General features: G+C 59.4%; 103 protein-coding genes, 2 tRNA genes, 7 pseudogenes and 1 riboswitch (1 of these 113 only partly in view). Of the genes and pseudogenes, 49 read left to right on the forward strand and 63 right to left on the reverse strand.

The genetic code is table 11. The features are described 5' to 3' along the window. The first annotated feature begins 227 nt into the window (after window positions 1-227). The 3 genes from AC07W5_RS23585 to AC07W5_RS23595 are packed head-to-tail and all read left to right on the forward strand — an operon-like array spanning window position 228 to window position 3,793. Window positions 228-887: a paraquat-inducible protein A gene (locus AC07W5_RS23585; RefSeq protein WP_495024433.1), complete on the forward strand. Its 660-nt coding sequence runs from the start codon at window positions 228-230 to the stop codon at window positions 885-887. Further along, window positions 874-1,497 (forward strand): paraquat-inducible protein A, encoded by a 624-nt coding sequence (locus AC07W5_RS23590; protein ID WP_494991742.1) that lies wholly within the window; start codon window positions 874-876, stop codon window positions 1,495-1,497. Before AC07W5_RS23585 ends, AC07W5_RS23590 begins: the two co-directional genes overlap by 14 nt. Further along, window positions 1,490-3,793, forward strand: coding sequence for a PqiB family protein (locus AC07W5_RS23595; RefSeq protein WP_495024434.1), 2,304 nt, complete (start codon window positions 1,490-1,492; stop codon window positions 3,791-3,793). The genes AC07W5_RS23590 and AC07W5_RS23595 overlap by 8 nt, the downstream gene beginning before the upstream one ends. Before the next feature lie 167 nt (window positions 3,794-3,960). Here the strand turns inward: AC07W5_RS23595 and mksF are convergent, their stop codons facing one another. From mksF to mksB, 3 genes are read right to left on the reverse strand one after another with little or no spacing between them, the layout of a single operon-like run. Then, window positions 3,961-6,801, reverse strand: coding sequence for an Mks condensin complex protein MksF (mksF, locus tag AC07W5_RS23600; protein ID WP_495024435.1), 2,841 nt, complete (start codon window positions 6,799-6,801; stop codon window positions 3,961-3,963). Next, a complete protein-coding gene (gene mksE / locus AC07W5_RS23605; RefSeq protein ID WP_495024436.1) occupies window positions 6,798-7,499 on the reverse strand; it encodes an Mks condensin complex protein MksE in 702 nt (233 codons plus the stop codon). Before mksE ends, mksF begins: the two co-directional genes overlap by 4 nt. Continuing rightward, window positions 7,489-8,766 carry an Mks condensin complex protein MksB gene (mksB, locus tag AC07W5_RS23610; protein WP_494991746.1) on the reverse strand — a complete coding sequence of 426 codons (1,278 nt, stop codon included), beginning with the start codon at window positions 8,764-8,766 and terminating at the stop codon, window positions 7,489-7,491. The genes mksE and mksB overlap by 11 nt, the downstream gene beginning before the upstream one ends. 178 nt (window positions 8,767-8,944) lie before the next feature. On the opposite strand from mksB, the gene AC07W5_RS23615 reads away from it, so the two are divergent. Next, complete coding sequence (locus tag AC07W5_RS23615) at window positions 8,945-9,715, forward strand: energy transducer TonB (RefSeq protein WP_495024437.1); 771 nt, start codon at window positions 8,945-8,947, stop codon at window positions 9,713-9,715. Continuing rightward, window positions 9,708-10,160 carry a ribosomal protein S18-alanine N-acetyltransferase gene (rimI, locus tag AC07W5_RS23620; RefSeq protein ID WP_494991748.1) on the forward strand — a complete coding sequence of 151 codons (453 nt, stop codon included), beginning with the start codon at window positions 9,708-9,710 and terminating at the stop codon, window positions 10,158-10,160. Before AC07W5_RS23615 ends, rimI begins: the two co-directional genes overlap by 8 nt. 141 nt (window positions 10,161-10,301) lie before the next feature. Here rimI and AC07W5_RS23625 read toward each other — a convergent pair whose 3' ends face one another. Then, window positions 10,302-10,706: a serine kinase/phosphatase gene (locus AC07W5_RS23625; protein WP_495011221.1), complete on the reverse strand. Its 405-nt coding sequence runs from the start codon at window positions 10,704-10,706 to the stop codon at window positions 10,302-10,304. A 150-nt stretch (window positions 10,707-10,856) separates the two neighbouring features. Between AC07W5_RS23625 and can the strand changes: the two genes are divergently transcribed. After that, window positions 10,857-11,501 carry a carbonate dehydratase gene (gene can, locus AC07W5_RS23630; RefSeq protein ID WP_494991750.1) on the forward strand — a complete coding sequence of 215 codons (645 nt, stop codon included), beginning with the start codon at window positions 10,857-10,859 and terminating at the stop codon, window positions 11,499-11,501. Between the two features lie 77 nt (window positions 11,502-11,578). On the opposite strand, the gene AC07W5_RS23635 is transcribed toward can, so the two are convergent. The 3 genes from AC07W5_RS23635 to AC07W5_RS23645 all read right to left on the reverse strand — a co-directional run bounded on the left by AC07W5_RS23635 (window position 11,579) and on the right by AC07W5_RS23645 (window position 16,249). Continuing rightward, a complete protein-coding gene (locus AC07W5_RS23635) occupies window positions 11,579-12,751 on the reverse strand; it encodes a hypothetical protein (protein WP_495024438.1) in 1,173 nt (390 codons plus the stop codon). Window positions 12,752-12,907: 156 nt separating this feature from the next. Continuing rightward, on the reverse strand, window positions 12,908-14,608 hold the full coding sequence (locus AC07W5_RS23640) for an acid phosphatase (protein ID WP_495024439.1): 1,701 nt from the start codon (window positions 14,606-14,608) through the stop codon (window positions 12,908-12,910). A gap of 222 nt (window positions 14,609-14,830) precedes the next feature. Continuing rightward, window positions 14,831-16,249 carry a short-chain fatty acid transporter gene (locus AC07W5_RS23645; protein ID WP_495011218.1) on the reverse strand — a complete coding sequence of 473 codons (1,419 nt, stop codon included), beginning with the start codon at window positions 16,247-16,249 and terminating at the stop codon, window positions 14,831-14,833. 369 nt (window positions 16,250-16,618) lie between these two features. Between AC07W5_RS23645 and AC07W5_RS23650 the strand changes: the two genes are divergently transcribed. The 3 genes and pseudogenes from AC07W5_RS23650 to AC07W5_RS23660 all read left to right on the forward strand — a co-directional run. Beyond that, complete coding sequence (locus AC07W5_RS23650; protein WP_495024440.1) at window positions 16,619-17,932, forward strand: MFS transporter; 1,314 nt, start codon at window positions 16,619-16,621, stop codon at window positions 17,930-17,932. A gap of 256 nt (window positions 17,933-18,188) precedes the next feature. Then, window positions 18,189-18,827: pseudogene (locus AC07W5_RS23655) on the forward strand (PAS domain-containing protein); the annotation flags it as partial. 159 nt (window positions 18,828-18,986) lie between these two features. Then, window positions 18,987-19,415 (forward strand): annotated as a pseudogene (locus tag AC07W5_RS23660) (methyl-accepting chemotaxis protein); the annotation flags it as partial. A 135-nt stretch (window positions 19,416-19,550) separates the two neighbouring features. Here the strand turns inward: AC07W5_RS23660 and AC07W5_RS23665 are convergent. Beyond that, window positions 19,551-20,072, reverse strand: a complete 522-nt coding sequence (locus AC07W5_RS23665) for a GNAT family N-acetyltransferase (RefSeq protein ID WP_495024441.1) — start codon at window positions 20,070-20,072, stop codon at window positions 19,551-19,553. A 126-nt stretch (window positions 20,073-20,198) separates the two neighbouring features. Between AC07W5_RS23665 and AC07W5_RS23670 the strand changes: the two genes are divergently transcribed. Continuing rightward, the gene (locus AC07W5_RS23670; RefSeq protein ID WP_494991756.1) at window positions 20,199-20,798 is read left to right on the forward strand and encodes a flavin reductase family protein; all 600 of its coding nucleotides are present in this window, start codon (window positions 20,199-20,201) and stop codon (window positions 20,796-20,798) included. Window positions 20,799-21,047: 249 nt separating this feature from the next. On the opposite strand, the gene AC07W5_RS23675 is transcribed toward AC07W5_RS23670, so the two are convergent. Beyond that, complete coding sequence (locus AC07W5_RS23675; RefSeq protein WP_494991757.1) at window positions 21,048-21,932, reverse strand: LysR family transcriptional regulator; 885 nt, start codon at window positions 21,930-21,932, stop codon at window positions 21,048-21,050. A gap of 133 nt (window positions 21,933-22,065) precedes the next feature. Between AC07W5_RS23675 and AC07W5_RS23680 the strand changes: the two genes are divergently transcribed. Then, window positions 22,066-23,445: an MFS transporter gene (locus tag AC07W5_RS23680; RefSeq protein ID WP_495011231.1), complete on the forward strand. Its 1,380-nt coding sequence runs from the start codon at window positions 22,066-22,068 to the stop codon at window positions 23,443-23,445. Between the two features lie 48 nt (window positions 23,446-23,493). Here AC07W5_RS23680 and AC07W5_RS23685 read toward each other — a convergent pair whose 3' ends face one another. The 4 genes and pseudogenes from AC07W5_RS23685 to AC07W5_RS23700 all read right to left on the reverse strand — a co-directional run. Then, window positions 23,494-23,862 carry a cupin domain-containing protein gene (locus AC07W5_RS23685; RefSeq protein ID WP_495011215.1) on the reverse strand — a complete coding sequence of 123 codons (369 nt, stop codon included), beginning with the start codon at window positions 23,860-23,862 and terminating at the stop codon, window positions 23,494-23,496. A 76-nt stretch (window positions 23,863-23,938) separates the two neighbouring features. Then, the gene (locus tag AC07W5_RS23690; protein ID WP_495024442.1) at window positions 23,939-24,748 is read right to left on the reverse strand and encodes an AraC family transcriptional regulator; all 810 of its coding nucleotides are present in this window, start codon (window positions 24,746-24,748) and stop codon (window positions 23,939-23,941) included. A gap of 111 nt (window positions 24,749-24,859) precedes the next feature. Then, a complete protein-coding gene (locus AC07W5_RS23695; protein WP_494991760.1) occupies window positions 24,860-25,204 on the reverse strand; it encodes a DUF190 domain-containing protein in 345 nt (114 codons plus the stop codon). 12 nt (window positions 25,205-25,216) lie between these two features. After that, window positions 25,217-25,395 (reverse strand): annotated as a pseudogene (locus tag AC07W5_RS23700) (CrcB family protein); the annotation flags it as partial. 359 nt (window positions 25,396-25,754) lie between these two features. Between AC07W5_RS23700 and AC07W5_RS23705 the strand changes: the two are divergent. Further along, window positions 25,755-26,234, forward strand: a complete 480-nt coding sequence (locus AC07W5_RS23705) for a GNAT family N-acetyltransferase (RefSeq protein ID WP_495011212.1) — start codon at window positions 25,755-25,757, stop codon at window positions 26,232-26,234. Between the two features lie 60 nt (window positions 26,235-26,294). After that, window positions 26,295-26,542 (forward strand): annotated as a pseudogene (locus AC07W5_RS23710) (D-alanine--D-alanine ligase A); the annotation flags it as partial. Between the two features lie 233 nt (window positions 26,543-26,775). On the opposite strand, the gene AC07W5_RS23715 reads toward AC07W5_RS23710, so the two are convergent. From AC07W5_RS23715 to AC07W5_RS23725, 3 genes and pseudogenes are all read right to left on the reverse strand, one after another. Next, window positions 26,776-27,228, reverse strand: a complete 453-nt coding sequence (locus tag AC07W5_RS23715; RefSeq protein ID WP_494991762.1) for a GNAT family N-acetyltransferase — start codon at window positions 27,226-27,228, stop codon at window positions 26,776-26,778. 152 nt (window positions 27,229-27,380) lie between these two features. After that, window positions 27,381-29,225, reverse strand: a complete 1,845-nt coding sequence (gene ggt / locus AC07W5_RS23720) for a gamma-glutamyltransferase (protein ID WP_495024443.1) — start codon at window positions 29,223-29,225, stop codon at window positions 27,381-27,383. A gap of 156 nt (window positions 29,226-29,381) precedes the next feature. Then, window positions 29,382-29,549 (reverse strand): annotated as a pseudogene (locus AC07W5_RS23725) (helix-turn-helix domain-containing protein); the annotation flags it as partial. Between the two features lie 333 nt (window positions 29,550-29,882). Here AC07W5_RS23725 and AC07W5_RS23730 point away from each other — a divergent pair. The 3 genes and pseudogenes from AC07W5_RS23730 to AC07W5_RS23740 all read left to right on the forward strand — a co-directional run. Next, on the forward strand, window positions 29,883-30,194 hold the full coding sequence (locus tag AC07W5_RS23730) for an isochorismate lyase (protein ID WP_495024444.1): 312 nt from the start codon (window positions 29,883-29,885) through the stop codon (window positions 30,192-30,194). Further along, window positions 30,194-30,346 carry a hypothetical protein gene (locus AC07W5_RS23735; RefSeq protein WP_494991767.1) on the forward strand — a complete coding sequence of 51 codons (153 nt, stop codon included), beginning with the start codon at window positions 30,194-30,196 and terminating at the stop codon, window positions 30,344-30,346. Before AC07W5_RS23730 ends, AC07W5_RS23735 begins: the two co-directional genes overlap by 1 nt. Beyond that, window positions 30,273-30,716, forward strand: a pseudogene (locus tag AC07W5_RS23740) (FAD-dependent oxidoreductase); the annotation flags it as partial. The gene AC07W5_RS23735 and the pseudogene AC07W5_RS23740, both read left to right, overlap by 74 nt. Before the next feature lie 80 nt (window positions 30,717-30,796). On the opposite strand, the gene AC07W5_RS23745 reads toward AC07W5_RS23740, so the two are convergent. The 7 genes from AC07W5_RS23745 to AC07W5_RS23775 all read right to left on the reverse strand — a co-directional run bounded on the left by AC07W5_RS23745 (window position 30,797) and on the right by AC07W5_RS23775 (window position 39,091). Then, window positions 30,797-33,022: an autotransporter family protein gene (locus AC07W5_RS23745; protein WP_495024445.1), complete on the reverse strand. Its 2,226-nt coding sequence runs from the start codon at window positions 33,020-33,022 to the stop codon at window positions 30,797-30,799. Window positions 33,023-33,484: 462 nt separating this feature from the next. Beyond that, window positions 33,485-33,561: transfer RNA gene (locus AC07W5_RS23750), tRNA-Met, on the reverse strand. A 77-nt stretch (window positions 33,562-33,638) separates the two neighbouring features. Next, window positions 33,639-35,102: an amidase gene (locus AC07W5_RS23755; RefSeq protein ID WP_495024446.1), complete on the reverse strand. Its 1,464-nt coding sequence runs from the start codon at window positions 35,100-35,102 to the stop codon at window positions 33,639-33,641. 60 nt (window positions 35,103-35,162) lie between these two features. Continuing rightward, window positions 35,163-36,203 (reverse strand): ABC transporter substrate-binding protein, encoded by a 1,041-nt coding sequence (locus AC07W5_RS23760; RefSeq protein WP_495024447.1) that lies wholly within the window; start codon window positions 36,201-36,203, stop codon window positions 35,163-35,165. Window positions 36,204-36,232: 29 nt separating this feature from the next. Further along, a complete protein-coding gene (locus AC07W5_RS23765) occupies window positions 36,233-37,042 on the reverse strand; it encodes an ABC transporter permease (RefSeq protein WP_495024448.1) in 810 nt (269 codons plus the stop codon). Then, window positions 37,039-37,959 (reverse strand): ABC transporter permease, encoded by a 921-nt coding sequence (locus tag AC07W5_RS23770; RefSeq protein ID WP_494991772.1) that lies wholly within the window; start codon window positions 37,957-37,959, stop codon window positions 37,039-37,041. Before AC07W5_RS23770 ends, AC07W5_RS23765 begins: the two co-directional genes overlap by 4 nt. A 13-nt stretch (window positions 37,960-37,972) precedes the next feature. Beyond that, window positions 37,973-39,091 (reverse strand): ABC transporter ATP-binding protein, encoded by a 1,119-nt coding sequence (locus AC07W5_RS23775; protein WP_495011204.1) that lies wholly within the window; start codon window positions 39,089-39,091, stop codon window positions 37,973-37,975. 252 nt (window positions 39,092-39,343) lie between these two features. On the opposite strand from AC07W5_RS23775, the gene AC07W5_RS23780 reads away from it, so the two are divergent. Continuing rightward, entirely contained in the window at window positions 39,344-40,249 is a 906-nt protein-coding gene (locus AC07W5_RS23780) for a LysR substrate-binding domain-containing protein (RefSeq protein WP_494991774.1), read from the forward strand. 188 nt (window positions 40,250-40,437) lie between these two features. Here the strand turns inward: AC07W5_RS23780 and AC07W5_RS23785 are convergent, their stop codons facing one another. Further along, window positions 40,438-42,495, reverse strand: a complete 2,058-nt coding sequence (locus tag AC07W5_RS23785; RefSeq protein WP_495024449.1) for a methyl-accepting chemotaxis protein — start codon at window positions 42,493-42,495, stop codon at window positions 40,438-40,440. 334 nt (window positions 42,496-42,829) lie between these two features. Between AC07W5_RS23785 and AC07W5_RS23790 the strand changes: the two genes are divergently transcribed. Beyond that, window positions 42,830-44,047 carry an MFS transporter gene (locus tag AC07W5_RS23790; protein WP_495024450.1) on the forward strand — a complete coding sequence of 406 codons (1,218 nt, stop codon included), beginning with the start codon at window positions 42,830-42,832 and terminating at the stop codon, window positions 44,045-44,047. 173 nt (window positions 44,048-44,220) lie between these two features. Here the strand turns inward: AC07W5_RS23790 and ychF are convergent, their stop codons facing one another. The 8 genes from ychF to AC07W5_RS23830 form a co-directional block, all read right to left on the reverse strand. Beyond that, complete coding sequence (ychF, locus tag AC07W5_RS23795) at window positions 44,221-45,321, reverse strand: redox-regulated ATPase YchF (RefSeq protein ID WP_494991777.1); 1,101 nt, start codon at window positions 45,319-45,321, stop codon at window positions 44,221-44,223. A 22-nt stretch (window positions 45,322-45,343) separates the two neighbouring features. Further along, on the reverse strand, window positions 45,344-45,928 hold the full coding sequence (pth, locus tag AC07W5_RS23800; protein WP_489072296.1) for an aminoacyl-tRNA hydrolase: 585 nt from the start codon (window positions 45,926-45,928) through the stop codon (window positions 45,344-45,346). A 169-nt stretch (window positions 45,929-46,097) separates the two neighbouring features. Then, the gene (locus AC07W5_RS23805; RefSeq protein ID WP_494991778.1) at window positions 46,098-46,697 is read right to left on the reverse strand and encodes a 50S ribosomal protein L25/general stress protein Ctc; all 600 of its coding nucleotides are present in this window, start codon (window positions 46,695-46,697) and stop codon (window positions 46,098-46,100) included. 141 nt (window positions 46,698-46,838) lie between these two features. Beyond that, window positions 46,839-47,780, reverse strand: coding sequence for a ribose-phosphate pyrophosphokinase (locus tag AC07W5_RS23810; RefSeq protein WP_003208392.1), 942 nt, complete (start codon window positions 47,778-47,780; stop codon window positions 46,839-46,841). 47 nt (window positions 47,781-47,827) lie between these two features. After that, a tRNA-Gln gene (locus AC07W5_RS23815) sits at window positions 47,828-47,902 on the reverse strand. Between the two features lie 37 nt (window positions 47,903-47,939). Continuing rightward, entirely contained in the window at window positions 47,940-48,791 is an 852-nt protein-coding gene (gene ispE, locus AC07W5_RS23820) for a 4-(cytidine 5'-diphospho)-2-C-methyl-D-erythritol kinase (protein ID WP_494991779.1), read from the reverse strand. A 1-nt stretch (window position 48,792) separates the two neighbouring features. Next, entirely contained in the window at window positions 48,793-49,410 is a 618-nt protein-coding gene (gene lolB / locus AC07W5_RS23825) for a lipoprotein insertase outer membrane protein LolB (protein ID WP_495011201.1), read from the reverse strand. Window positions 49,411-49,414: 4 nt separating this feature from the next. Further along, window positions 49,415-51,139 (reverse strand): tetratricopeptide repeat protein, encoded by a 1,725-nt coding sequence (locus AC07W5_RS23830; RefSeq protein ID WP_494991781.1) that lies wholly within the window; start codon window positions 51,137-51,139, stop codon window positions 49,415-49,417. Window positions 51,140-51,331: 192 nt separating this feature from the next. Here AC07W5_RS23830 and hemA point away from each other — a divergent pair, with 192 nt between their 5' ends. The 6 genes from hemA to AC07W5_RS23860 all read left to right on the forward strand — a co-directional run bounded on the left by hemA (window position 51,332) and on the right by AC07W5_RS23860 (window position 56,711). Continuing rightward, a complete protein-coding gene (hemA, locus tag AC07W5_RS23835) occupies window positions 51,332-52,621 on the forward strand; it encodes a glutamyl-tRNA reductase (RefSeq protein WP_494991782.1) in 1,290 nt (429 codons plus the stop codon). After that, the gene (gene prfA, locus AC07W5_RS23840) at window positions 52,618-53,700 is read left to right on the forward strand and encodes a peptide chain release factor 1 (protein ID WP_494991783.1); all 1,083 of its coding nucleotides are present in this window, start codon (window positions 52,618-52,620) and stop codon (window positions 53,698-53,700) included. The genes hemA and prfA overlap by 4 nt, the downstream gene beginning before the upstream one ends. After that, a complete protein-coding gene (gene prmC / locus AC07W5_RS23845) occupies window positions 53,701-54,531 on the forward strand; it encodes a peptide chain release factor N(5)-glutamine methyltransferase (RefSeq protein ID WP_494991784.1) in 831 nt (276 codons plus the stop codon). Beyond that, window positions 54,525-55,280 (forward strand): molybdopterin-synthase adenylyltransferase MoeB, encoded by a 756-nt coding sequence (locus AC07W5_RS23850; RefSeq protein ID WP_494991785.1) that lies wholly within the window; start codon window positions 54,525-54,527, stop codon window positions 55,278-55,280. Before prmC ends, AC07W5_RS23850 begins: the two co-directional genes overlap by 7 nt. After that, window positions 55,273-56,064 carry a glutamate racemase gene (gene murI / locus AC07W5_RS23855; RefSeq protein ID WP_495011198.1) on the forward strand — a complete coding sequence of 264 codons (792 nt, stop codon included), beginning with the start codon at window positions 55,273-55,275 and terminating at the stop codon, window positions 56,062-56,064. Before AC07W5_RS23850 ends, murI begins: the two co-directional genes overlap by 8 nt. A 128-nt stretch (window positions 56,065-56,192) precedes the next feature. After that, window positions 56,193-56,711 (forward strand): acyloxyacyl hydrolase, encoded by a 519-nt coding sequence (locus AC07W5_RS23860; RefSeq protein WP_494991787.1) that lies wholly within the window; start codon window positions 56,193-56,195, stop codon window positions 56,709-56,711. A 71-nt stretch (window positions 56,712-56,782) separates the two neighbouring features. Here the strand turns inward: AC07W5_RS23860 and AC07W5_RS23865 are convergent, their stop codons facing one another. The 6 genes and pseudogenes from AC07W5_RS23865 to AC07W5_RS23890 all read right to left on the reverse strand — a co-directional run bounded on the left by AC07W5_RS23865 (window position 56,783) and on the right by AC07W5_RS23890 (window position 61,777). Next, a complete protein-coding gene (locus AC07W5_RS23865; protein ID WP_494991788.1) occupies window positions 56,783-57,088 on the reverse strand; it encodes a YkgJ family cysteine cluster protein in 306 nt (101 codons plus the stop codon). 118 nt (window positions 57,089-57,206) lie between these two features. After that, window positions 57,207-57,983 (reverse strand): SDR family NAD(P)-dependent oxidoreductase, encoded by a 777-nt coding sequence (locus tag AC07W5_RS23870; protein WP_495024451.1) that lies wholly within the window; start codon window positions 57,981-57,983, stop codon window positions 57,207-57,209. Window positions 57,984-58,168: 185 nt separating this feature from the next. After that, window positions 58,169-58,693: pseudogene (locus AC07W5_RS23875) on the reverse strand (deoxyribodipyrimidine photo-lyase); the annotation flags it as partial. 9 nt (window positions 58,694-58,702) lie between these two features. Next, entirely contained in the window at window positions 58,703-59,641 is a 939-nt protein-coding gene (locus tag AC07W5_RS23880; protein ID WP_494991791.1) for a MerR family transcriptional regulator, read from the reverse strand. Window positions 59,642-59,644: 3 nt separating this feature from the next. Continuing rightward, entirely contained in the window at window positions 59,645-60,610 is a 966-nt protein-coding gene (locus tag AC07W5_RS23885; protein ID WP_495024452.1) for a YbgA family protein, read from the reverse strand. Window positions 60,611-60,790: 180 nt separating this feature from the next. After that, window positions 60,791-61,777 (reverse strand): NAD(P)/FAD-dependent oxidoreductase, encoded by a 987-nt coding sequence (locus AC07W5_RS23890; RefSeq protein ID WP_494991793.1) that lies wholly within the window; start codon window positions 61,775-61,777, stop codon window positions 60,791-60,793. A 210-nt stretch (window positions 61,778-61,987) separates the two neighbouring features. Here AC07W5_RS23890 and AC07W5_RS23895 point away from each other — a divergent pair, with 210 nt between their 5' ends. Both AC07W5_RS23895 and hemH read left to right on the forward strand, forming a co-directional pair. Then, entirely contained in the window at window positions 61,988-62,890 is a 903-nt protein-coding gene (locus AC07W5_RS23895) for a TIGR01777 family oxidoreductase (RefSeq protein ID WP_494991794.1), read from the forward strand. Between the two features lie 13 nt (window positions 62,891-62,903). After that, the gene (hemH, locus tag AC07W5_RS23900) at window positions 62,904-63,926 is read left to right on the forward strand and encodes a ferrochelatase (RefSeq protein ID WP_495011195.1); all 1,023 of its coding nucleotides are present in this window, start codon (window positions 62,904-62,906) and stop codon (window positions 63,924-63,926) included. Window positions 63,927-64,049: 123 nt separating this feature from the next. On the opposite strand, the gene AC07W5_RS23905 is transcribed toward hemH, so the two are convergent. Both AC07W5_RS23905 and upp read right to left on the reverse strand, forming a co-directional pair. Next, a complete protein-coding gene (locus AC07W5_RS23905; RefSeq protein ID WP_494991796.1) occupies window positions 64,050-65,324 on the reverse strand; it encodes a uracil-xanthine permease family protein in 1,275 nt (424 codons plus the stop codon). Between the two features lie 2 nt (window positions 65,325-65,326). After that, window positions 65,327-65,965 carry a uracil phosphoribosyltransferase gene (gene upp, locus AC07W5_RS23910; RefSeq protein ID WP_494991797.1) on the reverse strand — a complete coding sequence of 213 codons (639 nt, stop codon included), beginning with the start codon at window positions 65,963-65,965 and terminating at the stop codon, window positions 65,327-65,329. Window positions 65,966-66,130: 165 nt separating this feature from the next. Between upp and AC07W5_RS23915 the strand changes: the two genes are divergently transcribed. Further along, window positions 66,131-66,688 carry a hypoxanthine-guanine phosphoribosyltransferase gene (locus AC07W5_RS23915; protein ID WP_494991798.1) on the forward strand — a complete coding sequence of 186 codons (558 nt, stop codon included), beginning with the start codon at window positions 66,131-66,133 and terminating at the stop codon, window positions 66,686-66,688. A 3-nt stretch (window positions 66,689-66,691) separates the two neighbouring features. After that, window positions 66,692-67,165, forward strand: a complete 474-nt coding sequence (locus AC07W5_RS23920) for a WbuC family cupin fold metalloprotein (RefSeq protein WP_495024453.1) — start codon at window positions 66,692-66,694, stop codon at window positions 67,163-67,165. A 209-nt stretch (window positions 67,166-67,374) separates the two neighbouring features. On the opposite strand, the gene AC07W5_RS23925 is transcribed toward AC07W5_RS23920, so the two are convergent. The 14 genes from AC07W5_RS23925 to dauA form a co-directional block, all read right to left on the reverse strand. Next, window positions 67,375-68,967: an aldehyde dehydrogenase (NADP(+)) gene (locus AC07W5_RS23925; protein ID WP_495024454.1), complete on the reverse strand. Its 1,593-nt coding sequence runs from the start codon at window positions 68,965-68,967 to the stop codon at window positions 67,375-67,377. Window positions 68,968-69,026: 59 nt separating this feature from the next. After that, entirely contained in the window at window positions 69,027-69,944 is a 918-nt protein-coding gene (locus AC07W5_RS23930; protein WP_494991801.1) for a dihydrodipicolinate synthase family protein, read from the reverse strand. A 97-nt stretch (window positions 69,945-70,041) separates the two neighbouring features. After that, on the reverse strand, window positions 70,042-71,079 hold the full coding sequence (locus AC07W5_RS23935; RefSeq protein WP_494991802.1) for a trans-3-hydroxy-L-proline dehydratase: 1,038 nt from the start codon (window positions 71,077-71,079) through the stop codon (window positions 70,042-70,044). 27 nt (window positions 71,080-71,106) lie between these two features. Continuing rightward, window positions 71,107-71,829, reverse strand: coding sequence for an amino acid ABC transporter ATP-binding protein (locus AC07W5_RS23940; RefSeq protein ID WP_494991803.1), 723 nt, complete (start codon window positions 71,827-71,829; stop codon window positions 71,107-71,109). Further along, entirely contained in the window at window positions 71,822-72,472 is a 651-nt protein-coding gene (locus tag AC07W5_RS23945; RefSeq protein WP_494991804.1) for an amino acid ABC transporter permease, read from the reverse strand. The genes AC07W5_RS23940 and AC07W5_RS23945 overlap by 8 nt, the downstream gene beginning before the upstream one ends. Before the next feature lie 10 nt (window positions 72,473-72,482). Further along, window positions 72,483-73,148 carry an amino acid ABC transporter permease gene (locus tag AC07W5_RS23950; RefSeq protein WP_494991805.1) on the reverse strand — a complete coding sequence of 222 codons (666 nt, stop codon included), beginning with the start codon at window positions 73,146-73,148 and terminating at the stop codon, window positions 72,483-72,485. A 196-nt stretch (window positions 73,149-73,344) separates the two neighbouring features. After that, a complete protein-coding gene (locus AC07W5_RS23955) occupies window positions 73,345-74,163 on the reverse strand; it encodes an ABC transporter substrate-binding protein (protein ID WP_495024455.1) in 819 nt (272 codons plus the stop codon). A gap of 282 nt (window positions 74,164-74,445) precedes the next feature. After that, on the reverse strand, window positions 74,446-75,192 hold the full coding sequence (locus AC07W5_RS23960) for a helix-turn-helix domain-containing protein (RefSeq protein ID WP_495024456.1): 747 nt from the start codon (window positions 75,190-75,192) through the stop codon (window positions 74,446-74,448). A 28-nt stretch (window positions 75,193-75,220) separates the two neighbouring features. Continuing rightward, window positions 75,221-76,498 carry an FAD-dependent oxidoreductase gene (locus AC07W5_RS23965; protein ID WP_495011192.1) on the reverse strand — a complete coding sequence of 426 codons (1,278 nt, stop codon included), beginning with the start codon at window positions 76,496-76,498 and terminating at the stop codon, window positions 75,221-75,223. Further along, complete coding sequence (locus AC07W5_RS23970) at window positions 76,495-76,731, reverse strand: (2Fe-2S)-binding protein (protein ID WP_495011229.1); 237 nt, start codon at window positions 76,729-76,731, stop codon at window positions 76,495-76,497. Before AC07W5_RS23970 ends, AC07W5_RS23965 begins: the two co-directional genes overlap by 4 nt. 11 nt (window positions 76,732-76,742) lie before the next feature. After that, window positions 76,743-77,858 (reverse strand): NAD(P)/FAD-dependent oxidoreductase, encoded by a 1,116-nt coding sequence (locus AC07W5_RS23975; RefSeq protein ID WP_495011191.1) that lies wholly within the window; start codon window positions 77,856-77,858, stop codon window positions 76,743-76,745. Further along, window positions 77,855-78,790: a 4-hydroxyproline epimerase gene (locus AC07W5_RS23980; protein WP_495024457.1), complete on the reverse strand. Its 936-nt coding sequence runs from the start codon at window positions 78,788-78,790 to the stop codon at window positions 77,855-77,857. Before AC07W5_RS23980 ends, AC07W5_RS23975 begins: the two co-directional genes overlap by 4 nt. A gap of 106 nt (window positions 78,791-78,896) precedes the next feature. Then, on the reverse strand, window positions 78,897-79,577 hold the full coding sequence (locus AC07W5_RS23985) for a GntR family transcriptional regulator (RefSeq protein WP_494992136.1): 681 nt from the start codon (window positions 79,575-79,577) through the stop codon (window positions 78,897-78,899). Between the two features lie 58 nt (window positions 79,578-79,635). Beyond that, window positions 79,636-81,366 carry a C4-dicarboxylic acid transporter DauA gene (gene dauA, locus AC07W5_RS23990; RefSeq protein WP_495011189.1) on the reverse strand — a complete coding sequence of 577 codons (1,731 nt, stop codon included), beginning with the start codon at window positions 81,364-81,366 and terminating at the stop codon, window positions 79,636-79,638. A gap of 145 nt (window positions 81,367-81,511) precedes the next feature. Between dauA and AC07W5_RS23995 the strand changes: the two genes are divergently transcribed. Further along, window positions 81,512-82,006 (forward strand): hypothetical protein, encoded by a 495-nt coding sequence (locus AC07W5_RS23995; RefSeq protein WP_495011188.1) that lies wholly within the window; start codon window positions 81,512-81,514, stop codon window positions 82,004-82,006. A gap of 63 nt (window positions 82,007-82,069) precedes the next feature. Further along, on the forward strand, window positions 82,070-82,357 hold the full coding sequence (locus tag AC07W5_RS24000; protein WP_494991813.1) for a PA4642 family protein: 288 nt from the start codon (window positions 82,070-82,072) through the stop codon (window positions 82,355-82,357). A gap of 108 nt (window positions 82,358-82,465) precedes the next feature. On the opposite strand, the gene mqo is transcribed toward AC07W5_RS24000, so the two are convergent. Both mqo and AC07W5_RS24010 read right to left on the reverse strand, forming a co-directional pair. Further along, window positions 82,466-83,974, reverse strand: coding sequence for a malate dehydrogenase (quinone) (gene mqo, locus AC07W5_RS24005; protein ID WP_495011187.1), 1,509 nt, complete (start codon window positions 83,972-83,974; stop codon window positions 82,466-82,468). A 743-nt stretch (window positions 83,975-84,717) separates the two neighbouring features. Then, window positions 84,718-84,966, reverse strand: a complete 249-nt coding sequence (locus AC07W5_RS24010) for a hypothetical protein (protein WP_495011228.1) — start codon at window positions 84,964-84,966, stop codon at window positions 84,718-84,720. Window positions 84,967-85,135: 169 nt separating this feature from the next. On the opposite strand from AC07W5_RS24010, the gene AC07W5_RS24015 reads away from it, so the two are divergent. Continuing rightward, complete coding sequence (locus AC07W5_RS24015) at window positions 85,136-85,720, forward strand: YajG family lipoprotein (protein WP_495024458.1); 585 nt, start codon at window positions 85,136-85,138, stop codon at window positions 85,718-85,720. 79 nt (window positions 85,721-85,799) lie between these two features. Here the strand turns inward: AC07W5_RS24015 and AC07W5_RS24020 are convergent, their stop codons facing one another. After that, a complete protein-coding gene (locus tag AC07W5_RS24020) occupies window positions 85,800-86,006 on the reverse strand; it encodes a hypothetical protein (protein WP_494991816.1) in 207 nt (68 codons plus the stop codon). A 194-nt stretch (window positions 86,007-86,200) separates the two neighbouring features. Between AC07W5_RS24020 and AC07W5_RS24025 the strand changes: the two genes are divergently transcribed. After that, window positions 86,201-86,488, forward strand: a complete 288-nt coding sequence (locus AC07W5_RS24025; protein WP_494991817.1) for a hypothetical protein — start codon at window positions 86,201-86,203, stop codon at window positions 86,486-86,488. A 213-nt stretch (window positions 86,489-86,701) separates the two neighbouring features. Here AC07W5_RS24025 and AC07W5_RS24030 read toward each other — a convergent pair whose 3' ends face one another. Beyond that, window positions 86,702-87,868, reverse strand: a complete 1,167-nt coding sequence (locus AC07W5_RS24030) for a 1-acyl-sn-glycerol-3-phosphate acyltransferase (RefSeq protein ID WP_494991818.1) — start codon at window positions 87,866-87,868, stop codon at window positions 86,702-86,704. A gap of 138 nt (window positions 87,869-88,006) precedes the next feature. Here AC07W5_RS24030 and AC07W5_RS24035 point away from each other — a divergent pair, with 138 nt between their 5' ends. The 4 genes from AC07W5_RS24035 to AC07W5_RS24050 all read left to right on the forward strand — a co-directional run bounded on the left by AC07W5_RS24035 (window position 88,007) and on the right by AC07W5_RS24050 (window position 90,193). Further along, window positions 88,007-88,189: a CPXCG motif-containing cysteine-rich protein gene (locus AC07W5_RS24035; protein ID WP_489072338.1), complete on the forward strand. Its 183-nt coding sequence runs from the start codon at window positions 88,007-88,009 to the stop codon at window positions 88,187-88,189. A gap of 13 nt (window positions 88,190-88,202) precedes the next feature. Continuing rightward, entirely contained in the window at window positions 88,203-88,463 is a 261-nt protein-coding gene (locus AC07W5_RS24040; RefSeq protein ID WP_494991819.1) for a putative signal transducing protein, read from the forward strand. Window positions 88,464-88,499: 36 nt separating this feature from the next. Then, complete coding sequence (locus tag AC07W5_RS24045) at window positions 88,500-89,120, forward strand: SOS response-associated peptidase (protein WP_495011186.1); 621 nt, start codon at window positions 88,500-88,502, stop codon at window positions 89,118-89,120. Between the two features lie 254 nt (window positions 89,121-89,374). Beyond that, a complete protein-coding gene (locus AC07W5_RS24050) occupies window positions 89,375-90,193 on the forward strand; it encodes a M48 family metallopeptidase (RefSeq protein ID WP_495011185.1) in 819 nt (272 codons plus the stop codon). Window positions 90,194-90,242: 49 nt separating this feature from the next. Here the strand turns inward: AC07W5_RS24050 and AC07W5_RS24055 are convergent, their stop codons facing one another. The 3 genes from AC07W5_RS24055 to AC07W5_RS24065 form a co-directional block, all read right to left on the reverse strand. Next, window positions 90,243-90,827 carry a TMEM165/GDT1 family protein gene (locus tag AC07W5_RS24055; protein WP_494991822.1) on the reverse strand — a complete coding sequence of 195 codons (585 nt, stop codon included), beginning with the start codon at window positions 90,825-90,827 and terminating at the stop codon, window positions 90,243-90,245. Window positions 90,828-90,915: 88 nt separating this feature from the next. Next, window positions 90,916-91,037, reverse strand: a riboswitch (yybP-ykoY riboswitch). Between the two features lie 52 nt (window positions 91,038-91,089). Further along, window positions 91,090-92,088 carry a methyltransferase gene (locus tag AC07W5_RS24060; protein WP_494991823.1) on the reverse strand — a complete coding sequence of 333 codons (999 nt, stop codon included), beginning with the start codon at window positions 92,086-92,088 and terminating at the stop codon, window positions 91,090-91,092. Window positions 92,089-92,118: 30 nt separating this feature from the next. Then, entirely contained in the window at window positions 92,119-93,084 is a 966-nt protein-coding gene (locus AC07W5_RS24065; protein ID WP_495024459.1) for a 2-hydroxyacid dehydrogenase, read from the reverse strand. Window positions 93,085-93,176: 92 nt separating this feature from the next. Here AC07W5_RS24065 and AC07W5_RS24070 point away from each other — a divergent pair, with 92 nt between their 5' ends. From AC07W5_RS24070 to AC07W5_RS24090, 5 genes are all read left to right on the forward strand, one after another. After that, a complete protein-coding gene (locus AC07W5_RS24070) occupies window positions 93,177-93,806 on the forward strand; it encodes a LysE family translocator (RefSeq protein WP_495024460.1) in 630 nt (209 codons plus the stop codon). 145 nt (window positions 93,807-93,951) lie between these two features. Then, the gene (locus tag AC07W5_RS24075; RefSeq protein WP_494991826.1) at window positions 93,952-95,634 is read left to right on the forward strand and encodes a fatty acid--CoA ligase; all 1,683 of its coding nucleotides are present in this window, start codon (window positions 93,952-93,954) and stop codon (window positions 95,632-95,634) included. 335 nt (window positions 95,635-95,969) lie between these two features. Continuing rightward, on the forward strand, window positions 95,970-97,859 hold the full coding sequence (locus tag AC07W5_RS24080) for a DUF1302 domain-containing protein (RefSeq protein WP_495024461.1): 1,890 nt from the start codon (window positions 95,970-95,972) through the stop codon (window positions 97,857-97,859). Window positions 97,860-97,887: 28 nt separating this feature from the next. Beyond that, complete coding sequence (locus tag AC07W5_RS24085) at window positions 97,888-99,252, forward strand: DUF1329 domain-containing protein (RefSeq protein WP_495011181.1); 1,365 nt, start codon at window positions 97,888-97,890, stop codon at window positions 99,250-99,252. A gap of 343 nt (window positions 99,253-99,595) precedes the next feature. Next, the gene (locus AC07W5_RS24090; protein WP_495024462.1) at window positions 99,596-102,340 is read left to right on the forward strand and encodes a winged helix-turn-helix domain-containing protein; all 2,745 of its coding nucleotides are present in this window, start codon (window positions 99,596-99,598) and stop codon (window positions 102,338-102,340) included. A gap of 233 nt (window positions 102,341-102,573) precedes the next feature. Here the strand turns inward: AC07W5_RS24090 and AC07W5_RS24095 are convergent, their stop codons facing one another. Then, window positions 102,574-102,795 (reverse strand): flavin reductase family protein, encoded by a 222-nt coding sequence (locus tag AC07W5_RS24095; RefSeq protein ID WP_495024463.1) that lies wholly within the window; start codon window positions 102,793-102,795, stop codon window positions 102,574-102,576. A gap of 200 nt (window positions 102,796-102,995) precedes the next feature. Here AC07W5_RS24095 and AC07W5_RS24100 point away from each other — a divergent pair, with 200 nt between their 5' ends. The 4 genes from AC07W5_RS24100 to argE all read left to right on the forward strand — a co-directional run bounded on the left by AC07W5_RS24100 (window position 102,996) and on the right by argE (window position 106,659). Next, complete coding sequence (locus AC07W5_RS24100; RefSeq protein WP_495024464.1) at window positions 102,996-104,324, forward strand: flavin-containing monooxygenase; 1,329 nt, start codon at window positions 102,996-102,998, stop codon at window positions 104,322-104,324. 69 nt (window positions 104,325-104,393) lie between these two features. Next, window positions 104,394-104,825: a RidA family protein gene (locus tag AC07W5_RS24105; RefSeq protein WP_494991832.1), complete on the forward strand. Its 432-nt coding sequence runs from the start codon at window positions 104,394-104,396 to the stop codon at window positions 104,823-104,825. Further along, window positions 104,822-105,499 (forward strand): DUF1028 domain-containing protein, encoded by a 678-nt coding sequence (locus tag AC07W5_RS24110; RefSeq protein WP_494991833.1) that lies wholly within the window; start codon window positions 104,822-104,824, stop codon window positions 105,497-105,499. The genes AC07W5_RS24105 and AC07W5_RS24110 overlap by 4 nt, the downstream gene beginning before the upstream one ends. After that, a complete protein-coding gene (gene argE / locus AC07W5_RS24115) occupies window positions 105,496-106,659 on the forward strand; it encodes an acetylornithine deacetylase (RefSeq protein WP_495024465.1) in 1,164 nt (387 codons plus the stop codon). The genes AC07W5_RS24110 and argE overlap by 4 nt, the downstream gene beginning before the upstream one ends. A 177-nt stretch (window positions 106,660-106,836) precedes the next feature. Here the strand turns inward: argE and AC07W5_RS24120 are convergent, their stop codons facing one another. Beyond that, complete coding sequence (locus AC07W5_RS24120) at window positions 106,837-107,757, reverse strand: LysR substrate-binding domain-containing protein (RefSeq protein WP_494991835.1); 921 nt, start codon at window positions 107,755-107,757, stop codon at window positions 106,837-106,839. Window positions 107,758-108,034: 277 nt separating this feature from the next. Here AC07W5_RS24120 and AC07W5_RS24125 point away from each other — a divergent pair, with 277 nt between their 5' ends. The 4 genes from AC07W5_RS24125 to AC07W5_RS24140 form a co-directional block, all read left to right on the forward strand. Next, window positions 108,035-109,525 carry an aldehyde dehydrogenase gene (locus AC07W5_RS24125; RefSeq protein WP_495024466.1) on the forward strand — a complete coding sequence of 497 codons (1,491 nt, stop codon included), beginning with the start codon at window positions 108,035-108,037 and terminating at the stop codon, window positions 109,523-109,525. Between the two features lie 22 nt (window positions 109,526-109,547). Continuing rightward, a complete protein-coding gene (locus AC07W5_RS24130; protein WP_495024467.1) occupies window positions 109,548-110,918 on the forward strand; it encodes an aspartate aminotransferase family protein in 1,371 nt (456 codons plus the stop codon). Window positions 110,919-111,243: 325 nt separating this feature from the next. Continuing rightward, the gene (locus AC07W5_RS24135) at window positions 111,244-112,230 is read left to right on the forward strand and encodes an ABC transporter substrate-binding protein (protein ID WP_495024468.1); all 987 of its coding nucleotides are present in this window, start codon (window positions 111,244-111,246) and stop codon (window positions 112,228-112,230) included. Window positions 112,231-112,239: 9 nt separating this feature from the next. After that, window positions 112,240-112,374: the 5' portion of an ABC transporter permease gene (locus AC07W5_RS24140; protein WP_495024469.1), read on the forward strand. The gene runs 669 nt beyond the window's last position; the window shows 135 of its 804 coding nt (coding positions 1-135); it begins with the start codon at window positions 112,240-112,242; its stop codon lies off the right edge, out of view.

Consider the following 112,374-nt stretch of genomic DNA (forward strand, 5'->3'; position numbering starts at 1 on the left):
ATCGCCGATGGTAGTGTGGGGTTTCCCCATGTGAGAGTAGGTCATCGTCAAGATTAACTTCCGAAACCCCTATCTGCGTCTGCAGGTAGGGGTTTTGTTTTGCGCGCGATTTGTCGGCGCGGGCTGGCTCGCGATGGCGATTTCGAAGACGCCATGGCGCGCACTCGAGTGTCGACCGGCTGGCTCCTACAGAATAGACTCAATCTTTTTCCGAGCCAGAGCCTTTTATGCCTGATCCGGTTGACGCCTCCAGGGTGTCAGATTTGCCGCTGGACGACTTGGTAGCGTGCCATGAGTGTGATTTGCTGATGCGTAAACCACGGCTCGCTCATGGCGAGAAAGCCCAATGTCCGCGCTGTGGTTATGAGTTGTACGCCCATCGACACAATGTGGTGGATCGTAGTCTGGCATTGGTCATCGCCGCACTGCTGTTATATGTCCCTGCGAACTTTTTACCCATCATGCGGCTCAATCTCTTGGGGCAGTCGTCAGAAGATACTGTTTGGACTGGCGTTGTCGGTTTGTTCAATACCGGCATGCAAGGTGTGGCCGTCGTGGTGTTTCTTTGCAGTATGGGGATTCCGCTGCTCAAGCTGATCTGTCAGTTTGTCGTGCTGCTGAGTATTCGCTGGAATATTGGGCGCAGCTACGGCCTGTTGCTCTATCGCACTTATCACCATTTGCGCGATTGGGGGATGCTTGAGGTCTACCTGATGGGCGTATTGGTGGCCATCGTGAAGTTGGCAGATATGGCCGCGATCGCTGTCAGCCTTGGCTTGGCGTGTTTTATCAGTTTGCTATTGGTTCAGGTCTGGCTGGAGGTGGTGATGTCGCCTCATCAAATCTGGCAAGCATTGTCAGGAGAGGATGCTCATGCGGGCGATTGATGCAGGCATTTTGATTTGTGCCGAATGCCATGAGTTGAACAGGCAGGAAGCGGACCGCGATGAGCAGGTCTGCACTCGCTGTGGTGCGCTGGTTCATGCGCGTCGCCCGAATAGTTTGATGCGCACCTGGGCATTGCTGATTACTGCTGCGATTCTCTATGTACCGGCGAACGTATTGCCGATTATGACGGTCAGTTCTTTAGGCCAAGGTGATCCCAGCACCATTATGTCGGGCGTGATTCAGCTGGTTCAGCATGGGATGTTCCCGATCGCCGCCGTCGTATTTATCGCCAGCATCCTGGTTCCCACCTTCAAGTTGGTGGGAATCAGTTTGCTGTTGTTCTCAGTGCAGCGCCACCAGCCGCTTTCGGCCCGCCAGCGCATCATTATGTATCGGTTTATTGAGTTCATTGGCCGCTGGTCGATGTTGGATATCTTCGTGATCGCCATTCTGGTGGCGGTGGTGAATTTTGGTCGGCTTGCCAGCATCGAGGCTAATCTCGGCGCTATAGCCTTTTCCAGTGTGGTGATTTTGACGATGCTTGCAGCAGTAACTTTTGATCCCCGACTGATTTGGGATAACACGGAATCGGACGGCGACCATGACTGATTTGCCTGACGCTAAAACCCGACCGGCTTCCAATTGGTCAGCCATTTGGGTACTACCGCTGATCGCCTTGGTGATTGGCGGTTGGCTGGGCTGGCGTGCCTACAATGAGACCGGAATAGAAGTTCAGGTCCACTTTGAAAGCGGCGAAGGCATTCAGGCAAAAAAGACTGAAGTGGTCTACAAAGGCATGTCGGTCGGTAAGGTTAAAGCCCTGGCCCTCGATGACGAAGGTGATACCAAAGGGGTGGTTGCCACCGTCGAGATGAACAAGGATGTCGAGCAATACCTGAGGACCAGCACTCGCTTCTGGCTGGTCAAACCGAGCGTGACTCTGGCGGGGATTACCGGGCTCGAAACGCTGGTTTCGGGTAACTACATTGCGGTTAGTCCGGGTGAGGGTGAGCCGACCCGAAAGTTCAAGGCCCTGGCGAAAGAGCCGCCGTTATCGGATTCCAAGCCAGGCCTGCACCTGACCATCAAGGCTGAGCGCCTGGGTTCGCTGAATCGCGGTAGTCCGGTGTTCTACAAGCAGATTCAGGTCGGTCAGGTTAAAAGCTATCAGTTGTCTGGAGATCAGAATACCGTCGAGATTAAAGTTTTTATTGAGCCAACCTATGCCAGCCTGGTGCGCAAATACACGCGTTTCTGGAATGCCAGCGGGATCAGTATCGATGCCAACTTATCCGGGGTAAAAGTACGCAGTGAGTCTCTGGCCAGTATCGTGGCGGGTGGTATCGCGTTCGCCACTCCGGATAACCGCAAAGACAGCCCCCCCACTGATCCGAGCCTGCCATTTCGCCTCTATGAAGACTTCGAGGCCGCTCAGGCCGGTATTCGGGTCAAGGTGAAACTCAGTGACTTCGAAGGTTTGCAGGCTGGTCGCACGCCGGTCATGTACAAAGGCATTCAGGTCGGTAGCTTAAAAGCCTTGAAGGTCGATTCTGATCTATCCAGTGCGAGCGCCGAACTGACCCTGGATCCGCTGGCCGAAGATTATCTGGTGAATGGCACCCAATTCTGGGTGGTCAAACCGTCGATTTCGCTGGCTGGTATCACCGGGCTGGAGGCGTTGGTCAAAGGTAACTACATCGCGATCCGACCGGGTGACAAGGGCGGTGCACCGCAACGCGAGTTCGAGGCGCGTGCCAAGGCTCCGCCGCTGGATTTGCGCTCCCCTGGCCTGCATATGGTGTTGTTGACCGACAATCTGGGCTCGCTGGAGGTCGGTAGCCCGATTCTCTACAAGCAGGTCAAAGTCGGTTCTGTGCAGAGCTATCAGTTCTCGCGTACTCGTAAACAGTTGGTCATCGGAGTGCATATCGAGAAAGAATACGAAGGGCTGGTCAACGGCTCGACTCGATTCTGGAATGCCAGCGGGATCACGCTGTCGGGCGGTTTGACTGGCGGTATTCAGGTCAAGAGCGAATCGCTGCAAAGTCTGATGGCCGGTGGTATCGCTTTCGAAACCCCCGAGGCGAAAGTCCCTCTGAGCAAGCGTATTCCACGCTTTCGCCTGTACGCGAACCATGAAGAGGCGCTGCAGAAGGGCACGCTCGTGACGATCAAGGTCGATCGTGCCGACGGATTGCGAAGTGGCACGCCAATTCGCTTCAAGGGGCTGGATGTCGGCAAGGTTGAGGATGTCGACCTCAGCGATGACCTGCAATCGGTGTTGCTGACGGCGCGCATCACCGAGGTGCCGGAACGTATTGCCCGAATTGGGAGCCAGTTCTGGGTGGTCAAGCCGGAGCTTGGTCTGATCAAGACCTCCAATCTTGAAACGCTGGTCACCGGGCAATACCTGGAAGTTCAGCCGGCCGCGAAAAATCTTGGTCCACAAAAAAGCTTTGTAGCGTTGGCCCAGCCGCCGGAGTCGGCAGTGCCCGAGGCGGGTCTGAGTCTGGTACTGAGTGCCGCTCGCCGTGGTTCGCTGAAGATTGGTGTGCCGGTGACGTACCGAGAAGTGACCGTGGGTAAGGTTACCGGCTATGAGTTGGGCCAGACTGCGGACAGGGTTCTGATTCATATCCTGATCGAGCCGAAGTATGCGCCATTGGTGCGCAGCGGCAGCCGATTCTGGAACAGCAGCGGTTTCGGTGTGGACTTCGGCCTGTTCAAGGGGGTGACAGTGCGCACCGAGTCCCTGGAGACGTTGATCCAGGGCGGCATTGCCTTTGCCACACCGGATGACGAGCGTATGGGCAATCCGGCCCGGTCTGAGCAGACCTTTCCGTTGTTCGACAAGTTTGAGGAAGAGTGGCTGGTGTGGGCGCCGAAGATTTCCCTAGGTAAATAACGTCCCCAGCAGGAGCAGCCGGTCGACGCTCGATTGCTCGCGATTCAGGCACTTCGGCGTGTCTGATTCACCGATCGCGAGCAAGCGGGCTCCTACAAAAAACGGGTAACAAAAAAGGCCGCGATCCAATGGATCGCGGCCTTTTTCGTCTCTGCGCCAGTGAGCGCTTAAACCTCGTCGAGCTCCGGCTCGGTCGATTCAATGTTAACCATTGACTTCACCTCGTCATGCCGACGGATGTACTTCCAGTCCGCCTCATCGATGTAGATCCCGTTCGGCCCGCTGCCGCCTTCCAGGTCGATGGCGACATGGGCGGAAACCTGCGGCTTCACACTGGCCAGAATCGGCACGAAGCCCAGCTGCAAGCTGGTTTCCAGCAACGCCGCCTGGTTTTTCTCGTCGATGTCTGCGGCCTCGTCGAGGTAGTACGGCAGACGCACACGCCCGGCCTGATCGCGGTCCATCAAGTGCAGCAACAAGTACATGTTGGTCAGCGCCTTGATGGTCATGGTTGTGCCGTTGGACGCCGCACCATCGATATCGGTGTGGATGACCGGCTGGCCGTTGACCTTGGTGATCTCGAACGCCAGTTCGAACAGGTCCTTGAGGCCCAGCTGGTTATGGTTCGCCGCTACCAGACGCGCCAGGTATTCCTTGGCCTCTTCGTTCTTGTTGTCCTGATCGGCGCTTTGGCTCAAGTCGAATACCGAGAGGGTTTCGCCTTCTTCATACTGACCGGCGCTGTGGATGATCTGGTCGATATGCTTGAGGGCTTCCTTGTTCGGCGCCAGGACAATGCGGAAGCTTTGCAGGTTGGACACCTGACGCTTGTTGATCTCGCGGTTGAACAAGGCCAACTGGTGTTCGAGGCTGTCGTAGTCGCTGCGGATGTTGCGCAGGGTCCGGGCGATATCGGTGACAGCCGCACGGCGGGCTTTGCCCAGGGTCAGTGCTTCGTCGGTACGGTGCGCGTACGCGTTGATCAGCAGTTGCAGGCGACGCTCCACATCGTCTTCACTGTCGAACTTGGCCACGCCCTTGAGGCGAACCTGAGCATATAGCGCTTCGATCTGTCCATCGCTGCGCAGCAGGCCTTGCCAGCTGTCCTGATAGTCATTGAGCAATGGCAGCAGGTTGTCCATGGAGTCGTCGACCGGTTCCATGAACGGCGTGCCGAACGGCAGGTCGGCAGGTAACAGCTGACGGCGACGCAGGGCATCGTCGAGCGTGCGTTGCTTGGCTTCCATGTCACCGATCTGCCGACCGACGAGTTGAAGTTTGGCCGACAGTTGCTGGACACGTTCGGTGAAGGCATCGCTGGAGCGTTTCAATTCATCCTGAGCGGCTTCCATCTGTGCCAGTTGCTCAAGCTTGTCGTCTTCCTCGGCGCTCAGGGTTTGCGAGCGACGGAAGTCTTCCAGAGCTTTCTGTGCATCCAGCACTTGCTGATACAACGCTTCGGTCTGGGCCTTGCTGGCTGCACGGTCTGCCGCGACGGCCGCTTGAGTTTTCAGTTGCTTGAGTTCTTTTTCCAGACGCTCTTTCTGATCCCGTAGCGCGGCGCGGTCGGCCAGGGCTTGCAGCGCCGGCGGCTCGATGTGCGACAGATCTATGGACAGGCCCGGTACTTCGAAGCGCTCGCCCTTGAAGCCATCGAGAATCAGCTCCATGGATTTGACCCACTCGCCGTTCTCGTCCAGCGCAATGCCGTGCTCGCCCAGCGGCAAGCTGAACAGCGCGCTGTTGAACAGGCGCATCAGGCGCTCGACGTCCTGTTGCGAGAACTCTTCACGCAGACGGGCATAGCTGTTGTTGTCGGCGTGGTCGAGTTGCTGCTTGACCGACTTCAGGCGTTTTTCCAGATCGCGAAGACGTTCTTCCAGATCTTCGGCGCTGAACTGTCGGGACTGCGCGAGGGCGCCGGCCAGCTCATCGTGAGCATCCTTGGCAGCCAGCAATTGCTGTTCGAGGACTTTGACGTCGTCGATCAGGGCGAAACGATGCTTGAGCACCGACAATTCGCCGAGCCAGCGCTGGATGCCGCTGATTTCCCGTTCCAGGCGCATCAGTTCCTGGGTGCCACCGCGTTGGTCGTTTTGCAGGGCGTCCTGTTCATTGCGGTAATGCTCGGATTGAATCAGTAACTCTTCCTTGCGCGCGCTGGCGTAGTCCGACCAGGTTCCGAGCAATGAGTCGAGCAGCGGCGATAGCCGGTGCAACTTGCCGCGCAGGATGTTGCGCTGCGTGACCCCGGCGGCCAGGGCTTCGACCAGGGGACCCGCGGTGACCAGCGAATTGTAGTCCTGCTCCATCCGGCGAACGTCGCGGAAGGCTTCTTCGCAGGCAGCGATGTAGTCGACGCTGCCGGAACGCAGGCTGTGCTCGAAGGCATCGAGGAATAGTTGCTTGAGCTTGGCCGCGGTAATTTCACGCATGTGCAGCAGGTTGATAAACAGTGCGCGGAAGGTTTTCAGGCTCTGTTCGCTGGTGGAGCGCAACGGGATCAGTGTCAGGTCCAGAGGAATCGATGTGTGACCGCCTACCAGCAAACGACGCAGTTCCTCGGGCTTGAGCTCGTAGGCTTTAAGACCCTGGCGCTCAAGATTGGCGAACAACTCTTTCTGCCGCAGGCAGGTCTCGTCTTTCTGGTAGTGCGCCAGGTCCAGTTTTCCGGCGTAGGCAAAGAACTGGTGACCGAAGCCGCCGCCCGGACCACGGCCGACCACGCCGATGACGTGCGGACCGTGGGGCAGGGAGACTTCGACGAGGATGTAGCTGGTGTCCGAAGCAAAGTAGAAGCGCCGCGATTGCTCCAGGCTGTACTTGCCGAAGCTCATGTCGGACATGCGCGCCAGGATCGGGAACTGCAAGGCGTTGATCGAGGCAGATTTACCGAGGTTGTTCGCGCCGTACACCGACAATGGATGTTCCAGCGGGAACAGCCCGAGACTGTAACCGGCGGTGTTCAGCAGGGCAAAGCGGCGAATGCCGTAGCGTTCCTGGCTCATGCGTCGATCTCCTGTTCATCGGCAATGGCGCGAGCCAATGCGTCTTCCTCGCTCTCTATCTTGAATTCACTGAGGTCCAGCGGGTCATCGGTTTCCAGCAGTTTTTCGTCACTGTCGTCATCGATCAGCACCGGTGCCGGCAACGGCAACACGCTATGCAGGCTCGCTGCCAGGTCACGGTCCTGCTGCACAGACAGGCAAACATCGAGGAAGCGGTGCATCGGTGGCAGGAACCGGTAGATGCCGTTTTCTTCGCTGGCAAAGCCGAGCTGGGACATGCGGCGCATGATTTTTTCTTCCAGCTCTTCCTGAGTCTGCACTTCGGCCTGGATAAACAGGTCGCGGTACTTTTCCAGCAGCGATGGCAGTTCATCGCGGCCAAGGCTGCCGCCATCAAGGACCGCGACCGGATCGCGACCCTGATCAGCCAGATGCTCGACGATGATGAAGGTGAACAGCGCCAGACGTTGCGCGGTCTTGTTCACCGCGGCGGCGGCCAGCTCCGGAACGAAGTAGTAGAAACCACGGGTGTCGCAGATCAGCTCAAAGCCCAACGCCTTGAACAGCGTGCGGTATTGATCCTGGAAGTTCGACAGTTGCGCGTACAGCTCCGGGTCCCGGCGGCTGACGTGGTAGCCCTTGAACAGCTCGCGAAAGATCGGCGCCAGCTGGGACAGTTCGGAAAGATCAAGATGCATGGGGAGTGCTCGCAGAATTCTCAGGCGCGTCATCGCGGGCCGAGAGCAGGGCGAAGGAGCGCAGGCTGACCTGGTGCTCGTGTGTGTGGTAGTTGCGACGCTCGAGACGCTCGCGTTTGAAGCGTTTGTCCCGCGAGAGCCGCGAGAACCAGTACAGCAACTCGTCGGTGGCGCCGTCCGGTTCTTGCGCCAGCAACCAGGTCATGAGATCTGGCATTGGCAGGGCGTCTTCGCAGCGTTCAAGCATTTCGCGAACGGTGCGCGGCGCACGTGGGGCCTCGCCTTTTTGGGTGTTGTGGGCTTTGGGGAAACGCGCCGGTTTCGGCTCGAAACGAGCCAGGGCGTAAACATAGGCCTCGACCTGGCTGGCACTGCCCAGAAACGTACTTTGCGGCCGGGTGAACATGGGCATCGCCGCTTGCGGCACCGCATCGATACCTTTGCGACGAATGGCCGACAATGCGAGTGCCGCGCCACGGGTCACGGCATTGTGCCGGCGGGCTTCTTCGCGCAGCGGCAGCAGCAGTTCCCGGGCGTGACGCAGCGTCAATTGGGCGCTGGTCTGCATCTCGAGGATGCGCGCGTGGGTACGCAGCAGCATGTCGTCATCGACCAGGTGGCCGAGGCGCTGCTGTTCGCTGAGCATGCGTAGCAGCACGTTCTCGACTTTGCGCACGCCTTGCTCGAAAGCGCCGTCAGCGTTGACCAACTGGATCATCGGCTCAACGTATTCGTCCCAGGTCGCCAGCACTTCGGCGTAGCGCTGACGCAGCGGGATCTGCCGGTCGCTGGTCTTGGCTCGCTCGGCGACAGCCACCAGGGCCTGTTCGTCGTTGGCGAGTTTCTTCAGGACATCCCGTACCCGCATGTCGAGCAAGCGCAACTGGCGCGCCAGGTCACTGCCGTCGCGAATGTCGAAGGCATCCTGGATATAACCGGCCAACCGCTCCAGATGTCGCAGATAGGCTTCGATTTCCAGGCACAGGCCAAGACGGTGTTCACGTCGCAGGTAGGCGAGGAAGTCGTGGATCTGCGCATTCAGCTCGAAACGGTTCGGGCTTTTCGCCACAGGAACCAGAATATCCAGGCGGATCCACACGTCCAGCAGGCTGGTGATGTCCTGTGGCGTGCTGTCCAGTTGCTGAGCGGCCAGTTGTGAACGCAGTTCGTTGAGGCTCAAAGTGCCTTGGTCGAAGTGCTCGCACAGTGGCTCCAGGAGTGCCCAGTGTTCGGCGAGGGCGCGCAAGACGCGCTTGGGTTCGATCATGGGAAAGGCCGGCTGGTTGGCGATTAAAAGCGGCGATTGTACTGCATCAGACGGGTTGCGATTCACCCCAGGGCGTTTGATGAGACGGGCTGCCGGTTTTCTATTGATCAACTGCGGGCGATCTTGGGCGAAGGGCGGTAGAATCCCCACTCTTTAGTTATCCACAAGTGGCCGACCTTTGCTTATCGAGTCCCGTCGCCGCGCTTATCTGACCGCCATGCAGGTGGTCAATTGGCTGCCGCGCACCGAATTGCCGTTTGCTGCACCATCGCGCCCAGAGTTGCTGGTGATGCCTGAGCCGCTGGTCGAGCCGGTTTCGCATGCACCAGTCGCCAAAACGGCTGCCGAGCCTGTGGCCAGGCCTGCCGAGCGGGCGAAGATCGAAGTGCCGCGTCCGACGAGCGTGAGCAAGCCGGCGGTCCAGGCCCAAGAGGCTCCAGCCCCGGTGGCCAAGGCGCCGCAAGTGCCCCCGCCACGTTTCGCCTTGCAACTGCTGCGGGCCGGTGCTTGCCTGTTGCTGGTAGAGTTACCCACAGGCGAAGCCTTCCAGACCCGCGATCCTGCCTATTTATTGCTTAAAGACCTGCTGCGCGCCGCCGGTCTGCCGGACAGCCCGCAAATCGTTGGCGAGCCAGTGCGCTGGCCATTGCTGGTGCGCGGCACGATGGATCAAGGCCCTGAAGCGGCCCGCGACTTCGTGCAGGGTTTTGTTTCGGCACGTCTTGAGGACGCGCCCTGCGTCTGTCTATGGCTGATCGGCCTGCCAGCAGTACGTTTTGCTGGTGAAGCGAATGCGCAATCCTACAATCTGGAACTGCAGGTCGAAGGTCTGGGCTCGGTCTGGGCGCTACCTGGCCTGGAACTATTAATGGAAGAGCCACAGCGTAAGGCTGATGTCTGGCAAGCCATGCGTCGGCTGATGGCGCGCTGGAAACGTAACGATGAGTGATGCTGTAACTTTCCGCCCGATGACCGAGGCGGATCTCGATGCTGTACTGAAAATTGAATACGCGGCGTTCAGCCATCCCTGGACACGCGGCATTTTTCTGGATGGCCTGGGCAAGTATCAAATCTGGCTGATGTTCGAAGGCGAGCAACAGGTGGGGCACGGTGTCGTTCAGATAATCCTTGATGAAGCGCATCTGCTGAACATCACGGTCAAGCCGGAGAACCAGGGCCGCGGCCTCGGTTTGCGCCTGCTGGAACACTTGATGTCTCGCGCCTATGAAGTAAAGGCACGGGAATGTTTCCTGGAAGTGCGTGACAGCAACCGAGCGGCCTTTCGGTTGTATGAGCGCTATGGTTTCAACGAAATCGGCCGCCGCCGCGATTACTACCCGGCAGTGGGCGGGCGCGAAGACGCGGTGGTTATGGCTTGCACGTTGGTCGACTAGATAAGAAGCTCCCATAGGAGCTGCCGCAGACTGCGATCTTTAGCGGGCTGCGCCGCGCTGCAGATTCAGGACCGACGTCATAACGTCAAAGACCTGCGGCAGCTCCTGTGGGTTTGGCGCTTTTCCAGTGATACGGATGCGCTACCGATTACCATCCACGGGGTCAGTTTCCGCCATTTCGGCTTCATCCAGGCCATTGCCGCCACCGATTTCGTCTTCATCGACGATGCTCAGGTCCCAGTCGGCCGGTTCATCGTCACCGGCTTCATGGGCGTCGCGCGCTCCGTCTTCAAGTATCATGGTTTCCTGGCTGAGGTCGTCGTCGGTTGACTCATGGTCAGGTGTCGTGGCGCCAGTCATGCCAGCTTCGTGGCCACGCTTGGGCGGTTGTTCTTGATAGCGTTCGCTCTCGGGCGTCAGCTCAGAGATGCGGCCACTGGTTTCTTCATCATCGAAGTGCAGCTCCTCCATCGTGCCCATGCGATCGTCGTTGTCATCAATGGGCTCGGGTTGCGGAGCGCCGTAGGGACGTCGTGATTCGGTCATGGCAATTCCTCATAATGTGGGGCCTATAGGATGGACAGGCCCTACCCTTTAAGATTCCACGGTATTCCCCGCTTGGCTAGTTGCATTCTGAGCGTGACCTCGACCGGCGGTCGTCTGTCAAAACAGCGCATCATTCTTGAGGCTTCAAAGATGAACGAACTACAAGATCTGATTGATAACAACGAGCGCTGGGCCGATGCGATCAAGCAGGAAGATCCTGACTTTTTCGCCAAACTGGCTCGCCAGCAAACCCCTGAATATCTATGGATCGGCTGTTCAGATGCTCGCGTACCGGCCAACGAGATCGTTGGCATGCTGCCTGGTGACCTGTTCGTCCACCGCAACGTGGCCAACGTGGTGCTGCACACTGATCTCAACTGCCTGTCGGTCATCCAGTACGCGGTGGATGTGCTCAAGGTCAAACATATCCTCGTCACCGGTCACTATGGCTGCGGCGGTGTGCGCGCCTCGATGCAGGATCGTCAGTTGGGTCTGATCGACGGCTGGCTGCGTTCGATTCGCGACCTTTATTACGAACACCGTGAGCCGCTGGCCCTGTTGGCTACGGAAGAAGAGCGGGTTGATCGTCTCTGCGAGCTGAACGTGATTCAGCAAGTGGCCAACGTCGGTCATACCAGCATTGTGCAAAACGCCTGGCATCGCGGACAGAGCCTGTCGGTCCACGGTTGCATCTATGGCATCAAGGACGGCCGCTGGAAAAGCCTGAACGCGACTATCAGTGGCTTTGAACAACTACCGCCGCAATATCGATTGCGCCCGGTCGGGGCGATTTAACGTTCGCTGCTCAAAAGAGTCTGTGCCAGTGCTCTATCCTGCGTCAGCAACGTCTGACGCAGGATAGGCGGCTGGATTTACAGGTGCGAGGTGGCCACCGAAGGCGCCGGTGCGGGGGCTTTCAGCTGGTCCAGCTGAGATTTGATTGGGGTTGTAGAGCATTTGGCCTGAGCTTGTTCGGGTGTCAGATTGCGGATTGAGGTGTAGAACAACTCACAGGTTTTTTCTTTCTGGGTGACTTGCCAGGTTTGCGTACAGCTTTTCAACTGCGCATCCGGATTACTTCCTGGTTTGCTGCCCATCCCGGCCTGCCAGCACGCGGCACTCAAATCCTGCCCCATGACTTTCAAGCCGGCGGCATCTGCCTTGGCTTCATCGCCGTTATAAGTCGCAGGGTCTGCCGCATACCAGATATAGCTTGGGTGATTGGAGCCTAGAACCGGCACCTTCACGCCTTCGGTCGGGCTGATCTCTGCCAGGCCCAGCACACTTACGGTCGCACCATACTGCTGCTTGATCCAGTTACGCACCGGTGCGCCGAAGGCAACCATTGGCAAGGCTGCGCCACTGGCGTTCAGGCTGACTTCCTTGACCATGGTGGTCTGGTAGTCCTTGAAGTAGTCGTAGACGCCTTCCAGGTCCTTGCCAGCGGTGGAGGGCGCTGCAATCGGCGCGATGTCGATGATGGTCTGGTAGCCCGGCGTCTGTTCGGCGGGAATGTCGTTGGCCGTCAACAACGTGGCCCAGCGATCGGTGGTCTTGGATTCCAGATAGTCCTGCGCCTGGGTCAGCGAGTAATCCGGCGGGAAGTGCAGCAACTCGACACTCTTGCGGTTCTCCAGCGCCATTCCCAGCGGCAGGAACAGATACCAACTATAAGCCCACTTGCCGTCGGCATTCAGTTTGCTCGCGCCGTTGTAGGCCAAATCTCCGGCATTGAGCAGCGCCGCAAGAGGTTTCTCATAACCGGCAGGCACACCGCTGATCGCCGCATAAAGCTGATCGTTGTCGGTTTTGACGCTGACTTTCGCCGCGCTGTAGCCATCGCGTTGCACGCTTTGGGTCAGGTAGTGCTCGACGGTCTGCTCAAGCGTCCAGTTACGGAAACAAATCACATCGCAGTTGTTGGGGTAGGCGAACAGTCGGGTGACACGCTCGGTGCTGCCCAGCTTCAGGTCGGCGTTGGCGTGTACGGTTGCACTCAAGGTGAGCGCGGTGAGGGTCAGGGCGAGTCCAGCGACTTTCAACATGCTTGGCTCCTTGTCAGCAAAGACCCCGTTTGTACGGGGCGGACGTCCATACTGGAGCAGTAACGGGTGACAAAGAAGTAGGTGGGAGAATCTTTTTTCAAGATGCTGGCGACCGCTCACAAAACGGGTCTGGAGCGGTCAAATGCCAGGTTTCAATCAAACCGCAAAGTGCAACGCATTGCTCAAATCGCCCATTGGCTTCTGCCCGCGGGCTACCATCGCCTCATCTCGCTGCTTGAGCCCGTCGAGTTTCTCCAGCTGAAATACCCGAGTAATCAACCGCAGAATCGAAGCGGTGTCATAGACCGTATGATCCACCGTGCCTTTGCGGGCGAACGGCGAGACCACCAGCGCTGGCACCCGCGTTCCAGGGCCCCAACGATCACCTTGTGGAGGCGCAACGTGATCCCACCAACCGCCGTTTTCGTCGACTGTGACCACGACCACCATGTTTTTCCATTGCGGACTTTCGCGCAGCACCTTCAGGGCGCGGACAATGTGCCGGTCGCCGGATGCGACATCGGCGTAACCGGCGTGCATGTTCAGATTGCCCTGAGGTTTATAGAAACTCACGGCCGGCAGTTTTCCTGCCTCGGCATCGGCGAAGAATTTGTTGGTGCCTGATTCATCGCCCAGGCCAGCGTCCCGCAAGCGCTTGCTGCGCTCTCCGGGATTCTCCGGACCCTGTCGTTTGAAATAGTTGAACGGCTGATGGTGGTACTGAAAGTTCGGAATCTTCGGAATACCGCCCGAGTCTTTGTACGCATCCAGAGTCGCTTGCCAGGCACCGGCGTACCAGGCCCAGTCGATGTTGTTCTTTGAGAGTTTGTCGCCGATGTGCTCGTGAGTCTGCGGGACCAGGACATTGGGCAAGTCGGGTTTGGAGTATTCAGGGCGTTCGGGATCGCGGATCCATGTCGGCCAATACGGCGGAGCCAGGGTATTGACCGCGTAGCCGTCGGGCGTCAGAGCGCTGGGGCCGAACTGCGGCGGGCCGGTCATGGCGCTGGCCGGTGATTTCTCCAATGGCTTGAGGCGAGTGTCCAGCGGGTCATCGCTCTGCAAGGAGGCGATCTGCGCTTTGGCCACCGAGTTTGCGGCGTCCGGATAAAACGGCACGGTGGCGCTGATCAGATACTGATGGTTGAGAAATGAACCGCCGAAAGCGCCCTGGAAAAAGTTGTCGCAGAGCACAAACTCTTTGGCCACATCCCACAAACGCAATGAATACCGGCTTTGGGCGTAATGCCCCATGGTCAAGCCACCGGAGTCAGCCCAGGCGACGAAACGGTCGTTCTTGCCACCGTTGATCTGCATCTGATTTTGATAGAACACATGCCACAGGTCGCGGGTGACCAGTCCGAATGGCAAATCCTCACCGTTCGGGCCTTTGAGGGCGAACGGGGCATTGGGCAGGTGTTCCTGAAATTGGGTTTCGTTTGGGTAAGTCACACCATCGAGGGTTTGCGGGCCGATTTGCAGCACTCCGCCCCAGGCCGGTGGCAAGGTTTCCAGCAGACTGCCGTCACGGTCGTGTTGCTGATAATCGGCAGGTTTGAGTGATGACAGTGGCTTTTCCACACCGGGAAAGTCGCCGAACAAATTGTTGAAACTGCGGTTCTCGGCAAAGATCACTACCACGGTTTTCACCTGATCGTGCAGTGCCTTGTCCAACTCGGCAGGCGACAGCGGACGCTCGGCAGGTTTACCTCCCTCATCGCCATTGCTGCCGCAGGCGCTCAGCGTCGCGCCGACACCTAAAACCGCAACGCCGCCAAGGAAGCGACGGCGGCTGGTGTCGGTGGGGTTGTCCACTTCAAGAGATTGCGCGCCGTTGCCTTCTTTTTCGTCAGTCATTCGGTTTTGCTCGCTGGTTCGTTAAATAGTTACAAAGTTTTTCGGTCGAAAGGTAGCAATGAAACATGACCGAAAGGCTACACGGGGGCTCTAGGTCAGGGGGCAGTCTGGATGAAACAGCGGAACTTTTGGTTTCGCAGATGTTTCATTAGCTTTCAGGTTGATTGCAGATACGCCTTCGCGGGCAAGCCCGCGAAAGGTCGCGAAGCGGTCTCGATTGACCTACGGCATCATCGGCGGCACATGCGTCAGCGTCGTCCCAAGTGCCCACAGCAGAAACAGCACCAGAGGTGCGTGTACCAGCAACTGCACAAACGAAAAGCCGATCAAGTCTCGTGCCTTCATCCCGAGCACGCCCAGCAGTGGCAGCATGTAGAACGGGTTGATCAGGTTTGGCAACGCTTCGGCAGCGTTATAGATCTGCACGGCCCAGCCCAGGTGGTACTTCAGGTCGTTGGCGACTTGCATGACATAAGGCGCTTCGATGATCCATTTACCGCCGCCTGAGGGGATGAAGAAGCCCAGCACCGCCGAATACACGCCCATCAGCAGGGCGTAGGTATCGTGGGAGGCGATCTGTACGAAGAAGGTCGAGATATGGTGCGCCAGGGCTTGGCCGTCGGAGCCTTTGACCACGGTCATCAGCGCGGCGATGGAGCCGTAAAGCGGAAACTGGATCAGCACGCCGGTGGTGGTGGGTACTGCCCGGGCCACCGCATCGAGGAAGCTGCGCGGACGCCAGTGCAGGAGTGCGCCGAGCATCAGAAACAGGAAGTTGTAGGTGTTCAGACCGGAGATCGCACTGATTGCAGGTTTGGTCGAAAACTCATGGAACAGCCAGCCTAGCGCCAACAGCACCAGCAAAATCGTCAGCACCGGACTGTATTCCAGCCATTCGCCAGGGCGTGTGCGTGGTTGCGGTTCAGGGATGCTGAAACCCGGGTCGACACCGCAAGCCTTGGCATCCCGGGCGGTAGCCGGGCCGGGCGCGGTGGCGTAGGCGATGGTCAGCGAGACCACGATCAACGCCAGCAGCAACACGCCGGACTGCCAGAGAAAAATGGTTTGGGTGAACGGAATCACACCTGTGATCGACAGAATCGACGGCGGCAGGCTGGCGGGGTTGGCTTGCAACTGCGCGGCGGATGAAGAAAGCCCCAGTGCCCAGACTGCGCCCAGCCCCAGATAGGCTGCGGCACCCGCGGCGCGGTAGTCCATGTGTAAATCGGTGCGACGGGCCAGTGCGCGAACCAGCAATCCGCCAAACACCAGCGACAGGCCCCAATTCAACAGCGATGCGACCATGGAAATCAGCGCCACCCAGGCCACGGCGGAACGGCCGTTCTTCGGGATGTTCGCCAGACGATCGATCAGCTTCACCGCTGGCGGCGAACTGGCAACCACGTAGCCGCCGATGACCACAAAGGCCATTTGCATAGTGAACGGAATCAGGCTCCAGAATCCGTCGCCGAAGGCCATGGCGGCCTCGGTCGGTTTGGCGCCGATGGTCATGGTCGCCACAGAGACAATGATGACTGCCAGCGCAGCAAACACCCATGAGTCAGGAAACCAGCGCTCGGCAAAGCTTGAGCAATGCAGGGCAAAGCGGGCATAGCGGCTATCTTCGATATCAGCGGCCATGAAAATACCTCAAGGATTTTTATGTTTATTGTGGTGTCCGCAGAGCAGCAGTGGCTCTTTTGGTCGTGAGCGAACAGTAGATCAATCCAACTTTTGTTGCCGAAGCTATTTGGGTTTTTTGCAACGACCTTTGTCTGATTGACGTGCTTTATGTGGGGGGATCCCGGCTTTGACATTCATGCGAGCCTGCCTATGGCGACTTTCCTGATTGTGCTGCGGGTTGGAAAGCGCCCGATTATTGGTTTCGCCCGGTTGAATTCAATGTACAGAAAATCGCTAAAAACCAACCCAGTGACCTGGTCGGGTTGTTCCTGAGGGCTTTTGCGTAGACCATTGGCGCCGTGGTTTTGCCTATTCAGGGTTTGTTTTATGACTGCCATTACCGATTTACGACCGGCGCCGTTCTCCCGGTCTGACTACAAAACCCTAGGGCTGGCGGCCCTCGGTGGCGCGCTGGAAATTTACGATTTCATCATTTTCGTATTTTTCGCGCTGACCCTCAGCCAGCTGTTTTTCCCACCGCAAATGCCAGAATGGCTGCGCTTGCTGCAAAGCTTCGGGATCTTCGTCACCGGATATCTGGCGAGGCCACTGGGTGGGATTCTGATGGCGCATTTCGCCGATCAGTTGGGGCGCAAGCGGGTTTTCAGCCTGAGCATTTTACTGATGGCACTGCCGTGTCTGCTGATCGGGATCATGCCGACCTACGCCCAGATAGGCTATTTCGCACCGTTGCTGTTGCTGGCGCTGAGGGTGCTGCAAGGCGCGGCGGTGGGCGGTGAGGTGCCGAGCGCCTGGGTTTTCGTCGCCGAGCATGCACCGGTCGGCCATCGCGGCTATGCCTTGGGTTTTCTGCAGGCCGGGCTGACTTTCGGTTATCTCATCGGAGCGCTGACCGCGACGTTTCTGACGCAGGTCTACTCCCCGACAGAAATCCTCGATTACGCCTGGCGCTATCCATTTCTACTGGGCGGGGTGTTTGGCGTGGTGGGCGTTTGGTTGCGTCGCTGGTTGAGCGAGACACCCGTGTTCATGGCTATGCAGGCCCGCCGCGAAGCCGACGCCGAACTGCCGCTGCGTACCGTGCTGCGTAACCATCGTCAGGCCATGCTGCCGGCGATGATCCTGACCTGCGTCTTGACCTCGGCGGTGGTGGTGTTTGTGGTGATTACCCCGACCATGATGCAAAAAACCTTCGGCATGACTGCCAGCCATACCTTTGCCCTGAGCAGCCTGGGTATCGTTTTCCTGAACATCGGCTGTGTACTGGCCGGGCTGATCGTCGACCGCATCGGTGCCTGGCGCACGGTGATGCTCTACAGCCTGCTGCTGCCGCTGGGCATTGGCGTGCTTTATACCTGTCTGATCGCCGGTGGCAGCTGGATCGGCGTCGCCTACGCTATCGCCGGCCTGAGTTGCGGGGTGGTCGGCGCGGTGCCGTCGGTGATGGTCAGCCTGTTTCCGGCGCGGATCCGCGTCTCCGGGATCTCCTTCACCTACAACATCGCCTATGCGCTGTGGGCAAGTATCACTCCGCTGTTGTTGATCGGTTTGATGCCCTGGAGCCCATGGGTGTGCGTGATTTATTGCGCAGTGATGGGCGCGCTCGGAATGGCTAGCACGGCGTATTTCGGTTCGCGTGTGCAGCGGGTTAATTGTGGTGCGGTGGTTTCTGGCATTTAGAAACGTCATTCACGGGCAAGCCCGCTTCCACACGGACTTCGCAGCCGACGCGGCAAAATGCCACTATTTTTGCAGGGCAACCTCGAGCCGCTCTTCAGAAAAGTTTTGCGTGGCCGATGGCTTGGCTGAATGCCGCTCTTAACCCTGCCCATCGGTACATTTTCCCATGTTTAACAAACGCTTGAAGCAGGAGCTGTCGGCTCTTCGCGAAGAACTCTCCAGCCTTGTACAAGTGAAAGAAAGCCTGGAGAGCGAGATGCTCGTCATCAACCTTGACCCCGATGGACGGGTTCAATCAGCCAATCAGAACTTCATTGCCGAGATGCTCTATAAGAGCAGTGATTTGCTCGGGCGGCACATCGAAGACATCGTCCCGGCCCATGTGAAAACGGATGAATTTCACCATCGTTTCAAGGCCGCGCTGACCCGCGGTGAGCACTTTGCCGGGGCGGTTCGCTTGCTCAGAGGCAACGGCGAGGAAGCCTGGCTGCGCTCGATCGTGCAGCCTGTCAGAGGCTCGGACGGGCGGATAAAGAATTTTTCGATTTACGCCAGCGACCTGACCCGCACCATTGAAGCTTCCCGTGAGCACGAAAACCTGATCGGTGCGTTGGTGCGTTCAACGGCGGTGATTGAGTTCGATATGAGCGGTAACGTGCTGACGGCCAACGACCGCTTTCTCAACGGCATGGGTTACAGCCTGGCGCAGATCCAAGGTAAACATCACCGTACGTTCTGCGCGCCGGAGGAATACAACAGCGAGGCATATCAGGGGTTCTGGAAACGCTTGAATGCTGGCGAGTTTGTTGCCGACCGCTTCAAACGCATAGACAGCCATGGTCGAGTGGTCTGGCTGGAGGCCTCCTATAACCCGGTGACCGATGCTAATGACAAACTCTACAAAGTCGTCAAATTTGCCACGGTGATCACTGATCAGGTGAATCGGGAACAAGCCGTCGCCGAAGCCGCGAATATCGCCTACAGCACTTCGTTGCAGACCGACAGCTGCGCCCAGCGCGGCACCACGGTGGTCACTCAGGCAGTGAATGTGATGCGCGATCTGGCCAGGCATATGCAACAGGCCGGCGAAGGTATCGAAGCGCTGAATGAGCAATCACTGGTGATTGGCACCATCGTCAAAACCATCAGCGGCATCGCCGAGCAGACCAACTTGCTGGCGCTCAACGCCGCGATCGAGGCGGCCCGTGCCGGCGAGCAAGGTCGAGGTTTCGCGGTGGTCGCGGACGAGGTTCGACAGCTGGCCTCGCGTACCAGCAAAGCCACCGACGAAATCGTCGGGGTGGTGCGCCAGAACCAGGACATGGCTCGTGACGCCGTGGCCTTGATGAGCGATGGCAAACTCCAGGCCGAACAAGGCCTGGCGCTGGCCGCCGAAGCGGGCACGGTGATTGTCGAGATTCAGGACGGTGCGCAGAAAGTGGTCAGTGCGGTGGGGCAGTTTGCGAATCAACTGTCGGCGTAAATGCTTTACGCGGAACTGTGAAGAGTGGGCTATCCCTGTAGCAGCAGGCTCCGCCAGCTGCTACGGACCGCGTAACGGCCGGGTATCTCATGCAACGTGTCAGACGAGACCCGGCTTTTTGCTTTCCGGGAAGCGTTAGTCTTTCCGGTGAATTTCATAGTGCAGCAGGTCAAACCATTCGCCGTGCAGCAGAAAACTCTTGCGCGAGTGGCCAAACTGCTTGAAGCCACTGACCTCAAGGACTCGGATCGATCCAGCGTTTTGCGGTCGGGCCGTTGCCTCGACCCGCATCAGCGACAGCTCATCAAAGGCGATTTCCAATCCCAGACGAACCGCTTCTTTAGCGAGACCGCGTCCGGTGTATCTGGAGCCAATCCGGTATCCCAGCGCCGCTGACTGAAAATGCGGCCGCTTGATTTGGGTCAGATTGAGTCGTCCCACGAGAATGTCATTCTCGCGAACAAGAAATTGGTACGCGAGGTCTTGAGCGGCGTCCTGAGCTGCTGTTTCGATTGCTCTCGCCACGCCTTCCCGAGAGTAATAGTCCGCAGGTCGGGCATTGATCCAGCTCTCGAAAAACGCCCGGTTGCCGAGTTCGAACCCGAGCAATTCATCTGCGTCGTTTTCGTGGGGGGCTGCGATATTCAGTATTGGCATGACGTCAGCGCCTCAATCCATTGTGCGAGGGGGCTTTCATCTCACGATCGGCAATCGGATTCAAGCCCGTAATCCACGCCTGCCGTATACCGTTACAATCGGCTCTTTTCTCAGGAGCAGACAGCCATGAGCGTTTCCCACCGTCGTCCGGTTCCCTTGTCCAAAGCCTACCGTCTGCTCAACCACGGACCGACCGTACTGGTCAGCGCTGCCCACGCCGGGCAGCGCAATATCATGGCCGCCGCTTGGGCCATGCCGCTGGATTTCGAACCGCCGAAAGTTGCCGTGGTCCTCGATAAATCCACCTGGACCCGACAACTGCTCGAAGCCTCGGGCACCTTCGTACTCAACGTTCCTTGCGCCGCTCAGGCCGATATCGTGCAGACCGTAGGTTCGACCTCCGGGCTCGAACTGTCTCAGGGCGAAGGTCGCGATAAATTCCAGACCTATGGCCTGCAAACTTTTGCCAGCGATATCGTCGAAGCGCCGATGCTGGAAGGTTGCGTCGCCTGGCTGGAATGCCGGCTGTTGCCGGAGCCCCACAACCATCAACAGTACGATCTGTTCCTGGCCGAGGTGATATCCGCCCAGGCAGACGAGCGAGTCTTCAGCGACGGCCGCTGGCACTTCGAAGGGCAGGATGCGCTACGCACCTTGCACCATGTCGCAGGCGGGCATTTTCTGAAGATTGGCGACCCTGTGGATGGGAAGACGTTGCAGGATTGAACACAGTGGTTCTGATCCAGGCGGGGTCGACTCCGAACTACTTCATGGCTTCAGCATCACCGTGCATATCAAGCAGCATCGGCGCGTCGCTCATGACGATTTCACGCATAAACAGGCGATCAGTTTCGAGCCTGGGGAAGTCGTTCAATGAATGTCCTTATTCGTTGGTCGGGAGGTCCTGGGGCATTTGAAAAGACCACGGCATTTCATCTTGACACAAGCTCAAGGCGAGATCATTTCAGGCTTGGCTCACCAACGGGCTTGCCCCAATGCATCGGCAAATGCCATCAGCTTCGGCGAGTATTGCCGTGACGGCGGGTAGACCAGAGAAAGTGCACGGCTGCGGCCGGCATAGTCCTCCAGCAGCGGTACCAGGCGGCCATCACCTATCGCGTCCTTGACGGCGAACGTCATCAGTTGGGCAATACCGTAGCCGCCGAGCACAGCATCCACCAAGGCGTCGCCGATATCGAAGATCAGCCGGCTACTGACGCTTATGTCGCGCACTTTGCGGTCCAGCATGAACTGCCAGTCCACCAAACGGCCACTGCGCAGATTGCGCACGCTCAGGCAGTTGTGCTGTTGTAGATCGTCGACCGTTTGTGGCGTGCCATGGCGTGCGAGGTAATCCGGTGATGCCACTGTGACCCAGCGTAACGGTTGCATTGGGCGGGCGATCAAGCGCTGGTCCTGGATTTCTCCGGTGCGCAGTACCGCATCGAAGCCCTCATCGACGATGTCCACCAAGCGGTCGGACATCACCGCCTCGATGCACAGGTCGGGGTAACGCTGAGTCAATTCGCCGATGACCGGCATCACCACTTTGCGCCCGAACAACGAGGGAGTGCTGATCTTCAGCAACCCGGACGGCGAGCAACGACGGTCCAGCAGCAGCTTCTCGGCTTCAGCAAGTTCGGCGAGCAGTGGTGCGCTGCGTTCATAGAGCACCTGGCCGTCTGGCGTGAGGCTGACGCTGCGGGTATTGCGTTGCAGCAAGCGCACACCCAGCTCGCTTTCCAGCCGCGAGATGGCTCGGGACAGACCTGATTGCGTGAGCCCCAGATCACCGGCGGCGCGGGTAAAACTGCGAGTCTCTGCGACCCGGACCAGCAAGCGGACGGCGTTTAGATCCATGATTAAAGTCATCACTGAAAGAGCTGGATTGGTATTTATCATTTAATCGGCATCAAAGACACTGGCGCCTCTTCATTTCTGGAAAGGACGCGCAAAGATGCCCTCCAACCGTTTACCCAAGCCCTCAGGCTGGATGCTTTTGCTGCTGGCCGCTGCGCAGCTGATCATCGCCCTGGACGCGACCATAGTGTTTGTTGCGTTGCCTGAGATCGGCAGCCATCTGGGTTTTTCCGCGCAGCAATTGCAGTGGGTGGTCAGCGCTTACAGCGTGGCCTTCGGTGGTTTCCTGCTGTTGGGCGGGCGCGCGGCTGATCTGTTGGGCAAGCGCCGCTTCTACGTGGTGGGACAAGTGCTGTATGCGTTGGCGTCGCTGGCCGGCGGGTTGGGTGGCAGCGCATTGCTGTTGGTATTGGCACGAGCGGTACAGGGCGTGGGCGGGGCGATGTTGTTCCCGGCGACGTTGGCGTTGATCAACACCCACTATGCAGAAGGGCCGGCGCGTAACCGTGCCTTCGCGATATGGAGCGGCGCTTCGGCGGCAGGTCTGGCCCTGGGCGCGTTGTTGGGTGGTGTGTTGACTCAGTGGTGGGGCTGGGAAGCGGTGTTTCTGGTCAATGTCCCGTTGGCTGGAGCCTGTGCCTTGGCGGCACGGCGCTGGATACCGGCCGATGGAGAACGGCAACGCGGGCGCCACTTCGACCTAAGTGGTGCATTGACCGTTACTGTCGGCGGTACGCTGTTGGTGTTCGCCATCGTTCAGGGCCCGGAGTGGGGCTGGACGGCCCCCGCTACCCTCGGTTGTATGGCGTTGGCGGTCGCGTTGCTGGGGCTGTTCGTCTGGATCGAGCACAAAGGCCACGACCCATTGATGCCGCTGCGCCTGTTCAGCTATAGCGAGTTGCGCATGGCGATGCTGCTCACGGCCATATTCATGAGCAGCTTCGGCGTGCAGTACTACTTTTTGACGCTGTACTACCAACAGGTTTACGGCTACAGCGTGTTGCAGTCCGGGTTGGCGTTCCTGCTGCCGACCCTGCTCTGCACCCTGGGCATATGGTTGGCCGAACGTTCGCTGTTGAAACTGGGGCTGCGCACTACTCTGGTCAGCGGCTTGCTGGCTGGCGCTGTCGGAATTGCGCAGGTGTATTTCGCGCTGCCTGACGGCGCGGGCTATTGGCGGTTACTGCCCGGGATCATCATCCTCAGCATTGGCCAGGGCATGACCTGGACCGCCATGTGGGTGTCTGCGGGGCAAGGTATCGCGCCGGGTGAACAAGGTGTTGCGGCAGGTATGGCCTCTACCAGTCAGCAGATCGGTGGCGCTCTGGGATTGGCGCTGTTGGTTTCTTTGGCCAACACCGGATTGAGCGGCGAGGGCAATGCAACGCTGGCGAGAGGGATCGAGCTGGCGATAGGTGCCAGTGCGGTGATTGCCTTGGTGGGCGCGGCGTTAGCGTCGCGACTGCGCAGCCGATTGCAGGCTGGATTGGTGACGATAGGGGAACACTGCTGATGGTTGGAGAGGGGCTGATTAAAACAGCCCCGGTCACATCCAGTGGTTTCAGATCCACACATCACTCACTGCTGTCCGTTCGCCACCTTCGTGCCCGGTGTTCAGCACTCCCTTGGGCTCGATCAGCAGCAGCTTGACCTCATACTCGGCAAAGGGTTTGTGCTCGACGCCTTTGGGCACGACAAACATCTCACCCTGGGAGACAGACACCTGGCCGTCGCGAAAGTCGATGCGCAGTTGACCTTCGAGCACGATGAAGGTCTCGTCAGTATCGGCGTGGTCATGCCAGATGAAGTCCCCTTGCAGCTTCACCACCTTGAATTGGTAGTCGTTCATTTCGGCGATGACCTTGGGCGTCCATTGCTCGCTGAACAGGTTGAGTTTTTGCGCAAAGTTCAGACTTCGATAATGGTTCATGAGGTTTGTCCGCTGACTGATCGTGAACCCACGATAGCCAAGGCGGCAGCGTGTTTCTTGTACGATTGTGCAGCCATCAGCGTCCGTGCATTTTCAACCAGCGCGCTGGCGACAGGCCGTAGGTTTTGCTGAACTGTCGGGTCATGTGGCTTTGATCGGTGAAACCGGCGATCAGTGCCGCGCTGACCATTGGCTGGCCCTGCATCAGCAATGAGCGGACCAGATCCAGGCGGCGCATGGTCAGGTAGCGGTAAGGGCTGGTGCCGAACAGCAGGCGAAAATCCCGCGACAGGCCCCAGCGATCCCGGCCGCTGTGCTCGGCCAGTTCCTCCAGTGTCACGGTGCGATCCAGTGCGCTGTGCATGAATTCCCGAGCCCGTTCTGCCGCCAGGTAGTCGAAGCTCTGACGGGGCGCTGTCACGCCTGACACGGCACTCAAGGCATTCGCCAGGTCGAACAGCGCGTCCTGTTCTTCCAGTGGATCAAGGGGGCAGTCCAGGCTCTGCAGCAACACATTGGTTGCCGCGTACAGCCGTGGGTCGTCAGACAGGCCAGTCTTGATAAAGGGCAAAGGCTTGCCACCGAGCACCTGCTGGATCAGCGCCGGCTCGATGTACATCATCCGGTACTTGAAACCATCCTCGGTGCCCGCCTCGCCGTCGTGGACTTCATCCGGGTGCAGCACCATGGTCCCGCCCGGCAGACTATGACGCCACGCGCCGCGATACTGAAAGCTTTGCACGCCAGCAAGCGTGCGGCCTATCGCATAGGTGTCATGACGGTGCAGGTCATACCCGTAACCCGAGAAGTACGCTTCGATGCGCTCCAGGCCACTGGTGCGGGGCGCGCGGTGGAGCCAATCGGTGTGGCTGTTGTGTTTGCCCATGGGTGGCGGTCCTTGCTCTGTGTGCGCAACGAAAATACGGTAACGCACTGCGAACCGGCTGTCTTCATCGGGCGCGAAGGCGTTTTTCGAGGCGCCTTTCGCTCATTGCGGTCATTCGGAAGGGTGAGGGGACTTTTCGGCTTTTTTACCGACCGTTCCAAACTCAATCGGGGTCTTGGTGTAGAACAAGGAAAAGTCCTCGGTCTCCAGACGCTCAAACAAGCGCACGCACTCATCTTCGGTAATCGCCAGCCGAATCTCGGTGGGCTGGTCGGCCAGCTCAAAAAAGTGCGCGGAATGCAGGCGGCCCGTATGCCCAAAACCCTCGATGGCGGTTGCCAGTGTGGCTCCGCGCAGCCCCATTTCTTTCGCTAAATCGACGATCCAGTCACCCAGCATTTTGCCGTGGTAGCGACGACTCTGCTGAGTAAAGAAAATCACCAGGAAACCGCTCATGATCAATCTCCCTTAGCGTGCGCTTAACAGTTGGAACGAAAGAAGGCCCCCAGCGATCATCGCCAGCGAGCCCGCGACGTGGAGCAACATGGCGCCCGTTGCCTGCTGAGTCTCCCTTCCTGGATCAAGCCTGGGGTTTGTGCCGAGAACGTAGTCAGGCCCCCGCAGAAGCCGGAGATGACCCGTAATTTCAGCATAGCTGCCAACTTCCTCGTTAGAGGCCGGAGCCGACAATCGCGGGGAAGAGGTTGTTTTAAGGTGCAGAGCCTTCTAAAACGGCTGTTGGTCCATACGTCTGAATTCGAGTAGAAATACCCAAACGAGCGCGGTTACCCATGGCGCCATGACTTCACCACAACAACACAAGGATGGTTTGTTCGATGAAGCTACTACATCTGAGGCACGCCGGTCCGTTGTCGTTGCGGGTATTGAAGCGTGGCCAGGCTCTTTGTCAGCAGTCGGGTTGAGTGCGTTTGCAGCTCAATCGCTGAAGAGCAGGATCGCAGCGAATAACCGCGACGACACACGCAAAATGTCAGGAGACTAAAAAATGAAATTTGGCTACCGACCGGTAGAGGAACAGGACGTCCCACGGATTTGCAGCTTTGCCCGGAACGAGGAGGAGTTGTTTTTCTTCTTTCCCGCGGCCACCTGGCCGTTGACCCATGAGCAACTGCGCAACTCGATTGCCCAGCGATCAGATTCGACGGTGATTGAGCAGGACGGGCAAGTGGTCGGTTTCGCCAACTTCTACCGTTGGGAAACCGGGGGAGCCTGCACCATCGGCAATGTCATCGTCGATCCCGAAATGCGTGCGGGCGGGATTGGCGGGCACCTCATCAAGCACATGATCGAGATTGCGCTGACCAAGCACCGCGCCAAGGAGGTGACGCTGTCTTGCTTCCACCAGAACCTTGCAGGACTGCTGTTCTATCCCAAACTCGGGTTTACGCCTTACGCCATCGAAGAGCGCAAAGACAAAAAAGGCGCGCGGGTGGCGCTGATTCATATGCGCTTGGCACAGGCCTGAGTCTTTTGCTGGATGCGATTGCCGGGTCAAGAAACCGTATTTTCAAAATGAGGCTGGATGATGAGCAAGTTGCGGGTCGGGTTATTTTTGGTGGCCGCTCGGCAGAACATGAGGTTTCGCTGCAGTCGGCGAAGAACATCGTCGACGCGCTGGACCGCTCGCGCTTCGAGCCGATGCTGATCGGCATCGACAAGCAAGGAAGCTGGCACCTGAATGACACCTCGAACTACCTGATCAACCAGGAAAACCCGGCGCTGATCGCCCTCAACCAGTCGAACCGCGAGCTCGCCGTGGTGCCAGGCAAGTCTAGTGGCCTGTGTGGTTAGTTCTGTTAGTCAACTTCGGCGCCACAAGCCCCTATCCTGCGTTGCTGTTCCTCGCCATAGCGGGCTATGACTCGTCACAGCGCCTTGGCCAGGGACTTCTGGCATCCGAATTTGAACTAACGAACTAACCGTACAGGCCACTGCCAGTAGCTGCTGGGGCATGTCGACGTGATCTTCCCCATCGTTCACGGCACCCTCGGTGAGGATGGATGCTTTCATGGTTTGGGCCACCGAACAGCTTCGCGAATGTAATTGATATCCCACTCGCTTTCGTCGACTCGCACAAATCCATGACGTTGATAAAAGCGATTCGAGTCACTGCCGCGCAATGCGCCCAGACGGATCGGGAGTCCTTCCTGGGCGGCATTGTCGAGAACGGAACACAAGGCTGCCGAGCCAAGGCCTTTGCCTTGATGTTCTGGCATGACGTACAGATGCTCCAGGAACAAGTGATCAGCTTTTCGCCTGATCTGAAGAAAGCCTGCCCGTTGACCATCACTGACGATGAAGCTGCACAATGCTGGTTCAAACGTGGCGAGAAATCTGACGCGCGCCCTTTGCGGATCAAAGCGACCAATGCGCTCAAGACTTTCTTGCATCGACGCAATCCGCATCAGGACAAGGACTTCGGCGTCGTCCTGCGTGGTGGCTTCGAATGCGATGTCCATGCTTACCTCCGTTCAATCCATGAGTACTGAAACGACTTTGCCTCATCGCGATGAGTGCTTCGTCGATAATCGGCAAATTCAGGCATTGAGCTGTAAGTACGCAGTTCGCTGATCTCTTCTGCTCTTTTTGGATGTCAGCAGCCTAACCTCGATCAATCCCCCAGCGCTTCACCCTCACGCCGCGGATCGGCGCCGCCAGCCCATGAAGCTTTGCCTTGAGCATCGCGGACACGGACGATGGCTTGGGTGCCGCTGGTCATGTCGATCTCGTTCACGGTATGCCCTTTGTCTTTGAGAGCTTGCACCAGTGCGGGTGTGAATTGCCCTTGCTCCAATTCGGTCGGGCCGTTGCGGCTGCCAAAGTTGGGCAGGCTGATGGCGGCTTGCGGGTCCATGTTCCAGTCGAGCATGGCCACCACTGACTTGGCCACGTATTCGATGATTTGCGAGCCGCCGGGAGAGCCGACTGTGGCTACCAGTTCACCGCTCTGGCGGTCGAAGATCAGTGTCGGAGCCATGGAGGAGCGCGGACGTTTACCGGGTTCGACGCGATTGGCGACGGGTTGGCTGTTTTCCTCAGGGACGAAGGAGAAGTCGGTCATCTGGTTATTGAGCATGAAGCCCTGAACCATGAGGTGAGAGCCAAAGGCCGCTTCCACCGTGGTGGTCATCGACACGGCACCGCCCTGGTCGTCTACCGCCACTACCTGCGAGGTGGATATCCGCATCGGCGAACGGTCTGGAGCGTACGCCACCTGGATGCCGGCCGGGTGGCCGGGCTTGGCCGTACCCATGCTGTGCTCACTGATCAAGGCTGCTCGACCTGCCAGATAGCTGGGGGCGACCAGGCCTGCGATCGGGACGGGGACGAAGTCTGAATCAGCCACATAGAGCCCGCGGTCGGCATAGGCCAGACGCTCGGCTTCGGCAATCAGGTGCACGGCTTCAAGTGCAGGTTCTGTTCCGGCCGGGGCGTTTGTTTTGACCGGCTTGAGCGGCGGCAGGGCAAAGCGGCTATCCCGTACTTCCAGCGCCTGCAAGGTGCCGAGGATTTGCGCGACGGCTATCCCGCCCGAGGACGGCGGCGGCATGCCGCAGACTTGCCAGCGTTTGTAGTCGGTGCACAGCGGCGTGCGCTCTTTGGCGGTATAGCCTTGCAGATCGGTCATCGACAGGCTGCCGGGGTTGGCGTTGCCCTGAACCTTGGTGACGATCTCGTGGGCGATCGAGCCTCGATAAAGGGCATCCGGACCTTCTTTGGCAATCCGTTTCAGAACGCCGGCCAGGTTTGGGTTTTTCAGCAAGGTACCGATGGCTTTCGGGCTGCCGTCGGCATTCAGGAAATACTCGGCCATGTCCGGCGAGCGCGGCAGGAATGGGTCCGACGCAATCATCGCGTGAAGCCGCTGCGAGATCGGGAAACCTTGCTCTGCCAGGCGAATGGCCGGTTCGAACAATTGCGCCCACGGCAGACGACCTTGTGTCTTATGGGCCAGTTCAAGCGCACGCAATGCACCTGGTGTGCCCACCGAACGACCGCCAATCTGTGCCTGACTGAACGGCATCGGCTTGCCGTCAGGTTGCAGGAAGAGCTTTTCGGTAGCACCTGCCGGCGCGGTTTCGCGTCCGTCATAGGCGCGCATTGTTTTGCCGTCCCAGAGCATGATCAGCGCGCCGCCGCCAATGCCTGAGGATTGTGGTTCCACCAACGTCAGTACCGCTTGCATCGCGATCGCGGCATCGATCGCCGAGCCCCCCTGACGCAACATCTCACGCCCGGCCTCGGCTGCCAGCGGGTTGGCTGCCGCCGCCATGTGGCGTGCGGCGTATTGGGTGCGCATGTCGGTGCGGTAACCCGAGGCGATTTCCGGGGCGACCGGTAGAGCGCTGACGGAGGGTGCAGACGGCGGGGTATTGCAGGCCGCGAGGGTTAAAGCGGCGGCTATCAGCGAAAGGGCAGATAGGCGGTAGTGGCTCAAGTTGAAGGCTGAGAACACGCGGGGCACTCCGTCCGTGGGTAGATGAGGTGTCGAGCGCAGCCGATAGATGCGCTCGCGTGCGGGGGAATGTATCGGCCGACAGCGGTAGACGCAACGCGTTGGACGATTTTGCTGGCTGCTCAGGCGAGCGTCTTCGATGCTGCTCCTATCGTTTCAGAGCAGGGTTTTGGAAAAGTATCGACTGGGTGTCTCACCCAGCACCCTGCGAAATACGTTAGTGAACGCGCTGGGACTGCTGTAGCCCAGATCCATCGCCACTCGAGTAACAGGTTCTCCGTTACCCAAGCGAACCACGGCCGCCAGTAAGCAGGCCTGTTCCCGTCGATCCCGCTGTTGCTGCTCACCTGGTTAGCTCACGGGGCAGCGCCGTTCATGACCCTGGTAACGCACCTTGATCGAGTGGCAGTGTTCTCGCTCCTGTTTCTCGGACACAGGGTTGACGGCCGTGAAGGCTTTTCCATCGCGCTTATCCTGTCAGCACTCGCTGTTGGCTTGATAAAAGGCCGGCCCCTGTTCGTGCGCGATGCCCGGTCGGGCGAATAGTGAGAGCCTACGCGGTGTTGTTCATCGGCAATGACGGAGCCTGATTTTGCGTGTTTAATCGGGCAAGCAGCATCAGCCCACGCTTTTTCTCGATAAGTCGGAGTTAGCTACATGGAAGTGATTAATCAAATGCGCCCTGACGAGTGTCAAGGCATGGAAGACATCCGGCGCGAGATCGATCTCCTCGATCGGGCAGTCATCAAGATGCTGGGAGCGCGCTTCAAATACGTTCAGGCCGCGTCGAAATTCAAAACCTCTGAAACCTCTGTGCGGGCCCCGGAGCGTTTCCGCGCGATGCTGGCCAAGCGTCGTGAATGGGCGGAAACCGAAGGTCTGAGCCCCGAAGCGATCGAAAAGCTCTACACCGACCTGGTCAATCATTTCATCGAAGAAGAGATGAAACACTGGAAGGCCCAACGCTGATGGAAAACCAATACGACGTCGTCATCGGCTTGGGCGCCATGGGAGCGGCGACGCTCTATCAACTGGCAAAACTGGGCATCCCCGTGCTTCATCCTGACCCACGGCCCGAACGAGAGCGACGCCTGCTACGGTTTCCCACCCATACCGGGTGAGGGCAGCATGAAAGTCGCCACCGAGCAGTTCGACGTCAGCACCTCTGCGCAATCGATCGACCGAACCACTAGCCTGACGCAGGCAGAGACTTTTTATCGTGCGCACATGAAGGGCCGGTTCGCTGGCGTATCAGCGGATTTACTCAAATCCAGCGTTTGCGCTTACACGGTGACCCCGGATTTCGGCTTTATCATCGACGAGCATCCTGAGCTTCGGAATGTAACGGTAGTCAGCGCCTGCTCCGGACATGGCTTCAAGCACTCGGCAGGAGTTGATGAGGCATTGGCGCAGCGATTCGCTTATGGGCAAAGCGACGTAGATCTTCTGGCGTTTTCAGTCGGGCGGTTTGCGCGACTGTTGGAAAACTGATTCCGAGATCATTTGAAGGTTAAACGCCCATTTTTCATGACTGAAAAATGGGCGTTATCAGGTCAGCTGAATCTAACGGATCAGAACTGCCAGCGCACCTGCACGTCACCGGTATTGGCGGTGTAACCGTTCGCCGCTTCCAGGGTGTACTTCGCCCCCAGGCTGAGGTTTTCGCTGTGCAGCAGCGTGACGCCCAGTGCCAGGACCCCGGTGTCATTGACCGGTTTCGCCCCCGGGCTGGTGAAGCTGGTGGCGCCCGAGGTATCGGCGGCATAGTTGGCGACCGATTGCAGGCTGGTGTCGTGGTACTCATGACGCCAGGTCAGTTGCGCCGACGGTACTACGCTGCCGTAGGACGTGGCGAAGGAGCGTTCCAGCTTGGCGCCCAGATCGCTTTTGAGCGAACTGGTGCTGGTGGAATCGACATGTAGTGCCGCGCCGTTGCCGCCGGTTTCGGTGAAGCTGTCCTGGCGCAAGGTGCTGTAGGTCAAGCCGGCAATTGGCGTGAGGACGGTGTGGGCCAGCGCCGCGCCGAGGTCGATCGGGTAACCGGCCTGTGCGGAGGCAATGTACTGCATTCCGTCGTGCTGGCCTTTGGCCGAACCGCTAAAGCCGGTGAAGTCGATTTCACGCGTGGTGTCGTATTGGTGCTGAACGGCACCGGCCGACAGGTCCAGGTACCACGGCTGGCCTTGGTAGCTGGCATAGCCGAACAGGCCGTAGGACTTCACGTCGGCAGAGCTGCCGGTGTTGTCGCCGTCGTTGTTCACCGTGGTTTTGGTGTAGCTGAACAGACCGCCGGCGCGCCAGCTGTCGTTGAGCGCGGCATCGGCCCCCAGCAGCAGGCCGCTGTAGTGGGCGTGGTAGCCGGCCACATCGTCGCGCTCACCCAGTCGGGAACTGCCGCCAAAGGCCTGGCCCCAGAGCCCGGTGTTGCTGGCGCTTTCACCGGTGGCGACGCCGCTGCCGAGGTTGTCGTTCTGCGCGGTGCGCAGGCCTTCGAGGTGCGCCGTGGTGACATTGAGCACTTGCACCGTAGACGCGGTAGACGCCTGAGTGGCAGCCGTCAGGTTCGCGGTCGGACTCAATTGGGCCCCGGCGTGGTTGCCGGCGGTCGGGGAGTCGAGGGCCGCGGCGGTGTTGAACAGGTTCATCAGGCCGGCATCGTAACCGCCGTAATTGAACAGCCCGGCCAGCGGGGCGACACTGCTGGCACTGGTGGCCCGATTGATCGGCGCATAAGAAGGTGTGACCGGACCAACCGGAGGCGTCGCAGGTATGGCCGCACCCAGGGTCACCAGCAAGTCGGCATGGGAGCCATCGGTCACACTGGTGCCCACTGCGTTATAACCCGGGACCGTGTAGTGAAGGCTGCTGGCATTGTAGGTCGTGCCAGCGGTGTTGGCCTGAATCACGATGTATCGCTGGCCTTGGGCAAAACCATAGCTGCCAAGCTTCTGCAAACCGACCGTGGAGCCTGCAGCGATGTTCGCCTTACCGGACACCACCAGGCGCCCATAGCCGCTGTCGGTGCTGATATCACCGGTGGTCACGGCATTGTCGGCCACACCGAGAATCAGGCTGGCGTCGCTGCCTTGGTAGTAATTGCCGGTGATCTTGATCGTATTGTTGACCTGCAGCGTGCCGGTAGTGTCATTGGCGGCAGTTTGAGTGTCGACGTTGATGTGGTCATTGAGCAACTGGTTGCCCGGCCCGAACACCACATTCGAGCCGATACTGCTGATCAGGCCGATGTTGGTGGCGCTCACACCGCCCGTGCCTGCGCCGGTCAGGATGCCAAACACCGATCCTGGACCGCCATTGATCGTCATGTTCGACGCGGAGTCATTGCGGATCGTGCCGGCGATGGTTCCGGAGTTGGTTATGGTGCCCAGCGTCGAGTGTGGACCGGTATAAATGGCGAACCCATTACTTGTGACAGTGCCACTGTTGTTCAGTGTGTTGAGGGTGTCGATGTTGTGAATGCCAAAGGTGCCGCCACTGATGGTGCCACTATTGCTCAACGTATCGATGTCGTAGCTGCGAATACCGGCATTGCCGCCAGAGATGGTGCCGCTGTTGCTCAGCGTACCGATTCTGCCCGAGTTCCTGATACCTGCACTGTTTCCACTGATAATGTTGCCCGCCGGGTTGTTCAGCAACGTGAGCGTGCCGCTGTTGTCAATGCCATACTCATTGGCCCGAGCGACGCTGACCTGGCCAGCTGCCAGTGCCGAAGCGGTGGCGATGGCCAGGACTGTCAATCGGCTTGGTGTCTGTGAGGGCTGGCGTGTAAAAGAGTGCATGAGGTACTCCCTGTAATATTCCTGTTATTTTCGTAAAAGTCTCGTTGAGACCTTCGGAATCAGCCATGCAGAACAGCGCAGGCCCGTGATTCACTCCCTGGTTGGCAGTCTAGTAAGGTTCTTGCGCGATTGTGCGGAGCTTTACGGAGAGGGGGGCATTGAGCGTGCGTCTGGCCGTCAGGTTTTACTCTGAATGCAGGCCGCCGGCATCCAGCTCGCGGTACTCCCAGGCGTTCGGCTTCAGTCCCAAAAGGGCGGGCTGATAAGGGCAACGTTTGATGTTGGAGCGTTTCATTTCCTTGTATCCCCTTGGTTCAGTTTTCTTGCAAGGAGTCACAGGGGGACATATGGAAGGAAGGTATGGGGGGATGCAAGGACAGATAGCCAGAAACAAGAAAGCCCGCACTAGGCGGGCTTCTTGATTTGTTTATAGGCCTCGGTAGAGGTCTATAAACAGGTACTTGGTGGCTACACAGGGACTTGAACCCCGGACCCCAGCATTATGAATGCTATGCTCTAACCAACTGAGCTATGTAGCCAAGTGGCGCGCATTATTCGCCGAGAAGGGAAAAGCGTCAAGCGTTTTTATTGAAAATTTATCTACGCTATCAATTGTTTATCGAAATACCTCTGTCAGCAGGGGCGCCGGGCAACGTTGGAACCACTGACTGGCCTGTTCATAGGCGTGGGCCAGCTGCAGTACGGCGAAGTCGGCCTGGTGCCGGCCGATGATTTGCAGACCCATCGGCAGGCCGTTCTGGCTGAAGCCGACCTGCACGTTCGCCACCGGGCATCCGCAGAGGGTGCCGGGGATGACCACTTCCATCCAGCGATGATAGGTGTCCATGGTCACACCTTCGATGGAGGTCGGCCAGGGAGTGGTTTTATCGAACGGGAAGACCTGGGCGCTGGGCAGCAGCAGGTAATCGTAACGTTCGAGCAGTTTGCTGATGGCGCGATACCAGTTGCTGCGGGTCACTGACGCAGCGAAGACGTCGCTGGCAGAGAGCTTCAGGCCATTTTCGATTTCCCAGCAGGCCTCCGGTTTCAACTGTGTGCGCTTTTGCGGGTCGGCATAGGCAGCGCCCAGGGAGCCGGCGACCATCCAGTGACGCAGGCTGCGCCAACTGTTCCAGAGCTGTTGCGCAGCGAAGTCCGGTTGCGTGGCTTCAATGCTGCAGCCAATGGCTTCAAAGTCGGAGAAGGCGCTCTGGCAAAGCTCGAGAATGCCTTTCTCCATCGGCAGATAGCCATTGAAGTCGCCGAGCCAGCCGAGGCGGGTGCCTTTGAAGTCGCGCTCCAGTGGTGCGGCGAAGGCGTTACCGGATTCGGCGATGGACAGCGGTGCTCGCGCATCCGCGCCGGCCTGTACCGAGAGCAGCAGCGCGGCGTCGCGTACGCTACGGCCCATAGGGCCTTCGTAGCCGAGTTGGTCGATGAACAGGTCGGCGCTGTCATCGAACGGCACCCGGCCCTGGGATGGGCGAAAGCCGAACACGTTGTTGAACGCTGCCGGGTTGCGCAGTGAACCCATCATGTCGCTGCCGTCGGCCACCGGCACCAGGTGCATGGCCAGCGCTGCGGCGGCACCACCGCTGCTACCGCCTGCGGTTTTGCTCGGGTCGTAAGCGCAGCCGGTGGCGCCGAACAATGGGTTGTAGGTCTGTGAGCCGAGGCCGAATTCCGGGGTGTTGGTCTTGCCGATAATGATCGCGCCAGCGGCCTTGATCCGCTCGGTCATGATGCCGTCGCGCTCTGGCACGAAATCTTTGTACAGCGGTGAGCCGAGCGTGGTGCGGATGCCACGGGTCAGCGACAGATCCTTGATGGCATGGGGCAAACCGTGCATCCAGCCACGGTAGAGACCGCGAGCCAGTTCTGCGTCGCGCAGGTCTGCCTGGGCCAGCAATTGGTCAGCCGGTTGCAGGCTGATCAATGCGTTGACCAATGGGTTGAAGCGCTCGATGTGGGCCAGGTAAGTCTGCATCACTTCCCGACACGACACCTGGCGCAGGCGAATGCGTTCGGCGAGTTCGTGGGCCTGCAGCAGGACCAGTTCGCTGATGTTATTGGAGGTCATTAAAACGCTGCCTTGTAGAAGACTGGGAAAACGCCCCGACGCCCTGTCGGGGCGGTCGGGTCAGCGCATCAGGCTGGTCCACAGACGGTCGGCAAGGCGGATAGCGCCTTCGCCGCAGGTCTTGCTGAACACCACTTGGGTGCCCTCCGGGATGTGCAGCTCGGGCGCGTCCTTGAGGCCAGCGTCGAGGAAGGGCTCCACGCCCTTGATCGGGCTCTGATGCTTGAGGAAGTTCTGGGTCATCGCGGCATTTTCAGGCTGGCTGAGGAAGGCGATGAAAGCCTTGGCGTTAGCCGGGTTTTTGCTGCCCTTGGGGATGACCATGTTGTCGACCCAGGCCAGTACGCCTTCTTTCGGGTAGAGGTAGCGCAGGCTGGGTTTCATCTCACGGGCGCGCATCGACGATCCGCCCCAGAAGGTCGACATGTCGACTTCACCCGAGGCCAGGTTCTCGCGGATCGAGCCGGCCTTGGAGCTGTAGGTTTTGACGAAGGGCTTTTGCGCTTTGAGCAGGGTCAGCACTTGCTGCATCTGTTTCGGGTCTTCGCTGCACAGCGGAATGTTCAGATACAGGCTGGCCATGTCGACCACATCGCTTACCGAGTCGAACATGTTGATCCGCCCTTGCAGTTCGGCCGGTGGCTCGTAAAGGACTTTGTAGCTGTCCGTCGGGCCTTTGTAGCGCTCGGTGTTCAGCACCACGCTGGTGGTGCCCCAGATGAACGGCATGGAGTAAGCGCCTTCCGGGTCCCAGGTGGGCTTTTTCAGATTATCGGCGACGCTGGCGTAGTAGGGCTGGTTGACTGGGTCAAAGCGCTCGAGCAGTTGCTCCTTGATCAGGATCGGAATGAACTGGTGCGACGGAATCGCCACGTCGTAGCCCGCGCCGCCCTGTTTGAGCTTGGCCAACAGTGTCTCGTTGGAGTCGTAGGAGTCCACGGTGACTTCGATGCCCGTCTGTTTCTGGAACTTGGCGAGAATCTGCGGCGAGAAATAGCCGCTCCAGCTCACCACGTTCAATTTTTCGGCCGCCTGAGCACTGCCGAGCAGAGGCAATGTCAGTAACAAAGAGGTGCCGAGGCTTGCGATCAACTTGCTCATGGTATTTCCTCAAGGTGGAATAGGCAGGTTCAGACTTTCTTTTTACTCAACAGGTAGGAGAGGCTGACGAACAGCACCGAGACCCCGAGGATCAAGGTCGAGACGGCATTGACGTCGGGTGTTACGCCCATTCGCAGCAAGCCGAAGATGAAGATCGGCAGGGTGGTGGTGCCGGCCTGGGAGACCATCATCGAGATCACGAAGTTATCCAGCGAGACAATGAAGGCCAGCATCAGCCCGGAGACGATTCCCGGCATCAGCAGCGGCAGGGTGATCTTGCGAAAGGTTCGCCAGGGACCTGCATAGAGGTCGGCCGAAGCGTGTTCCAGGGACAGGTCCATGTCGTTGAGCCGCGCGCGGATCGGCAGATAGGCGAAGGGGATGCAGAACACCGTGTGGGCGATGATCAGGTTGCCGTAACCGAGCGACAGGCCGATGGTGGAGAACAGCGCCAGCGTGGCCACGCCAACGACGATTTCCGGCAGCACCAGTGGCAACATGATTGCGCCCATGGACAGTTGCATCCCCTTGAATTTGGCGCCCCGCGAGGTACCGAGTGCCGCGAGTGTGGCAATCGCGGTGGCGATCATGCTGGCGCTAACGGCGATCAGCAGGCTGTTACCGGCGGCCTGTCGCAACGCCTGATTGGCAAACGCCGCGCGGTACCAGTCGAGACTGAAACCGGTCCAGACCGTGGCCGACTGATTGGCGTTGAAGGAGAACACCACCAGCACCACGATCGGCGCGTAGAGGTACAGGTAGAACAGCAAGCTGAAGCCGCCGAAGCCCGGGAAGTCCTGCACGCTGAGCCCGTTTCGTTTGAGCAGACGCAACATCATTCACCTCCTTTGGCGATGCGCTGGTGTTCGGCGCGCAGGGCGTAAACGGTCAATACCAGCATCACTGCGGCCATCAGCACCAGCGACAGGGCAGCGCCGAACGGCCAGTTACGGGCATCGCTGAACTGCCGGAAAATCAGGTTGCCGAGCATCATTTTGGTTCCGCCACCAAGCAGTTCCGGGGCAATCATCGCGCCCAGGCAAGGGACGAAGGTCAGGATCGCGCCGGCGAAAATCCCCGGTTTGGCGATCGGTAGCACGACTTTGATCAGCGTCCGCCAACGCCCGGCATACAAGTCCTGCGCAGCTTCCAGCAGGCGGATGTCCATCTTTTCCAGGGTCGCGTAAATCGGCAGCACCACGAACGGTGCGTAGGTATAAACCAGCCCCAGCAGCACCGCGCCATCGGTATAGAGCAGTTGCAATGGTTGATCGATCACGCCGAGCCCCATCAAGCTGTTGTTGATCACCCCGGTGTTACGTAGCAGCAGAATCCAGGCGTAGGTGCGGATCAGCAGATTGGCCCAGAACGGCACGGTGATCAGGAATATCAACAGCCCGCGACGATGGGCCGGCTGCATGGCCAGCCAGACCGCCACTGGAAAACCGATCAACAGCGTGATGACCGTGGTCAGCCCCGCAATGCCGATGGAGCGCAGGGCGATGATCAGGTACGAGTCGGCGAAGGCCAGGCTGTCGTCCAGTTGCCGTTCGAACAGCAACGAGGTGTAGGCGTCGCTGCTGAAGACCTTGTTCACCCCGCCATAGGGGTTGGCTTCCATCAGTGAATAGCCGATCACGATCAGAATCGGCACGATCAGAAACAGGCCGATGGCGAGTAGCGCGGGAGTCACCCCGAGGAAGCTGCCGAAGGCCTTGCGCCGTGCCAGAGTGGTGGATATCGGTGAAGCGTGCATGGGAGTCCCTCGCTCAATCCAGCAAAACGCTGGCGCTGCCTCGATCGAACAGCAGGCCGGCCCGACTGTTGACCGGGAAGCGCTGGCTTTGGTCGACGCTGTTGGGCGTGCGCACGGTGAGGCGCGAACCGTCGGCCAGGCTGACCTGGTATTGCAGGTCGGTGCCCAGGTAGATCTGCGCGTCGATCCTGCAGGGCAGGGCACCGGTAGCGCCATCTGGCACCAGGTGCAGGCGTTCCGGACGCACCGAGAGCGCAACGCTGTCGCCGATGGCTACGTCGCTGCAGGGCTGAGCCGGCAAGGGGTGACCGGCCGGGCCATCGAACCAGGCCAGCCCGGCCTCGACTCGTGAGACCCGGCCTTCGATGAAGTTGGTCTCGCCAATAAAGTCGGCGACGAAGCGATTGCGCGGGCGCTCATAGATGTCTTCCGGACGACCGACCTGCTGCACTTCGCCTTCGGATAACACGGCGATGCGGTCGGACATGGTCAGCGCTTCTTCCTGGTCGTGGGTGACGAAAATGAAGGTGATACCGGTCTTGGCCTGGATGGTTTTCAGCTCTTCGCGCATGGCTTGGCGAAGCTTGAGGTCAAGGGCCGAAAGCGGCTCGTCGAGCAGCAGCACCTTGGGATGCGGCGCCAGTGCCCGGGCCAGGGCAACCCGTTGCTGCTGGCCGCCAGACAATTGTGTCGGGCGGCGCGTGGCGAAGCGTTCCATCTGCACCAGTGCGAGCATTTCCCGCACGCGCTCGGCGATCTGCACCTTGCTCAGGACTTTGCCCATGGGCTGCGATTCGAGGCCGAAGGCCAGGTTCTCGGCGATGGTCATATGTGGGAACAGCGCGTAGTGCTGGAACACCGTATTGACCGGGCGCTTGAAGGGCGGGCGATCGGCGATGTTTTCGCCGTAGAGCAGGATCTCGCCCTGGGTCGGAAACTCGAACCCGGCGATCATCCGCAGAAGGGTGGTTTTGCCACAGCCGGAAGGGCCGAGGAGGGTGAAGAACTCGTTGTCGCGGATATCCAGGTCGATGCTTTTCAGCGCCACCGGACCGGTTTGCGGATCTCCGTAAACCTTGCGTACCGAGCGAATGGACACAGCCAGCGTTTGCAGCGAATGCAGGGCATTCATGCGTTACCTCCGATTCCCCCATCGCCTGTTCGAATTGCTCGGCAAAGAGCTGCGTCGTCAGGCCATGGATATTATTTTTTTGGGCAGGATCGAGATGTTTTCGGGTGTGCAGCGAGCCGCGTCGGCGGGCTCTTTGTTCTGTTCTTGTTGTTCTGGTGTGGCTCGATTATCAGTGAGGGGTTGCAGGTGCGAAACTTCAATTTTAACATAGGAGCTGTTAAATAATTTAATAGCTAGAGGCGGTTCTACCCAATGCCTACCCACCGTTTGCCGCCACTCAATGCCGTACGCGCTTTTGATGCGGCGGCGCGTCTGGGCAGCTATGTCGAAGCCTCAAAAGCGCTGCACGTGACCCAGCCAGCGATTGGCCGGCATGTGAAGTTGCTTGAGGAGTGGCTTGGCGTGCAGCTATTTGAGCGGACCTCACGCGGGGTTGTGCTGACAGTCGCCGGGCAGAAATACCACCACAAAATCTCCGCGGCTTTGCAGTTGATCGTTGAGGCCGGGAAGGAGTTGCTGCCCAGAGATTCCGAGCGCTGGCTGCGGATCATGGTGGTGCCGGGCTTCGCCAAGCGCTGGCTGACACCCAGGCTTGAGGCGATGCGGCATCTGCGACCGGGGTTGAAGTTCGCCATCGAACCCAACTCGACCTTTACCGAAGTAGATGGCAAGAGCGCTGACTTGGGCATCGTTTATGGCCTGGATGGGCAGTACGCCAATTCCCGCGCGACCTTGATCTGCCCGCGGGTATTTCCGATTTGTACGCCGGGGTACCTGGCGAGCATCGAGCCGATTCACAGCCCGGTCGATCTGGTGAAACACAATTTGATCCACTTTGACGACGGCGAATGGTGGAACATGTGGTTCGCCGCCAATGATCTGGATATTCACCTGACTTCCGACGTGTTGTACGTCAACAATGACCACGCCTTATCGGTGGCCGAAAGCGGCCAGGGTATTGCACTGGCCAACGAAGTATTGGTACGCGATGAACTCGAGGCCGGCACCCTGGTGCGAGCAGTTGAGGCCCAGGTGAAACTGGAAAGCTATCGCGTACTGACGCCGTCAGCCGCGTTGTCGGCGGATGTGCAATGGTTTATCCAGTGGTTGTCGACGTCGCTGGAGCAGGAGTTTCCAGAGGCGGTGGTCGGGGTTTGATGGCCCCGACTTGACGTCAAAAGTGAAGGCCTGCACCTACCCCGTAGCAGCTGCCGAAGGCTGCGTTCGGCCGCACAGCGGTCGTAATCCGGGCAACTCAAGTGTCCTGTTGAATCGCGTCAGGACTCTTTGCGACTGCTGCGCGCTCGAACGCAGCCTTCGGTAGCTGCTACAGAAGATTGCGACACCTAGTTCAACCGAAACCTCCCCGTATTCTCACTCAGCGCCTTACTACCCTGGCTCAAGGTGTCCGCCGCGCGGTTCACCGCTCGTGCGCCTTCAAGCAGGCGCATGGCCGCTTGATCGACCTGTTGAATATTGCCGCTGACTTCATCGGCGGTGCTGGCCTGTTCTTCGACGGCAGTCGCAATCTGCGCCAGGGTATCGGTGACGCTTTGCACCGCACTGGCAATTTCTACCAGGCGTTCGCCAAGCCCGGTCACTGCCTGGGCATCGGTTTGTGCCTGACCGCAGGCGGCTTCCATCAAGGCCACGGCCTCGCTCACCGTGGCCCGCAGGCTATCGACGGTACCGGCGATTTGCGCGGTGGAGGATTGGGTGCGCTGCGACAGGCTGCGCACTTCATCGGCCACCACGGCAAACCCACGACCTTGCTCCCCGGCCCGGGCCGCCTCGATGGCGGCGTTCAACGCCAGCAGATTGGTCTGCTCGGCAACGCCGCGAATGGTATCCACCACCAGCTGGATCTGCTGCCCTTGCTCGCTGACCCGGCCAAGTGCTGCGGCAGTCTCGTTCAGGCGCTGGTTGAGTTGCTGGATGCTGGCGGTGGTCCGCTGACTGTCGCGGCTGCTGTCGGCGGCAATACGCTGGGTGTGCCGGGCACTGCCGGAAGCCTGTTCGCAGCTGTGTGCGACACCTTGTGAGGTGGCGGCCAGTTGGGTCGCCGCCGCGGCGATCTGGCTGATCTGCAATTGCTGTGCTTCGACTTCGCCCAAGGCGCCGCTGGAGTGGTCGTTGAGGGTGCGTACTGCGTCACTCAGTTGCAGGGTTTCGTGATCAACCCCGAGCAGACTGGTACGCAACTGCACCACCGCGACGTTGAGCGCGCTGCTGATGGCGGCCAGTTCATCGCGCCCGTGTACCGGTACTTGCAAAGACAGGTTGCCGTCACGCAAGGACTCGGCCAGCAAGGTGATGCCGCTGGCACTGCGACGGATCGATGTCTGCAAGCAGATGAACAGGTACAGCGCTGCCAGTAGCAGGCCGCCGAAGATCGTCGCCACCAGGATGAATTGGCGGATGGCCGAGCTCTGGTAGTAATCCAGGCGGCTGTCCAGCGACACCAGGGACTGTTGGCGCAACGATGACAGGTCCATGAGGAGGGCGTCGAGGCTGCGCTCGAAGTCTTGCGGCTTGAGATTGATGCTGCCGCCGAACACGCCGTCGTCGAGCACTTTGAGGCCGTCATCCAGATGCTTCAGGCTGTCGTGGTATTGCCCGGCCCAGGATCGCAACGCGCTGGGCAGCCGGGCTTCGAGCAGGCTGCCGGTCTTCACCAGTTGCTCGCGGGCGTCGCCGATGCGGCTGCGCAGGTCCCGCAGTTGCAGGCGGCTTTGCAGGGTGAATTGCCCGGACACCACTGAGGCCTGGCCGACACTGGCCAGGCGACCAACCCGTTCGATCAGGTCTGGAGCGTGCTGAGTGGAAATCTGCGTCAGCAGGCAGGTTTCCAGCCATGGGGCGAGGATCAGTCGGTTGTCCATGGCTATCTGCTCGCGCAAGGCTTGCAACGCGCTCAATGCGGCGGTGAAGCGCTCGTAGCCGTCCGGCCACCAGCCGACGCTGCTCAGGCTTTTGGAGTCCAATCCGCTTAGAGCCGCTTGCAGCCCTTGATAGCGACTCAAGGTGTCGCCGACGGCACCTTCGGTTTGCAGAGCGGTGCCGAGGTCGGTGACGGCTTGAGTGACGGCGGGCTGGACCGAGTCGAACGCAGCCATGGCGGCAAGGGTCGCCGGTGTAGGCTGACGATTGGTTTCTGTTGCTCGCCAGCGGGCGGCGCGGTCACGCTGAGTGGCCAGCAAGTTGTCCAGACTGTCGAGGGCCAGCAATTGGCGAACTCCGGCACGCTCGCCGGAGATCAGGCTTAACTTGTCGCGGTAGTCCTGGCCGATTATCCACAGGCTGCCCATCAGCGGCAGGATGAACAGCAGAAACAACAGCTGAAACTTGCGGGCAAAGCCGAAGCGCCCAAGCAGTCTGATTCCTGGTGATAGAAAAACCTGCATGCCCGACTACTCCTCTGAGCACCACGCACCAATGGCGTGCAGTCCTGGCGGTGTGGCCTGGACCTGTGCTTGCTGTTAAAGGCCTCGGAAAATCGCAATCGCGAGCCCTGTGCGGTGAGCCCTGTAGCGAAACTTCCCATTCTCGGTCCCCTTTGTAAGGGGCCGCGTTGAAGTGGATAAGCAAGGCAAGATTCAGACCATGGCTTTGAGCTATCACGTTATGCGTTGTAAGGTTTGAAGTTGTTGGCAGGCTAGGGGGATGGCTTTGCTGCGCTGAAAAATGGCACATTGACCCACCTGCAAATGCGCACCCATCTGTTGTACGGAAACTCTTATGGCTATCAGTAACCTTCAGACCTCCGCGAGCCCGGCTTCTACCGCCCCGCAAACCAGCCCTTTGGTCATGCGCATCATCGGTGCCGTGGCTTTGGCGCATTTGATCAATGACCTGATTCAGGCGGTGTTGCCATCGATCTATCCAATGCTCAAGGCCAACTATGGACTGACCTTCACTCAGGTCGGCTTGATCACATTGACCTTTCAGCTCACCGCTTCGCTGTTGCAGCCATGGGTCGGGTATTACACCGATCGCCATCCCCAGCCCTATCTGCTGCCGATGGGTATGGTCAGCACGTTGATTGGCATTTTGATGCTGTCTCAAGTCGGTAGCTTCCCGCTGATTCTGTTGGCCTCGGCGTTGATTGGTATCGGCTCTTCGACCTTTCACCCGGAAGCTTCGCGGGTCGCGCGACTGGCCTCGGGCGGCCGTTATGGCTTGGCGCAGTCGACCTTCCAGGTCGGTGGTAACGCCGGCTCGGCGTTCGGGCCGTTGCTGGCGGCAGCGATCATCATTCCGTTCGGCCAGGGCAACGTCGCCTGGTTCGGGGTGTTTGCGGTGTTCGCCTTGGGCGTGCTGTATGCGATCAGCCGTTGGTACAGCAATCACCTGAATCTGTTCAAACTCAAGCGGGGCCAGGCCGCAACCCATGGCTTGTCGAAAGGGCGGGTACTGAGTGCATTAGTCGTGCTTGGGCTGCTGGTGTTCTCCAAGTACTTCTACATGGCCAGCTTCACCAGCTATTTCACTTTTTACCTGATCGAGAAATTCGACCTGTCGGTGGCCAGCTCACAGTTGCATCTGTTCCTGTTTCTCGGTGCGGTCGCGGCGGGGACGTTCTTTGGCGGCCCGATCGGCGACAGGATCGGTCGCAAGGCGGTCATCTGGTTCTCGATTCTCGGCGTGGCGCCGTTCACGTTGTTGCTGCCTCACGTGGACCTGTTCTGGACCAGCGTGCTGAGCGTGGTGATCGGCTTCATTCTGGCTTCTGCATTCTCGGCCATTGTGGTTTACGCACAGGAATTGGTACCAGGTAATGTCGGGATGATTGCCGGGGTGTTCTTTGGTCTGATGTTTGGTTTCGGCGGGATTGGTGCGGCGCTGCTTGGGCATCTGGCCGACATACACGGCATCGAGTACGTGTACCTGCTGTGCTCGTTCCTGCCGTTGTTCGGTGTTTTGGCGATCTTTTTGCCGAGAACCAAAAAGGCATAAGTCAGAGATCCTGGAGCGAAGCTTGCCCGCGAAGAACGATGACGCGGTCTAATAGAAAGACCGTAGCGTCTATATCGCGGGTAAGCCTCGCTCCTACGGAATATGTGGTGGTTTGATAATCACCAGGCACAAAAAAGCCGCGTCGAGACGCGGCTTTTTCTTGGGCGTTTCTTTTACACGTTGAAGCGGAAGTGCATCACGTCGCCGTCTTTGACGATGTAATCCTTGCCTTCCAGACGCCATTTACCGGCTTCTTTGGTGCCGGCTTCGCCCTTGTACTGGATGAAGTCGTTGTAGGCGATGACTTCGGCGCGGATGAAGCCTTTTTCGAAGTCGGTGTGGATCACCCCGGCCGCTTGTGGCGCAGTAGCACCGACTTTTACGGTCCAGGCGCGGACTTCTTCAACACCGGCGGTGAAGTAGGTCTGCAGGTGCAGCATTTCGTAGCCGGCGCGGATCACGCGGTTCAGGCCAGGCTCTTCCAGGCCCAGGGCCTCGAGGAACATGTCTTTCTCTTCGCCGTCGTCAAGCTCGGCGATTTCCGCTTCGATCTTGTTGCAGACCGGTACAACCACTGCCCCTTCTTCTTCGGCGATGGCCATGACCACGTCGAGCAGCGGGTTGTTTTCGAAGCCGTCTTCGGCAACGTTGGCGATGTACATGACCGGTTTGGTGGTCAGCAGGTGGAAGCCACGGATCACCGCTTTCTCGTCGGTGCTCATGTTCTTCATCAGGCTGCGCGCAGGCTTGCCTTCGGTGAAGTGAGCGATCAACTGCTCCAGCAGGCCTTTCTGAACCACGGCGTCCTTGTCACCACCCTTGGCGTTACGGGTGACTTTCTGCAGTTGCTTCTCGCAGCTGTCGAGGTCGGCGAAGATCAGTTCGAGGTCGATGATCTCGATGTCGCGTTTCGGGTCGACGCTGTTGGAGACGTGAATCACGTTCTCGTCTTCGAAGCAGCGGACCACGTGGGCGATGGCATCGGTTTCACGGATGTTGGCCAGGAACTTGTTGCCCAGACCTTCACCTTTCGAGGCGCCGGCAACGAGGCCTGCGATGTCGACGAATTCCATGGTGGTCGGCAGGATGCGCTTGGGTTTGACGATTTCCGCCAGTGCGTCCAGACGCGGATCGGGCATTGGCACTATGCCGCTGTTCGGCTCGATGGTGCAGAAGGGAAAGTTCTCGGCCGCGATACCGGATTTGGTCAGGGCGTTGAACAGGGTGGACTTGCCGACGTTAGGCAGGCCGACGATGCCGCAGTTGAATCCCATGGTGTTTCCCCTCGGATAAGAGTCAGGCCTTCTGGCTGTGCAGGTTTTTCATCGCGCGGTTCCATTCACCAGCGAGAATATCCGGCAGCACGCCGAGGGCAAAGTCGATGCTTGCATCGAGTTTTTCCTGTTCGGCGCGTGGCGCACGACCCAGGACAAAATTTGAAACCATACTGGCGACGCCTGGGTGGCCGATGCCAAGCCGCAAGCGGTGGAAAGTATTCTGATTGCCGAGCTGCGCGATGATGTCGCGCAGGCCGTTATGACCGCCATGCCCGCCGCCCTGTTTGAGCTTGGCTACGCCGGGTGGCAAGTCGAGTTCGTCGTGCGCCACCAGTATCGCTTCCGGTGGGATGCGGTAAAAACCGGCAAGTGCCGCTACGGCCTGGCCACTTCGGTTCATGAACGTGGTGGGAATCAGCAGACGAACATCCTGACCCTGATGCGTGAAGCGCCCGGTCAGGCCAAAAAATTTGCGCTCGGGCACCAGATTGATGCGCTGGGCCGATGCGATGCGCTCAACAAAAAGGGCCCCTGCGTTATGCCGGGTCTGTTCGTATTCGGTGCCTGGATTTCCCAGGCCAACGATCAGTTGTATGGCAGTCACATCAGGGGCCCTTCTTTGGAGTTGTGGATAGCATCGCCGCGTTGAGGTTGTGCGGCGAAAGTGGACGAAAAATGCTCATTTACCATTATGTAAACTCCGCGTTCTCGCCCGCTTTCTCGCTACGCTCTAGTCCGCGATGTTTCCAACAAACTCCGGCGTACAGAGTGAATTACTCTGCAGCGCCTTCTGCAGCTTCTGGAGCAACACGTGGAGCGTGAACGTTGGCAACAGCCAGGTCGTTACCGTGAGCCAGAGCTACGAACTCAACGCCTTTAGGTGCTTTGAGGTCGGACAAGTGAATGATCGAACCGATTACGGCGCTAGCCAGGTCGACTTCGATGAATTCAGGCAGATCTTTTGGCAGGCAAGAAACTTCGACTTCAGCAACAACGTGCGAAATTTCGCCGCCTTTCTTCAGGGCAGCTTCTTCGTTGATGAAGTGCACTGGAACGTGAGCGGTCAGTTTCTGGCCAGCTACAACGCGTACGAAGTCAGCGTGCATCACGTGGCCTTTGGCCGGGTGACGCTGCAGAGCTTTGATAACGACGTTTTGCTTGGTGCCGCCAACGTTCAGTTCGATAACGTGGCTGAAAGCAGCTTCGTTTTCGAGCAGTTTGGCAACTTCTTTAGCCAGCATGCTGATGGATTCAGGGGCTTTTTCGCCACCGTAAACTACAGCTGGAACCAGGCTTGCGAGACGACGCAGGCGGCGGCTCGCACCTTTCCCCAGGTCGGAACGCACTTCAGCATTCAGAGTAAAATCGTTCATGTTGTATCTCCAAAATAACCACATTCGCCCCAGCGTTTGCGACCAGCGCTAAAGGCGATATGGGCAAAAAAGCCCCGCCCCAACAAGAATGCCGGGGCGGGGCGCTTTTCGTCATCGTGATGAGTGCGAAGGGCAGGGCCCTTAGCGGAACATCGCGCTGATCGATTCTTCGTTGCTGATACGGCGAACCGCTTCGGCAACTACCGGTGCGATATCCAGTTGACGGATACGCGAACAGGCTTGTGCTGCAGCGGACAGCGGGATGGTGTTAGTCACCACCAGCTCGTCCAGCATGGAATTTTCAATGTTTTCGATCGCTCGACCCGACAGCACAGGGTGTGTGCAGTAGGCAAAGACCTTGGCAGCGCCATGCTCTTTCAAGGCTTTAGCCGCGTGGCACAAGGTGCCGGCGGTATCGACCATGTCATCGACCAGAATACAGGTACGCCCTTCGACATCACCGATGATATGCATCACTTCAGAGTGATTGGCTTTCTCACGGCGCTTGTCGATGATCCCGAGATCCACGCCCAGGGATTTGGCAACAGCACGTGCACGCACGACGCCGCCAATGTCCGGGGACACGATCATCAGGTTTTCGAAGCGTTGGTCTTCGATGTCATCCACCAATACCGGGGAGCCGTAGATGTTATCTACCGGAATATCGAAGAAGCCCTGGATCTGGTCAGCATGCAAATCAACCGTGAGAACACGATCGATGCCGACTACGGTGAGCATGTCAGCGACGACTTTCGCGCTGATAGCCACACGTGCGGAACGCGGACGGCGGTCCTGACGGGCATAACCAAAGTAGGGGATCACCGCAGTGATTCGAGTTGCTGAGGAGCGACGGAAGGCATCAGCCATCACGACGAGTTCCATCAGGTTATCGTTGGTCGGAGCACACGTCGGCTGAATGATGAAGACGTCTTTACCGCGGACGTTTTCATTAATCTCAGCGGTGATTTCGCCGTCGGAAAACTTACCGACAGAAATGTCACCGAGTGGGATATGCAGCTGACGTACAACACGCCGAGCCAGATCGGGGTTAGCGTTCCCCGTAAAGACCATCATCTTGGACACGCGCAGTACCTGAAGGCTGAGGGTATACCTGGATGAGTATAGGAAAATGGCAGGGGCGGCTGGATTCGAACCAACGCATGGCAGGATCAAAACCTGCTGCCTTACCGCTTGGCGACGCCCCTGTATCTGTTGCAACGAGTGCCCAGCACCCGGTTCCTTTTAGAGCAGACTTTGCAGCTTGCGATGCAACATCGAAACGTTGCTTCCCTTTGCTACAAACCCTGTTAGGGTCTCTGTAAGAAGGGCCGAGACTTTATCAGCTTCAGCTTTGCTTGGGAAGCCCCCAAACACACAACTTCCAGTTCCGGTGAGTTTTGCTTCGGTAAATTTACCTAACAAATTCAATGCGTTACGTACATCTGGATAACGCCTTGCTACCACCGGTAAGCAGTCATTTCGACTGTTTCCCTTGGGAACGGGGCGCACTTTAATGGGCGGAGAGTTACGTGTCAACAGTGGATCTGAAAAAATTTCTGCTGTACTTACAGATACTTGCGGCACAAGCACGAGATACCACGGCTCTTCGGGGTCTACGGGGGTGAGTTTTTCTCCCACACCCTCAGCGAAAGCTGCGTGCCCACGCACGAAAACCGGGACGTCCGCGCCCAATGTCAGGCCCAAAGCCGCTAATCGATCTTCATCCCAACCCGTTTGCCAGAGGTGATTGAGGCCGAGCAGAGTGGTCGCCGCATTTGAACTGCCGCCACCGATTCCGCCGCCCATGGGCAGAATTTTTTCGATCCAGATATCGATTCCCAGCGTGGAGCCGGATTGTTCCTGAAGCTTTTTCGCCGCGCGCACGATCAAATTGCTGTCGTGGGGGACGCCGTCGAATTCGGTATGCAGCTTGATGATGCCGTCATCGCGAACGGCAAAGGTCAGTTCGTCGGCATAATCGAGAAACTGAAACAACGTCTGCAGCTCGTGGTAGCCGTCTTCACGGCGACCGAGGATATGCAGCATCAGATTGAGTTTTGCCGGAGCAGGCAGGGTCAGGCGTGGAGTTGTCATGTCATTGCCCCAGTTTGCGCGGTTGCCAGTCCTTGATCACCAGCGTGACGTCGAGGTCGGGACCATGCAGCTTGATTCGTTCCGGTAGCCAGAAACCGTTCTCTTGGGCGTAGCTCAAATACTCGACCTGCCAGCCATCCTGCTCGAGGTTGGCCAGGCGGCTGTCGGCATCGAGGTTCAGGCGGCTTTTGCTATCGGGCGCGGGAAGACCGCGAACCCACCAGACCAGATGCGAGACCGGCAGCCTCCAGCCGAGTTGTTCTTCCAGCAGGGCCTCTGGCGTAGGCGCTTCATAGCGTCCCTGGTTGGCGACTTCCAGTGCCACCCGGCCCGGGCGACCGGTCAGGCGTGCCGCGCCGCGACCCAATGGGCCGGACAGGCGTATGTCGTAGTAGTCCTGACGTTGTAGCCAGAACAAGGTGCCGCTACCCGAATCCTTCGGCGCGCGAATGCCGACCTTGCCGCTGATCTGCCAGCCATCGAGGCTGCTCAACTGTTGTTTGTGCACGCGCCATTGCGCGGGGTTGCCGTGACCTTCGACGGACTCACGGGCGCCAAAGCCCGCGCAACCGGCAAGCAGGGCGATGAAGCTGAAAACGATAAAGTGGCGCAAAAACATAATCTTAAAAAGTCTCGGATCCGGTCAGGCGCTTAATGGTGCTGCGCAGGGTAGGGCTGTCGGGCTGATCCTTGAGGAATTTGCCCCAGATTTGCTTGGCCTCGCGTTGTTTGCCGTTGGCCCACAGGACTTCGCCCAGGTGCGCAGCGACCTCCTGATCGGGGAAGCGCTCAAGGGCCTGGCGCAGCAAGCGTTCGGCTTCATCGAGGTTGCCCAGGCGGAAGTTCACCCAGCCGAGGCTGTCGAGTACCGCCGGATCTTCCGGATTCAGCTGATGAGCCTGTTCGATCAGCGCCTTGGCTTCGGCGTAACGCGTTGTACGGTCCGACAAGGTGTAGCCCAGAGCATTCAGCGCCATCGCATTGTTCGGATCGTGCTTGATGATCAGCCGCAGGTCTTTTTCCATCTGCGCCAGGTCATTGCGCTTTTCCGCCTGCATGGCGCGGGTATACAGCAGATTCAGATCGTCCGGGTACTGCTGCAAGGCTTGCTGCAATACTTTCCAGGCGCGATCGCCCTGATTGTTGGCAGACAAGGTCTCAACCTCGATCAGATACAGCTGTATTGCGTAATCGGGTTGAGTGTCGCGGGCAGTGGCCAAACGGCTTTCGGCTTCGCTGGTGCGACCGTTGTTCATCAGAATATCGGCCTGACGCAATTGCGCCGGCAGGTAGTCATTGCCCGGTGCAACCTGGGCGTATTCGATCAGTGCACCTTGTGGGTCGTTGCGTTCTTCGGCGATGCGGCCCAGGTTCAGGTGTGCCGAATCGACGTGGCTTTCCCGGGCGATCAGGTCTTCCAGATAGCCCTTGGCCTCTTCCCAGGCCTTGGCTTCCAGGCAGACAAGCGCCAGTGAGTAACGCAGCTCGTCATCTTCCGGGTATTGCTGAACCAGCCTGGAAAACTCGACTTTGGCGTCGTGCATGCGGTCCTGTTCGACCAGCATGCGTGCATAAGTCAGGCGCAGGCGTTTGTCGTCCGGGTATTTACGGATGCTTTTTTCCAGCAGTGGCAAGGCTTCCTTGCCACGACCCATGCTTTGCAGCAGGCGGGCGTGGAGCAACAGCGGTGCTACTTCGCCATCTTCCGGTGGATTTTTTTCAAGGAGGGTCAGTGCGGCCCCAGATTCACCATTCTGTTGCAGCAACAACGCTTTGCCGAAGATCAACTGACCGTTTTTCGGGTGTTTCTGCAGTAACCGGTCAAAACTTTTGATCAAGCCGTTGCGGGTGTCCTGGTCGGTATCGGCGGCAGACAAGGCAAGAAAGTCGAAATGGGTGTCGCCTTTGCCTTGCAGGACTTTCTCCATGTAGACCATGGAATCGTCATAACGCCCGCCGCGGGCCAATTGAACGGCTGCGGCACGTTGCGCCTCCAGATCGTCCGGGGCGTTTTTCGCCCAGATCAGAGCGGTGTCCAGCGCTGCCTGATCGGCACCCAGGTACTCGGCGATGCGGAACGCCCGTTCGGAGATTCCCGGATCCTGAGTATTGATGGCCTGGGTCACATAGTTGTCCAGTGCAATGTCGAAACGATTGCGCTGGCCAGCCAGTTCCGCACTCAGCAGACTGAAGATCGTATCTTCGCTGAACGAACTGTAAACCTTGGGCTTTTCAGGGGCCGGAGTGCTGTCTTCGACCGGTGGCGTACCGTCCGATGATACGGGTGCCAAGGCCTGGCAGCCGCTTAGGAAGACAAAAGCAAGGAGCAACGCGGAGGATCTATTCATATAGGAAGAGGACGACTAACCTGCGGTCGGATCATCATGACACAAGCCTTCGGCCAAACATAACCGCCCCGTTAATTCATATTAAAGGGCGCTCGAATGCTTCGTGCAGGGGGGATTCGTTGCGGCAATGGTTGTTCTGAATCTGGCGAAGTAGGACAATTGACGGCTTCTCGACATCATCAGCGACCTTGAATGGCCTTTCTTGCACTCGGTATCAACCACAAGACTGCTTCAGTAGACGTCCGCGAGCGCGTGGCCTTTACCCCTGAGCAGTTGGTTGAGGCCTTGCAGCAGCTCTGCCGCCTCACCGATAGCCGCGAAGCTGCGATCCTCTCCACCTGCAATCGCAGTGAACTGTATATAGAACAGGATCACCTTTCGGCTGACATCGTGCTGCGCTGGCTGGCCGATTATCACCAATTGAGCCTCGAGGAGCTGCGTGCGAGTGCTTATGTGCATGAAGATGATGCGGCCGTTCGTCACATGATGCGTGTGGCTTCAGGGCTGGATTCGCTGGTGCTGGGTGAACCGCAGATTCTCGGCCAGATGAAGTCGGCCTACGCCGTGGCTCGCGAGGCCGGCACCATTGGTCCGCTGCTCGGGCGCTTGTTTCAGGCGACGTTCAATGCGGCCAAACAGGTGCGTACCGACACCGCCATCGGTGAAAACCCGGTGTCGGTGGCCTTTGCCGCCGTCAGCCTGGCGAAACAGATTTTCAGTGACTTGCAACGCAGCCAGGCTCTGTTGATTGGCGCCGGCGAAACCATCACGCTGGTCGCCCGACATCTGCATGAGCTTGGCGTCAAGCGTATCGTGGTCGCCAACCGCACGCTGGAGCGCGCGAGCATTTTGGCCGAACAGTTCGGTGCCCACGCGGTGCTGCTCTCGGATATCCCGGCAGAATTGGTTCGCAGCGACATCGTCATCAGCTCCACTGCCAGCCAGTTGCCGATTCTGGGCAAGGGCGCGGTCGAGAGTGCATTGAAGCTGCGCAAGCACAAACCGATCTTCATGGTTGACATCGCCGTGCCGCGCGATATCGAGCCGGAAGTCGGCGAGTTGGACGACGTTTACCTCTATAGCGTCGACGATCTCCACGAAGTGGTCGCCGAAAACCTCAAGAGTCGTCAGGGTGCTGCGCAAGCGGCGGAAGAGATGGTGTCCATCGGCGCCGACGACTTCATGGTGCGATTGCGTGAACTGGCGGCGGTGGATGTACTCAAGGCCTACCGCCAGCAAAGCGAACGCCTGCGTGATGAAGAGCTGCTCAAGGCCCAGCGCATGCTCGCCAATGGCAGCAACGCCGAAGACGTGCTGGTGCATCTGGCCCGCGGCCTGACCAACAAATTGCTGCATGCCCCGAGCGTGCAGTTGAAAAAGCTTTCCGCCGAAGGCCGCCTCGATGCGCTGGCCATGGCTCAGGAACTCTTTGCCCTCGGTGAGGGCCCATCGGATAGCTTTTCGGATAAAAAACCGCAATGAAAGCGTCACTGCTCAATAAGCTGGACATCCTCCAGGACCGTTTCGAGGAATTGACCGCCTTGCTTGGCGATGGCGAAGTCATTTCCGACCAGAACAAGTTCCGTACCTATTCCAAGGAATACGCGGAAGTTGAACCGATTGTCACCACCTATGCACAACTGCTCAAGGTTCAAGCTGACCTCGAAGGCGCCCAGGCGCTGCTCAAGGACAGCGACCCGGACATGCGCGAAATGGCGGTCGAGGAAGTGCGCGAAGCCAAAGAGCGGCTGATCGAGCTCGAAGGCGACCTGCAACGCATGCTGCTGCCCAAGGATCCCAACGACGGGCGCAACGTCTTCCTCGAGATACGTGCCGGCACCGGCGGTGACGAAGCGGCGATTTTCTCCGGCGACCTGTTCCGTATGTATTCACGCTACGCCGAGCGTCGCGGCTGGCGGGTGGAAATTCTCTCGGAGAACATAGGCGAGCACGGCGGCTATAAAGAAGTCATTGCCCGGGTCGAAGGCGACAACGTCTATGGCAAACTGAAATTCGAATCGGGTGCCCATCGCGTGCAACGGGTTCCAGCGACAGAATCTCAGGGCCGTATTCACACCTCGGCCTGTACCGTGGCGGTATTGCCTGAGCCGGATGAACAGGAAGCCATCGAGATCAACCCGGCGGACCTGCGGGTCGATACCTATCGCTCCTCCGGCGCCGGTGGTCAGCACGTCAACAAGACCGACTCGGCGATCCGCATCACTCACCTTCCTTCGGGAATTGTGGTTGAGTGCCAGGAAGAACGTTCTCAGCACAAGAACCGTGCGCGGGCGATGTCCTGGCTGTCGGCCAAGTTGAACGACCAGCAGACCAGCGCCGCGGCCAATGCCATCGCCAGCGAGCGTAAGTTGCTGGTAGGTTCGGGTGATCGTTCCGAGCGGATCCGTACCTATAACTTTGCTCAAGGCCGGGTTACCGATCATCGGGTCAACCTGACCCTGTATTCCCTTGATGAAATCCTCGCGGGCGGCGTCGAAGCGGTGATCGAGCCATTGCTGGCCGAATATCAGGCCGATCAACTGGCATCGATAGGTGAGTAAATGACGATTATTGCCAGCTTGTTACGCTCGGCCGAACTGCCTGATTCGCCCACGGCCCGTCTGGATGCCGAGTTATTGCTGGCAGCAGCTCTGGGCAAGTCCCGCAGTTTTCTGCACACCTGGCCAGAGCGGATCGTCAGCAGCGAAGCTGCGCTGACCTTTGCCGATTATTTACAGCGCCGCCGCGCTGGCGAGCCGGTGGCCTATATTCTCGGCCAGCAGGGTTTCTGGAAGCTGGACCTGGAAGTCGCGCCGCATACACTGATTCCGCGTCCGGACACTGAGCTGCTGGTGGAGGCCGCGCTGGAACTGTTGCCGGCTACACCTGCCAAGGTGCTCGATCTGGGCACCGGCAGCGGCGCGATTGCCTTGGCCCTGGCCAGTGAACGTCCGGCCTGGCACGTCACGGCGGTGGATCGGGTGCTCGAAGCCGTGGCCCTGGCCGAGCGCAACCGGCAGCGGCTGAACCTGAACAATGTCACGGTGCTCAACAGTCACTGGTTCAGCGCACTGCAAGATCATCGTTTCCAGCTAATTATCAGTAACCCGCCGTACATTGCCGATGCCGATCCGCATCTGGTGGCCGGTGATGTGCGTTTCGAGCCGGCCAGTGCGCTGGTGGCGGGTGTGGACGGACTCGACGATCTGCGTCTGATCATCGCCCAGGCACCGCAACACCTCGAGGCGGGCGGCTGGTTGATGCTTGAACATGGCTACGACCAGGCGCTGGCAGTGCGTGATTTGCTGCTGACTCGCGGCTTTGAAGAAGTACACAGTCGTAAAGATCTGGGCGACCACGAACGTATCAGTCTGGGGCGTCTACCGTGCTGAATGATCAGGAGCTGTTGCGCTATAGCCGGCAGATTTTGTTGCAGCATGTCGACATCGACGGTCAGTTGCGCCTCAAGAACAGCCGCATATTGATCGTCGGCCTCGGCGGTCTCGGTGCGCCGGTGGCCTTGTACCTGGCGGCGGCCGGGGTTGGCGAGCTGCATCTGGCGGACTTCGATACGGTCGATCTGACCAACCTGCAACGGCAGATCATTCATGACACGGACAGCGTTGGCCTGAGTAAGGTCGATTCGGCGATTCGTCGCCTTACAGCGATCAATCCAGAGATTCAGTTGATCGCCCATCGCTCGGCGCTGGACGAAGACTCGCTGGCAGCCGCTGTCGCTGCTGTCGATCTGGTTCTTGATTGCTCCGATAATTTCTCTACCCGCGAAGCCGTCAATGCGGCCTGTGTTGCGGCGCGCAAACCCTTGGTCAGCGGCGCGGCGATTCGCCTGGAGGGGCAGCTTTCGGTGTTCGATCCGCGTCGGCCCGAGAGCCCTTGTTACCACTGCTTGTATGGGCACGGCAGCGAAGCCGAATTGACCTGCAGTGAAGCCGGCGTGCTCGGTCCGCTGGTGGGGCTGGTCGGTAGCCTGCAAGCCCTTGAGGCGCTGAAATTGCTGGTCGGCTTTGGCGAACCGCTGGTGGGGCGCTTGCTGTTGATCGATGCCTTGGGTACGCGCTTTCGCGAACTGCGGGTCAAGCGTGATCCAGGCTGCGGTGTCTGCGGGCCAAAACATGCGTGAAGCGCCGATTGGTGTGTTCGACTCCGGTGTCGGCGGTCTGTCGGTGCTGGGTGAAATCCAGCGCCTGCTGCCCAACGAGTCGCTGCTGTACTTCGGCGACTGCGGCAACATTCCCTATGGCGAGAAGACTCCGGAGTTCATTCGGCAGCGCTGCAGCGTGATGGCTGAATTCTTCGCCCGGCAGGGTGCCAAGGCGTTGGTGCTGGCCTGTAACACGGCGACGGTGGCCGGTGTTGCGGACTTGCGTCGCGATTACCCGGACTGGCCGATCGTCGGTATGGAGCCAGCGGTGAAGCCGGCGGCGGCAGCGACCCGCAGCGGTGTGGTCGGCGTGCTGGCAACTACCGGGACCTTGCAGAGCGCCAAGTTTGCCGCGTTGCTCGACCGTTTCGCCACCGATGTGCGGGTCATTACCCAACCTTGCCCCGGGCTGGTGGAGCTGATTGAAGCGGGTGATCTGCACAGTGCCGTGCTTCGCCAGCTACTGCTCGGTTACCTTGAGCCCCTGTTGGCGGCAGGTTGCGACACCATCATTCTCGGCTGCACCCACTATCCCTTTCTCAAGCCATTGCTCAAGCAGATGCTCGCTGACGAGATCAGCCTGATCGATACCGGCGCCGCCGTGGCCCGGCAACTTCAACGCTTGCTCGCCGAGCGTGAAATGCTCGCCGAAGGCCCCGCACACGAAGCGAAATTCTGGACCAGTGCCAGCCCTGAGCATCTGAGAAATATCTTGCCGTTGCTATGGAATAAGTCTGGCGCTGTGCAAAGCTTCCCTTTGTAAAAAAATTAAAAAAAACGATTCAAAAGAGCTGAGCTTCTACGTCAGCACCGAGTTCTATAGCTAGTCTGTTGAGTAGTACGAAAACCATACGAAAACCATACGAAATCGTTCGGAAAAGGATGTTTCTAATGAAGCGACTATTCTGTTTGGCTGCGCTTGCGGCCGCACTGTTGGGGCAAAGTTTTTCGGCACAGGCTGCTGGAGTGGAGTTCGCGATTGGCGAGACCAGCGACTCGACCCAGACCTACCGCCTGGGTATGCAACTGGATTGGGACAAGAGCTGGCTACAGAGTAATGTCGGTCGTCTAACCGGCTATTGGAGCGGCGCCTACACCTTCTGGAACGGCGACAAAAAGCCGAGCAACCACAGCCTGTCATTCTCTCCGGTACTGGTTTATGAGTTCGCCGGCGAAACCGTCAAACCTTATGTCGAGGCAGGGATTGGTGTGTCATTGTTCGCCCACACCGAGGTGGAAGACAACAAGTTGGGGTCGTCGTTTCAGTTCGAAGATCGCATCGGTTTAGGCCTGCGCTTTAGCGGTGGACATGAAATCGGTATTCGCGCGACTCACTATTCCAACGCCAGCATCAACAGCCATAACGACGGTATAGAGAGCTACGCGCTGCATTACACGATGCCGCTTTGATCTGAACACTGGCCAGGGAACTATTGTGGCGAGGGGCTTGCCTGCTCGCCACAAATGCTTACGTTTGAGATTCAACGGTACGCGGTAGCAATCCCTTGGCGTTCGTTGATGCAATCCGCTTCACCCATCTCGAACTCCCGGCAGATCAGCGGGCGTTTCTCGTAGATGGTGCACATCATGCTGTTGCGGTCCAGCGCGGCGCACCAGCCATCATCCAGACGCAGCATGACTTCCCCGCCCCAATCGTCAGTGTCGATAAAGCGTTCAGGCACGCCGGTGTCGGTGATCAGCATGACTTCCAGTTGGCAGCAGCAGGCTGCGCAGGTGGAGCAGGTAATCGCCGGTTCGGCAATTTCGGTGAGGGGGATGTTGGTCATAGACGCGCAGTGTAAGGCAGTGGGCCCGTGCTGTGTGAAAGGCCTGACGGACGCCCGGTGAGCTAACGCTTGCCGGGCAGCGGTCGAGTGTCCACTGCCGATGATGTCGACACTACGGCTAGTCCTCGGTCGTCGGTCCGTTTCGGACCATGAGCTGGTCGATCGCCGGTTTCGTCTGGTTGGGAAGCGTTGACAGCGGCCAGAACTGCGCCATGAACAAGGCCGGAAAAGCGACCTCCAGGGGGCGATCCTGGATTTTCTCCAGGATATGCCGCGCGGCTTTGTCCACCGGCCAGCTCGTCGGCATGGGGACGTCGTTTTTATCGGCCAGTGGGGCGTCGACGAAGCCAGGACTGACCACGGTGACGGCGATGCTTTGCGGTGCCAAATCGACGCGCAGGGACTCGAACAGATAGCGCAAGCCGGTTTTGGACGCGCCAAAGGCTTCGGATTGCGGCAACGGCAGGTAGGTCACCGAGCTGGCGATGCCCACCAGGTGCGGTAAGTTCCCGGCGCGCAGCAGGGGGAGCGCAGCTTCGATGCAATAACTGCTGGCAAGCAGATTGGTGCGTATTACATGCTCGATGATCGATGCGTCTAACTGCCTGGCGTCGACGTATTCACAGGTCCCGGCGTTGAGGATCACCGTGTCGAGAGCCCCCCAAATCTCTGCGATGTGCTCGCCGACTTCCCGGACTTGCTGGCCGTTGGTGAGATCGGCGGGCACCAGCAGCACTTGCCCCGGGAAGCGCGTGGACAGTGCTTCCAGCGGCGCGACAGTTCGCGAACTGACAGCAAGATGCACACCGGACCTGAGCAGTTCTTCGGCCAACGCGGCACCGATTCCGCTGCTGGCCCCGGTCAGCCAGATACGACGTGCAGGTGTGCGACTCATCCCATTCTCCTTTTTAGCCATGCGATGGCTTGGCTAACCGCAGACAAAGTTTCATAACGCAGGGCCCTGGCATCGAAATAATATCCCATGACCATCCGCAGGCGGTTGTGCATCCATCCGGTTTCCAGCAATTAGCGCATGGCTGCGTCGATGATGGGTAACGCCGTCCGCGCCTGCTGCCAGGCGGCCAGTTCTTCGGGGGCTGCGATCAGTCGTGGCAGTGCGCCGTGCAGGCGGGAGTAGCAGACTTTGCGAAACTGGCTGAAGACCTGGAAGTAAGTGCCCGTTTTGGTCAGCACGCTGCCGGGCTTGAACAGCAATTGATCGAGGTAGCTGTGAAAGGTGACGCCATGAGTTTGCAGCGCTTTGGCGACCGCCGCATCACGCTGGCTTTCATGAGTGCCGTATTCCTCGTTGGCGTGAACCGCGTCGATACCGAGTTGTTGGCATAACTCAAGTAGCACATGGGGTATTTGTGCCCAAGTAAGGGCATGGCGGATCAGCAAGGGGATATTCAGTTCGCCCAGGGCTTTGCTTAGCTCGCGTAGATAGCGCAGCCAGAAGTCGACTTTGCACGGAGCGTCATCGTGGGCCTGCCATTGCTCCGGGCTCAGAAAGTACACGGCTACGGTCGGGCCGCACACTGCGGCGGCTGTAAGGGCAGTGTTGTCATGTAGGCGCAGGTCGCTGCGCAGCCAGATCAATTGCATGGTCGTTCCTTAAATTAGACCGCACTGAACCAGTCCCAGGTGAGTCGACAAAGGATCTTCGGCCAGGAATAAATCAGCAATTTCAGCGGTGCTTACGGACAACTCGGCGTGGTGGATGCACACCGTTGCTCCTGCAATGATTTTTGGGCAACTGATACCGTTCAAAATTTTCGGCAGTTGGCTCACATTCATGGCTTTGCTCGAATACAGCAGTACACCACGGGCTTGCAGATGATCGACTGCCATTGCCAGTTCGCCAGCGGGCAGTGGCCAATCGAAGACTTCCACGGGGCAATCGGCGCTGCTCACCAACCAGGCGGTGAGCCACAGATGGGGCTCCAGCGGCAGGTCCGAGTGGTTGATCAGCAGCAGCGGTGCCCCGCGCAACTGGCGGTTGTTGTGGTAGATCCTCGCGCCGAACTTGCTGCGCAGCCAGGAATAGAAAAACACCCGCTCCATCCGTGTACCGAACTGGCCCTGCCAACGCTGATCAAGTTCTGCCAGTAGCGGTATGAGCAGTTGTTCACACAACGTTCGCGGGGGATACAGCGACATGGCCTGGTTGAAGGTATCGTCGACCTGGCGTTCGGCCAACTGGCTGATGGCGTGCATCATGCTCTGACGCAGGGCGTGCCAATCGTTGTCGGCTGGCTGGGCGAAAGCCTGTGGGGTGTCGAGCAACTGCTTGACCTGACTGACGGCAACACCGCGATTGAGCCAGGTCAGAATCGTCAGAATGCGCTGCACATGCTCGGCCGAGAACAGCCGGTGACCTTTGGGCGTGCGCTGGGGCACGATCAAGCCGTAACGCCGCTCCCATGCCCGTAGCGTGACCGCGTTGACGCCGGTCTGGCGGGCGACTTCGCGAATCGGTAGCCAGCCTTCGTCCAGCGCCCTTTGGTAGTCGGGGGCAGGATCATCATTGGTTGTGGTGTCGGGCTTGGCCATGGTCTAAATCGCACTTTGCAGGCTGAGGTTTTCCGGGTGCGGTTGCAGATACACCTGCTGCGCCACATACGGATCGGGATGCTGGCGCAAGTGATGCTTGAGCAGCGTTAGCGGCACCACCAGCGGCACGATGCCGTGGCGGTACTGGCCGATGACATGCTGCAGTTCCTGCTTGTCTGCAGCGCTGATGGTTTGCTTGAGGTAACCACTGAGGTGTTGCAGTACATTGGTGTGGGTGCGGCGGGTGGCGCATTTTTTCAGCGCCACCATCAGCCCGCTGAAGTAGCGCGGGCCGAGCTGGCTGGGATCGCACTTGCCCATGCTGCCGAGCAGATTGCCCAGGGTTTTGTATTGCACCGGGTTATGGGCCATCAGCAGGTATTTGTAGCGCGAGTGGAACCCGGTCAATCCGTGGCGGCTCAGGCCGTCCTTGAGTAACTGCTGCCAGGCGGTATAGGCGAAAACCCGGGTCAGAAAGTTTTCTCGCAGTACCGCATCATTGAGGCGGCCGTCTTCCTCTACCGGCAAATCAGGGTGCAGCGCGCAAAACGCCTGGGCGTAAACACCGCGACCACCACCATTGATCGGCATGCCGTTGTCTTGATAGACCTTGACCCGTTCCAGCCCACAGGACGGCGACTTCTGCATGAAGATGTAGCCGCTGATGTCATTGAGCACGAGCGCCATTTTCTGGCCGTAATCAGTCAATGGTTGGGTGACATTGATGTCGTGATGAACCGTGCCGACAGCGTGTGGTTGCCCAGGGTCACCTACCAATCGGACAGGTTCGCGGGGAATGCCCAGGCCAATGGCGACTTCCGGGCAAACCGGGATGAAGTCGAAATACTCAGTGAGGGTGCGACTGCACAGGTGCGACTGCTTATGCCCGCCGTTGTAACGCACCTCGGCACCCATCAGGCAAGCGCTGACAGCAATTTTCGGTCTGGTCGCAGCAAGGTCGCTGGGCATTGGAGAACCTCGGATCTATAGCTATACAAATCATTGTGTCTGTACAGCTTTTGTTCATCATAGATTCAAAGGTCTACAAGTCAAATTGTCTGTATAGGTATTTTGTGGAGGTTTGCCGGGAGAGGTCGCGGTGGGCTGCTGTCCATTTCGACAGCAGCAATTTGCGCGCTTTGATGCGGTTTACTGCAGGTGTTCGTGCAAGCGTCGGGCGGCTTCCTGACCGCTGAGCCAGGCCCCTTCGACCCGCCCGGAAAGGCACCAGTCGCCACACACATACAGACCCAGATCGGCGTCGGCCAGCGCCCCCCATTCATGACTGCTGGCCGGCCGGGCATAGAGCCAGCGGTGGGCGAGACTGAAGGTCGGAGCGGGCATGGCGCTGTGCAGCAGTTCGGCGAAAGCGCCATGCAGTTGCTCGATCACTGCCTCTTTTGGCAGATCGATATGCTGCCGGCTCCAGCTACTCGTGGCGTGCAGTACCCAGGTATCGAGCGTGTTGTCGCGCCCCGGTTTACTGCGGTTGCGAGCCAGCCAGTCGACCGGGCTGTCCTGTATGAAGCAGCCTTCCATCGGGGTGTCCAGCGGTGTTTCGAATGCCAGGGCAATGGCCCAGGTCGGATCCATCTTCACCCCGGCAGCGACACCGGCCAGTTTCGGCGCGGAAGCCAGCAGGGCGGTGGCCTGAGGCGCTGGAGTGGCAATCACCACATGACTGAAAGGGCCATGGGTGAAGCCTTCGGCATCTTGCAGATGCCAATGTTGTTCGCCACGGTAGACCTCAGTGATGCGGCAGGAAAAATGCACTTCCATATCGCCGATCAGGGCACGGGTGATGGCGCTCATGCGTGGCGTACCGACCCAGCGAATCTGTTCGTCCGGCGAGGGGCTGAGCTGGCCGCCGTGGAAGTTATAGAGTTGCGGCAACCATACGGCGACCCAGCCATTGGCTTGCCAGCGCTGGACTTCGATGACGAAGCGGCGGTCGCGGGCGGTGAAATACTGCGCACCCATGTCCAGCGCGCCAGCGTCACTGCGCTTGCTCGACATGCGTCCGCCGCTGCCACGGCTTTTATCGAAAAGCTGCACTTCATACCCGGTATCGCGAAGTGCCTGGGCAGCTGAGAGTCCGGCGATACCGGTACCGATGATTGCGATGGGTACAGTCATAGGGGCCTCGCTTACCTTTCAGTACAGACTACGCCGTCGTTTAAACCTATACAATATTGTTTTTTGGTATAACTTTTGGCGTTCTCGGTCTTACAAGCTGTTCTAGATAGGTTGTCCTATTGTTAACCATAGGGCTTATCCGATTGAAAAGATCCCTGCTTATAAAAATAGACTAGTGATCCGGGTAAAACGCCATGCGAGGAAGATGTCATGCACATATTGCTGACCGGCGGTACTGGTTTGATAGGACGTCAACTCTGTCGACACTGGTTGACCCGGGGCCATCGTTTGACTGTGTGGAGTCGTCGACCCGACAAGGTGACCAAACTCTGCGGAGTCCAGGTACGTGGAATAGGTCGGCTCGAGGAAATCGGTCCGGATCCGGTCGATGCGGTGATCAACCTCGCCGGTGCGCCCATTGTTGATCGGCCCTGGACCCACAGGCGCAAGGCAAAGCTGTGGAGCAGCCGGATCAGCCTGACCGAAACCTTGCTCGCCTGGCTGGAAAGTCGCGAGCAGAAACCCCGTGTGCTGATTTCCGGTTCGGCGGTGGGTTGGTACGGCGATGGCGGTGAGCGTGTGTTGAACGAGGACTCGCCTCCGGTCAGTGAAGACTTCGCCAGCCAGTTGTGTATTGCCTGGGAAGAGACGGCACAACGTGCCGAGGCCATGGGCATTCGCGTGGTACTGATCCGCACCGGGCTGGTGCTGGCCGCCGAGGGCGGCTTTTTGTCGCGCCTGTTGTTGCCGTTCAAACTGGCGCTGGGCGGGCCGATCGGCAGTGGTCGGCAGTGGATGCCATGGATCCATATCAACGATCAAATCGCCCTGATTGATTTTCTTCTGAATCAGAATGATGCACGCGGTCCTTATAATGCCTGTGCGCCTGAGCCTGTGCGCAATCGCGAGTTTGCCAAGACCCTTGGCAGCGTGTTGCACCGACCGGCGATACTGCCGATGCCGGCCTTCGCTTTGCGAGTTGGCCTGGGCGAGTTGTCACTGTTGCTGCTGGGTGGCCAGCGGGCCATGCCGACGCGTTTGGTGGCGGCGGGTTTCACTTTCCAGTTCACTGATTTGCGCGCGGCCCTGGACGATTTATCCAGCCGCCTTTGAAATAGGACGTTGCATGACCGATCACGCGTTGCTCCTGGTCAACCTGGGTTCGCCAGCTTCCACTTCGGTGGCAGATGTGCGCAGCTACCTCAATCAATTTCTGATGGACCCTTACGTCATCGACTTACCCTGGCCGGTGCGGCGTTTGTTGGTCTCGCTGATTCTGATCAAGCGCCCTGAGCAGTCTGCCCAAGCCTATGCGTCGATCTGGTGGGATGAAGGCTCCCCGCTGGTGGTGCTCAGCCGCCGCCTGCAACAGGCGATGACCGAGCAATGGAAGCAGGGACCGGTGGAATTGGCGATGCGTTATGGCGAGCCGTCGATTGAAACGGTGCTGACTCGCATGGCTGCCCAAGGCGTGAAGCGCGTGACGCTTGCACCGCTCTATCCGCAATTCGCCGACAGCACCGTGACCACGGTGATCGAGGAAGCCAAACGCGTGGTGCTGGCTAAGAAACTGGCGGTGCAGTTCTCGATCTTGCAGCCGTTTTATGATCAGCCGGAATACCTCGACGCCTTGGTGGCCAGTGCCAAGCCGCATTTAGAGCAGGATTTCGATCACCTGCTGCTGAGTTTTCATGGCTTGCCAGAGCGGCATTTGAAGAAGCTTAACCCTGGCCATAGCTTCGAAGGGGGCGGGGATTGCTGCCGTGATGCACCGCCGGAAGTCGTGGCGACCTGTTATCGCGGCCAGTGTCTGCGCACCGCACAGGCCTTTGCGCAGCGCATGGGATTGCCGGAGGGCAAATGGTCGGTGTCGTTCCAGTCCAGGCTGGGCCGCGCCAAATGGATCGAACCCTACACCGAAGCACGTCTTGAGGCGTTGGCGCAGCAGGGCGTGAAAAAAATTCTGGTGATGTGCCCGGCATTCGTCGCCGATTGCATAGAGACGCTGGAAGAGATCGGTGATCGTGGGCGAGAACAATTCCGCGAAGCGGGTGGTGAGGAGCTGGTGCTGGTGCCGTGTCTGAATGACAACCCGCAGTGGGCGCATGCGTTGAATGCGCTTTGCGAGCGGGCGCCGATTGTGTTGTAGGAGCAATGATCGTTCCCACGCTCCCGCGTGGGAATGCCTCACTGGACGCTCTGCGTCCGCTCTTACTGTGACGCGGAGCGTCACGGGCTGCATTCCCACGCAGAGCGTGGGAACGATCAAGGTTTAGAGCAACGACTCATCCGCCTTCTTGTGCTTCCAGCTATCGTTACCCGGCAGGATCAGGTTCAGTGCAATCGCCACCACGGCGCACAAGGCGATGCCTTTGAGGCCGAAGTCGTTCGGGCCTGTCCCGGTACCGATCAGCACGCCGCCAATCCCGAACACCAGGGTCACCGACACAATCACCAGATTGCGCGCTTCGCTCAAATCGATTTTGTGGCGAATCATCGTGTTCATCCCCACTGCGGCGATCGAGCCGAACAACAGGCAGAGAATCCCGCCCATCACTGGCACCGGAATGCTCTGCAACAACGCGCCGAATTTACCGATAAACGCCAGGCTGATGGCGAAGATCGCCGCCCAGGTCATGATTTTCGGGTTGTAGTTCCTGGTCAGCATTATCGCGCCGGTCACTTCGGCGTAGGTGGTGTTGGGTGGGCCACCCAGCAGTCCAGCGGCGGTGGTGGCGATGCCATCACCAAACAGCGTGCGATGCAGACCGGGTTTCTTCAAGTAATCACGGCCTGTAACACTACCGACCGCAATAACCCCGCCGATATGCTCGATGGCTGGCGCCAGCGCGACTGGAACGATAAACAGAATCGCCTGCCAGTTGAACTCGGGTGCGGTGAAGTGCGGCAGCGCGAACCACGGTGCTGCGGCAATCTTTGCGGTATCGACCACGCCGAAAAAGAACGCCATGGCGAACCCCACCAATACGCCGGAAATGATCGGCACCAGGCGGAAAATCCCCCTGCCGAACACCGCCACGATCAACGTAGTCAGCAGTGCCGGCATCGAGATCATCATTGCCGTCTGGTAGTGGATCAGCTCAGTCCCGTCGCCGGCCTTGCCCATCGCCATGTTGGCGGCAATCGGTGCCATGGCCAGACCGATGGAAATAATCACCGGGCCGATGACCACGGGTGGCAACAGTCGGTCGATAAAACCGGTGCCCTTGATCTTCACCGCAATGCCCAGAAAGGTATAAACGAAACCGGCCGCCATCACCCCGCCCATGGTCGCGGCGAGGCCAAACTGGCCCTTGGCGAGAATGATCGGCGTGATAAAGGCAAAGCTCGAAGCCAGGAACACCGGCACCTGGCGCCCGGTGGCTAGCTGAAACAGCAAAGTCCCCAGGCCCGCCGTGAACAGCGCGACGTTGGGGTCGAGGCCGGTAATCAGCGGCATCAACACCAGCGCGCCAAACGCCACGAACAACATCTGTGCACCCGACAGAATCTGGCGCCAGAGCGGGTCGTTGAACTCGTCCTGCATGCTCAAGCGTCCTTCTGCTTGGTACCGAAAATCTTGTCGCCGGCATCACCCAGGCCCGGAATGATGTAGCCGTGTTCGTTCAGGCGCTCATCGATGGACGCGGTGTAGATGGTCACGTCGGGGTGAGCCTTCTCCACGGCGGCGATGCCTTCGGGAGCGGCGACCAGGACCATGGCGCGAATGTCCTTGCAGCCGGCCTTTTTCAGCAAGTCGATGGTCGCGACCATCGAACCGCCGGTGGCCAGCATCGGGTCGATGATCATGGCCAGGCGTTCGTCGATTTCCGGAACCAGTTTTTCCAGATAGGTATGCGCTTCGAGGGTTTCCTCGTTGCGGGCCACACCCACGGCGCTGACCTTGGCGCCCGGGATCAGGCTGAGGACGCCTTCGAGCATGCCGATACCGGCGCGCAGGATCGGCACCACGGTAATTTTCTTGCCGGCGATTTTTTCGACTTCAACGGCGCCGCACCAGCCTTCGATTTCGTAACTCTCCAGGGGCAGGTCTTTGGTGGCCTCGTAGGTGAGCAGGGCACCGACTTCCTGAGCAAGCTCACGGAAGTTCTTCGTGCTAATGTCAGCGCGGCGCATAAGGCCGAGCTTGTGGCGGATCAGCGGATGGCGGATCTCACGGATGGGCATGGGGAAAGGCTCCGGCGGCGGGCAAAAAAACCGGCCTAGGTTAATCTATCCGAGGGTGTTGTCCTATAGACATGCTGTACGTTAGTCCAGAAACGCTTGATCTGACTTCGCAGGATGCGTACCTTTGCCCGCTTTTCCGAAACAGCCACCCCCTTGGAGAACGCCATGTCCGCTGATCTCGAGCATATCCGTCAAATCATGCGAGAGGCTGACTGCCTGTACACCGAAGCTGAAGTCGAGGCGGCCATCGCCCGAGTCGGTGCGCAAATCAACTTCGAGCTGGCTGAGCGTAATCCAGTGGTTTTCTGTGTGATGAACGGTGGTCTGATTTTCTCCGGCAAACTGCTGCCCCATCTGAATTTCCCACTGGAAGCGTCCTACCTGCACGCGACCCGCTACCGCAACGAAACCAGCGGCGGCGACCTGTTCTGGAAAGCCAAGCCAGAAGTTTCGTTCATCGACCGTGACGTTCTGATCATCGACGATATCCTCGACGAAGGTCATACCCTGGGCGCGATCATCGACTTCTGTAAACACGCCGGTGCCCGTGCGGTGCACACCGCCGTGCTGATCGACAAGGATCACGACCGCAAGGCTCGCCCTGATCTGAAAGCAGATTACGTCGGCTTGCCGTGCATCGACCGCTACATCTTCGGTTACGGCATGGACTACAAAGGCTACTGGCGCAACGCTGCGGGTATCTACGCCGTCAAAGGTATGTAAGACATGGCGACAACGGGTTTTTTCGATCAGTCATTGTTCGCCGAGCTGGCCGAAAAAGCCGCGGCCAGCCCGCGCGGTCGCCATCACCACAACTTCCACCAGATGCAAGAACCCTGTCACCGCATGGCCATTGGGATGCAGCCGGGTACCTACGTCCCGCCGCACCGGCACCTGGGTATCGACAAAGCCGAAACCATCCTGGTGCTCAAAGGTTGCCTTGGTTTGCTGGTGTTCAGCGACTCGGGCGAACTGCTGAGCAAGCGTGTCATGCAGGCCGGCGGCGATTGCCTGGGTGTCGACCTGCCGCCGGGCGTGTTCCACAGCTTTGTGGTGCTGGAGGCCGATACGCTGATGTTCGAATGCAAGGCTGGGCCTTATCAACCCGTGGGTGAAGGCGAATACGCTGATTGGGCGCCCCGCGAAGGTGAGGCGGGCGTGGCCGGGTATCTGGCCTGGATGCGTGCGCAGTTTGATTGAAGGCGGGCTGTGCAAACCCTGATTCCGCTCAGGTAAGGAATTTCTGGCTTCGCGTATTCCCCGTAGCAGCTGCCGAAGGCTGCGTTCGACCGCGAAGCGGTCGTAAAATCAGGCGTTGTGGTGTTACAGGTTAACCGCGGTTGCATGATTTGCGACTGCTGCGCAGCCGAACGCAGGCTTCGCCAGCTGCTACGGACCGCGTCGTCGCCTTAGCTGTCACGTCCCCACCCCTCCCGCGTATTCACCCCATCCACCAACCGTAAAATCCTCAACGGATTGGCGTTCTTCAGTGCATCCGGTAATAGCTCGTCCGGGCAGTTCTGATAGCACACGGGCCGCAAGAATCGATCGATCGCCAGGCTACCGACCGACGTCCCTCGTGCATCCGAGGTAGCCGGGTATGGACCGCCGTGAACCATGGCATCGCAGACTTCAACACCGGTCGGGTAGCCATTGAGCAGCAGGCGTCCGGCTTTTTGTTCGAGGATCGGCAGCAGGCTTGAGCACAACTCAAGGTCCGCCGGTTCGGCGATCAGGCTGGCGGTCAATTGTCCTTGCAGCGCGTGCAGTGCCTGTCTCAGCTCGGTCTCATCGGCCACTTCGATCAGGATGCTGGCAGGTCCGAAGACTTCCTCTTGTAGCAATTCATCGCCCTCGAGCAAGAGGCCGACATCGGCTTTGAACAGCTGTGGGCGGGCGTGGTTTCCTTGCGGGTCTTCACCGCTCAGCCGGCTGACCCGTGGATGCTGCAGCAAGCGTTGAACGCCTTGCTGGAAGCTGCGCAGCGTGCCGCTGTTGAGCATGGCCTGTGGCGGTTTTTCACGCATGTTCGCCGCGAGCTGTTCGCCGAAAGCGCTGAACGCCGACGAACGCAGACCGATAATCAGTCCCGGATTGGTACAGAACTGACCGCAGCCCAGCACGATCGACGCACTTAGCTCGCTGGCGATCGTTTCACCCCGTGCATGGAGAGCCGCCGGTAGCACCAGTACCGGGTTGACGCTCGACATCTCGGCGAATACCGGGATGGGTTGCGCTCTGGCTGCCGCCATGTCGCACAGTGCGCGCCCACCTTTCAGAGAGCCGGTGAAGCCAACTGCCTGGATCGCCGGGTGCTTGACCAGCGCCTCGCCAACGCCAGCTCCATAAATCATGTTGAACACGCCTTCGGGCATACCACAGCGTTGGGCGGCGCGGATGATTGCCGATGCAACATAGTCGGCGGTTGCCATGTGCCCGCTGTGGGCCTTGAACACCACCGGGCAACCGGCGGCCAACGCGGCGGCGGTATCGCCGCCGGCCGTGGAAAACGCCAGCGGAAAGTTGCTGGCGCCAAACACCGCAACCGGTCCGAGACCGATGCGCCATTGGCGCAGGTCGACACGAGGCAGTGGCTGACGTTCAGGCAGCGCGCGGTCGATGCGCGCACCGAGAAAATCGCCTCGGCGCAAAACCTGTGCAAACAAGCGCAATTGACCGCTGGTGCGCGCTCGTTCACCCAGGATGCGGGTGGCGGGCAGGGCGGTCTCACGACAGACGATGGCGATAAAGTCATCGCCCAGGGCATCGATTTCCTCGGCGATGGTTTCAAGAAATCCGGCGCGAGCGGTGGCCCGCAGGTTGCGATAGCTCGGGTAGGCCCTGGCGGCGAATTGCGCAGCGTTGTCGACCTCTTCGGCGTTGGCCTGGCTGAAGCGATAGGGCAGGGCTTCGCCGGTGCTGGCGTCAAGGCTTTGCAGTTGCTGATCGCCCAACGCGCTGCGGCCGAAGCCGATGAAGTTGTGGCCGGTAATGATAAACATAAGCAGAAAATCTCGGAGGGGCCGCGCCCGGTGAGGCGCGCGGCGGTCAGGACGGATGCTTACAAGCCGACATCCGGCAGCGTTGGGCGGTTGGCGAGGGCGGTCTTGATCAGCGCCTGGACTTCGCTGCGTTCGTGGTCGAGCAAGCCCAGGCGTGGAGGGCGGGTCAGTGCCGAGCCACGGCCCATTAACTCTTCGCAGAGTTTGATGCACTGCACCAGATCCGGACGGGCATCGAGGTGCAGCAGCGGCATGAACCATTCGTAGATCGGCATCGCTTCCTTGAAGCGGCCATCGCGGGCCAGTCGGAACAACGTCTCGCCTTCTTTCGGGAACGCGTTGGACATCCCGGAAACCCAACCCACCGCGCCGACGGCGATGCTTTCGAGCACCACGTCATCGAGCCCGGCGAACAGCACGAAGCGGTCGCCGACCTCGTTGCGCACGTCAATGAAGCGCCGGGTATCGCCCGAGGAGTCCTTGAAGCAGACGACGTTGTCGCAGTCGGCCAGAGAAATCAGGATGTCCGGCGTGACGTCATTCTTATAGATCGGTGGGTTGTTGTAGACCATCACCGGCAGGTCGATGCTGGCGGCTACGCTGCGAAAGTGCGTGGCGGTCTCGAAGGGTTTCGAAGAGTAGACCAGCGCAGGCATGAGCATGATGCCGTCGGCACCAACCCGCTGGATTTCCTTGGCGACCTTGCTGGCGTTGGCGCTGGTGAACTCGGCGACGCCGGAGATCACCGGCACCCGACCGGCCGCGGCGTCCTTGGCGAGTTCTACCAGGCTGATTTTTTCTTCGGTGCTCAGCGAGGTGTTTTCGCCGACGGTGCCGCAGATCACCAGACCTGAAACACCGTCGCGAACCAGGCCGCTGATGACCTTGTGCGTGCCCTCGTAGTCGATGGAAAAGTCACTGTTGAATTGGGTCGTGACCGCTGGGAAAACGCCGCTCCAGTTAACGTGCTTGCTCATGTTGCCTCCGCTGATGGAATTTTAGTATTTCGTATACGTTAGTGTTGAGCACTGAAAGTGCCCTGTGGTTCAAAAGTCTTTGTCAGATTAGCGTGCTTCAAATGTTCAGTTCGACCGGCCAGGTATCGGACAGTCGATAACCGCCGGGCCAAGGGTCACTTGGGTCAAGCAGGTGCTGGTGAATGCCGGTGATCCAGGCGCGCCCGGACAGGCAAGGGACAATCGCCGGACGCCCGGCAATTTCGGTGATGGCGTCGATTCGGCAATGAAACTCTGAGCCGATGATCGAGCGCCCGATAAAGGCTTCGCCAACCTCAAGTTGACCTTTGGCATGCAACACCGCCATGCGCGCCGAACAGCCCGTCCCACAAGGCGAACGATCAATCTTTCCGGGGCGAATCACTACCGCGTTGGCAGCGTTGGCTACGCCATTGGCACGATTGACCGGTGCGGCGATCTGGCAGAAGGAAATGTGCTTCCAGTCCGGGTTCAGCGGATGGACGAAGCCCAGTTGTTCGTTGGCGGCCTGGGTGATTTTCAGCCCTGTGGCCACCAGATCCGCAGCTTCATCGGCGGTCAGCGAGAAGCCCAGGCGCTGAGCATCGACGATCGCGAAACTGTCGCCGCCATAAGCGGTATCGACCTGTACGGAGCCTAGCCCGGGGACTTCGATCCACGCGTCCAGTTTGTCGGCAAACGACACCACATTGCGCACTTCGACCCGCTCGGCTTTGCCGTCACGGCATTGAGCGGTGACTTCGATCAGCCCGCCGGGCGCTTCCAGCACCAATCGGGTCACCGGCCCGGTCATCGGCAAAATCCCGCTGTCGAGCAGCACCGTGGCCACGCACAGGGAGTTGGAGCCGGACATCGGTGGTGTATCAGCCGGTTCCATGATGATCCAGGCCATGTCGGCTCGCGGGTCTTTGGCCGGAACCAGCAGATTGACGTGGCGGAATACACCGCCGCGCGGTTCGTTGAGGACGAAATTGCGCAGGGTCTGGTCTTGCGCAATCCAGCGCGATTGATCCCACAGGGTGGCACCGGGCGGCGGTGCGACACCGCCGACGATCACATCGCCGACTTCCCCTTCGGCGTGGCAACTCACCACATGAATGATCTTGCTTGAGCGCATGCTGGTCTCCTTTGAAGTCTCTGTGGGTTACACGACCGATTTGAGAAAGTCGGCGGTTTCCGGCCGTTGCGGCTGGCCGATCACCTGGTCTGGCGGGCCGATCTCATGGATCTTGCCGTTGCGGAAAAATGCCACGCGGTCCGAGACGTCCCGGGCGAAGCGAATCTCGTGGGTCACCAGCACCATGGTCATGCCTTCCTCGGCCAGCAGGCGCATGGTGTCCAGCACCTCGCCCACCAGTTGCGGGTCGAGGGCCGAGGTGGCTTCGTCGAAGAGCATGTAGTCCGGCGACATGGCCAGCGCCCGGGCAATCGCCATGCGTTGTTGCTGGCCGCCGGAGAGCTTGCTCGGGAAGACCTTGAGCTTGTCGCCGAGCCCGACGTGGGTGAGCTGGCGCACGGCGATCTCTTCGGCTTCCTGACGGCTTTTACCGAGGACTTTGCGCGGTGCGAGCATGACGTTTTCCATTACCGTCAGGTGCGGGAAGGCGTTCCATTGCTGGAAGACGATGCCGATCTTCTGGCGCAATTTGTTCAGGTCGGTCCCGGTGGCATGCACCGGTGTGCCGTCGACGCGGATCTGTCCACCCTGAATCGCTTCCAGGCCGTTGATGCACATCAGCAGGGTCGATTTACCCGATCCCGAGCCGCCGATGATCGACACTACTTCGCCTTTGTTCACCGTCAGGTCAACACCCTTGACCACTGCCAGATTGCCAAAGGACTTATGGACGTTCTCGATCTCAATCATTTTCCTGCCACCTCTGTTCGAGCCGCGCACCCAGACGGGCGATCACCAGGCTCATGACGTAGTAGATAAGGCCGGCCAGGGCAAGCACGAACAGCGGCTCCTGTAGCCGGGTGACAATGGTTTGCGAGGCACGCAACAGTTCGACGATGCCGATCCAGAGCACCAGCGAGGTGTCTTTCATGACCGCCAGGGTGAGGTTGATCCAGCCGGGAAACGCCACTCGGGTCGCCATCGGCAGGACGATGTGCAGCAAGTCCTGGGTGTGGCTCATGCCCAGCGAGCGCGCGGCACGGCGGGTGGTCGACGGCACCGAAAGCACGCCGCCACGGACGATCTCCGCGCAGTAGGCGGTGGCGTAGGTGCCGAGGATTACGCAGGCTACGCTGAAGGCGCTCCAGTTCAGGCCGATGATGGACTTGAACGAGTTGAGCAGAACGAACTGGATCAGCAACGGCACGCTGCGAAACACATCCAGCACCCACGCCAGCGGCAGGCTCAGACGTGGTAACAGAGCACGAAACAAGCCGCAAACAACCCCCAGCAGTGTGCCGATAAACATTGCCCAGAAGGTCAGCAGCAGGGTGGTGCCAGCACCTTGCAGCAGGTACTGAACATCGCCCCAGGTCAAACTCGATGTGTACATGGTGGGCTCCTCAGTACCGGAACAAACGCCAGGCCAGCAGGCGGGCGATCAGCACCACCAGTTTGGCCAGGACGAAGTAGAGAACGGCGGCGATGGCGAAGAACTCGAACGTGCGGAACGTCTTCACGTTCAACGCCTGGGTGACCCCGGTGAGGTCGCTGGTCAGACCGACCACCACCCCGAGCGAGGTCATCAGCAGCGCCCAGACCATTTGATTGGTCAGCGGGTAAAACACCACGCGCAACAGCTGCGGCAGTACCACCAGGCGATAGGCTTGCGGTGCACTCATGCCCAGCGAGCGAGCAGAGCGCAGTTGGGTGTCGGGCACCGCGTTGAGGCCACCGCGAAAGGTTTCCGCCAGGTAGCCGGCGTTGTTGAAGGTGATACCGATCAGCAGCGCCAGCCACGAGCCCATATGAATGCCAAAGGCACCGAGGCCGAAATACAGGACGTAGACCTGGAACAGCGCCGGGGTATTGCGCGCTACGGATACCCAGCTGGCGGCAATCGCCCGAAACAGACGTCGGTGGGACTGCTGGCCGAGGGCGAGAAACATCGCGATCAGGGTGCCGCCGAGCATCGACAGCACGGCGATTTCCAGGGTGATCCGGGCGCCGTCGAGCATGTCCGGCAGCGCCTGAAAGGCCGCACGCCAATGGAAGGTGTAGTCGAACATCAAAGGAGTTCCTTGGGTTTCAACTGGTTTGGGCGTTGTCAGTTAAAGAAATGAGGTCCCTATGTAGGAGCGAGCTTGCTCGCGATGGGCGTTAACGATGACGCGTATTCTCTGAATCGACGCGCCGCCCATGAGTCCATCGCGAGCAAGCTCGCTCCTACACGAGGACAAACCCAATCCCACAGGTATTCGGTGCTTAGCGATACACCCCATTCGCCGTCAGCTCCGGCGCGGTCCCGCCGACCCACTGGGCGAACAACGCCTGATAGCGACCGGAGCGCACTTGATGGTTCACAAACAGGTTGAGGTAGTTGAGCAGACCGTACTCGCTGCGCTTGGCGCCCAGGGACACGTAGTCGATGTCATAGGGTGCGGTGCCCGCGACGCTGAGGCTTTTGTACTTGCCGGACTTGATCAGTGATGAGGCGACGGTGGAGGTCACGGTGGTGGCATCAATCTGCCCCTGGCTCAAGGCAAGTACGGCATCAGCCAACGATTGATAGGCATGGAAGGCGCCTTTGCCGTTGGCCCATTTCTTCACGTCGTTTTCCAGTGAGATCGCTTCGAACGTACCGGCCGGGCCGCCGACCGAGCGGCCCTTGAGGTCGTCGTAGGTTTTGATCCCGGCATCGGTGCGGGTCAGCACCACCATCTGGAAGGCGAAGTAGGGAATGGTCATGCCTACGGTTTTGGCGCGCTCCAGGGTGTCGGAGGTCGATGCCACGATCACATCGGCGCGGCCCGAAACCAGCGCTGGAATGCGGTCAGGGAAAGGCGTTTCGACGATCTCGGCTTTAACCCCGAGGGTTTTTGCCAAGTCATTGCAGTAGTCGACGTCGAACCCGGCCGGAGTGTTCTTCTCATCGCGAAAGCCCATGGGTGGGAAGTCGAGCGTGACGGCGCAGCGCAGGCTGCCGGACTCAATGATGTCATCGAGTTTGTCGGCCTGGGCCAGGCCAATGAACGCAGTGCTCAGAACGGCGGTGAAGAGGACGGCGGATGCAGGGTTTTTCATAAGGGGCCTCGTTGTCGGATGGTGTCGAGCAGTGGGCAGTTCTTATCAAATTGGTATTTAGAATTTCGTATACGATATTTGATATGCACTGCGTGTGCCAAAAACACAGCGAAAACCCGGGACTGAATCCCGGTTTGGCTACAAAGCCCGAAACAGACGGCAAGAGAGAAAGAAAGGGATTACCGGGCCCGGTCAGGCAATCGGTGAGTGGACTGGGTGATGCGGCTACTCATGTCACAAAAGGGAGCAGGTTTGATCGGGGTGCTTCGTAACGGGTAACAGTCAACGATGGCTGTCGCGGTATTGGGTCGGGGAAAGGCCGGTGAGTGCCTTGAACTGACGGCTGAAAGCGCTGTGGTCGGTGTAACCGCATCGCAGAGCAATCTCGGTGATCGGCAGGTCGCCCGACAGTAACTGTGAGGCGGCGCCCAGCCGGGCCTTGTGGATCATCTGCCGGGGCGTCAACTGGAAGATGCGTTTGCAGTGCCGCTCCAGTTGCGCCACGGAAAACCCGGTGAGGGCGGTCAGATCGCTCAGCGCGATATTTTGCGCGTAGTGCTCGCGGATATGCCCGTCGACGGCGGCGAGTTTTTGATAGGCCGGATGATTGGACTGTGGCGCCAGCAGGTCATAGGAAATCCCCGCCATACCGATGATGGTGCCTTGGGCATTGTGCAGCGCCAGCTTGTGGGTCAGGCACCAACCGGGCTCGCGGCCGGGGTATAGATGCAGTTCAAGCTGATCACTGAGTGGGCTACCGTCGTTCAGCACCCGGCGATCCTGTTCGGTGTAATGCGGGCCAAAGCGTGAGGGGAATACCTGCTCGGCCGTCTTGCCGAGCAACTCGCGGCCATCCCTGACACCGCAGCGCTGGGCCAGGGTTTGATTGATCAGCATGTAGCGCGCGGCGGTATCCTTGATGAAGAACACCACGCCGGGCATGGCGTCGAGCAGGGGCGCGATCAATTGCAGACTGCCCAGTAACTCGGGCAGATCTCGCGGGGAGGGCAACGACAGGGGGAACGTCATCAAGCAGCGGCCCTGGTGATGGAGGGCCTTACTCTACGGCGAGCGGATCCGGCTTGGGAAGCTCGGTGCTGTCGGCGAGTTGCAGCAAAGTGTCGATCCGCGTCGGAGAAAATGGCGGACGTGGCGCAGGTGTCGGCCAGTCGAACAGAAAACTCGTTGCCGCACCGCAGATCCGTCCCTGGCAGGCGCCCATGCCGCAACGGCTTTGGAGTTTGGCCTGGTTCCAGCCCGTGCAATCCTTGAGGGTGGAAAACGCTACGTCTTCACAACGACAAATCAGGGTGTCGGGTTCGGTCAGGTGCTTGAGCTCATCGCTCAAGGCGAAGGCACTGTTCAATTGATCGGCAAAAGACTGCCAGCGTTGACGCTGAGGCCAAAGGGCGCTGGCTTTTCGGGTTTCGCCGATTGCGTTCAAACCGGCGATGGTACCTTCCACCAACGCCAGTTCACTGCCGCCGAACCCGGTGCATTCACCGGCGGCAAAGTGATCGATCAGGCTGGTGGTCTGGGTGGCGTCAACGGCAATGGCCTGGTTCTTCAAGTCACATCCCAGCGCTTGAGCGAGCTGGGTGTTGGGGATCAGGCCGAAGCCGCAGGCCAATCGTTCGCAAGGGATTTCCAGCACCCGACCATTACGTTTCAGCCTGACGGCTTCAACGTGTTCGTCGCCAAGGGCGGCCAGCACATGGCTTGCGCAATGGTAATGGCGATCAAACAGCCGAGCGGCTTGCAGCAGTTTGCCTGGCCACTTCGGCAGATGCCGGGCGAACCCGGCGACGGCGCGCAATGGCGCTTGCTCGGTGATCTGCAGCACCCGGGCGCCGGCTTTTTTTGCGGTGGCGGCGCTGGCCAGTAACAGCGGACCGCTGCCGCCAATCACCAGACGTTCGCCTGCCACCGGCATCCCGCCCTTGATCAAGGCTTGCAGGCCACCGGCCCCGGTGACACCGGGCAAGGTCCAGCCGGGAAACGGCAGCAACAATTCGCGGGCGCCGGTGCAGAGAATCAGTTTCCGGTAATGAATTCGCCAGCCGTGTTCGGGGCCTTCCAGCAACAGTTGCTTAGGGCCGGCAAGCGCTACCACTCGTGTCGAGTTGAACACCTGCACATTGCTCGCTGCGGCCAGTGCCTGGCGATGGCGCCGTGCATTGACCGGTAATTGCGCTTTCAGCCCATCGCGCCAAATCTGCCCGCCGGGTGCCGGGTTGTCGTCGATGATGACAATGTGTGCGCCACTGGGGGCGGCCGCTAACGCAGCAGCCATGCCGGCCGGTCCGGCGCCGATGATCAGCAGATCAACCTTCATGCCCGGGTCTCCACGCACATACCGTTGCGGCACACTGTCTGGCAGGCGAGGCGGCGCTGGCCGTCGATCATCACCCGACACTCCTGGCATACACCCATCCCGCAAAACGGCGCGCGGCGTTGGCCGCTGACCGACGTCCGACTGTTGCCATCGCCACCGAGATAAAGCGCGGCAGCGACAGTGCTGCCTACGTCGACCGTAACCGCCCGGCCGTCGAGCCTTAGTTCAATCATGAGGGGTTCAATCATGCGCGTAGCCCTTGTGCTGTGGATAAGAACCGCCCCGGCAGATACGGTGCCGGGTCGATAGCCGCGACGCTTTTGCACAACTGCGCCGCCAGCACGTGCGCGCTGCCGGGGGCGGTGGTGACGCCCAGACCTTCATGGCCGACCGCCAGCCACAAGCCCGGCTGTTGCGGGTGTTCGCCGAGCAAGGGCAGGCCATCGGGCGTCGCTGCGCGCAGGCCGGTCCAGCTGCGGATGGCGTTCATCCCGCCCAGCTCCGGCAGATAGTCGAGGGCACGGCGCAACATACGCGCCAGCACAGCGCCTTCGACCTGCAGATCGGTGGTATCGAACTGACGGGAGGAGCCGAGGAAAATCTGTCCGGTGGGCCGCGGTTGAGCGTTGAACGCAACCGAAGTGCCCTCGCTGGCGTGGGCACTGGTGACATATCCCAGTTCCACCAGTTGATGGTGGATCTTGCCGGGATAACGGTCAGTGATCAGTAGGTGGCCCTTCTTGGGGCGGATCGGCAGTTCCGGGCAGAGGTCGGTGGCCTGAATCCCGTTGGCCAGTACCACGGCTTCGGCGCGCAGGCGTTCGCCGGTGGTCAAGCGCAGCTGATTGCCACAGACCTCGGCGACTTCTGCCGTGCGACGTGTGAGGCGTTTTGCTCCTTGTGTCAGCAACCATTGCGCCGCATTGGGTGCGTAAAGAATGCTGTCACCGCTGACTTTCAGCGCGCCACTCAAGCCCGGGCGCAACATCGGCTCGGCGTTGTACAGCGCTCGGCTATCGAGCATCCGGCAGGCGATACCTTGAGCGCTGAGGGTCTGATGCTTGATCTCGGCGGCGGCCAACTCCTGCTCATTGGCCGCCAGCCACAGGGTGCCGCAATTGCTGTAGGCGCAACCGTCGTCCAGCCGCGGCGCCCATTGGCGCCACAGGTCAATGGAGTAGCGGCTCAGGGCCAGCTCCGCCGGATTGTCATCCATCGCCACCAGATGGCCCATGCCGACCGCCGTGGCGCCGCCGCGCTGGCTGTCGAGCACCAGCACGTCGAGGCCGCGTTGTGCCAGTTCATGGGCACAGGCGCTGCCGACAATACCGGCGCCGATGACGATGACGTCGGCATTCATGGACGAATGCCCCAGGCGAACGGATCGTCCTCTTCCAGCAACAAGTGGTTCTCACCGCTCATGTGGGCGCGGCCGCGAATGGTCGGGATGATGCGCTGCTCATCGAGTCGCTCATAGCTGGCTTCGAACTGGCTGCCGATGACGCTGGCCTGGCGCCAGACTTCGCCCGGCTGTAACTTGCCGTCCGCCGCCAGGCAGGCCAGTTTGGCGCTGGTACCGGTGCCGCAGGGTGAGCGGTCGTAGGCTTTGCCGGGGCAAAGGACAAAGTTGCGGCTATCGGCCTGCGGGTCGTCGGCGAACAGCTCGATATGATCGATCTCGCCCCCGTCCTCACCCCGAATACCCTGGTTTTCCAGGGCCTCGCGGACCGCCCGACTGTAGGCGGTGAGGGCGTCGAGATTGTCACTGGCGATGCGTTGGCCATGCTCGGCGATCAGGAAGAACCAGTTGCCGCCCCAGGCGATGTCACCACTGACCGCGCCATAGCCCGGCAGGCTCAGCTTCACGGCTTTGCGATAACGGTAGGCCGGAACATTGCGCACGCTGACCGAGCGGTCCTCGTGCAAGGTCGCCTCGACCGTGCCGACCGGGGTTTCGATCCGGTGCATTCCGGGCTCAATGCGTTTGAGATACGCCAGTGACGCCACCAGGCCGATGGTGCCGTGGCCACACATGCCGAGGTAACCGCTGTTGTTGAAAAAGATCACCCCGGCGCAGGCGCTCGGGTCCTGGGGCTCGCAGAGCAGGGCGCCGACCAGCACGTCACTGCCACGCGGCTCCAGTACCGTAGCAGCGCGCCAGTCATCGTATCGCTCAGCCAGGCGTTGTTTGCGTTCGGCCATGGAGCCGTTGCCGAGTTCCGGGAAACCGGCGATCACCAGGCGGGTCGGTTCACCGCCGGTGTGGGAGTCGAGGACATGGATGCGTTTCACGAGAGGCGCCACCTTGCACAGGAAATGTCTGTGCAAGACTGGCCTTTGAGGCGGCTTGCGGCTTGAGGGATTTACTCGGTGAGGATGACGAAATCAGCACAGTGAGTCAGGTCCGCGCAGGTGCATTCGGCAGATGTTCATAGAGCGTGCGGCAGACGCCGATGATGTGTTGTTCGATCAGTTCGGCAGCCTTGTCGGCGTCGCCGGCACGGCAGGCCGCGAGAATGTCGCGGTGCTCATGGTCGGCGCGCTCCTTGCCTTCGGAGAGACTCATCTGCATACGCAGGTAGCGCTCGACCTTGTCGTGAATCGAACGAATCAGGTTGATCAGAAAGGGTCGTTGCGCGGGTTCGTACAAACAGGCATGCAAGGCCCAGTTCAATTCGGCCCAGCGACCGATGTTATTTTCATCGATGAACTCGGCACAGATGCTTTCGGCGCGGGCGAAAGTGGCTTCGGTCATGTTCGGTACGGCCAGGCGAATAGCCTGGACCTCCAGCAGCACCCGGACTTCAAAGATCTGCGCCAGCTCAGGCTCGGAAATCTTCGTCACCACCGCACCCTTGTTGCGCTGGAACTGCACCAGGCCTTCAGCCTCAAGGCGTTTGAGCGCTTCGCGCACGGGAATTTTGCTGACGTTGAACAGGCGCGCGATATCGTCCTGCCGGATCGGCTCGTCTTCGGCGAAGTGCCCGCCGATGATCGCTTCACGTAAGTGTTTGGCGATGACTTCCGAGGCGGAAGGCGCAATGCCAAGGTTGGGCGCATTGAAGCTCGGTAAAGGCAATTGAGTGAGTCCCGGCAGGCGTGGACGAATATTGTATACGAACACCGCAGGGCTCGACTCAGCGAATCAGTGCATCCTGCGCCAGCCATTGCTCGCTTTTACGCCTGGCTTGTTCAAGGGTTTGCACATAGACCAACTGACGTTGCTCTCGGTGAATCCCGGCACGGCGCAGCTTCAGACGGACACGTGGGTGGGTTGCCACCAGAATCAGGCCGATGCCATCGGCGCGGTAATCCTTGAGAATAGTGTCGAAGACTGACAGTGCGGTCATGTCCAGCATGGGGACAGCGCTCATTTCGACGATCACGACTTTGACTTCCGGGCTGAATTTGCGCAGTACGCTGAAGGCCTTTTCGGCGGCGCCAAAGAACAGCGGGCCACGTATTGCATAGCAGCGAACGTGCTCGGGCAAGTTGAGCAGTGCCTGATGGAAGTCTCGGGGAAGTTCGGCGGTATCGGTCAGCTCGCTCATGCGCTTGATGAACAGCCCTGCCGCCAGCAGCAGGCCAACAGCCACGGCCAGCACCATATCGAACATTACCGTCAGGCTCAGGCAAGTCAGCAGTACCAGCACGTCGCTGCGCGGTGCGATGCGCAGCGTATGAATGACGTGCCTGGCTTCGCTCATGTTCCACGCTACCATCATCAACAGTGCCGCCAATGCTGCCATCGGCAGATAACTGAACAAGGGCGCGAACACCAGAATCGCGGCCAATACAACGCCGCTGTGAATGATGGCGGCAAGGGGTGAAAAGGCTCCGGCGCGCACATTGGTCGCCGTACGGGCAATAGCGGCGGTGGCGGTAATACCGCCGAACAGCGGTGCAATCAAATTGCCCAGGCCCTGGCCAAGCAGTTCGGCATTGGGGTCGTGTTTACTGCCGGTCATACCATCTGCCACAACGGCGCAGAGCAACGACTCAATTGCACCGAGCATGGCGATGGCAAACGCCGGGGCCATCAGTTGGCGGATCAAATCATAGGACAGCGGCAGCGACTGGCCATCGGCCCCAGGCAAGTTCCAGGGCCAGTCAAAATCTGGCAGGAACGGCGGAATGCCAGCATGGTTGACGCCGTCGATCAGATAACTGAAGCGTTCGCCAAGGGTGGCCACTGGCAGGCCATTTTTTTCCAGCAACACGCCCAGCAATGCGCCGACGGCCAGGGCAACCAGATGCCCGGGGATCTTTGGGACTACCCGTGGCCAGGCAATCAGAATGGCCAGGCAAGTGACGCCAGTCAGCCCGTCTCCAAGGTGCGCGCTGGGTAATGCCGCAAGCAGCGCACCAAGCTGTTCTACGTAGTGTTGCGGGTGGCTGGAGAGGCTAAGCCCCAGAAAGTCTTTCAATTGCAATGTGGCAATGACAATACCGATCCCTGCGGTGAACCCCAGTGTGACCGGATAGGGGATGTACTGAATCAGGTGTCCGGCGCGAATAAGGCCGAGGGTGATCAGAATTACGCCGGCTAGCATTGTGCAAAGCAACAAGCCGCCAAGCCCGTATTGTTGGGTGATGGGCAGCAGTATCACCACGAAAGCCGCTGTCGGGCCGCAAACGTTGAAGCGGGAACCACCGGTCAGCGCAATCAGCGGCGCCGCAACAAGCACCGTATACAAACCTTGCTGAGGTGCCACGCCGACGGCAATCGCTAACGCCATGGCCAGCGGAATGGCGATGATACCTACCGTCACCCCTGCGCTGAGGTCTCCGCGCAGGGCTTTGAAGGAGTAATTTGCGCGCCAGGTTTGGCGCCAGGCTGCAAATAACGGTGGAAAGGAGAACGCCATAGGTGCTCCGCGAGAAATGGGCTTCACCGCCAGTCGGTTGCTTGCAGTGTATGCGCGGATCGTCAAGTCAGCGTATTGATCCAGGTCGGTGGCGGGTGTGATCAGGCCTCGTGTAGAGTGTCTGGCCCCGTGTTCGGAACCTTATATGAGCCTTTTGATTCGCAAGGTGGTCACTTGTGTGCTGCTACTTGGCCTGCCACTGGCAGCTGCTCAGGTGTTGAGTGCGCCGATGCACGCGCAGTTCCTGCCGCCAGACGATCTGACCCTGCGTGACGCTCAGCCTGAGCAACAGCAACTGCTGCAAGTTACCGATTACTCGGTGGTGGTCGGCAGTCAGCGCCAGTCCAGTCAGCAGCCGATTCCGGTGACGTCACCGTTATTGATCCGCTTGAAGGGCAAACCGCTGAACAAGGGCGCGGCTATCAATCAGGTTCTGGTCAATTTCGATGGCGAAAGCAAAAGCCTGAAAAAGCCGGTATTCGACGACAAGACCAAGACCCTTACCCTGTATTACCCGCTGGTCCAATACCGCGCAGTGCTCGATCTGCTGCGCAACGACACGGTCTATTGCCAGTTCCTGAGCTATGCCAACGGGCATGTCTGGGCTGACTTGCACACCGGGGCCGTACGCGCGCGTTGAGCGCGAGGGCTGGCGAGGGGTAAACTGCCCGCCCCGTGAAAAGTCCGCGAGCTGGAGTCGGCAATGCGTAAAGATAAGAAACAGGTGATTGGTGACGAGATCGGCGATGCGCAGATCAAATTGTTCCTCGATTTTGAACCGGTCGACGCGACTTCACCGTCCTTGCACAAACTGATCAAGGCCTACCGTGGCCTGCGTATCGACGATTTCGAGCGCTTCCTGGTGTTCTTCATCGAAGCCGGTTTTGATCTGGATGGCAAAGACGAGCACGGCAAGGATTTCGTCGCGCTGATCCAGGATCAGCGTAACGCCGCCGACTACATCGAACTGATCCAGAAAGCTCGCGTGTAGGAGCCAGGCTTGCTCGCGAAGCAGGCGGCTCGACACTTCGGTATTGCCGGTGACAAAAAAACGCCCCGTTCTTGAAGAAGAGCGGGGCGTTTTTTGTGGGCGAAGACTTTAAGCGTAGCTTTCGGTCTCGCTGCTTTGTTCAACCAGTTCCAGGCTGAGGTTGTTCTGCGCGTTGATCTTGCGATACAGCGCAGCGTCGGTTTCCAGTACCTTTTCACGGGCCGGGAAGATTTCCTTGAGCTTGGCTGCCCATTCGCCTTTGGTCTTGCTCGGGAAGCAACGTTCGATCAGCTCAAGCATGATCGAAACGGTGACCGACGCACCAGGTGAGGCACCGAGCAGAGCGGCCAGTGAGCCGTCCTTGGCTGCGACCAGTTCGGTACCGAACTGCAGAACGCCGCCTTTCTTCGGGTCTTTCTTGATGATCTGCACGCGCTGACCGGCCACTTCCAGGCGCCAGTCTTCAGCCTTGGCTTCGGGGTAGAAGCGACGCAGCGAATCCAGACGTTGTTCCATCGACTGCATCACTTCGCTGACCAGATACCTGGTCAGGTCCATGTTGCTTTTGGCCACAGCCAGCATCGGGCCGATGTTGCCGACGCGAACCGACATCGGCAGGTCCATGAACGAACCGTGCTTGAGGAACTTGGTGGTGAACCCGGCGTAAGGTCCGAACAGCAGGGACTTATTGCCATCCACTACGCGGGTATCCAGGTGCGGCACGGACATCGGTGGCGAACCTACCGCTGCCTGGCTGTAGACCTTGGCCTGGTGATGTTTGACCACTTCCGGGTTGTCGCAACGCAGCCATTGGCCACTGATCGGGAAACCGCCGAAACCTTTGCTTTCTTCGATGCCCGAAGCCTGCAACAACGGCAATGCCGCGCCGCCAGCACCGAGGAAGACGAATTTGGCGTCGACATCACGGGAGTTGCCAGTATTCACGTCCTTGATGCTGACGGTCCAGCCGCCGTTGTTACGCTTGAGGCCGGTGACACGCTTGCAGTACTTGACCTGGGCATCGGCTGCGCTGGTCAGGTGCTTGAGCAATTGGTTGGTCAGGGCGCCGAAGTTGACGTCGGTGCCGTTCATCACGCGGGTTGCGGCAACGACTTCGTCAGCCGGACGACCAGGCATCATCAATGGCATCCACTCAGCCATTTTCGCCTTGTCTTCGGTGTATTCCATGTCCGCGAAAGCGTGATGCTTGTGCATCTTTTCGAAGCGTTTTTTCAGGAACGAAACGCCACTGTCACCCTGCACGAAGCTCAGGTGCGGCACCGGGCTGATGAAGGTTTTTGACGAGCCGAACGTGCTTTTACTGGTCAGATAAGACCAAAATTGCTTCGACACCTCGAACTGGGTGTTGATATGCACGGCTTTTTTGACATCGACGGTGCCGTCGGCGGCCTGAGGCGTGTAGTTCAGCTCACACAGCCCGGCGTGGCCGGTACCGGCGTTGTTCCACGGGTTGGAACTCTCCGCTGCACCCGAATCCATCAACTCGACGACTTCCAGCTTGATCGCGGGGTCGAGTTCTTTGAGCAGTACGGCGAGGGTGGCACTCATGATGCCCGCCCCAACCAATACTACGTCGACTGCTTCGTTATGCGCCATTAACGCGTCTCCAAAATCTGCAGCACCAAATTGACGGCATAGCTGCCAGGAGTTACGGGGCATGCTTCAAATTGAGCCCCAGGTCACCCATGGCCAGGATCGCCATGTCCGAATCTTCGCAATTTTTCGCAACTTCGACGGACGCTACCAACCGGGCCTGAGGTTCATATGAACTCACTTCAGTGCGCCGGAGGCAATTCGACTTATGGTCAAGGCGTCCGTTTGTGCAACCAAATCCGTAGCGGACAGGCTTCAGTCTCCAGTTCTAGAGGAGTGCTCGGTCCTGTGTGGTTGGGCTGTTGTAGACGCTAATAGTGCATTTTCAGACGCAAAGCTTTTCATTTGCTCGCCACACTCTTGTGAAGTTGTGAAAACCCGTTTTTTCACGCTCTTTTGAAGACGTGAACCTCAAAAAAGGGCTGCCTCAGCCTGGCACCGAGCCCGAGGAGTAAATGCCGACATGCAATACATGACAGGCAAAACGGGCAAACAACTCAGTGACCGAGCGCAATGGCAGCTCTGGCAGATTCGCGAAAAGTGGTGGATTGCAGGGTAAACAGCAAGCGCCGCCAGCTTCACTCGATCTGTGTGGGCGGCTCTCTGTGGGCGGTGCGGGGAGCTAATGCAAGTGCATTAGCGATGCTGCGAGGCCCGATCAGGAGACGTCCTTATAATCGGGGGGAGATTGTAGCGAAGAAACGTGGAGAAATGGTCCTGTTAAATGACTTTTATTAGCCGTTCGGTCAGGTGGTCAACACCTGTTGTAGCCGTGAGCGAGGAGTGCGCGGGCTGATACAGGCGCTGGCGGGTAGTGGTTGATGCAGCCAGTTGAGGCGAATTTCTTCGATTTCAACCCAATCATCACCCATTGGCGGCAGGCTGCAGTGCTTGAAAGTCTGGCAGCACCCATCGCAGTCGAGCAGAGCGAAATAGCGGTATTGGCGTCTTGGGGTGAACAGTGACCAAAGGAATTGCTTGGCAACGTACCTGATGTCTTACTGCTTTGAAGCTTGCCAGTCTTGCATGACGTTGATGTTACGGGGGGGGCCGCCAGGCATAACTTTGCAGATCTCTTCAGCAAGTGTTCAGGGTCGCTGGTTTGCTACGCGTGCCCACCGCTATACTGCGGGTCTGTGTGTGCCTGATTCTGGAGAGATGAGCATGTTGCAACGCCTGTTGTTCGGTTTGATCACTGTGACCAGTTTGACGCTGGTTGGCTGCGCCAACAGCCCGCAACAACTCAGCCCGCAACCGAAACTCACGACCCAGCTCGCACCTGTGGGTCAGGGGCAGCCGGTGGTGGTGAAAGTGGTTGACGGTCGTGCGTCGCAAACCCTGGGGACACGCGGCGGTCTGTACCCTGAAACCAGCGCCATCACCGTTGCCAGCGCCGACATCGTGCCTAAACTGCAAGCCCAGGCCGAAGCCGCCGTGCGTCTGCTGGGGTTCACCCCGAACCCGAACGCCCTGAATGCTCCGCAGTTGACCGTGACCCTGACCGAACTCAAGTATCAGTCGCCTAAAGAAGGCATGTATGTAACCGAAGCGACTATCGGTGCGATCTTCCGCTCTGATGTGTCGAACGCCAACCGTCGCTACAGCGGCCGTTATGGTTCATCTCTGGACCAGCGTTTCGGTATGGCTCCGAACCAGGAAACCAACACCAAGCTGGTCAGTGACGTCCTGAGCGATGCCCTGACTCGAGTGTTCAAGGACCCGACCGTCGGCCAGATGCTGAGCCAGTAAAGCTCATCCAGGCGATATGCCCGCTACGAAAAAGCCCGGTTTCATCACTGAAACCGGGCTTTTTCATGGCTGTATGAATTCAGGCTGCTTCGACATAAAAGTCGAGAATGCTCACGCCGGTCAGCAGGTCGGTTTCCGGCAGGTCGGCATGCTGATGGCCGCCCAGGGCGCAATACACCAGCCAATGGCGGTCCTGGACGTTGAAGGCCAGGCTGCCGACCAGCGCTTGTTGCTCATCGCTGGGGGAGATCAAATAAAGGCGATCCTGGTTTTCTGCGTGCAGCATGACAAGCTCCGTGTCGGTATCGAGGGGCAACAGACTGGCTTGTTTAGATGACGAACCTGTGACGACATAAGTTAATCAGGCAATGGTTTGTTATTTGTCGGAAAAGGGCGGGCATGTGTCAGGGCTTCCGGTAGAATCCGCGCCGCGGGTGCTTGTTCGACGGCCCCTAAGGCATGTTTTACTCGAGGTTCATGATGTCGCTGCAACTGATTTGGTCCATGTTCAATGCCCACCCCGCCAAACTGATCAATGTCCTTGCCCTGCTGTTTGCCTGCCCAGGCGCCTGGCTGCTGCATGCGACCCGTCGCCGTGAACAGCGCACGCTGGCCAGTCTGGAAGCGCAAAGCCAGAACCGCAGGCTCGACCAACCGGTGTTGCTGCCAGACGTTGCAACCTTGCGCATGAACCGTTTTTTCTACCGCTTCGGCTTCGCCTGCCTGGCGTTGGCGCTGCTGGTATCGTGGGTCAGCACCCGGATCTAAGGGCCGGCTGAACCCTGTAGCAGTTGCCGAAGGCTACGTTCGGCTGCGCAGCAGTCGTGAAACCAGCAAACTCATTCTTCCTGATCAGGCGCGCTTTGCCATATTGCGACTGCTGCGCAGTCGAACGTAGCCTGGCGGCAACTGCTACGTGGCCGCCCGCTCCAGAAAAAACAACGGCGCCCGAGGGCGCCGTTGTCGTATTCAGCAAAAGCCTTACAGCAGCAAACCCGCCTTGACCCGATACTGATTGCGTACCGGCGTTGCGTATTGCAGCACCAGAAACGGACGGTGCTCCGCCGGGCAGGCGTCCAGGCGGCGTTGCCATTCCTCCTGGGCCACGGCCAACTCCTCGGCCGGGAACACATCGGCTGCGGCCGGCACCTGCAATTGCGGGTCGGCGTCGCTCCATTGCGCATAAGCGAGGTAGTGAACCGGGAACAAGCGATAGCCGCCGAGAATCTGCCGGTCCATTTCGATCGCCAGTTGCTTGGTGTCTTCGAAGAGCTCGGTGATCGGTGCGGCAAAATTCACATGCACGCGACCTTTGTAGCCGGTGATACCTTTGGCGATGCTGGCATCGTCCTCGCCCGGCACCTTGCTGTAAGAACCAGTGGTGGTGCGGATGTACAGTTCGCGGGCCTTGGCCTGGTCGCACGGGTCGTATTCGTAGCTGATCGACACAGGGGTCAGGTTCAGCGAACGGATGACCTCGGCGAACGGCTCGTCCTTGCGGCTCATGTGAAACATTTTGAGGATCGCCGACTCGGTGCGGTCATCCCCGTCCTTGGCGCGGCCTTCGGCCTGGGCGATCCAGATCGATTGGCAATCGTTGAGGATCGAATGGTTGATGTAGGCCGAAAGTAGCTGGTAGGCGGCCATCTTCTCGCGTCGGCCGTTGATCGAACGGTGCACGATAAAACTCTTGTTCAGGCGCATCAGGTCGCTGACAAAGGGCTTTTGCAGCAGGTTATCGCCAATGGCGATGCGCGGTGTCGGCAGGCCGGCGTGGTAGATCGCGTAGTTGACGAAAGCCGGGTCCATGACGATGTCCCGGTGGTTGGCCAGGAACAGGTAAGCACTGCCGGACTTGAACTGCTCGACGCCAGTGTAGGTCACACCGTCGGTCGCACGCTCGATCGTGTGGTCGACATAAAACTCGACCTTGTCCTGCAAGGTGGCCACCGAAGTGATCCCGGCGAACTCACGGCGCAGCTGATGAGCTATAAGTGGTTTGAGCAACCAGCCGAGCAAGCCGGCAAAGCGCGGGAAGCGAAAGTGGGTGAGGATATCTAGAAGCGCCTTGTCACCGAGCAGTCGTGCCAGCACCGCTGGGACTTCGCTGTCGTCGTAAGGTCGGATGGTATCGAATTCGCCCATCATGCTCTCTTGTTGGAAACGGCTAGGGTAAGTAAAGGAATTGATCGAAACTGGCGGGGCACGGTTTGAAAATCAAGCTCTAACAAAAATGGCCCTGCAAATAGACCGGCGATTATACGCACAAGTCACTTGGAGACCGCGATGCTGGAAACTGCGCACTACGACTGCCCTTATTGCGGTGAAACGGTTGAGGCGGTTCTCGATCTTTCCGGGGGCGATCAGCAGTACATTGAGGATTGTCCGGTGTGCTGCCGGCCGATTGTTTTCACGCTGCAAACCGACGGTCAGGAATGGATGCTCGACGTTCACACTGAGAACGAGTGAAGGGTGAGCCTGTATGCAGCGAGTCTACGAACCGGAAAACCTGATGGAGGGCGAGTTGCTTCAGGGCATGCTGGCCAGCGAAGGCGTGGAATCCCATCTGGTGGGGCGGGATCTGCTGGGCGGTGCCGGTGAGCTGCCGGTGTTCGGTCTGCTGGGGTTGTCGGTGGATAACGATCAGGCGCAATACGCACGAGAACTGATCGCCGCGTACAATGCCGCACAGCCGCTGTCGGGCGATGAGCCGGAAAGCTTCCCTGGCGTTCTGGTCTGTTAGGCTGACGTTTGTTTTGTCCTGGAGTCGTGTTGCCCCATGTGTGGACGTTATGCCCTGTTTCGCTGGAACCCCGCTTTCGCGGCCTTGCCAGGATTCCCTGCGGATCAGCAGGCGCAATGGAATATTTCGCCCAACGATTCGGTGCTGATCCTGCGTGCGACCGACGGTCAGCGTGATCTGGCCCGCGCCCGTTGGGGCCTGACACCGCCGTGGTTAACCGATATGTCGCGTACTCCGGCCCATGCTCGAGCCGAAACCCTGGCCGAGCAGCCGATGTTTCGCGAAGCGTTTCGTTTACGCCGCTGCCTGTTGCCGGCCAATGGTTTCTACGAGTGGCGCGGGACCAGCCGCAAGCGCCCGTACTGGCTGACACCGGGGGAGGGCTCGGCACTGTACTTCGCGGCTATCTGGGAGGCTTATCCGGTGCAGGAGCAGGTCTGGTTGAGCACTGCGGTGGTCACTCAGGCCGCTTCGAGTCAGCGCCGCCCGCTGATTCTCGATGCCGCGGGCCAGGAAGCCTGGCTGAACCCCGAAACGCCACTGCACACCTTGCAGGCTTTATTAGCCAGCGAGCCGGCGCCTTTGCGCGAGCGGGTGCTGGCCAACCTGGTGAATGATCCGAAGCTCAATGCACCGGAGTGTTTGACGCCGGGTTGATTCAGCTTCAGACCGTGGTGCATTGATCGTTCCCACGCTCCGCGTGGGAATGCCGCCATGGACGCTCTGCGTCCGCTTCTGACGCTGTGACGCAGAGCGTCACGGGATGCATTCCCACGCAGAGCGTGGGAACGATCAGAAGCACGAGTGGGAGCAGAGATGTATCTGAAATGTACGTGTTACACGTCCGTTGTATCTGGCGCCGATACATTTCACCGCCTAGGATACGCGCCATGTTTTCAGGGAGCGTATTGATGAATAAGTCATTGGTTTTGTGTGCGCTGAGCGCGGCTCTGCTGCTCAGCGGTTGCGAGTCTGTCAACACCACCAACGGCGGCGCGGTGGGCGTTGAGCGCAAGCAGTACATGTTCAGCATGCTGTCGACCGACGAGGTCAACCAGATGTATGCGCAGTCCTACCAGAAGACGGTGGGGGAGGCGACCACGAAGGGAGTGCTGGACAAGACCAGTACCGAGGCCAAACGAGTCCGGGCTATTGCCGATCGACTGATCGCCCAGGCGCCGGTTTTTCGTCCGGATTCGGCCCAGTGGCAGTGGGAAGTCAACCTGATCAGGAGTGACGAACTCAACGCCAACTGTGGTCCTGGCGGCAAGATCATTTTCTACAGCGGGCTGATCGACAGCCTGAAACTCACCGACGATGAAATCGCTGCGGTCATGGGCCATGAAATTGCCCACGCTCTGCGCGAGCATGGCCGTGAGGCGATGTCCAAGGCCTATGGCATTGAAATGGCGAAGCAGGGTGCCGGGGCGCTACTCGGTCTGGGACAGGACAGCCTGGCCCTGGCGGACACCGTGGCCAATTACGGCATGACCTTGCCCAACAGCCGCAACAATGAAAACGAAGCGGATCTGATTGGCCTGGAACTGGCCGCCCGCGCCGGTTTTGACCCGAATGCAGCGATCACTCTGTGGAATAAAATGAGCAAGGCGTCGGAAGGTTCGCCGCCTGAATTCATGAGTACCCACCCGTCTTCCAGCAGCCGGATGGCTTCGTTGCAAGCGGCGATTCCGAAGGTCATGCCGCTTTACCTGAAGGCCAGGAAGCCCTGAGTCAATGATCGTTCCCACGCTCCCGCGTGGGAACGATCGGTGTATGTAATCAGACCCACCCGCTCATCTGCATCGCCTTGTACACCGCGACAACGGCAAGGATGAAGAACGCGGTGGCCGCCAGGCGACGGATCAGGGTCAGGGGCAGTTTGTCTGCCGCGAAGTTACCCGCCAGCACCACCGGTACGTTGGCAATCAACATGCCGAGGGTGGTGCCGATGATCACCAGCCACAGTTCAGGGTATTGAGCGGCGAGCATCACCGTGGCGATTTGGGTTTTGTCGCCGATTTCTGCGAGGAAGAACGCAATCAGCGTCGTCAGGAATGGCCCGAATTTGCGGGCAGTGCTGGCTTCGTCGTCATCCATTTTGTCTGGCACCAGGGTCCACAGCGCCGTTGCGGTAAAGCTCGCGGCGAGGATCCAGTGCAGGGTGGCGTCCGAGAAGAAGCTCCCGAACCAGGCGCCGACCGCACCGGCTGCGGCATGGTTGGCCAGGGTCGCCGCAACGATACCGGCGATGATTGGCCAGGGTTTGCGGAAGCGCGCGGCGAGAATCAGGGCAAGCAGCTGCGTCTTGTCGCCGATTTCGGCCAAGGCAACGATTGCGGTAGGAACGAGTAGAGAATCCAGCATCGGGTATTTCCTAAGGGGCGGGTCGACACGGCTATGACACGTACAGCCTTCCCGCCCCGGGTAAGGTGTTCGTGTCATAGGTCTTGTCAAACCCTGCGGTCCGTCTGTGCGGACTCTGGGTCGCATACGCCATGGTCTGAGGACCAAGTATGTTGACGTATGCCGGACGAGCATGGCGCTCGTGGGAGACTACTCCCCTAGGACGGAGCGAATTCTGCCTAGGCAAAATCCATTCGGCAAGCCTTCTTTTCTAAAAGAGGTTTCAGCCGCGCTTGGCCCGATAGATGCGAAAGCCTTGTCCTTCGGCCTTGATCGAACACTGCCCCAGATGCTCTTCTATCAGTGGTTGATAGCGCAGGAAGCTGTTGGCAACAAGGCGCAGTTCGCCACCTGTTTTCAGATGTTTTACCGCTTTTCGCAGCAGGTTTTCCGTTGCGTGATAATCGGTATGAACCCCGACATGGAACGGCGGATTGCTCAAGATCGCACTTAGACCCATGGGTGCTGCGTCGATTCCATCGCCGGTCAGAACCTCGGCTTCCAGGCCATTGGCGGCCAGAGTCAGACGACTGCTGGCGGCTGCAAATGCATCGACGTCCAAAAGCGTGACGGTGTTGTGCGGATACCGACGTTTGACTGCGGCACCCAACACGCCCGCGCCGCAGCCGAAGTCCAGCAAATGGCCGCTGGGCAGTTTGTCCAGATGCTCAAGCAGCAAGGCGCTGCCGCGATCCAGGCGACCGTGGCTGAATACACCGGGCAGGCTGATGACTTTTAGCGGTCCTTCGGCCAGCGGCAGTTCGTACTCTTGCGCAAGGCTTTCCAGCGTCACGGCTTGCGGCGCATTGGCCACGGTGACCTGCCAGAGCTGGCAATGCCGTGCGCTGTCGAGTTTGCGAGGTTTGCCGAAGGGGTTCAGTTGCTTGGCTGCGCCTTCGATACCGCTGCGCTTTTCACCGACCAGGTACAACTCGCGGCCGGCCAGGCGCGAGGCCAGGGCATTGAGCACGTAGTCGGTCAGGTCTTTGGATTTGGGCAGGAACACCACCGCTGTCTCGAACGGTTGTTGCGGCGCGTTCACACCAAAATGGCTGCGCTCGGCAAAGCGTGCGCCCAGCGCCGCCTGATCACCGGCATGCCAGCACCAGCCATGGGCGTTGGGCAATTTGCCCAGCAAATCATCGGCGGGTAAACCGGCCAGCAGCAGCGAGCCCTGGAATAACTCAGCCTGACGAAGCAGTACTTCACTGCGCGGATCCATGGTCTGCTCCTGAAAAAGTGGCGCAGTTTATCAATTGACGACCCGCAGCGCTGTACCGTTGAAAAACGCCTGGGCGTTTTCCGTCAACTGACCGACGATCCGCTGCCGTGCCTCGCGACTGCCCCAGGCGTTGTGCGGGGTAACTATCAGGCGTGGAATGTCGTTGCTCAGCAAGGGATTGCCGGCAGTCGGCGGCTCGACGCTCAGCACGTCGGTGGCCGCGCCGCCGAGGTGACCGCTGCGCAAGGCGTCGGCCAGAGCCTGTTCGTCGATCAAGCCGCCGCGAGCGGTGTTGACGATGAAGGCGCCGGGTTTAAGCAACGCCAGCTCGCGGGAGCTGATGAAGTTGCGCGTGTGTTCATTGAGCGGGCAGTGCAGGGTCAGCGCGTCGACTTGCGGCAACAGCTCCTCCAGCGGTAAACGATCGGCGCGGGCAGGGCGTCCGGGTAGTTGGCCGAGCAGTACGCGCATGCCGAAGGCTTCGGCCAGCCGCGCGACGGCGCCGCCCAGTTCGCCATGGCCCAACAGGCCGAGGGTCTTGCCTTCCAGCTCGACAATGGGAAAGTCCAGCAGGCAAAACTGCCTGGCCTGTTGCCAGCGGCCTTCGCCGACCGCTTTCTGATAGTCGCTCAGGCGCGTGGCCAGGGCCAGTAGCAGCATGATCGTGTGCTGGGCAACTGACGGTGTGCCGTAACCCTGGCAATTGCTGACGGTGATGCCGTGGGCGCGAGCGGCGGCGAGGTCGACGTTATTGGTGCCGGTGGCGGCAATCAGGATCAGCTTCAGTTCGGGGCAGGCGGCTAACGTTTCGGCGTTGAGCATGATCTTGTTGCTGATGGCGACATTGGCACCTTGCAGGCGTTCGATCACTTGATCCGGCGTGGTTTGTGAGCACAGCTGCAGATCGCTGAAACTGTTTCGCAGCGCACTGAGGTCAAGGTCGCCCAGGTCCAGGGAAGTGTGGTCAAGGAACACGGCGCGGCGATTGTTACTCATCAACTGTACCTTTTGTGCGGTTAACTGAAGGCGTAATGTGGCGAGCCTAACAGATGAAACAATTTGATACTCCCTACCAAAAAGGAGCCCCCATGTACTGGACAGAGTTCTTGACCGTCGCTCTTATTCACCTGCTCGCTGTTGCAAGCCCCGGCCCGGACTTTGCTGTGGTGGTGCGCGAAAGCGTGACTCACGGTCGCCGTGCGGGTACCTGGACGGCCTTGGGCGTCGGTATGGCGATCTTCCTGCATGTGGGCTATTCATTACTGGGTATCGGCCTGATCGTGTCGCAGTCGATCGTCCTGTTCAATGCCCTGAAATGGCTGGCGGCCGCCTATCTGCTGTACATCGGTTTCAAGGCCCTGCGCGCCCAGCCGGCCAGGCCGGCGACTGAAGACCTGCACAAGGAAGCCGGCGAACGCACGGCTCGCGGCGCTTTCACCGCAGGTTTCGTGACCAATGGCTTGAACCCCAAGGCGACATTGTTCTTCCTGTCGTTGTTCACCGTAGTCATCAACCCGCAAACACCGCTGGCGATTCAGGCGGGTTATGGGGGTTACCTGGCCGTGGCAACCGGTTCCTGGTTCTGCCTGGTGGCCATGCTGTTCAGCCAGCAGCGGGTACGCGCCGGTTTCGCCCGCATGGGCCACTGGTTCGACCGGACCATGGGCGCGGTGCTGATCGCCATTGGCGTGAAGCTGGCATTCACCGAGATGCATTGATTGTACGACCGGAAATGAATGCTGGCGCAAGGCCATCATTTGTACGGCTCTGCAAATCATTCCTTTGGCTGATTTGGCTGTCATAAAGGGGTTCTAAAGTGCAGATCTTTACAGCCAAGACCGTGCAGTCACAAAAGGGATTCTTATGTTGCAGACTCGCGTTATCCCGCCAGCCGAAGGCGCTTATCAATACCCGCTGTTGATCAAGCGGCTGCTGATGTCCGGCAGCCGTTACGAGAAAACCCGCGAGATCGTCTACCGTGATCAACTGCGCTATAGCTACCCGACCCTCATTGAGCGTGTCGCGCGGCTGGCCAACGTACTGACGGCAGCCGGGGTCAAGGCCGGTGATACCGTGGCGGTGATGGACTGGGACAGCCATCGCTATCTGGAGTGCATGTTCGCCATTCCGATGATTGGCGCGGTGATCCACACCATCAACGTGCGTCTGTCGCCTGAGCAGATTCTCTACACCATGAACCACGCCCAGGACCGCTTCGTGCTGGTCTACAGTGAGTTCACGGGGCTCTACCAGGCAATTGCCGGGCAGCTGACCACGGTCGAGAAAACCCTGCTACTGACCGACGGAGCGGAAAAAACCGCGGACTTGCCGAATCTGGTTGGCGAGTATGAGCAACTGCTGGCCGCGGCCAGCCCGCAGTACAACTTCGAAGACTTCGACGAGAACTCGGTCGCGACCACTTTCTACACCACCGGCACCACGGGTAATCCGAAAGGGGTGTATTTCACCCATCGGCAATTGGTACTGCACACCATGGGCGTGTCGACGATCATGGGCAGCATCGACAGTGTGCGACTGTTGGGCACAAACGATGTGTACATGCCCATCACGCCGATGTTCCACGTACATGCCTGGGGCCTGCCGTATGTGGCGACCATGCTCGGGCTCAAGCAGGTTTATCCCGGTCGTTACGATCCGGAGTATCTGGTGCAGTTGTGGCGCAAGGAAAAGGTCACCTTCTCCCATTGCGTCCCGACCATCCTGCAGATGCTGCTCAATGCCAAGGCGGCCAGGGACACAGACTTCGGCGGCTGGAAAATCGTTATCGGTGGCAGCGCCCTCAACCGTGCGCTGTACGAAGCGTCCAAGGCCAAGGGTATTCAACTGACCGCCGCTTACGGCATGTCGGAGACCGGCCCGCTGGTGTCTTGCGCTCATCTCAATGACGAGCTGATGGCCGGTACTGAAGACGAACGCACCACCTATCGAATCAAGGCCGGTGTGCCAGGGCCATTGGTGGAAGCGGCGATTGTCGATGACGATGGCAACTTCCTGCCGGCTGATGGCGAGTCCCAGGGCGAGTTGGTATTACGTGCGCCATGGCTGACCGAGGGCTATTTCCGCGAACCGCAGAAGGGGGCTGAACTGTGGGCCGGCGGTTGGTTGCACACCGGCGACGTGGCCACCCTGGACAGCATGGGCGTGATCGATATTCGTGACCGGATCAAGGATGTGATCAAGACGGGTGGCGAATGGGTGTCGTCCCTGGCGTTGGAAGACCTGATCAGCCGCCATCCGGCGGTACGCGAAGTAGCAGTGGTCGGCATCCCGGATCCGCAATGGGGCGAGCGGCCGTTTGCACTGCTGGTAGTGCGCGAAGGGCACGCGATTGAAGCCAGGGAACTCAAGGAACATCTCAAGCCGTTCGTTGAATTGGGCCATCTCAGCAAATGGGCAATTCCTAGCCAGATCGCCCTTGTTACTGAAATTCCCAAGACCAGTGTCGGCAAACTCGACAAGAAGCGCATCCGCCTCGACATCACTGAGTGGCAGACCAACAACAGCACCTTCCTCTCGACGCTTTAAGCGTCCTTTGCCGTGCCCGAAAGGGCACGGCAAGCCCACCAAGCAAGCGCTTGGCTTGTCAAAACGTTATTTTCAGTCATCCTTGTCGTGCCGGCATCTGCCGGTTTGGCGAAAGGAGTGTTGCAGAGTGGGTGGGGCTGCAAATCACACTTTAGAGGGATCAAGCAGTACTACCTGCTGGCTATAGTCCGCTCAAGGATTTTTAAGAACGGGGCAAACGCACAAAACGGGGCGATGCAACTCTGACTGACTTTGGGACAACCTGGTTTCCTGTCACTCAGAGCGTTTTTAGAAGTGCTCACAGCCATAAAAATAAAGCACATGGAGTAGCGTCGATGACATCAGTAAACCAGTTCTGGCGCCGGGCGAAACTGCCCCTGGCGGTCAGTCTCGCCTCTACGCTTGCCGGGCCCGCGTTCGGCGTCAGTTTCAACATCGGTGAAATCGAAGGTCAGTTCGACTCGTCTCTCTCCCTGGGTATGAGTGTGTCAACCCAGCAGCCGAACAAGAACCTGATCGGCGTCAACAACGGTGGGAAAGGCCTGTCCCAGACCTCCGATGACGGTCACTTGAACTTCAAGAGCGGGCAAGCCTTTTCGAAGATCTTCAAGGGCATCCATGACCTTGAACTGAAATACGGCGATACCGGCGTCTTCGTACGCGGTAAATACTGGTACGACTTCGCGCTGCAAAACCAGGATCTGGAATTCAAGAACGTCAGCAACGACGGACGTAAGGAAGGCGCCAAGTCGTCGGGTGGGGAAATCCTCGACGCCTTCGTCTACCACAACTACTCCATTGGTGACGAGCCGGGTTCCGTGCGTCTGGGCAAACAGGTCGTGAGCTGGGGCGAAAGTACCTTCATTGGCGGCGGTATCAACTCGATCAACCCGATCGATGTTTCCGCGTTCCGTCGTCCTGGTGCCGAGATCAAGGAAGGCCTGATCCCGGTCAACATGTTCTACATCTCGCAAAGCCTGACCGAGAGCCTGTCGGCCGAGGCGTTCTACCAGATCGGATGGGACCAGACCGTTGTCGATAACTGCGGCACCTTTTTCTCCCAGCCAGACATCATTGCCAACGGTTGCACCGACAACCTGCGTGTACTGAACAAGCGCTCCACTATCCCGGCAGTCGCATTGGGGCCATTGGCCGCCGCTGGCGTTGATGTCAACGAAGAAGGGGTGCTGGTTCGTCGTGGTGATGATCGCGAAGCCCGTAACAGCGGCCAGTGGGGCGCGTCCTTCAAGTACATGTTCGACCCGCTGGACACCGAGTTCGGTGCGTACTTCATGAACTACCACAGCCGGGCGCCGATCTTCAGTGCCACCGGGGCTCCGCAGTCGGTTTTCAACGGCGTCAAGGCCTTGCCGGGTCCATTCCAGGCCTTGGGGCCGCTGGTGGTCGCGGGTAACTCGCAGTATTTCGTCGAGTACCCTGAAGACATCCGCCTCTATGGTCTGAGCTTCTCAACCACCTTGCCTACCGGTACCGCGTGGAGCGGTGAGATCAGCTACCGTCCGAATGCCCCGGTGCAGTTGAACTCCACTGACATTCTGTTCGCTGGGGTTCGCCCACTGGGCGGTACGCTGACCAACGCCTCCTTGCTCACTGGCGTTCCGGGTGAAGACCTGCACGGCTTTCGCCGCAAGGAAATCACCCAGATCCAGACCACCCTGACGCACTTCTTCGATCAGGTCATGGGCGCCCAGCGTCTGACCCTGGTGGGTGAAGTCGGCCTGACTCACGTCGGTGGCCTGGAAAGCACGTCCGACGTCCGTTACGGCCGCGATCCGGTCTTCGGCCCAGGCGAACTGCCAGCCACGGGTGGTCTGGACACCTGCTCGCAGATCCTCAACACCTCCACCATCAACGGTGCCGGTCCGGGCGCTTCGGCCAATAACCGTAGCAGCAACTGCAACAACAATGGTTTCACCACGGCCAACTCGTGGGGTTATCGCGGCCGCGCCATCTGGGAATACCCCGACGTGTTCGCCGGTGTGAACCTCAAGCCGAATGTGGCCTGGTCCCATGACGTCAGCGGCTATTCCCCTGGCCCTGGCGGTAACTTCGAAGAAGGTCGCAAGGCCGTGAGCCTTGGGGTCGATGCTGAATACCAGAACACCTACACCGCAAGCCTGGCATACACCAACTTCTTTGGCGGTAAGTACAGCACCGTGGATGACCGCGACTTCGTTGCGCTCAGCGTCGGCGTGAACTTCTAAGCACTGCATCTTGAGGACGAACAAAACTATGAAAATAACCAAGAGTCTGTTGCATGTCGGTGTCCTTGGGCTGTCGCTGCTGGCGACCAGCGTCATGGCAGCGGTTCCCGCGGCTGAAGCGGACAAGCTGGGCAAAAGCCTGACACCGATGGGCGCCGAGATGGCCGGTAATGCCGATGGCTCGATCCCGGCCTGGAAACCGATGGCCAGGAACGCCGGTAGCATCGACAGCAAAGGCTTCCTGTCCGACCCTTATGGCAGTGAAAAGCCGCTGTTCACCATCACCGCGCAGAACGTCGATAAGTACAAAGAGAAGCTGGCTCCAGGGCAGTACGCGATGTTCAAGCGCTACCCGGAAACCTTCAAGATGCCGGTTTACCCGTCCCATCGCGGCGCCACTGTGCCGGATGACGTACTCGCCGCCATCAAAAGGAATGCCACCAACACCAATCTGGTCTCTGGTGGCAACGGTCTGGAGAACTTCGAGACCGCAGTGCCTTTCCCGATTCCAAAAAGTGGCGTTGAGGTTATCTGGAACCACATCACCCGCTATCGTGGCGGCAGCGTGACCCGTCTGGTGACCCAGGCCACGCCACAGCCAAACGGCTCGTACAGCATGGTGTACTTCCAGGACCAGTTCGTGTTCCGCGACAAGATGAAGGATTACGACCCGAAAAGCCCGGGCAACATCCTGTTCTACTTCAAGCAGAAAGTGACCGCTCCGGCACGTCTGGCCGGTGGTGTGCTGCTGGTGCACGAAACCCTCGACCAGGTGAAGGAGCCGCGTTCGGCGTGGGTCTACAACGCCGGTCAGCGTCGCGTTCGCCGGGCTCCACAAGTGTCCTATGACGGTCCGGGTACCGCGGCTGACGGCCTGCGCACCTCTGACAACCTGGACATGTACAACGGCGCGCCAGATCGTTACGACTGGAAACTCGAAGGCAAGAAGGAGATGTACATCGCCTCCGACAGCTACAAGCTCGATTCACCGCAGCTCAAGTACACCGACATCATCAAGGCCGGTCACATCAACCAGGACCTGGCGCGTTACGAGCTGCGCCGCGTCTGGCATGTGGTTGCTACCCTCAAGGAAGGCCAGCGTCACATCTACGCCAAGCGTGACTTCTACATCGACGAAGACACCTGGCAAGCGGCGGTGATCGATCACTACGATGGTCGCAATCAACTCTGGCGTGTGGCCGAAGCCCATGCTGAAAACTATTACGACAAGCAAGTGCCGTGGTACGCCCTGGAAACCCTCTACGACCTGCAATCGGGTCGCTACCTGGCACTGGGCATGAAGAACGAAGAGAAACAGGCGTATGACTTCGGCTTCACCGCGACCACCAGCGATTTCACCCCTGCTGCACTGCGTCAGGATGGTGTTCGCTAATACGTTGTAAAACAGAGGCCGCATCCTCTGAACGCCCCGACTGGATCGGGGCGTTTTCTATTGGGCTCATCAAGGTAGGAGCGAGGCTTGCCCGCGAGGCATCGGCACAGGCGCCGAGGGGTTTCAGGTAAACCGCGTCGTCCCATTCGCGGGCAAGCCCGGCTCCTACGAAGAGCTATGCGGTTTTCTCTGGCTGGCCGGTGGTAACGGCAAACCGGCGCTGACAATTTTGGTTGTATTCTTTTTCTATCAATTTGTAGCGGAAATCTACAAAACGAGGCCTTTTACCGCTAGTCTGCGGACATCTGCAATGCCGACAACAGCACTTCAACAAGAGTTGGCTATGACTGACCTGTCCCGCTTACAAGGGCCTTCCAGTGTGGCGATTCCAGCACTGGAAGGGCGTTTTTACCGACCACCCTTGCCCGACGGCTATGTACTGCGGCCTCGCTTGTGCGAGCGCCTGAGTGCAGGCTTGAGCGGGCGCTTGCTGTTGGTCAGCGCGCCGGCCGGTTTTGGTAAAAGCTCCCTGGCGGTGGAGTTCTGTCAGAGCCTGCCTGCTCACTGGCAAAGCCTCTGGTTGGGACTGAGTCCTCGTGACAACGACCCCGGCCGCTTCCTCGAGCGCCTGCTCGACGGTCTTCAACAATATTTCCCGCAACTGGGCAGTCAGGCTCTTGGTCTGTTGAAAATGCGCCAGCGGCACCAGCCGTTTGCCTTCGAAGAATGGCTGGATGGTCTGCTGGATGAACTGGCCGAGCACCTCAGTGCGAGCAATCCGTTATTGCTGGTGCTGGATGACTACCATCTGGCCCAGGGACCGGTGCTCGATCGCTGCCTGCAATTTTTCCTCAATCATTTGCCCGATGGCTTGCTGGTGCTGGTCACCAGCCGTCAGCGTCCGGACTGGCACCTGGCGCGTTTGCGGCTGTCCCGGCAATTGCTTGAGTTGCATGAGCAGGACCTGCGCCTGACTCACGACGAATCTCTGACATTGCTCGACAGGCACAGCAGTTCGCTGCGCGGTGAAGCCCTGGAAAGCCTGATCCAGCGCAGTGAGGGCTGGGTTGCCGGGCTGCGCTTCTGGCTGCTGGCGGCCTCCGAAGCCGGCAATGGCGGTGCTCTGCCTCAGGCGTTGCACGGCGGGGAAGGGTTGATTCGCGATTACCTGCTCGAAGAAGTCATCGATTGCCTGCCCGCCGAGGTGCAGTCATTCCTGTATGACACCGCGCCGCAGGAGCGTTTTTGCAGCGAGTTGTGCGACGCTGTTCGCGAAGCCCACGACAGCGCTGAAATTCTTCGGTATTTGCAGGCCCATCAGGTTTTTCTCGTGCCACTGGATGATCAAGGCCATTGGTATCGTTATCACCATTTGTTTTCCGACCTGCTGCGTACCCGCCCCACGACCAATGCGGTATTGCCGGCCGCCAGTCTGCACCTGCGGGCTTGCCGCTGGTTCAATGCCCAGGGCTTGCTCGATGAAGCGGTGGAACAGGCGTTGCGTGCCGGACACCTGGATGTGGCGGCGAATCTGGTGCAGAACCTTTCCGAAGAACAGCTGCTGGCCGAGCAAAACGTTGGCATGCTGCTGCGCTGGAAAATGGACCTTCCCGACAGCCTGCTGATCAGCACGCCGCGGTTGATCGTGCTTTATAGCTGGGCGCTTGGACTCGCCTGTCAGCTGGACGCCGCCGAGGAGCTGGCGAGTCATTTGAGTCGATTCCTGCCGGCACCTTCGGCGACCGCGCAGAAATCCATGCTGGCTCAATGGCTGGCGCTGAGCGGGATCATCGCCCGTGGTCGCGGTAACCGCGAGCTGACCCTGCTTTATTGCACGCAAGCGCTGGAGAGCCTGCCGCACAAGCGTTACGGGCAGCGCTTGATGTGTCTTTCGACGCTCTCCAATCTGGCAATTGCCGACGCCGACCTGTGGCGCGCCCGTGGTTTGAACCGTGATTCGCTGGAGTTGGCGCAACGCGTTGGCAACCCGCTTTTCGAAGCCCTGGCCCATTACGATCGGGCCCGGGTGCTGCAAGCCCGGGGGGAAATCCTCCGCGCGCTCGATGAGGTGCGCCAGGGTTTGCAACGCCTGCAGAAGTTGTCCCCGCAGCGGCTGTACGCAGTTCGCGCTCGCCTGACTCTGTATGAAGGATTTCTGCTGACCCTGCGCATGCAGCCCGAAGCCGGGCTCGCTCGATTGCAGGCCGGATTGGGCGAAGCGCGAGCCTGTCGGGATATCAGTGTGCTGATCGGTCATTGTGTGATCGCCAAGCTCGAAGGGCATAACGGCCAGTTCGCCAAAGCCTTTGCCGAACTGGCCGAAGCCGAGCGGTTGATGCACATCTGGGACGTACCGCCGATCTACTACCTGGCGATGATCACCCTGGTCAAATGCGAGCTGTGGCTGGCTCAGGGCCGTACCGATCTGGCCGAAGCGTGGCTGGCGCGGCTAGGGCAGACCTATAACGGTGAAAAGGCGGCAGCGCCTCCGGAATTCCATCCACAACTGCCGATGCACATCGAACTGCAACAGGCCTCGCTGGACGTGATCCAGGGGCGGCCCGCAGTGGCCGAGCAGCGGTTGAATACACTGGTCGAGCATGGGCAGCGAACCGGTCGGCAGATGCTCAGCGCGATGGCGTTGAATCAGAAGGTCACGTTGCTGCTCGGTAGCGGGCGCGAACCTGAAGCACGGCAAGCCTTGGCCCAGGCGTTTGAAGCGGCGGCGGGGGGCGTATTGCAACCTTTCGAGTGGTTGCTGGGTGGCCATCCCGACTGGCTGAGGGAGCAACTTCAGTTCAGTTCGCAATCTGCGCTGCGCCAAAGCTTGCTTGAGCGCTTGCCAGCGGCCGTAACCGTGGCCCGGGAGCCGGTCGAGCCGCAGCATCACACCGAAAGTCTGAGTGCCCGCGAAATGGCGGTCCTGCAATTGATCGCCCAAGGCTGCTCGAACCAGGAAATCAGCGATCGGCTGTTCATCTCCCTGCACACCGTAAAAACCCACGCCAGCCACATCAACAGCAAACTCGGCGTCGAGCGCCGGACCCAGGCCGTGGCCCGGGCAAAGGAATTGGGGGTGTTGGGGTGATCCAGAATGTCGGGCATGAACCCTGTGGCGAGGGAGCTTGCCCAACTTCCCGTAGCAGCTGGCGAAGCCTGCGTTCGGCCGCGCAGCGGTCGTAAATCCTGCCGCCACGGTTAACCTGAAAAAACGCGGTGCCTGATTTTACGACCGCTGCGCGGCCGAACGCAGCCTGGCGGCAGCTGCTACGGGCATGCGGGCAAGCTCCCTCACCACAAGTGCTCGCCAGACCGGCATTGCTAAACCGCCTCCAACGCCTGTAACCCGCAAAATTTCCTCTGCGAATACGCCAGCGGCGTGCTTTCACGGCTTTTCACTGCCAGCACTTTGCCGATAAACACCGTGTGGGTGCCCAGGTCCATTTGGTGCTCGATGTGGCAATCAAAACTCGCCAGGGCATTGTCCAGTAGTGGCGCGCCCGTGGTGTGCGGGGGCCGGTGGCCCAGGTGTTCGCCGGGCAAAAAATAACTGGGTAAAACGCATCTTTACACCTCATCCAGACCCGCGATTTAAACGGGTCAAAAGGCTCTGCATCAGTTATTTATCTTCAATTACCAGCTTAATAATATTTTACCAATACAGGGGTGATCCCTAGTCTTGCGCCAAGAGATGACAAGCCATGTCCGACCTGAATCCAACTGCTTGTTAGAAGGGTGTAGAGATGACCATTGATAAAATAAAAATAGATACGCTTGTTGTTGGCGCCGGTCAGGCTGGGGTGGCCATGAGTGAACACCTGAGCAAACTCGGCGTGTCCCACCTCGTGCTGGAGCGCAATCGTATCGCCGAACGCTGGCGCACCGGACGCTGGGATTCGCTGGTTGCCAACGGTCCGGCCTGGCACGATCGTTTTCCGGGTCTTGAGTTCGACGATCTCAGTCCCGACGGCTTTGCCCCGAAAGAGCGGGTTGCGGATTATTTCGAAGCCTATGCCAGGAAGTTCAATGCACCCATCCGCACCGGCGTGGAAGTGAAGAAGGTGGAACGCAATGTTGGCCGGCCGGGCTTCACCATTGAAACCTCCGAGGGCGCGATCGAGGCCAACCGCGTGGTGGTCGCCACCGGACCTTTCCAGCGTCCGGTTATCCCGCCGATCGCTCCGAAAGATGAGCAATTCACACAGATCCATTCGGCCGAATACCGCAATCCAGCGCAGCTTCCCGAAGGGGCTGTATTGGTTGTGGGTGCCGGGTCGTCGGGAGTGCAGATTGCCGATGAGTTGCAGCGTGCCGGCAAGAAGGTTTACCTCTCGGTTGGCGCACACGATCGCCCGCCCCGCGCCTATCGCAACCGTGACTTCTGCTGGTGGCTGGGCGTTCTCGGTGAATGGGATGCGGCGGCCATGAAGCCGGGCAGGGAACACGTCACCATTGCCGTCAGCGGTGCCCATGGCGGCCGTACGGTGGACTTCCGCGGTCTCGCCCATAGCGGGATGACGCTGGTTGGCCTGACGCAAGCGTTCAATGGCGCCGTGGCGACCTTCCAGGCGAATCTTGCCGACAACCTGGCTCGCGGCGATGAGAACTACCTGGCGCTGCTCAATGCGGCTGACGCCTACATTGAGCGCAATGGTCTGGACCTGCCGGAAGAACCTGAAGCCCGCCATACCTTCGCGGATCCGGAGTGTGTGACCACGCCCATTCTTGAGCTCGACCTGGCCGAGGCCGGCGTGACATCGATCATCTGGGCAACCGGTTTTGCCGTTGATTACAGCTGGCTGAAGGTCGACGCCTTCGACGCCAACGGTAAGCCGCAGCATCAGCGGGGCGTTTCGAGCGAGCCTGGCGTGTATTTCCTGGGCCTGCCGTGGCAGTCGCGTCGTGGCTCCTCGTTCATCTGGGGCGTTTGGCACGACGCCAAGTATGTGGCTGACCATATCGCCACGCAGAGTAAGTACCTCGCCTACCGGGATGCCGCGCAACGTCAGGCAGAAGACTGCGAAACCGCCCCTGCCGCCCCGGCCGTCAATAAAACAACCGTAAGCGCTTGATGCTCAAGATCCGCACCGGCGGTTGAACCGCCGGGCCATATTTTGCCTTTCTTCCCCCAGGAGCGTCAGATGTCCAAGCCAACCCATACCCGTATTCGCATGTTCAACACCAAAGAAACCTACCCCAACCAGACCCTGGACAACGATCTCTGCCAAGCCGTCGTCGCCGGCAATACGGTGTATGTGCGGGGCCAGGTCGGCACCGATTTCGAGGGCAGGCTAGTCGGTCTGGGTGATCCACGGGCCCAGGCCGAACAAGCGATGAAGAACCTCAAACAGTTGCTGGAAGAAGCTGGCAGCGACCTGAGTCATATCGTCAAGACCACCACCTACATCACCGACCCGCGCTTTCGCGAGCCGGTCTATCGGGAAATCGGTAAGTGGCTCAAGGGCGTGTTTCCGATCTCCACCGGGCTGGTGGTTGCCGGCCTTGGCCAGCCTGAATGGCTGATGGAAATCGACGTGATTGCAGTGATCCCGGACCAGGAGGCGAGCAGATGACTTTTTCCATCGTCGGTCGTTGCGCTGAAACCGGGCAACTGGGAATTGCCATCAGCTCGTCGAGCATCGCCGTTGGTGCGCGTTGCCCCTGGTTGCGCGCGGGCGTCGGCGCGGTAGCGACCCAGAACATCACCTTGCCGGCCCTCGGCCCGGAAATTCTCGACCTGCTCGACGCCGGGGAAAGCGCCAGCGCGGCGCTGGACAAAGCCTTGACCCGCCACGGCTTCAGCCAATACCGCCAGGTCGCGGTGATCGATCATCACGGCGCCACGGCGCTGTTTACCGGCAGCCAGGCGCTGGGCGTGAACAACGCCGTCGCGGGTGAACAATGCGTGGCCGCCGGTAACCTGCTGGCGAACCCAGGGGTGATTCAGGCGATGGTTGACGCATTCGAAGTCACCGCCGGCGAGTTATTGGCCGATCGTTTGCTCGCGGCCATGCATGCGGCCATGGCGGCTGGCGGTGAGGCTGGACCGGTGCATTCGGCGGCGTTGTCGGTGGTCAGTGATCTGCTTTGGCCTATTGTCGATCTGCGGGTGGACTGGGCTGAACAAAACCCGATCGGTCAGCTTGATCAACTCTGGCAGGCTTATCGCCCGCAAATGGACGACTATGTCATCCGCGCGCTGAACCCGACGGTCGCGCCCAGCTACGGTGTGCCGGGTGATGAATGAGTGCCTTTAGAAGTCGTGCGTTGCTGGAGCGGCTGATCGGCTTCAATACCGTCAGCCGTGAGTCCAACCTGGCCCTGATCGAATTTATCCGCGACTACCTCGCGGATTTTGGCGTGGTCAGCGAAATGTTCTTCAATGCCGAACGAACCAAGGCCAACCTCTACGCCAGCATCGGCCCCACGGATCGACGTGGCATCGTGCTGTCCGGGCATACCGATGTGGTGCCCGTGGACGGTCAGCCGTGGACCGTCGAACCCTTTACCTTGAGCGAGCGGGAAGGGCGCCTGTACGGTCGCGGCACGGCAGACATGAAAGGCTATCTGGCTTGCGTGCTGGCGGCGGTTCCGGATTTTGTCGCTGCAGCGTTGCAGGTACCGGTGCATCTGGCGTTTTCCTACGATGAAGAAGTCGGCTGTCTCGGCGTGCGCTCATTGCTGGCCGAGCTTGCGCAACGCGACCCCAAGCCGCTGGCCTGCATCATTGGCGAACCCACCGAGCTGCGCCCGGTACTCGGGCACAAAGGCAAACTGGCAATGCGCTGCTGCGTGCAAGGCGCGGCCTGCCATTCGGCCTATGCACCGCAAGGGGTGAATGCCATCGAATATGCGGCACGGCTTATCGGCAAGCTGGGGCAGATCGGCGACGCGCTGGCGGAGAGCGAAGGCCTTGATCTGCGATTCGATCCGCCCTATTCAACCGTGCAGACCGGGGTGATTCGCGGCGGGACGGCGCTGAACATCGTGCCGGCGCAGTGTGAGTTCGACTTTGAAGTGCGGGCCTTGCCCAGCTTCGATCCGGCGCAGGTCGCGGAAGCATTGCAAGCCTATGCCGAGCAGGAATTGCTGCCGAAGATGCAGGTCGTACGGCCTGAAACGGCAATTCGCTTTCAGCCCTTGAGCGGTTATCCGGGACTGGCGACCGACCCCGAAGGTTTCGCGGCAGAACTCATCGCCCGGCTCAGTGGCTCCAGCGAATTCGGCACCGTGGCCTTTGGCACTGAAGGTGGGCTGTTCAATCAGGCCGGGATTCCCACCGTGGTGTGCGGGCCGGGCAGCATGGACCAAGGTCACAAGCCCGACGAGTTCGTCAGCGTCGAGCAGATGCAGGGCTGTGAACGGATGCTGGAGCGGTTGGTGCAGTGGTTGCGTCAACCCACCTGAGTCTCGTTGAGTCTCGTTCCCACGCTCCGCGTACTGATCGTTCCCACGCTCCGCGTGGGAATGCAGCCCGTGACGCTCTGCGTCACATCCAGGAGCGGCAGCAGAGCGTGGGAACGATCATCAACCCTGTAGGAGCAGCCGGTCGACGCTCGATTGCTCGCGATGAGGGCCTAGAGATCACAGAGATCTTTCGGCCTTCGCTGTGAGCTGCTCCCGACAATAATCAGCAAACAGCTGCGCCGGTTTGGTCAGTTGCCCGCGCTTGAGCCAGGCTGCTACCAGACCTGAACCGGTGACGTCTTCGACGATATCCACGCACACCACTTTCTGCCCGTCATAGGTGCACTCGGAATGCGGCCGGGTCACCAGAATCGAAAAGCCGAAACCCTGGCCCACCATCCCCCGAACCATCTCGATCGACGGTGAGCTGAAGGCAATTCTGGGTGTCAAATCAAACTCTTCAAACAGACTGACGAAGTAGGTCCTGCTCGGCTGCACGTCCAGCAGAATCATCGGCTCCAGGCACAAGTCACGCAGGGAAACCTGCGCTTGCCGGGCAAAGCGATGGTCGGCCGGCAGCAATGCATAAGGTCGCTGCGCAGGCATCAGCGGTTCGGTCTGGATGGTGCCGTCCAGGTCGTGTTCATAGAGGATCGCCAGGTCAAAGGTGCCGGACGTCAGACCTTGCACCAGCTCCTGTTGTTCGCCGTCGCGGATACGGATCTCCACTCCCGGATAGAGCGCGGAAAAGCCTGCGATCAACTGCGGCAAATACAGCGGCGCCACGGTTTCGAAGCAACCGATATCGATCTGCCCGGCCACTACATCGTTGTCGGCCAGGGCGTTCTGTTCGAACTCCTTGGCCATGCGCAACAGCTCCTGAGCCTTGCGATAAAAGCGTGCGCCGCTGGGCGTCAGTGAAACCCCCTGGGCATGATGGCGGATCAGCAGTTGCACGCCAAAGCTGTCTTCCAGTCCCTTGATCGCCGTGGAGATCGATGGCTGTGCGATGTACAGCTTGCGCGAAGCCTCGGCGACGCTGCCGCATTCGACGGTGGTGATGAAGTACTTCAGTTGACGCAGATTGTAGGCAGCCACAGCGAACCTCGTTCTATGCCCCGTCGCGGGGTGGGTGAATTCGAAGCCAGACATCTTCTGGCTCGACTTCTGTTGCTTAGAGCCTAAGCAAATTGCGCACCGCCACGTCCGCTTGGCGAGCGCTTTTCTTGTACCAGAACAATAACCACAAGGCGTGCGCTTGGGGTATTTAGCTGCCCAGTTTTTTCATGGCCTGCGAACACATATTTACTATTTTTCCTCGACCAAGGCCTGCGCCACCATCCACTCCAATAGTCAGCATCAGGGGAGTCTGAACGTGTTCGAGCTTGAATATTGGCAACGCCAGGCAGCCACGCTGCGCTTTCGTGATCAGGCACTGATTGGCGGCAAAAGCGTGTCTGCGCAGTCCGGGCAAACCTTTGCCGCGATCAACCCGGCCACCGGCGAGTGCCTGGCCCGGGTCGCCGCTTGTGGCAGCGAAGACGTTGATGCGGCGGTGCTCAGCGCGCGTCAGGCGTTCGAGTCCGGCAGTTGGTCGGCGCGTTCACCCAGTGAGCGCAAGCAGGTGCTGCTGCGCCTGGCGGACTTGATCATGACCCACCGCGAAGAACTGGCGCTGCTCGACTCGCTAAACATGGGCAAACCGGTGATGGACGCCTACAACATCGACGTGCCGGGTGCCGCCGGCGTGTTTCGCTGGTACGCCGAAAGCCTCGACAAGCTCTATGACCAGGTCGCGCCAAGTGCGCAGAACGTGTTGGCGACCATCACCCGTGAAGCCCTGGGTGTGGTCGCGGCGGTGGTGCCGTGGAATTTCCCGCTGGACATGGCTGCCTGGAAACTCGCGCCGGCCCTGGCCGCGGGCAACTCGGTGATTCTCAAACCCGCCGAGCAATCACCATTCTCTGCATTGCGTCTGGGTGAACTGGCGCTGGAAGCCGGTTTGCCGGAAGGCGTGCTGAACGTGCTGCCGGGTCTTGGCGAACAGGCGGGCAAGGCGCTGGGTCTGCATCCGGACATCGATTGCCTGGTGTTCACCGGCTCCACCGAAGTCGGCAAGTATTTCATGCAGTACTCGGCGCAATCGAACCTCAAGCAAGTCTGGCTCGAATGCGGCGGCAAGAGTGCTAACCTGGTGTTCGCCGATTGCCAGGACCTGGAGCTGGCGGCGCAGAAAGCCGCGTTCGGGATCTTCTTCAATCAGGGCGAAGTCTGTTCGGCCAACTCGCGGTTGCTGGTGGAGCGCTCGATTCATGATGAGTTTGTCGAGCGCCTCAAGGCTCAGGTTGAACGCTGGCAGCCGGGCGATCCACTGGATCCTTCAAGCACCGCCGGTGCTATTGTCGACAGCCGTCAGACCGGGAGGATCATGACGTTTATCCAGGCCGCCGAACGGCAAGGCGCGCAACGCGTTTGCGGTGGTCAGCAACTGACCTTCAATGGGTCCCATAACTTTATCCAGCCGACGATCTTTACCGGCGTGAGCCCGGACATGCCGCTGTTTCGCGATGAAGTATTCGGTCCGGTGCTGGCAGTCACGGCCTTCGATGATGAAGCACATGCCCTGCAACTGGCTAACGACAGCGTCTACGGTCTGGCCGCGTCGCTGTGGACCGATGACCTCAATCGCGCCCACCGCGTGGCGCGGCAATTGCGTGCCGGCACGGTTTCGGTCAATAGCGTCGATGCGCTGGACGTGACGGTGCCGTTCGGTGGCGGCAAGCAGTCCGGCTTCGGCCGCGACCTGTCGCTGCACTCATTCGATAAATACACCCAGTTGAAGACCACCTGGTTTCAACTGCGCTGACAATAAAAACGGAGAACTGGCGATGACCACCCTACGTGAAACCCGCGACTACCAGGCCGCCGATGCCGCGCACCACATCCATGCATTTGTTGATCAGAAAGCGCTCAATGACGAAGGGCCGAGGGTGATGGTTCGTGGCGAGCGCCTGCATTTGTGGGACAACGATGGCCAGCGTTACCTGGACGGCATGTCGGGTCTTTGGTGCACCAACCTCGGTTACGGGCGCAAGGATCTGGCCGCCGCGGCGAGCCAGCAACTGGAACAGTTGCCGTACTACAACATGTTTTTCCACACCACCCACCCGCAGGTGATCGAACTGTCGGAACTGCTATTCAGTCTGCTGCCGGGTCACTACAGCCACGCGATCTACACCAACTCAGGCTCCGAAGCCAACGAAGTACTGATCCGCACGGTGCGCCGCTACTGGACCATCCTCGGCAAACCCGAGAAGAAAATCATGATCGGCCGCTGGAACGGTTACCACGGCTCGACGCTAGCGGCCACGGCACTGGGCGGCATGAAGTTCATGCATGAAATGGGCGGGATGATTCCGGATATCGCGCACATCGACGAACCCTATTGGTTCGCCCATGAAGGCAACCTGACGCCGGCTGAGTTCGGTCTGCGGGCGGCGCGGCAACTGGAAGACAAGATCCTCGAACTTGGCGCGGACAAGGTCGCGGCGTTCGTTGCCGAACCCTTCCAGGGCGCCGGCGGAATGATTTTCCCGCCAGAAAGCTACTGGCCGGAGATTCAGCGGATCTGCCGTAAATACGACGTGCTGCTGTGCGCCGATGAAGTGATTGGCGGCTTCGGTCGCACCGGTGAATGGTTCGCCCACGAGCACTTCGGTTTCGAGCCGGACACGCTGGCCATCGCCAAGGGCCTGACCTCGGGTTACATCCCCATGGGCGGGCTGGTGTTGTCCAGGCGCATGGCCGAAGTGCTGGTGGAGCAGGGCGGGGTGTTCGCCCACGGCCTGACCTATTCCGGTCACCCGGTGGCAGCGGCGGTGGCCATCGCCAACCTCAAGGCGTTGCGCGACGAGGGGGTGGTCACACGGGTGAAAGATGACATCGGCCCGTACCTGCAGCAGTGCTTGCGCGAGGTGTTCGGCAAGCACCCGTTGGTGGGTGACATTCAAGGTGTCGGCATGGTCGCCGCCTTGCAGTTCGCCGAAGACAAAACCACTCGCAAGCGCTTTGCCAACGAGAGCGACATCGCCTGGCGCTGCCGGACTCTGGGTTTCGAAGAAGGTGTGATCATCCGTTCGACCCTGGGCCGGATGATCATGGCCCCGGCGCTGATCGCCAGCCGCGAAGAGATCGATGAACTGGTCGGCAAGACACTGAAAGCAGTGGATCGCACGGCGCAGGAGTTTGGCCGGCTCTGATATTGCCGAAGGTCCTGCGGACCTTATGATTGATCGTTCCCACGCAGAGCGTGGGAACGATCTTCTTTTCCCCAAACCGCACTCACCCCGGCGCCCCCGCCCACGGCGCCCTTTTGCAGTGCGCGCTACCGAGGTTTTTCATCGTTCCCGGCGACATATTTCCTCGTTTTCCTATCCCCGGGCTTGGGCCAACATCGACCACGCCAGTCAGCCGAACGCTGACCACTTCAAGGTCCAGACAGAGACCGCACGTTGCACCTGTTCAAGGCCGCTGGCCGTACTGCCCCGCAAGACAAAACTAAATCAATAGCTGTGGGAGTGCTTCATGATCAAGTCCTTGCTAATCCGTTTCGCCCATCCCCTGGCGATCACCGCCATCGCCACCTGCGTCGCCACCAGCGCCCAGGCCGGCACCCTGTCCATCGGCCATACCACCTGGGTCGGCTATGGCACCCTCTACCTCGCTCAGGACCTGGGCTACTTCAAGGAGAATGGCCTGACGGTCGAACTGCCAGTCGTTGAAGAGGCTTCGATGTACATGGCCGCTCAAGCTTCGGGTCAGCTGTCCGGCTCGGCTTCGACCATCGACGAAGTACTCAAGTACCGTCCGCAGTTCTGCTTCAAAGCGGTGGCGGCGCTGGATGAAAGCCATGGTGGCGACGGTGTGCTGGTCGGCAAGGACGTCAAGAATTTGCAGGAGCTCAAAGGCAAGGCCATCGCCGTGAACGAAGGCTCGGTGTCGCAGTTCTGGCTGTCGTACCTGCTGAAAAAGAACGGCATGAAAATGAGCGACCTGATCGTTCAGAACATGACTGCTGATGACGCTGCCACCGCGTTCATCGCTGGCCGAGTACCGGCTGCCGTGACCTGGGAACCCCATCTGTCGATGGTCCGTGACAAGCAACAAGGCAAGGTGCTGATCGACAGCAGTTCCACCCCCGGCGTCATTGTCGATGTGGTAGCGCTCAACTGCGCGGTCATTGAAAAGCAACCGCAAGACGTCAAAGCGTTGGTCGCCGGTTTATACAAAGCTGTGCAGTACACCCAGGAACATCCCGAAGAGGCCTACAAAATCATGGCCAAGGGTGTCGGCGGTTACCTGTCTGATCCCAAAGAACTGGCTGCCGCCGCCAAGGGCGTGCGCTTCTACGATCAGACTATGAGCGAGAAGCTTCTCGGCTCGCTGGGCAAACCGGGCGACAGCGCGGCGCTGATCAAACTGGCCAACGAAACTGCCAGCGAACTTCAGGGCAAACCCTACAACGTCAGTAATGACGACCTCGTGGACAACCGCTTCGTCACCCCGTTCTAGGAGGTCAGCATGTTCAAGCGAAATTCATGGTTGAGCCGCTGCGTCACGCCCAAGACCGGTCTGCCGGCGCAAGTGATCTTGAGTGCCAGCGCCATGGCCTGGGTGTTGTTGATCGGGTTATGGGCGGGACTGTCTTACGGCGGC

It is taken from the genome of Pseudomonas sp. GW821-FHT01E05 (assembly GCF_059422425.1).

What these genes read in the sequence shown, in the direction of transcription:
- AC07W5_RS23935 (WP_494991802.1), bottom strand. Translation starts at nt 71,079, where the DNA reads ATGCGCTCAAGCAAGATCATTCATGTGGTGAGTTGCCACGCCGAAGGG.
- AC07W5_RS23790 (WP_495024450.1), top strand. Translation starts at nt 42,830, where the DNA reads ATGGCTATCAGTAACCTTCAGACCTCCGCGAGCCCGGCTTCTACCGCC.
- AC07W5_RS23880 (WP_494991791.1), bottom strand. Translation starts at nt 59,641, where the DNA reads ATGGCCAAGCCCGACACCACAACCAATGATGATCCTGCCCCCGACTAC.
- argE (WP_495024465.1), top strand. Translation starts at nt 105,496, where the DNA reads ATGAGTGCCTTTAGAAGTCGTGCGTTGCTGGAGCGGCTGATCGGCTTC.
- prfA (WP_494991783.1), top strand. Translation starts at nt 52,618, where the DNA reads ATGAAAGCGTCACTGCTCAATAAGCTGGACATCCTCCAGGACCGTTTC.
- hemA (WP_494991782.1), top strand. Translation starts at nt 51,332, where the DNA reads ATGGCCTTTCTTGCACTCGGTATCAACCACAAGACTGCTTCAGTAGAC.
- AC07W5_RS23690 (WP_495024442.1), bottom strand. Translation starts at nt 24,748, where the DNA reads ATGGGCAAACACAACAGCCACACCGATTGGCTCCACCGCGCGCCCCGC.
- AC07W5_RS23650 (WP_495024440.1), top strand. Translation starts at nt 16,619, where the DNA reads ATGACTGCCATTACCGATTTACGACCGGCGCCGTTCTCCCGGTCTGAC.
- AC07W5_RS23865 (WP_494991788.1), bottom strand. Translation starts at nt 57,088, where the DNA reads ATGACCAACATCCCCCTCACCGAAATTGCCGAACCGGCGATTACCTGC.
- AC07W5_RS23595 (WP_495024434.1), top strand. Translation starts at nt 1,490, where the DNA reads ATGACTGATTTGCCTGACGCTAAAACCCGACCGGCTTCCAATTGGTCA.
- AC07W5_RS23885 (WP_495024452.1), bottom strand. Translation starts at nt 60,610, where the DNA reads ATGCCCAGCGACCTTGCTGCGACCAGACCGAAAATTGCTGTCAGCGCT.
- AC07W5_RS23665 (WP_495024441.1), bottom strand. Translation starts at nt 20,072, where the DNA reads ATGCCAATACTGAATATCGCAGCCCCCCACGAAAACGACGCAGATGAA.
- AC07W5_RS24030 (WP_494991818.1), bottom strand. Translation starts at nt 87,868, where the DNA reads ATGATGGGCGAATTCGATACCATCCGACCTTACGACGACAGCGAAGTC.
- hemH (WP_495011195.1), top strand. Translation starts at nt 62,904, where the DNA reads ATGACCGATCACGCGTTGCTCCTGGTCAACCTGGGTTCGCCAGCTTCC.
- mqo (WP_495011187.1), bottom strand. Translation starts at nt 83,974, where the DNA reads ATGGCGCATAACGAAGCAGTCGACGTAGTATTGGTTGGGGCGGGCATC.
- AC07W5_RS23745 (WP_495024445.1), bottom strand. Translation starts at nt 33,022, where the DNA reads ATGCACTCTTTTACACGCCAGCCCTCACAGACACCAAGCCGATTGACA.
- AC07W5_RS23680 (WP_495011231.1), top strand. Translation starts at nt 22,066, where the DNA reads ATGCTTTTGCTGCTGGCCGCTGCGCAGCTGATCATCGCCCTGGACGCG.
- AC07W5_RS23805 (WP_494991778.1), bottom strand. Translation starts at nt 46,697, where the DNA reads ATGAACGATTTTACTCTGAATGCTGAAGTGCGTTCCGACCTGGGGAAA.
- AC07W5_RS23965 (WP_495011192.1), bottom strand. Translation starts at nt 76,498, where the DNA reads ATGAAGGTTGATCTGCTGATCATCGGCGCCGGACCGGCCGGCATGGCT.
- AC07W5_RS23675 (WP_494991757.1), bottom strand. Translation starts at nt 21,932, where the DNA reads ATGGATCTAAACGCCGTCCGCTTGCTGGTCCGGGTCGCAGAGACTCGC.
- AC07W5_RS23780 (WP_494991774.1), top strand. Translation starts at nt 39,344, where the DNA reads ATGCCTACCCACCGTTTGCCGCCACTCAATGCCGTACGCGCTTTTGAT.
- ispE (WP_494991779.1), bottom strand. Translation starts at nt 48,791, where the DNA reads ATGACAACTCCACGCCTGACCCTGCCTGCTCCGGCAAAACTCAATCTG.
- AC07W5_RS23940 (WP_494991803.1), bottom strand. Translation starts at nt 71,829, where the DNA reads ATGATTGAGATCGAGAACGTCCATAAGTCCTTTGGCAATCTGGCAGTG.
- AC07W5_RS23640 (WP_495024439.1), bottom strand. Translation starts at nt 14,608, where the DNA reads ATGACTGACGAAAAAGAAGGCAACGGCGCGCAATCTCTTGAAGTGGAC.
- AC07W5_RS24090 (WP_495024462.1), top strand. Translation starts at nt 99,596, where the DNA reads ATGACTGACCTGTCCCGCTTACAAGGGCCTTCCAGTGTGGCGATTCCA.
- AC07W5_RS23920 (WP_495024453.1), top strand. Translation starts at nt 66,692, where the DNA reads ATGGCGACAACGGGTTTTTTCGATCAGTCATTGTTCGCCGAGCTGGCC.
- AC07W5_RS23975 (WP_495011191.1), bottom strand. Translation starts at nt 77,858, where the DNA reads ATGAATGCCGACGTCATCGTCATCGGCGCCGGTATTGTCGGCAGCGCC.
- mksF (WP_495024435.1), bottom strand. Translation starts at nt 6,801, where the DNA reads ATGAGCCAGGAACGCTACGGCATTCGCCGCTTTGCCCTGCTGAACACC.
- AC07W5_RS24105 (WP_494991832.1), top strand. Translation starts at nt 104,394, where the DNA reads ATGTCCAAGCCAACCCATACCCGTATTCGCATGTTCAACACCAAAGAA.
- AC07W5_RS24085 (WP_495011181.1), top strand. Translation starts at nt 97,888, where the DNA reads ATGAAAATAACCAAGAGTCTGTTGCATGTCGGTGTCCTTGGGCTGTCG.
- AC07W5_RS24015 (WP_495024458.1), top strand. Translation starts at nt 85,136, where the DNA reads ATGTTGCAACGCCTGTTGTTCGGTTTGATCACTGTGACCAGTTTGACG.
- AC07W5_RS23930 (WP_494991801.1), bottom strand. Translation starts at nt 69,944, where the DNA reads ATGAGCAAGCACGTTAACTGGAGCGGCGTTTTCCCAGCGGTCACGACC.
- AC07W5_RS23770 (WP_494991772.1), bottom strand. Translation starts at nt 37,959, where the DNA reads ATGCACGCTTCACCGATATCCACCACTCTGGCACGGCGCAAGGCCTTC.
- AC07W5_RS23830 (WP_494991781.1), bottom strand. Translation starts at nt 51,139, where the DNA reads ATGAATAGATCCTCCGCGTTGCTCCTTGCTTTTGTCTTCCTAAGCGGC.
- AC07W5_RS23590 (WP_494991742.1), top strand. Translation starts at nt 874, where the DNA reads ATGCGGGCGATTGATGCAGGCATTTTGATTTGTGCCGAATGCCATGAG.
- AC07W5_RS23735 (WP_494991767.1), top strand. Translation starts at nt 30,194, where the DNA reads ATGGAAAACCAATACGACGTCGTCATCGGCTTGGGCGCCATGGGAGCG.
- AC07W5_RS24000 (WP_494991813.1), top strand. Translation starts at nt 82,070, where the DNA reads ATGCGTAAAGATAAGAAACAGGTGATTGGTGACGAGATCGGCGATGCG.
- AC07W5_RS23645 (WP_495011218.1), bottom strand. Translation starts at nt 16,249, where the DNA reads ATGGCCGCTGATATCGAAGATAGCCGCTATGCCCGCTTTGCCCTGCAT.
- AC07W5_RS23955 (WP_495024455.1), bottom strand. Translation starts at nt 74,163, where the DNA reads ATGAAAAACCCTGCATCCGCCGTCCTCTTCACCGCCGTTCTGAGCACT.
- AC07W5_RS23695 (WP_494991760.1), bottom strand. Translation starts at nt 25,204, where the DNA reads ATGAGCGGTTTCCTGGTGATTTTCTTTACTCAGCAGAGTCGTCGCTAC.
- mksE (WP_495024436.1), bottom strand. Translation starts at nt 7,499, where the DNA reads ATGCATCTTGATCTTTCCGAACTGTCCCAGCTGGCGCCGATCTTTCGC.
- AC07W5_RS24135 (WP_495024468.1), top strand. Translation starts at nt 111,244, where the DNA reads ATGATCAAGTCCTTGCTAATCCGTTTCGCCCATCCCCTGGCGATCACC.
- ychF (WP_494991777.1), bottom strand. Translation starts at nt 45,321, where the DNA reads ATGGGATTCAACTGCGGCATCGTCGGCCTGCCTAACGTCGGCAAGTCC.
- AC07W5_RS23995 (WP_495011188.1), top strand. Translation starts at nt 81,512, where the DNA reads ATGAGCCTTTTGATTCGCAAGGTGGTCACTTGTGTGCTGCTACTTGGC.
- AC07W5_RS24075 (WP_494991826.1), top strand. Translation starts at nt 93,952, where the DNA reads ATGTTGCAGACTCGCGTTATCCCGCCAGCCGAAGGCGCTTATCAATAC.
- mksB (WP_494991746.1), bottom strand. Translation starts at nt 8,766, where the DNA reads ATGATCGAACCCAAGCGCGTCTTGCGCGCCCTCGCCGAACACTGGGCA.
- AC07W5_RS23585 (WP_495024433.1), top strand. Translation starts at nt 228, where the DNA reads ATGCCTGATCCGGTTGACGCCTCCAGGGTGTCAGATTTGCCGCTGGAC.
- AC07W5_RS24035 (WP_489072338.1), top strand. Translation starts at nt 88,007, where the DNA reads ATGCTGGAAACTGCGCACTACGACTGCCCTTATTGCGGTGAAACGGTT.
- AC07W5_RS24110 (WP_494991833.1), top strand. Translation starts at nt 104,822, where the DNA reads ATGACTTTTTCCATCGTCGGTCGTTGCGCTGAAACCGGGCAACTGGGA.
- AC07W5_RS23635 (WP_495024438.1), bottom strand. Translation starts at nt 12,751, where the DNA reads ATGTTGAAAGTCGCTGGACTCGCCCTGACCCTCACCGCGCTCACCTTG.
- can (WP_494991750.1), top strand. Translation starts at nt 10,857, where the DNA reads ATGAACGAACTACAAGATCTGATTGATAACAACGAGCGCTGGGCCGAT.
- AC07W5_RS24100 (WP_495024464.1), top strand. Translation starts at nt 102,996, where the DNA reads ATGACCATTGATAAAATAAAAATAGATACGCTTGTTGTTGGCGCCGGT.
- AC07W5_RS24060 (WP_494991823.1), bottom strand. Translation starts at nt 92,088, where the DNA reads ATGGATCCGCGCAGTGAAGTACTGCTTCGTCAGGCTGAGTTATTCCAG.
- AC07W5_RS23730 (WP_495024444.1), top strand. Translation starts at nt 29,883, where the DNA reads ATGGAAGTGATTAATCAAATGCGCCCTGACGAGTGTCAAGGCATGGAA.
- AC07W5_RS24045 (WP_495011186.1), top strand. Translation starts at nt 88,500, where the DNA reads ATGTGTGGACGTTATGCCCTGTTTCGCTGGAACCCCGCTTTCGCGGCC.
- AC07W5_RS24080 (WP_495024461.1), top strand. Translation starts at nt 95,970, where the DNA reads ATGACATCAGTAAACCAGTTCTGGCGCCGGGCGAAACTGCCCCTGGCG.
- AC07W5_RS23670 (WP_494991756.1), top strand. Translation starts at nt 20,199, where the DNA reads ATGAGCGTTTCCCACCGTCGTCCGGTTCCCTTGTCCAAAGCCTACCGT.
- AC07W5_RS23925 (WP_495024454.1), bottom strand. Translation starts at nt 68,967, where the DNA reads ATGTTTATCATTACCGGCCACAACTTCATCGGCTTCGGCCGCAGCGCG.
- AC07W5_RS23890 (WP_494991793.1), bottom strand. Translation starts at nt 61,777, where the DNA reads ATGACTGTACCCATCGCAATCATCGGTACCGGTATCGCCGGACTCTCA.
- AC07W5_RS24025 (WP_494991817.1), top strand. Translation starts at nt 86,201, where the DNA reads ATGTCGCTGCAACTGATTTGGTCCATGTTCAATGCCCACCCCGCCAAA.
- AC07W5_RS23760 (WP_495024447.1), bottom strand. Translation starts at nt 36,203, where the DNA reads ATGAGCAAGTTGATCGCAAGCCTCGGCACCTCTTTGTTACTGACATTG.
- AC07W5_RS23970 (WP_495011229.1), bottom strand. Translation starts at nt 76,731, where the DNA reads ATGATTGAACTAAGGCTCGACGGCCGGGCGGTTACGGTCGACGTAGGC.
- AC07W5_RS23960 (WP_495024456.1), bottom strand. Translation starts at nt 75,192, where the DNA reads ATGACGTTCCCCCTGTCGTTGCCCTCCCCGCGAGATCTGCCCGAGTTA.
- AC07W5_RS23905 (WP_494991796.1), bottom strand. Translation starts at nt 65,324, where the DNA reads ATGCAGGACGAGTTCAACGACCCGCTCTGGCGCCAGATTCTGTCGGGT.
- AC07W5_RS23860 (WP_494991787.1), top strand. Translation starts at nt 56,193, where the DNA reads ATGAAGCGACTATTCTGTTTGGCTGCGCTTGCGGCCGCACTGTTGGGG.
- murI (WP_495011198.1), top strand. Translation starts at nt 55,273, where the DNA reads ATGCGTGAAGCGCCGATTGGTGTGTTCGACTCCGGTGTCGGCGGTCTG.
- upp (WP_494991797.1), bottom strand. Translation starts at nt 65,965, where the DNA reads ATGCCCATCCGTGAGATCCGCCATCCGCTGATCCGCCACAAGCTCGGC.
- AC07W5_RS24020 (WP_494991816.1), bottom strand. Translation starts at nt 86,006, where the DNA reads ATGCTGCACGCAGAAAACCAGGATCGCCTTTATTTGATCTCCCCCAGC.
- AC07W5_RS23625 (WP_495011221.1), bottom strand. Translation starts at nt 10,706, where the DNA reads ATGACCGAATCACGACGTCCCTACGGCGCTCCGCAACCCGAGCCCATT.
- AC07W5_RS24050 (WP_495011185.1), top strand. Translation starts at nt 89,375, where the DNA reads ATGAATAAGTCATTGGTTTTGTGTGCGCTGAGCGCGGCTCTGCTGCTC.
- dauA (WP_495011189.1), bottom strand. Translation starts at nt 81,366, where the DNA reads ATGGCGTTCTCCTTTCCACCGTTATTTGCAGCCTGGCGCCAAACCTGG.
- prmC (WP_494991784.1), top strand. Translation starts at nt 53,701, where the DNA reads ATGACGATTATTGCCAGCTTGTTACGCTCGGCCGAACTGCCTGATTCG.
- AC07W5_RS24065 (WP_495024459.1), bottom strand. Translation starts at nt 93,084, where the DNA reads ATGAGTAACAATCGCCGCGCCGTGTTCCTTGACCACACTTCCCTGGAC.
- AC07W5_RS24130 (WP_495024467.1), top strand. Translation starts at nt 109,548, where the DNA reads ATGACCACCCTACGTGAAACCCGCGACTACCAGGCCGCCGATGCCGCG.
- AC07W5_RS23705 (WP_495011212.1), top strand. Translation starts at nt 25,755, where the DNA reads ATGAAATTTGGCTACCGACCGGTAGAGGAACAGGACGTCCCACGGATT.
- lolB (WP_495011201.1), bottom strand. Translation starts at nt 49,410, where the DNA reads ATGTTTTTGCGCCACTTTATCGTTTTCAGCTTCATCGCCCTGCTTGCC.
- AC07W5_RS24070 (WP_495024460.1), top strand. Translation starts at nt 93,177, where the DNA reads ATGTACTGGACAGAGTTCTTGACCGTCGCTCTTATTCACCTGCTCGCT.
- AC07W5_RS23945 (WP_494991804.1), bottom strand. Translation starts at nt 72,472, where the DNA reads ATGTACACATCGAGTTTGACCTGGGGCGATGTTCAGTACCTGCTGCAA.
- AC07W5_RS23915 (WP_494991798.1), top strand. Translation starts at nt 66,131, where the DNA reads ATGTCCGCTGATCTCGAGCATATCCGTCAAATCATGCGAGAGGCTGAC.
- AC07W5_RS23685 (WP_495011215.1), bottom strand. Translation starts at nt 23,862, where the DNA reads ATGAACCATTATCGAAGTCTGAACTTTGCGCAAAAACTCAACCTGTTC.
- AC07W5_RS24055 (WP_494991822.1), bottom strand. Translation starts at nt 90,827, where the DNA reads ATGCTGGATTCTCTACTCGTTCCTACCGCAATCGTTGCCTTGGCCGAA.
- AC07W5_RS23950 (WP_494991805.1), bottom strand. Translation starts at nt 73,148, where the DNA reads ATGTTCGACTACACCTTCCATTGGCGTGCGGCCTTTCAGGCGCTGCCG.
- AC07W5_RS24040 (WP_494991819.1), top strand. Translation starts at nt 88,203, where the DNA reads ATGCAGCGAGTCTACGAACCGGAAAACCTGATGGAGGGCGAGTTGCTT.
- AC07W5_RS23715 (WP_494991762.1), bottom strand. Translation starts at nt 27,228, where the DNA reads ATGGACATCGCATTCGAAGCCACCACGCAGGACGACGCCGAAGTCCTT.
- AC07W5_RS23765 (WP_495024448.1), bottom strand. Translation starts at nt 37,042, where the DNA reads ATGATGTTGCGTCTGCTCAAACGAAACGGGCTCAGCGTGCAGGACTTC.
- AC07W5_RS23870 (WP_495024451.1), bottom strand. Translation starts at nt 57,983, where the DNA reads ATGAGTCGCACACCTGCACGTCGTATCTGGCTGACCGGGGCCAGCAGC.
- AC07W5_RS23785 (WP_495024449.1), bottom strand. Translation starts at nt 42,495, where the DNA reads ATGCAGGTTTTTCTATCACCAGGAATCAGACTGCTTGGGCGCTTCGGC.
- rimI (WP_494991748.1), top strand. Translation starts at nt 9,708, where the DNA reads ATGAGTGATGCTGTAACTTTCCGCCCGATGACCGAGGCGGATCTCGAT.
- AC07W5_RS23895 (WP_494991794.1), top strand. Translation starts at nt 61,988, where the DNA reads ATGCACATATTGCTGACCGGCGGTACTGGTTTGATAGGACGTCAACTC.
- AC07W5_RS23755 (WP_495024446.1), bottom strand. Translation starts at nt 35,102, where the DNA reads ATGACCTCCAATAACATCAGCGAACTGGTCCTGCTGCAGGCCCACGAA.
- AC07W5_RS23775 (WP_495011204.1), bottom strand. Translation starts at nt 39,091, where the DNA reads ATGAATGCCCTGCATTCGCTGCAAACGCTGGCTGTGTCCATTCGCTCG.